Source organism: Microcoleus sp. C2D2 (assembly GCF_036702495.1).
GTDB lineage: Bacteria > Cyanobacteriota > Cyanobacteriia > Cyanobacteriales > Microcoleaceae > Microcoleus.
This window is the reverse complement of the sequence record NZ_JAUBTO010000020.1, coordinates 1-83,759: the sequence shown is the minus strand read 5'-3', so window position 1 is coordinate 83,759 and position 83,759 is coordinate 1. Positions and strand designations below refer to the sequence as shown.

71 protein-coding genes and 2 pseudogenes are annotated in these 83,759 nt (G+C 45.3%); 23 read left to right on the top strand and 50 right to left on the bottom strand.

Annotated elements, in window-relative coordinates; genetic code table 11:
• The first annotated feature begins 396 nt into the window (after positions 1-396).
• Positions 397-1,860, top strand: coding sequence for an ABC transporter substrate-binding protein/permease (locus QUB61_RS09605; protein WP_333128290.1), 1,464 nt, complete (start codon positions 397-399; stop codon positions 1,858-1,860).
• The gene (locus QUB61_RS09600) at positions 1,826-2,575 is read left to right on the top strand and encodes an amino acid ABC transporter ATP-binding protein (protein ID WP_333128292.1); all 750 of its coding nucleotides are present in this window, start codon (positions 1,826-1,828) and stop codon (positions 2,573-2,575) included. The genes QUB61_RS09605 and QUB61_RS09600 overlap by 35 nt, the downstream gene beginning before the upstream one ends.
• Positions 2,576-2,735: 160 nt before the next feature.
• On the opposite strand, the gene QUB61_RS09595 is transcribed toward QUB61_RS09600, so the two are convergent.
• Complete coding sequence (locus tag QUB61_RS09595; protein WP_333189913.1) at positions 2,736-7,412, bottom strand: DUF4347 domain-containing protein; 4,677 nt, start codon at positions 7,410-7,412, stop codon at positions 2,736-2,738.
• A gap of 518 nt (positions 7,413-7,930) precedes the next feature.
• A complete protein-coding gene (locus QUB61_RS09590) occupies positions 7,931-8,980 on the bottom strand; it encodes a UPF0104 family protein (protein ID WP_333128296.1) in 1,050 nt (349 codons plus the stop codon).
• Positions 8,981-9,138: 158 nt separating this feature from the next.
• On the opposite strand from QUB61_RS09590, the gene QUB61_RS09585 reads away from it, so the two are divergent.
• Together QUB61_RS09585 and QUB61_RS09580 are read left to right on the top strand one after the other, a co-directional pair.
• The gene (locus tag QUB61_RS09585; protein ID WP_333128298.1) at positions 9,139-9,390 is read left to right on the top strand and encodes a hypothetical protein; all 252 of its coding nucleotides are present in this window, start codon (positions 9,139-9,141) and stop codon (positions 9,388-9,390) included.
• Between the two features lie 50 nt (positions 9,391-9,440).
• A complete protein-coding gene (locus QUB61_RS09580; RefSeq protein WP_333128300.1) occupies positions 9,441-11,486 on the top strand; it encodes a S8 family serine peptidase in 2,046 nt (681 codons plus the stop codon).
• A gap of 256 nt (positions 11,487-11,742) precedes the next feature.
• Here the strand turns inward: QUB61_RS09580 and QUB61_RS09575 are convergent, their stop codons facing one another.
• From QUB61_RS09575 to QUB61_RS09535, 10 genes are all read right to left on the bottom strand, one after another.
• The gene (locus QUB61_RS09575; RefSeq protein WP_333128302.1) at positions 11,743-12,222 is read right to left on the bottom strand and encodes a hypothetical protein; all 480 of its coding nucleotides are present in this window, start codon (positions 12,220-12,222) and stop codon (positions 11,743-11,745) included.
• A 172-nt stretch (positions 12,223-12,394) separates the two neighbouring features.
• Entirely contained in the window at positions 12,395-14,068 is a 1,674-nt protein-coding gene (locus QUB61_RS09570; RefSeq protein ID WP_333128304.1) for a glycosyltransferase family 39 protein, read from the bottom strand.
• Between the two features lie 132 nt (positions 14,069-14,200).
• Positions 14,201-17,176 (bottom strand): L-glutamate gamma-semialdehyde dehydrogenase, encoded by a 2,976-nt coding sequence (gene pruA, locus QUB61_RS09565; protein ID WP_333128306.1) that lies wholly within the window; start codon positions 17,174-17,176, stop codon positions 14,201-14,203.
• An 84-nt stretch (positions 17,177-17,260) separates the two neighbouring features.
• Positions 17,261-18,178, bottom strand: coding sequence for a hypothetical protein (locus QUB61_RS09560; RefSeq protein WP_333128309.1), 918 nt, complete (start codon positions 18,176-18,178; stop codon positions 17,261-17,263).
• A gap of 598 nt (positions 18,179-18,776) precedes the next feature.
• Positions 18,777-21,422: a protein-arginine deiminase family protein gene (locus tag QUB61_RS09555; protein WP_333128311.1), complete on the bottom strand. Its 2,646-nt coding sequence runs from the start codon at positions 21,420-21,422 to the stop codon at positions 18,777-18,779.
• A gap of 101 nt (positions 21,423-21,523) precedes the next feature.
• Entirely contained in the window at positions 21,524-21,865 is a 342-nt protein-coding gene (locus QUB61_RS09550; protein WP_333128313.1) for a DUF5615 family PIN-like protein, read from the bottom strand.
• Between the two features lie 3 nt (positions 21,866-21,868).
• Entirely contained in the window at positions 21,869-22,195 is a 327-nt protein-coding gene (locus QUB61_RS09545) for a DUF433 domain-containing protein (protein ID WP_333128315.1), read from the bottom strand.
• An 11-nt stretch (positions 22,196-22,206) separates the two neighbouring features.
• On the bottom strand, positions 22,207-22,314 hold the full coding sequence (locus tag QUB61_RS39830) for a hypothetical protein (protein WP_445300214.1): 108 nt from the start codon (positions 22,312-22,314) through the stop codon (positions 22,207-22,209).
• A complete protein-coding gene (locus QUB61_RS09540) occupies positions 22,280-22,528 on the bottom strand; it encodes a hypothetical protein (RefSeq protein ID WP_445300215.1) in 249 nt (82 codons plus the stop codon). Before QUB61_RS09540 ends, QUB61_RS39830 begins: the two co-directional genes overlap by 35 nt.
• A 56-nt stretch (positions 22,529-22,584) precedes the next feature.
• Positions 22,585-22,911 (bottom strand): DUF433 domain-containing protein, encoded by a 327-nt coding sequence (locus tag QUB61_RS09535; protein ID WP_333128317.1) that lies wholly within the window; start codon positions 22,909-22,911, stop codon positions 22,585-22,587.
• Between the two features lie 651 nt (positions 22,912-23,562).
• On the opposite strand from QUB61_RS09535, the gene QUB61_RS09530 reads away from it, so the two are divergent.
• Entirely contained in the window at positions 23,563-23,700 is a 138-nt protein-coding gene (locus QUB61_RS09530; protein ID WP_333128319.1) for a hypothetical protein, read from the top strand.
• A gap of 124 nt (positions 23,701-23,824) precedes the next feature.
• On the opposite strand, the gene QUB61_RS09525 is transcribed toward QUB61_RS09530, so the two are convergent.
• A complete protein-coding gene (locus QUB61_RS09525; RefSeq protein ID WP_333128321.1) occupies positions 23,825-24,520 on the bottom strand; it encodes a hypothetical protein in 696 nt (231 codons plus the stop codon).
• 261 nt (positions 24,521-24,781) lie between these two features.
• On the opposite strand from QUB61_RS09525, the gene QUB61_RS09520 reads away from it, so the two are divergent.
• The gene (locus QUB61_RS09520) at positions 24,782-25,009 is read left to right on the top strand and encodes a type II toxin-antitoxin system HicB family antitoxin (protein ID WP_333128323.1); all 228 of its coding nucleotides are present in this window, start codon (positions 24,782-24,784) and stop codon (positions 25,007-25,009) included.
• A complete protein-coding gene (locus QUB61_RS09515; RefSeq protein ID WP_293192941.1) occupies positions 25,002-25,229 on the top strand; it encodes a type II toxin-antitoxin system HicA family toxin in 228 nt (75 codons plus the stop codon). The genes QUB61_RS09520 and QUB61_RS09515 overlap by 8 nt, the downstream gene beginning before the upstream one ends.
• A gap of 103 nt (positions 25,230-25,332) precedes the next feature.
• On the opposite strand, the gene QUB61_RS09510 is transcribed toward QUB61_RS09515, so the two are convergent.
• The 4 genes from QUB61_RS09510 to QUB61_RS09495 all read right to left on the bottom strand — a co-directional run bounded on the left by QUB61_RS09510 (position 25,333) and on the right by QUB61_RS09495 (position 28,899).
• On the bottom strand, positions 25,333-26,742 hold the full coding sequence (locus tag QUB61_RS09510) for an NAD(P)(+) transhydrogenase (Re/Si-specific) subunit beta (protein WP_333128325.1): 1,410 nt from the start codon (positions 26,740-26,742) through the stop codon (positions 25,333-25,335).
• Positions 26,739-27,032: an NAD(P) transhydrogenase subunit alpha gene (locus QUB61_RS09505; protein WP_333128328.1), complete on the bottom strand. Its 294-nt coding sequence runs from the start codon at positions 27,030-27,032 to the stop codon at positions 26,739-26,741. Before QUB61_RS09505 ends, QUB61_RS09510 begins: the two co-directional genes overlap by 4 nt.
• A gap of 345 nt (positions 27,033-27,377) precedes the next feature.
• Positions 27,378-28,529 carry a Re/Si-specific NAD(P)(+) transhydrogenase subunit alpha gene (locus QUB61_RS09500; RefSeq protein WP_333128330.1) on the bottom strand — a complete coding sequence of 384 codons (1,152 nt, stop codon included), beginning with the start codon at positions 28,527-28,529 and terminating at the stop codon, positions 27,378-27,380.
• Positions 28,530-28,716: 187 nt separating this feature from the next.
• Complete coding sequence (locus QUB61_RS09495) at positions 28,717-28,899, bottom strand: hypothetical protein (RefSeq protein WP_333128332.1); 183 nt, start codon at positions 28,897-28,899, stop codon at positions 28,717-28,719.
• Positions 28,900-29,103: 204 nt separating this feature from the next.
• Here QUB61_RS09495 and QUB61_RS09490 point away from each other — a divergent pair, with 204 nt between their 5' ends.
• Both QUB61_RS09490 and QUB61_RS09485 read left to right on the top strand, forming a co-directional pair.
• Positions 29,104-29,616, top strand: coding sequence for a DUF2808 domain-containing protein (locus tag QUB61_RS09490; protein WP_333128334.1), 513 nt, complete (start codon positions 29,104-29,106; stop codon positions 29,614-29,616).
• 289 nt (positions 29,617-29,905) lie between these two features.
• Complete coding sequence (locus tag QUB61_RS09485) at positions 29,906-31,177, top strand: MFS transporter (protein ID WP_333128336.1); 1,272 nt, start codon at positions 29,906-29,908, stop codon at positions 31,175-31,177.
• Between the two features lie 250 nt (positions 31,178-31,427).
• On the opposite strand, the gene QUB61_RS09480 is transcribed toward QUB61_RS09485, so the two are convergent.
• The 3 genes from QUB61_RS09480 to QUB61_RS09470 all read right to left on the bottom strand — a co-directional run bounded on the left by QUB61_RS09480 (position 31,428) and on the right by QUB61_RS09470 (position 34,837).
• Complete coding sequence (locus QUB61_RS09480) at positions 31,428-32,195, bottom strand: ATP-binding cassette domain-containing protein (protein ID WP_333128338.1); 768 nt, start codon at positions 32,193-32,195, stop codon at positions 31,428-31,430.
• Between the two features lie 158 nt (positions 32,196-32,353).
• Positions 32,354-33,232 carry a glycine--tRNA ligase subunit alpha gene (glyQ, locus tag QUB61_RS09475; RefSeq protein ID WP_190660228.1) on the bottom strand — a complete coding sequence of 293 codons (879 nt, stop codon included), beginning with the start codon at positions 33,230-33,232 and terminating at the stop codon, positions 32,354-32,356.
• Positions 33,233-33,469: 237 nt separating this feature from the next.
• Positions 33,470-34,837, bottom strand: coding sequence for a DNA methyltransferase (locus QUB61_RS09470; RefSeq protein WP_333128340.1), 1,368 nt, complete (start codon positions 34,835-34,837; stop codon positions 33,470-33,472).
• A gap of 309 nt (positions 34,838-35,146) precedes the next feature.
• Between QUB61_RS09470 and QUB61_RS09465 the strand changes: the two genes are divergently transcribed.
• The 3 genes from QUB61_RS09465 to QUB61_RS09455 all read left to right on the top strand — a co-directional run bounded on the left by QUB61_RS09465 (position 35,147) and on the right by QUB61_RS09455 (position 39,600).
• Entirely contained in the window at positions 35,147-36,343 is a 1,197-nt protein-coding gene (locus tag QUB61_RS09465) for a DNA double-strand break repair nuclease NurA (RefSeq protein ID WP_333128342.1), read from the top strand.
• A 27-nt stretch (positions 36,344-36,370) separates the two neighbouring features.
• Positions 36,371-38,236: a helicase HerA domain-containing protein gene (locus QUB61_RS09460; RefSeq protein ID WP_333128344.1), complete on the top strand. Its 1,866-nt coding sequence runs from the start codon at positions 36,371-36,373 to the stop codon at positions 38,234-38,236.
• A 221-nt stretch (positions 38,237-38,457) separates the two neighbouring features.
• Positions 38,458-39,600 (top strand): Rpn family recombination-promoting nuclease/putative transposase, encoded by a 1,143-nt coding sequence (locus QUB61_RS09455; protein ID WP_333128346.1) that lies wholly within the window; start codon positions 38,458-38,460, stop codon positions 39,598-39,600.
• Between the two features lie 174 nt (positions 39,601-39,774).
• On the opposite strand, the gene QUB61_RS09450 is transcribed toward QUB61_RS09455, so the two are convergent.
• The 7 genes from QUB61_RS09450 to QUB61_RS09420 all read right to left on the bottom strand — a co-directional run bounded on the left by QUB61_RS09450 (position 39,775) and on the right by QUB61_RS09420 (position 45,582).
• On the bottom strand, positions 39,775-40,062 hold the full coding sequence (locus QUB61_RS09450) for an NfeD family protein (protein ID WP_333128349.1): 288 nt from the start codon (positions 40,060-40,062) through the stop codon (positions 39,775-39,777).
• Positions 40,063-40,180: 118 nt separating this feature from the next.
• Positions 40,181-40,468: an NfeD family protein gene (locus QUB61_RS09445; protein WP_333128351.1), complete on the bottom strand. Its 288-nt coding sequence runs from the start codon at positions 40,466-40,468 to the stop codon at positions 40,181-40,183.
• 1,152 nt (positions 40,469-41,620) lie between these two features.
• Positions 41,621-42,091, bottom strand: a complete 471-nt coding sequence (locus tag QUB61_RS09440; protein ID WP_333128353.1) for a GNAT family N-acetyltransferase — start codon at positions 42,089-42,091, stop codon at positions 41,621-41,623.
• Positions 42,088-42,603, bottom strand: a complete 516-nt coding sequence (locus QUB61_RS09435) for a cupin domain-containing protein (protein WP_333128355.1) — start codon at positions 42,601-42,603, stop codon at positions 42,088-42,090. Before QUB61_RS09435 ends, QUB61_RS09440 begins: the two co-directional genes overlap by 4 nt.
• Positions 42,604-42,612: 9 nt before the next feature.
• Positions 42,613-43,251, bottom strand: coding sequence for a type I restriction endonuclease (locus QUB61_RS09430; protein ID WP_333128359.1), 639 nt, complete (start codon positions 43,249-43,251; stop codon positions 42,613-42,615).
• 43 nt (positions 43,252-43,294) lie between these two features.
• Positions 43,295-44,344, bottom strand: coding sequence for a DUF1611 domain-containing protein (locus tag QUB61_RS09425; RefSeq protein ID WP_333128361.1), 1,050 nt, complete (start codon positions 44,342-44,344; stop codon positions 43,295-43,297).
• A gap of 158 nt (positions 44,345-44,502) precedes the next feature.
• Positions 44,503-45,582 (bottom strand): dipeptide epimerase, encoded by a 1,080-nt coding sequence (locus QUB61_RS09420; protein WP_333128363.1) that lies wholly within the window; start codon positions 45,580-45,582, stop codon positions 44,503-44,505.
• A 121-nt stretch (positions 45,583-45,703) separates the two neighbouring features.
• Between QUB61_RS09420 and QUB61_RS09415 the strand changes: the two genes are divergently transcribed.
• Together QUB61_RS09415 and QUB61_RS09410 are read left to right on the top strand one after the other, a co-directional pair.
• Positions 45,704-46,417: a hypothetical protein gene (locus tag QUB61_RS09415; RefSeq protein WP_333128365.1), complete on the top strand. Its 714-nt coding sequence runs from the start codon at positions 45,704-45,706 to the stop codon at positions 46,415-46,417.
• Between the two features lie 48 nt (positions 46,418-46,465).
• Entirely contained in the window at positions 46,466-46,912 is a 447-nt protein-coding gene (locus tag QUB61_RS09410) for an NADAR domain-containing protein (RefSeq protein ID WP_333128368.1), read from the top strand.
• A gap of 506 nt (positions 46,913-47,418) precedes the next feature.
• Here the strand turns inward: QUB61_RS09410 and QUB61_RS09405 are convergent.
• Complete coding sequence (locus QUB61_RS09405; protein ID WP_333128371.1) at positions 47,419-48,123, bottom strand: hypothetical protein; 705 nt, start codon at positions 48,121-48,123, stop codon at positions 47,419-47,421.
• Positions 48,124-48,318: 195 nt separating this feature from the next.
• Positions 48,319-48,525 carry a hypothetical protein gene (locus QUB61_RS09400; RefSeq protein WP_333128375.1) on the bottom strand — a complete coding sequence of 69 codons (207 nt, stop codon included), beginning with the start codon at positions 48,523-48,525 and terminating at the stop codon, positions 48,319-48,321.
• Between the two features lie 539 nt (positions 48,526-49,064).
• Here QUB61_RS09400 and QUB61_RS09395 point away from each other — a divergent pair.
• From QUB61_RS09395 to QUB61_RS09385, 3 genes are all read left to right on the top strand, one after another.
• Positions 49,065-51,914: a tetratricopeptide repeat protein gene (locus tag QUB61_RS09395; protein WP_333128377.1), complete on the top strand. Its 2,850-nt coding sequence runs from the start codon at positions 49,065-49,067 to the stop codon at positions 51,912-51,914.
• A gap of 166 nt (positions 51,915-52,080) precedes the next feature.
• Entirely contained in the window at positions 52,081-52,755 is a 675-nt protein-coding gene (locus tag QUB61_RS09390; RefSeq protein WP_333128380.1) for a Uma2 family endonuclease, read from the top strand.
• 115 nt (positions 52,756-52,870) lie between these two features.
• Positions 52,871-54,235, top strand: coding sequence for a 16S rRNA (cytosine(967)-C(5))-methyltransferase (locus tag QUB61_RS09385; RefSeq protein WP_333128382.1), 1,365 nt, complete (start codon positions 52,871-52,873; stop codon positions 54,233-54,235).
• Positions 54,236-54,361: 126 nt separating this feature from the next.
• Here the strand turns inward: QUB61_RS09385 and QUB61_RS39825 are convergent.
• From QUB61_RS39825 to QUB61_RS09350, 8 genes and pseudogenes are all read right to left on the bottom strand, one after another.
• Positions 54,362-54,496 (bottom strand): annotated as a pseudogene (locus tag QUB61_RS39825) (hypothetical protein); the annotation flags it as partial.
• On the bottom strand, positions 54,439-56,991 hold the full coding sequence (locus QUB61_RS09380; protein ID WP_333128384.1) for a penicillin-binding protein 1A: 2,553 nt from the start codon (positions 56,989-56,991) through the stop codon (positions 54,439-54,441). The pseudogene QUB61_RS39825 and the gene QUB61_RS09380, both read right to left, overlap by 58 nt.
• Positions 56,992-57,230: 239 nt before the next feature.
• A complete protein-coding gene (gene chlG / locus QUB61_RS09375; RefSeq protein ID WP_333128386.1) occupies positions 57,231-58,241 on the bottom strand; it encodes a chlorophyll synthase ChlG in 1,011 nt (336 codons plus the stop codon).
• A 598-nt stretch (positions 58,242-58,839) separates the two neighbouring features.
• A pseudogene (locus QUB61_RS09370) lies at positions 58,840-59,019 on the bottom strand (DUF29 domain-containing protein); the annotation flags it as partial.
• Positions 58,994-59,698, bottom strand: coding sequence for a helix-hairpin-helix domain-containing protein (locus QUB61_RS09365; protein ID WP_333128388.1), 705 nt, complete (start codon positions 59,696-59,698; stop codon positions 58,994-58,996). The pseudogene QUB61_RS09370 and the gene QUB61_RS09365, both read right to left, overlap by 26 nt.
• Positions 59,699-59,824: 126 nt before the next feature.
• Positions 59,825-60,172 (bottom strand): NINE protein, encoded by a 348-nt coding sequence (locus QUB61_RS09360; RefSeq protein ID WP_333128390.1) that lies wholly within the window; start codon positions 60,170-60,172, stop codon positions 59,825-59,827.
• A 95-nt stretch (positions 60,173-60,267) separates the two neighbouring features.
• Complete coding sequence (locus QUB61_RS09355) at positions 60,268-60,480, bottom strand: hypothetical protein (RefSeq protein ID WP_333128393.1); 213 nt, start codon at positions 60,478-60,480, stop codon at positions 60,268-60,270.
• Positions 60,481-60,836: 356 nt separating this feature from the next.
• The gene (locus QUB61_RS09350) at positions 60,837-62,429 is read right to left on the bottom strand and encodes a CPBP family glutamic-type intramembrane protease (RefSeq protein WP_333128404.1); all 1,593 of its coding nucleotides are present in this window, start codon (positions 62,427-62,429) and stop codon (positions 60,837-60,839) included.
• Positions 62,430-62,669: 240 nt separating this feature from the next.
• Between QUB61_RS09350 and QUB61_RS09345 the strand changes: the two genes are divergently transcribed.
• The 3 genes from QUB61_RS09345 to QUB61_RS09335 all read left to right on the top strand — a co-directional run bounded on the left by QUB61_RS09345 (position 62,670) and on the right by QUB61_RS09335 (position 66,495).
• Positions 62,670-64,034 (top strand): histidine phosphatase family protein, encoded by a 1,365-nt coding sequence (locus QUB61_RS09345; protein WP_333128396.1) that lies wholly within the window; start codon positions 62,670-62,672, stop codon positions 64,032-64,034.
• Between the two features lie 230 nt (positions 64,035-64,264).
• A complete protein-coding gene (locus tag QUB61_RS09340) occupies positions 64,265-65,578 on the top strand; it encodes a dihydroorotase (protein WP_333128399.1) in 1,314 nt (437 codons plus the stop codon).
• A gap of 161 nt (positions 65,579-65,739) precedes the next feature.
• A complete protein-coding gene (locus tag QUB61_RS09335; protein ID WP_333128401.1) occupies positions 65,740-66,495 on the top strand; it encodes a 4'-phosphopantetheinyl transferase superfamily protein in 756 nt (251 codons plus the stop codon).
• A 305-nt stretch (positions 66,496-66,800) separates the two neighbouring features.
• On the opposite strand, the gene QUB61_RS09330 is transcribed toward QUB61_RS09335, so the two are convergent.
• Both QUB61_RS09330 and QUB61_RS09325 read right to left on the bottom strand, forming a co-directional pair.
• The gene (locus tag QUB61_RS09330; protein ID WP_333134440.1) at positions 66,801-67,541 is read right to left on the bottom strand and encodes a response regulator transcription factor; all 741 of its coding nucleotides are present in this window, start codon (positions 67,539-67,541) and stop codon (positions 66,801-66,803) included.
• A 111-nt stretch (positions 67,542-67,652) separates the two neighbouring features.
• Positions 67,653-67,811 (bottom strand): hypothetical protein, encoded by a 159-nt coding sequence (locus tag QUB61_RS09325; RefSeq protein ID WP_333134438.1) that lies wholly within the window; start codon positions 67,809-67,811, stop codon positions 67,653-67,655.
• 264 nt (positions 67,812-68,075) lie between these two features.
• On the opposite strand from QUB61_RS09325, the gene QUB61_RS09320 reads away from it, so the two are divergent.
• Positions 68,076-68,822, top strand: a complete 747-nt coding sequence (locus QUB61_RS09320; protein WP_333134436.1) for a creatininase family protein — start codon at positions 68,076-68,078, stop codon at positions 68,820-68,822.
• A gap of 389 nt (positions 68,823-69,211) precedes the next feature.
• On the opposite strand, the gene QUB61_RS09315 is transcribed toward QUB61_RS09320, so the two are convergent.
• Complete coding sequence (locus tag QUB61_RS09315; protein WP_333134434.1) at positions 69,212-69,442, bottom strand: hypothetical protein; 231 nt, start codon at positions 69,440-69,442, stop codon at positions 69,212-69,214.
• A gap of 543 nt (positions 69,443-69,985) precedes the next feature.
• Positions 69,986-70,435, bottom strand: coding sequence for a nucleoside-diphosphate kinase (ndk, locus tag QUB61_RS09310; RefSeq protein ID WP_333134432.1), 450 nt, complete (start codon positions 70,433-70,435; stop codon positions 69,986-69,988).
• Positions 70,436-71,065: 630 nt separating this feature from the next.
• On the opposite strand from ndk, the gene QUB61_RS09305 reads away from it, so the two are divergent.
• The gene (locus QUB61_RS09305; protein ID WP_333134429.1) at positions 71,066-71,821 is read left to right on the top strand and encodes a hypothetical protein; all 756 of its coding nucleotides are present in this window, start codon (positions 71,066-71,068) and stop codon (positions 71,819-71,821) included.
• A gap of 12 nt (positions 71,822-71,833) precedes the next feature.
• Here the strand turns inward: QUB61_RS09305 and proB are convergent, their stop codons facing one another.
• The 8 genes from proB to QUB61_RS09265 all read right to left on the bottom strand — a co-directional run bounded on the left by proB (position 71,834) and on the right by QUB61_RS09265 (position 80,880).
• Positions 71,834-72,943 carry a glutamate 5-kinase gene (proB, locus tag QUB61_RS09300; protein WP_333134427.1) on the bottom strand — a complete coding sequence of 370 codons (1,110 nt, stop codon included), beginning with the start codon at positions 72,941-72,943 and terminating at the stop codon, positions 71,834-71,836.
• A gap of 315 nt (positions 72,944-73,258) precedes the next feature.
• A complete protein-coding gene (locus QUB61_RS09295) occupies positions 73,259-73,780 on the bottom strand; it encodes a YqeG family HAD IIIA-type phosphatase (RefSeq protein WP_333134424.1) in 522 nt (173 codons plus the stop codon).
• A gap of 142 nt (positions 73,781-73,922) precedes the next feature.
• Entirely contained in the window at positions 73,923-75,047 is a 1,125-nt protein-coding gene (mltG, locus tag QUB61_RS09290; RefSeq protein WP_333134422.1) for an endolytic transglycosylase MltG, read from the bottom strand.
• 48 nt (positions 75,048-75,095) lie between these two features.
• Positions 75,096-76,130, bottom strand: a complete 1,035-nt coding sequence (locus QUB61_RS09285; protein WP_333134420.1) for an RRXRR domain-containing protein — start codon at positions 76,128-76,130, stop codon at positions 75,096-75,098.
• A 455-nt stretch (positions 76,131-76,585) separates the two neighbouring features.
• The gene (locus QUB61_RS09280; protein ID WP_333134418.1) at positions 76,586-77,161 is read right to left on the bottom strand and encodes a DUF3727 domain-containing protein; all 576 of its coding nucleotides are present in this window, start codon (positions 77,159-77,161) and stop codon (positions 76,586-76,588) included.
• A gap of 316 nt (positions 77,162-77,477) precedes the next feature.
• Positions 77,478-77,936, bottom strand: a complete 459-nt coding sequence (gene ruvX, locus QUB61_RS09275; RefSeq protein WP_333134416.1) for a Holliday junction resolvase RuvX — start codon at positions 77,934-77,936, stop codon at positions 77,478-77,480.
• A gap of 245 nt (positions 77,937-78,181) precedes the next feature.
• Positions 78,182-79,507 (bottom strand): GNAT family N-acetyltransferase, encoded by a 1,326-nt coding sequence (locus QUB61_RS09270; RefSeq protein ID WP_333134414.1) that lies wholly within the window; start codon positions 79,505-79,507, stop codon positions 78,182-78,184.
• 191 nt (positions 79,508-79,698) lie between these two features.
• Positions 79,699-80,880 carry a F420-0:Gamma-glutamyl ligase gene (locus QUB61_RS09265; protein ID WP_333134412.1) on the bottom strand — a complete coding sequence of 394 codons (1,182 nt, stop codon included), beginning with the start codon at positions 80,878-80,880 and terminating at the stop codon, positions 79,699-79,701.
• Positions 80,881-81,632: 752 nt separating this feature from the next.
• On the opposite strand from QUB61_RS09265, the gene QUB61_RS09260 reads away from it, so the two are divergent.
• Positions 81,633-82,916, top strand: coding sequence for a hypothetical protein (locus QUB61_RS09260; RefSeq protein ID WP_333134410.1), 1,284 nt, complete (start codon positions 81,633-81,635; stop codon positions 82,914-82,916).
• A gap of 627 nt (positions 82,917-83,543) precedes the next feature.
• Here the strand turns inward: QUB61_RS09260 and QUB61_RS09255 are convergent.
• Positions 83,544-83,759 (bottom strand): zinc ribbon domain-containing protein (locus QUB61_RS09255; protein ID WP_333134408.1); only part of this gene is annotated, 216 nt, incomplete at its 5' end.

Genomic DNA, 83,759 nt, shown 5'->3' with positions numbered 1-83,759 from the left:
CGTCCAAAAAGGACGGGCGGGACGCCCATCCCACAAACTTGTGGAAGTTATTTAATTCTCATTCCTTAGCATGATTTTCCCTACAAACCAACAATAGACCTCTTGCAAAAATCCTTTTCCTCAATTGATGGGACGGGCTCTTCGGCCCATCCCACAAGAGTTATTTTTTCTTGTGGGATGGGCCGAAGAGCCCGCCCTAATTATTTTTGCAAGAGGTCTAATCTCACAACTGACGCACCTTGCAAAAAATGGTGCGTCAGAATCATACTTTCTATGCCGACTAAGAATCTCAAACCTGACGCACCCTACCACTGTTATCTATCTTTAGAGTGGTGACAGAATTGTAAATTCTCGCATAATTTGTTGGCGAGGGGATTTTTTAGGACAATGCTCGATATGAAACGTTTAAAATTAAAATCAATGTTGGCGGCGGCGATCGCGATCGCCTTTTGTTTAATTGCGATCGCCAGCTACGCCCAAGCCAACAAGACTTTAACACTAGCGACTTCCCCCGACTACCCGCCCTATGAATTTAAAGATACGGCTGTTAGCGGCAACGAAATCATCGGTTTTGACATCGATATTGCCAAATATATTACTAAAGAATTGGGCTACGAGCTGAAAATAATTGGCATGGATTTTAACGGCTTAATTCCCGCTTTGCAGGCGGGAAGAGCCGATTTTGTCATGGCTGGAATGACTCCCACAGCAGAAAGGAAAAAAAATGTTGATTTTTCTGAGCTTTACTACGAAGCTCAAAATACAATTGTCGCCAATAAAGGCAGCAATTTGACCAAAGCTGAAGATTTAGCCGGGAAAAAAGTAGGCGTTCAACTCGGAAGCATTCAGCAGGAAGCTGTGAAAAAAATGCCCGGTGTGCAACTGGCTGCTCTCAATAGGATTCCTGACATCATTCAAGAAATTAAATCGAACCGCATCGCCGCAGGAGTGATCGAGGATACTGTCGCTACGGGTTATGCAGCAGCGAACCCGGACTTGGAATTTAACACAATTCCGAATACTGAAGAAAGCGGTTCGGCGATCGCTTTTAGCAAAGGTTCGAGATTAGTTCCAGAATTCAACCGAGTCCTCCAGCAAATGAAAGCCAGCGGTCAAATTAAGGAACTAGCTACTAAGTGGTTTTCTCGACCGATTCCGCAAGAACCTGGTCAAGCAAATCAGCCACCTGTAGCGCCCAAGTTCGGGTTAGATTTTGGCAAAATCGTGCCGAGTTTGCCTTATATTTTGTCCGGGCTTTGGGTAACGCTAACTTTTACCTTGCTGTCGGCATTTCTCGGATTTATCTGGGGAATCGTCCTGTCTCTGTTTAAGATTTCTAGCATTAAACCGCTGTTCTGGTTTGCCACTGCTTACACCTCAATTTTTCGCGGAACACCGCTAATTTTGCAGTTGACTTTAGTTTATTTTGCAACGCCGCAGCTTACGGGCTATAATATATCTGCGCTGCAAGCTGGCGTGATTACTTTTTTCCTGAATTCTGGGGCTTATATTTCCGAAACAATCCGCGCCGGAATTCAAGCCGTAGATAAAGGTCAAAAAGAAGCCGCAGAATCCCTTGGCGTTCCCTACAAACTGATGATGGGCGATATTATCTTGCCGCAAGCGTTGAAAAACATCTTGCCTGCATTGGTGAATGAAAGTATTGCTTTGCTGAAGGATTCAGCGTTAGTTTCAGTAATTGGTGTAGAAGACTTGCTGCGCCGCGCTACAATTGTGGGAGCAGAAAAGTATATTTACTTTGAACCTTTGATATTTGTCGGCGCAATTTATTATTTGATGGTGCTTAGTTTAACTTGGGGGGCCAATGTACTCGAACGCAGACTCCAAACTAGCAGTTAAGGTCGATCGCCTGTATAAATCTTTTGGCAATCTTAAGGTTTTGCGCGAGATAACTACTGAGATTCATAAAGGAGAAGTGATTGCCATTATCGGCCCTTCGGGGTGCGGCAAGTCTACTTTTTTGCGGTGTTTGAATTTACTGGAAATTCCGACTTCCGGAAAGATATACATTGACGGGGTGGATATTACTTTGCCGAAGGCAGATATTATGAAAATCCGCCAGAAAGTGGGGATGGTTTTTCAGCATTTCCACTTGTTTCCGCACATGACTGTGCTGCAAAATGTGACCTATGCGCCTGTAAAGGTGAAGCAGGTGGCTAAGGATGAGGCGCGTCTGAAGGGGTTAGAATTGCTGGAAAAAGTGGGTTTGTCAGATAAGGCCGAGGTTTATCCTTCTAAGCTTTCGGGGGGACAAAAACAGCGGGTGGCGATCGCCCGCTGTTTGGCTATGGAACCGGAAATTTTGTTGATGGACGAACCGACTTCTGCACTCGATCCAGAAATGGTTAAAGAAGTGTTAGATGTGATGAAAGCTTTGACGAAAACCGGAATTACAATGGCAATTGTAACTCACGAAATGGGTTTTGCGCGGGAAGTCGCCCACCGAATATTGTTTCTCGATGGCGGAAAGGTGGCGGAAGATGTGCCGCCGCAGGAGTTTTTTAGTAACCCGAAGTGCGATCGCGCCAAGCAATTTCTGGAAAAAATGCTTTAATTTATATAAGAATTAGAGTTTTTAACCGCAGAGGACACAGAGTTAGAGGAGAAAGAGAGAAACTTCCCGTAGGGTGCGTCAGGTTGGAGATGCTCGATGGCACAAAAAGTCAAGTTCCGGGACACCGTTTGTTGCCCACGTGCATCCGTGGTGAGCCTGTTTAAATTAAACTGAAATCGGTGGCGCTGATTCTGCTAGCAGAAACTCCGTTTAAAGCAGCTATAATTTGTCCTGTTTGCACAACCTGAATTAAAGTTGCACCGCTGGTTTCATTAACACTTAATTGCTCGAATGTCAAGCCCTTAGCTAGCATCAGCAAATCTTTTCCAGCTTCAAAATCGGCAATAATATCGATACCAGAATTGGCAGACAGTAAAAAGCGATCGATCCCAGCACCTCCAATTAAACTATCTTCCCCCAAACCGCCCATCAGAGTATCATTAGCTTTGCCACCCATCAAAGTATCATTTCCCTGGCACCCGCCTAGCAAATCATTGCCAGCACCTCCACTCACATAATCATTGCCAGCACCTCCGCAGAGGCTATCATTACCATAATCGCCGTAGAGAGAATCCTCGCCTTTGCTGCCGAAAATTATATCATTTCCCTTGCCTCCAAATGCGATATCGCTGCCTTTGCCACCGTCGATAAAATCAGCCTCTTCACAGCCCAAAATTAAGTCGTCGTCTTCTTTACCATTTATAGAATCATTGCCGCGATTGCCGAAGATGAAATCTTCGCCTTCAGCGCCAAGGATGATGTCATTGTTCTTGCCGCCAAAAAGGATATCATCTCCCTTGTTGCCGTCAATAAAATCATTGCCTCGGTTGCCGTAAAGGATGTCGTTTCCTTCACCGCCGTAGAGGTTATCATCGCCTAAATCCGCATCGAAAATATTCTGATTTCGACTGCCGTAAAAAGCATTATTTTCCGGTGTACCAAACCCAATTGCACCGCTACCATTGCCGTTGATAATGTTGTCAGCTTGGTTTGGGCGATCGAGAGTTGGATACTCAATAGTATGGCAAAAGCAATTAGTATCACTTCCTGGTGTAACAACGGGTACTGATGGTGTTGGCGTCGAAGCCGGAGTTGGCGTCGGAGTTGAAGCAGGTGTTGGTGTCGGAGTTGAAGCAGGCGTCGGAGTTGGAGTCGGAGTCAGCGTCGGAGTCGATGTTGGTGTCGGAGTTGAAGGAGGCGTCGGTGTCGGAGTTGGAGTCGGAGTCGGCGTCGGAGTCGATGTTGGTGTCGGAGTTTCCCCAGGCGTCGGAGTTGGGGTGGGCGTCGGAGTTTCCCCAGGCGTCGGAGTTGGGGTGGGCGTCGGAGTTTCCGATGGTGTTGGCGTCGGTGTCGGAGTTTCCGATGGTGTTGGAGTTTCCGATGGTGTTGGCGTAGGCGTCGGAGTTTCCGATGGCGTCGGAGTTTCCGATGGTGTTGGCGTCGGTGTCGGAGTTTCCCCAAACGTCGGCGTCGGAGTTTCCGATGGTGTTGGCGTCGGAGTCGGAGTTTCCCCAAACGTCGGCGTCGGCGTTTCCGATGGTGTTGGCGTCGGAGTTTCCGATGGTGTTGGCGTTGGCGTCGGTGGCGTCGGCGTCGGAGTTTCCGATGGTGTTGGCGTCGGAGTCGGCGTTGGTGGAGTCGGCGTCGGAGTTTCCGATGGTGTTGGCGTCGGAGTCGGCGTCGGTGGAGTTGGCGTCGGAGTCGGCGTTGGTGGAGTCGGCGTCGGAGTTTCCGCAGGAGTTGGCGTCGGAGTCGGCGTCGGTGGAGTTGGCTTGACGGTAATATCCACAAAATCCCGATCGGTTTGAGGACCGCCTAATTCTGGAGATCCGCGATCGTTTGTTGTCAAAGTCAGCGTATCCTTTCCAACAAAGTTCGGATTCGGCTTATAAATTAAACCCTCTAAAGCAGCATTAATATCAACCTGTTTTCCCGTATAACTCAGGCTGTTGGTGCCATTCCCCGATCCCGTTAAACCTGTTATCAGCGAATTGAGTGTAAGAGTGCCGTTGGAAACGCTGAGATTGACTTCCACCGACTCGCTATCTGAATCCGATACAGAGATACGATTGCCGTTGCTAGCAGAGAAGGTGCGAGAAGTATTTTCAGTCGTCGTTTCATTGCCAATATCAGTCGCAATGTCTACACTCCAACTGGCAATAATTTCCGAATTAGTAGCATTGGAAGCGTTACTATTCTCTTGGTTGGCATCAACTGCATACAATTGCCAAGTGCCGTTGGGGTTAGTTTTATTAAAAACAGAAAGAGTCGAACCGTAAGACCCTTCTGGCGCCCCTGTCGGTGTTAGCGTATTGTCGTTATACAAAAAGGGATAAACATCCCGAAAACCGTTCAGTGAATAGTTTGTCGGTTTGTAAGTTCCTGAAGCGATAGTGGGTGGTACTGGAACAACAGAAAAACTAGAAAGAAAAGAGGCTGCATTATCATCCAACTTCAGCGTGACGTTGTTGAGTGGTTCAGATGGAACTTGAGACATTAACACCACATTTTGTCCCTCGGGCCCAACTAGCAAGAGGTTGATGTTCTGCGCTCCACCATTGGCAGAGCTAAAAGTGTTAACATTGTTGAGAGTGATGGTAACGCTGTCTACATTTCCCGTCACGCCTGAAACAGCGAGCTCAGACGGATACGGTGTCGCTAAAACGTTATATACGGAGTCTCCGCTGTTGATGGTAATGCTATCAGGGTTAGTTGTAGTGGTGGTAATTCTTCCCGGTATTGAATTAATAGGAGATTGATTGCGACGGGAAAATTCCGAGGTATCCCCTGTAGTTTTGTTAGTAGCAGTAGCCGCGAGAACCGGTTTGCCTGCTACTGGAGTGTAGGGGAAGTTGATATTAGCCTTGCCAGTACTATCTGTCGTAACGTCTTGGAAACCTAGCAAAGCTTCACCTTGACCTGCCCCTGCCTGGTCATAACTGGTATTTGCAAAGAATTCGACGCGGAAGCTGGCGTTAGGAGTGCTGTTGAGAATTCCGCTGACTGTGTTGTCGCTAACTGAGGTCAGAACCGGGTAATTTTGCTGGTTGTTGCTGCCTGTATCGGCGTCGCCTAAATCGTTGAGAGTGATGCCAGTATTGCCGATTAAGTCAATACCTAATCGTTGGTTATTAAAAATGTTATTGCCTTGAATAGTGTAGCTGCCGGAACTTGCCTTAATTTCAATGCCACTGCCCTTATTGTTAGCAATGATATTCATGTCTCCGAGTGTAGTTCCACCAATGACATTATTATTTGAATCTCCATCGAGGATCAGAATGCCATCGCCCTCGTTCCCTAAAAAGCTTGTACGCGTGATATCAGTCCCGATCAAGTTGCCAGTAATTTTGGTGTTTGTTGCTCCCTTCCCCACAAATATGCCTGCAACGCCGTTGCCAGAGATGGTATTATCTTCTATGACGGTGAGATTAGGAGAATTGTTTTGATTGTAACTTTGGATTCTGATCCCAGATAGAGTGTTGCCTACAGCAGCCGTACCGCTAATATCAGTGCCAAGGTAGTTGTCTTGGATGGTATTGTTGTTAGTCTGTACCAAAATGCCGTTACCAGCGAAATTTCCGCCCTTTCCAAATCCGTTAATAACCAATCCTTGAATTATACTGCCACTGGAATCTTCTGCGCCACCAGGGCTATAGCCTAAATCTAAACCATTAATAGTAGTCTCACCTAAGGCTGGTTGTACAGAACTGCCATTGAGTTCAATTATCGGTTTGCTAATAAAGTTAGGTTTATTATATCCAGGTTGAGATTGGCCATCGATAAGAACTGGGCTGGTGATGACAGGTAAGGCTTGCTCAAGGTTAATGGTATGAGGCCCAGGGCCGGAAATGTCAAAGTTAATTGTGTCTAATCCGGGATTGGAATTAGCTTGGTCGATCGCATCTCTTAGAGAACCTATACCGCTATCGTCATTATTAGTAACGATATAGGTAGTCAAAACAGACGCATAATTTTGCATCGCGTTTGACTCGAATGCTAGGGGCGATTTAATGTTGCCGATTTTTTCTTCTAGTTCCCAGTTGCCACCTAATTTTGCACTCCCCGTGAGATACTTAGATGCGGCGATATTTGCACCGGTGAGGGATGCAATGCGGTGGAGGAAATGGACACCATCTACGGCTGGTTCATCGAGTCCGCCGTTCGTTTCAACCCCCGTCTCATAGCAAAATTCCTCTTTAGAGGACTGTTTAATGAAATTGTTTTTAGTCGGTTTCAACTCATAGGTTGCACCCTTCTCAATTAGCCTTTTATGAACAGGCAAGATGCCTGTTCCACAAGAAAATGTATCTTTTGTAGAACAGGCATCTTGCCTGTTGTTGACAATGGTGCCACATCTCAATTTCAACCGACTTTCGCTTTGAGACAGGGAATTTATTCCCTGGCGGACTTTCTGAGAAGCGCGGGATGCTGCTACGTTGCAGCCGTAAATCAGGATATCTGCATCAAGAGTTAAAGCGCGCCGCCATTGCTGCAATTGCTGGCTATAAGCTTCTAGGTTATCGACAGACAGTCTGGTTTTACCGAGTTGCAAGCTTCCCGGTCCGCCGTGGGAAACTAGATGAATGCTGTCAATATTAGTGCGATTCGCTAACACTTCGCTAATTTGTTCGACTCCATCTCTGTGGGAGTCGATAACTATTGCTTCTACTCCCAATTTCACTCGATCTAGGAGAGTTTGATAGTCTGCTACTGCCGCATCGATAAATACTATTGTACTGGGGTTATGGGGGATCTCGCTCTTTTCCCCAAAACTCCCATTGCCCGCGTTGATTTGATGCGGAACTTCGATCGTCGCTGCTGATAAAACTGGTATCATGGTTGTCTACACTATAGCTTTAAATTAACAATTTTTCAGAGATCCTAGAGTAGCACACCCAAACAAAAAAAACACTTTTTTTAACGGTATAAATCACTACAATAATTGTGGATTTTAGGGGAGCAAGTCGGTTTGTTTGTAGGTCTTACATTTATATTAAGACTATATTGTTTGTGGCTTGGTTCCTTAGCCGCCGCAACAGATTATTTGACAAAATTTTGTTGATGTTAAATTATACCCAGCATACTTACAATACTCCGGACAGTTTTTGGAACGAGACTACAAGCTTTACAGGGCAAGGATCGTAAATAAAGTCGAATTAAATGCCGCGTCAGGGGTGGAGCTGACATTGATTTAATTATCCACAGGGGCTGCGAAGTCAAGCGAGAATAAGCCATTGGGCTGTATAAAAACTGTCCGGACTATTGTACTTACGCAAGCAAAAATATTTAATACAAATACATATTTTCGACTCCTGCTAATCGGGGCCACTCCGCTAGCCTCATATATTTTAGCACTCACTGACTGTGTCGCTCGGCTTTCCCATCTAGCTTAGCTAAAAATGCACCGGAAACATCTGCCAAAATGCTGATAATCCGATACAAAGCCACCGCACCCAGAATAATACCCGTAGAAAAGCGATCGGACAGCAGGGCGATCGCCGTTGCTTCAAATACTCCCATTCCCCCCGGTGCACCAGGCACAACTAAACCGACAACAAACGCAAAACAAAAAGCACCCAACAAGTTGGGAATATTGCTAAAGTTCACCGGAGTTAAAGCCATTACCGTTAGCAAAAAACCGCAGCCCCGCAATCCGATAAAACACATTTGTCCGATTAACGGCACTAAAGGATAGCGTTTAATTGGCAAATTAATTTGGCGGCGGGACTTGACAGGCAATGTTTTTTTAGCTACATTGGAGTTAGACTCTGAAAGAAAATTTAGCCGATCGCCCGCAGCCTCCCCAGGCTGGGAATTTTTCCCATTGTTCTTTGATAACTTCAACCGCTCTACAAATAGAACGATCGGATTTAAAATTCGGGGATGAATCGCCGTTAAAATAGCAGCAAAACCGACAATCCGCAAAAACCCATTGATTTTGTCAAAACAAATCAACCCAATCAGCAGGCCGGCTGAAGCCATCAGCAGCGGTTCCAGCAATACGCCCAGAGTAGCAGCTTTGGGGAAAATGCCTGCCTTTTTGGCTTCCAATATTCGACCCCAAAAATGCCAAATATTCCCCGGCAAATACTTGGCAATATTAGTTTTGAGAAAAACTTGAATCGCCCACGCGGCATTGACAGGTTGGCGGAATTCCCGCAAAATCAACATCCACACCCAGCCGACAAAAATTAGAGAAAGTAAAGTGACACCAAGGGCGATCGCCAGCAACGGAAAACTTTCGGCTCGAATTTGGATATTCGCGACTTCTCGCCAGTGAGTTAAAAAAGCTTTGGCAATAAATAAAAACGTCCCGCCCAAAATCAAATAGCGCAAATAAGGCTGGAGACGCGATTTCGCGAGGTTGAAAAAATTCTGAATTCGATGCAAGTGTTGTTTTCCCATTTTGCGATCCCAATTTTGAATTTGGGATTAAGTTATACTATTTTAGATTTTATATTTTAGATTGGCTGAGGCGGAATTGTGGTTGATTTACACGGGATGATATGACGGAATAAATCTGTTTAACCTGAGATGTTGCACCATTGTCAAGAACGGGCAAGATGCCCGTCAAGAACGGGCAAGATGCCCGTGCCACAAAGAATGAGTTTTCTTGTGGAACAGGCATCTTGCCTGTTCCTAAACGTTCCACAAAGAATGAGTTTTCTTGTGGAACAGGCATCTTGCCTGTTCCTAAACAAGTAATTGAGAATGGTGCAATATCTCAGTTTAACCTAACCTATGCAGACCTCTACAGACTGTCCGTAATGCCCGCTTTACAGACTATGCGAGGGCGTTCTCAACCACAAACTTAAATTTAAAATCTAAAATTTAGATCGATATACCTCGCTAGGAGTACATTTCTATGGCCGGCCCGAGCCCTGACGGTCTTTCCTATCTTTTAGATGATAGCCCCAACAGTTTCGCCTTGACTCCGGGCTTTTTGACTCCTTATCCTAACGGACTTTTTGCCCTCGGCGGCAACGATTTTATTGTCGGTTCGTCGGATGCCGAGATAATTAGCGGTGATAATGGTAACGATCGCATTCTCGGCGGCAGGAATTCCGATACGCTGTTGGGGGGAGTCGGCAACGATGTCCTAAACGGCGGTGCCAGCAGCGACATCCTGTTTGGCGATGTCGGCAGCGATACTTTGCAGGGAGGTAGGGGAGAGGACGCCCTCAACGGCGGCCGCGGTAGCGACGTTTTAGTGGGCGATGGGGGCAAAGATATGCTGACAGGGGGCTTTGGTCCAGATACCTTTGTCCTCCGCAGCGATTCAGCAGTAACCGATCCGGCTGCTGCAGACATTATTACCGACTTTAACAGTTTTGTGGATTCGATCGGACTGAGTGACAACCTTACCGAAGCTGACTTGATTCTCGAAGAAATCTCGATCGCCCCCGGTATTTCCAATACATTAATTAAAATTCGCCAATCCAATGCTATTTTAGGCTTGGTAGCCAACGCATCTCCACAAGACTTCGCCTATACATTCATCTCTGCAAATACCGTATTGGGCAACCAACTCAGCGAAGCTCGCGATTTAGGCGTTTTGGGCGGCACTCAAACGATCGCAGACTCGGTTAGCAACGCCCGGCCAGACGGCCTTTACCGCTTTACTTTGCCTGCAACTAGCGACTTTAAATTAACTGTCAGCGGTTTGACTGCGGATGTTGACGTGGCTTTAATTAAAGATCTTAACGGCGACAATTCTATTGACTTCACCGATATTATTGGTGCTTCTCAAGAACCCAATTTATCGCCGGAGTCGATCGACCTCAACGGTTTAGCCGCAGGAACTTACTTTGTCCGAGTTTATCAATACCAAGGCAGTACAAATTTCACCCTAAATTTGTCTGCAACTCCTGCAACTGTTTTTACTAACAATGCGAGCAACTTGCAGGGTTTTGACTCTCGTTTTGGGTTCGGTTTGGTGAATGCAGCGGCGGCAGTTGCTCAAGCTCAAGGTACTGCAACTTTTCCTGATGTTCCCGACTTGGGTGGCGACGAGTGGGGCAGAGATTTAATTAAAGCTCCAGAGGTTTGGGCCCAGGGCTTGACTGGAGACGGAATTGTCGTGGCAGTTATCGACAGTGGAGTTGACTACAATCACCCGGATTTGACGGGGAATATTTGGAGCAATGCGGGGGAAACCGGTGTTGATGCGATCGGTCGCAATAAAGCTAGCAACGGGGTTGATGATGACAACAATGGATTTGTTGACGATTTCCGGGGATGGGATTTTGTCAACAGCGATAATGACCCGATGGATGATAACAGTCACGGCACTCATATCTCGGGTTTAGTTGCTGCGAAACAAGATGGGGTGGGGATTACTGGAACGGCTCCAACTGCGAAGATTATGCCTTTGAAAATACTCGATGAGGCGGGAGTCGGCAAAATTAGGGATGAAATTAATGCGATTAATTATGCGGTGGCAAATGGAGCGAAGGTGATTAATATAAGTTTGGGCGGACTCCAGTTGAACGAGCAAGTATTGGATGCTATTCGAGCCGCTGAAGCTCAAGGGGCGATCGTGATTTCGGCGGCGGGAAATGATGCTCGCCTACAACCAGATTATCCGGCTCGGTTTGCCAATGAGGTAGGAATTGCTGTCGGTGCTGTTAGCCGGAATGGCTTGTTTGCCGATTATTCTAACCTGGCGGGTGCGGAGGGAATTAATTATTTTGTTGCTCCGGGCGGCGACGGCGGCAGGGCGGATTCTGGTGATGTTTATTCAACTGTACCCCTTTCTCAACCGGGGATTCCCTATCGATATTTTGCGGGTACTTCAATGGCAGTGCCGCAGGTAGCTGGCGTGATAGCTTTGATGTTGCAGGCTAATCCGAATCTGACTCCTGCTGATATTAAGAGGATTCTTGCGCAAACTGCCAATCGAGGGGTTTGAATTAATTGCTAATAGGGAATTGGTAATGGGCTTGACATACTGTTACCAAATTTCGTAGGGGCGGGTTTCACCAACAATATCGAATTGCTACTAACAATCTACATAAACCCGCCCCCACACAACTAACAATCTACATCAACATTAATTTGTATTGAATGTGAAAAATGTACAAGGGGTTTACCGTGGGATAGGGGCGGTTTTATAGATGGTTAATTAACCTCAATATTGTTGGTGAAACCCGCCCCTACAAGCCAAATTAAAAATTGGCGGCGTAACTTAAGTCAAATTGGCGGCGCAGAGTGATGCAGCAGTAGTTTGGTCGATCGAATACTAACTCGTAATTCATCTCGCCGTCTATTTTGACGATCGGCTGCTTTAAGGGGATGCCCTGAATGTCGTATTGGCGGCGTTCTAAGGCACTCCAGTCGATAATTTTGATGTCGATTTGGTTTTGCAACTCAGTTGCGATCAGATATAGTTGCATCTTGTCTTGAACTTTCCCAGTCAGGGGGATTTTTATTAACACTGACTGAGTGACGATGGGTTTTTGGTCGTTGGGATGCTTCTGGGTGTGGCAGCTTTTGAGTTCTATATCGTAAGGTTCTACCTTGAATTTCTCTCCGCTGGCCATCGCAGACGAGTGCAAGTCTTTCAGGCACTTTTCTAGGTGAGGGATCAGCCCTAGGTCTGGATCGCACAGCAGTTTGCGAATATTCGAGGTTTCAGTGACTGTCATTGTAGATTTTTGATGTTATTTTTTGATTCTTAACTTCTAGCTTACCGCGAAAAACAGCCCTATTCTACTTTACTCGCGACATAATCCCAAAAACCCCGTTTCTGGGCAGTATGTCGCGGTGAACAAAACATTTTTTGGCAGCAACCAGTTTTTTTGCCTTAATCCTTTCAGATTATTTTTTGGTAATTTTCCAGAGATTGAGCTCAACATTAGCGTCAGCCGGATCTATTTGATAGTTTTGTTGCTGAATTGCCGATCGCAAAGTTGAGGACGGTCTGTATAAAAACAACTCGCTGAAACCCTCGGGAATTTTAGAGAGTTGCGGTTTTTTAAGTGCCAATTTTCGATTTTTGTAGCAAGAAGTGTAACAGCGGGGTTCTATTAGCAGTTTGACTTTTGGTTCTAGGTGATAACTTAAAGGCATGATATATGCGATATTGGCATCGCTGATAATTAGGGGATTGCTGGCTTGATTGACAGTCCCAGCTAATTGTAATTCTGCGCTAAGCCAGCCGCTGCCTTTATTCCACCAAGTGTCTGCTTGAGAACTAACTCCACCGGATATAATACCTGCAGACAACAGTACAACTATAACTATTTTCCACAGTTTTTGCTGTTTGAAGTTATCCAAATTGTTACTAATTTTCGCAGACAGCAGGTAAGCCAATGCTAGCTGAATTCCCACATAACAAGGAACTAAATATCGCGGATTTGCCGAGCGCCTCCCACCTTTCATTATATCGGGTACTGCTAAAAACAAAGCTGTTGTTGCAATTAATAACAATACCATCAACCACACTCGCTTTGGTGTTTGTCGGCACAGAAAATAAAGGGCATAGCCGACTAAAGCTAAAATCATTATGCCAACGGGAATTAGCAAGGCTAGTTGTGTGGCGTTGGCAGTTCCATCAATGCCAATATCAAAAAATGCTATGGTGACGGAACCCACCCACCTGCTGACTAATCTTAAGAGATTTGTCTGTTCTGCCCATACTGTTGTGCTTTTAATTTGATTGAAGTTTTCTACAGTATTTATGAGGGAAGGCATGAAGCAGATCGAGGCGATTAAAGCTGCTACATAATAGGCAATGAATGTTTTAATATCGCGCCAGTTGGCAATGACTGCGACGTAGATTGCGTGGGCTGCGGCGACGCAGACAAATAACAAGTGGGTGTAAAATCCCAGTGTTGCTGTGCCTGCATAAAGCGCCCAGGAAAGAACGAGGGCGACAGCATTTTGATTTGTGTCAGGGCGCATTGCTCGCAGCAAAGCTGCACTGGATAAAATAGTAGTTACTGTCCACAAACTGTACTGTCTTGCTTCTTGGGCAAACAAGATGTGGTAGGGAGAAATTGCGAAAATTGCGATCGCCATCCACGCTACTGCTGAAGATTCAAATAACTCCCAAGCCAGCCAATAAATTGCGGGAAATACTAGCAAGCTAATCACGGCGGCCAAACTTCTCATTGCTGCAACGGAACTGCCGAACCATTGCGCCCAATATCGCGCTAGTACGTAATACAGCGGCGGGTGTTGGGGGTCTTCCGCTGCTAAAGAATTCAGGGTATCGCTTAAAGTTTTTTCGGAATTTATCTGCTGATATTTTTGTAAATCCGAGGGCGAGGTTATTTTCTGGTACGAAATTTGTTTGATTATTTCGGCCTCGGTGTAGCCAGAAACTCTCAAAGAAGTATATGTTTCGTCGATCCAGTAAAATTTGCGATCGAGATTGGCGAACCGAAATAAAATACCGATGACTAATACGGCTATAATTAAAAATCTCAGCCACTTGTCAAGTGAAGGGTTGTGAGAATTTAGTCGATCGCGATCTTTCGTAGATTCCATTTTATAACTAGCCAATCAGGCACAAATTTTTTCTGTTACCGCACCTGTAAGGTGCGCGCTTACGCACCCTACTAACTTAACAGCCAGAGAGAGGACTTCAGTCCTCAGTCCTCACTACGAACAAAGGAATGATTAATCATCCACTCCTTCAATCGGCGCAAAACCTTGCCGCTGAATATTTTCGGTTATTGTGCGGGGTTCGAGGAATTGCAGCAAATAATCCGGGCCCCCAGCTTTAGAACCAACTCCCGAAAGTTTGAATCCTCCGAAGGGTTGCCGCGATACCACAGCGCCGGTAATTCCGCGATTGATGTACAGGTTTCCGACTTCAAAATCGGATGCGGCTCGATCGATATGCGAAGGCGTGCGAGAATACAATCCGCCGGTTAAAGCAAAATTCGTGCCGTTAGCAATCGCAATCGCTTCGCTGAAATTCTTTGCCCGAATCACCGACAAAACCGGGCCGAAAATTTCTTCTTGGGCGATAGTTGCTGTCGGCGATACTTCCGTAAAAATGACGGGGCCGACAAAATAGCCGATTTCCGGTGCCGGCATTTCTAAAGCTATTTTAGCTTCGGCGCGGCCTGTTTCGATATATTCGCGGATGCGCGAATGGGCATTTGCATCGATCGCAGGGCCGACTTGAGTGCCGGGATTTTCTGCTGCGCCGATATTGAGCGATCGCGTCGCTTCTACCAATCTTGCCACAAAATTATCGTACACCGATTCGACCACAATTACTCGCGAACAAGCGGAACATTTTTGGCCGCTGTATCCAAATGCCGAATAAACTACGCCTGCAACTGCTTGGTCTAAATCCGCACTTTCATCGACAATAATTGCATTCTTGCCGCCCATTTCAGCAATTACTCGTTTCAGGTGTTTTTGCCCCGGCTGCAAAATCGCAGCATCGGCATAAATTTGACAGCCAACTTCCTGAGAACCGGTGAAAGTAATCATGTGAACGTCAGGATGTTTCACCATGTAAGCGCCCACCGTTGAACCTTTGCAAGGCACGTATTGAAATACGCCTTTAGGGATTCCGGCTTCTAGCAAAATTTCTGTGATTTTTGCTGCAATTACTGAGGAAACTTCCGCAGGTTTCAGTAAAGTACAATTTCCAGCAACTAGGGATGCAACTGTCATGCCGACGGGAATTGCCAGGGGGAAATTCCAAGGCGAAATGATTAAAGAAATGCCGCGCGGCTGATAGGTGTAGCGGTTGGTTTCTCCGGCTACGTCGTAATTTTTCCCTTGTTCCAACCGTTCCATTTCGTCGGCGTAGTAGCGGCAAAAATCAATAGCTTCGGAAACTTCGGCATCGCATTCTCGGACTGGTTTGCCGACTTCCAACACCATCCAAGCTGATAGTTCGTGCCGCCGCTGTTCCATGAATTCTGCGGCTTTGCGGAGGACGCCGGCGCGCTGTCGGACTGGAGTTTTTCGCCAACTGGTGGAGGCTTCTTTTGCTGCTTCAAGGGCTTGTTTTGCCTGTTCTTCGGAAAGCAATCCGATGGTGCCAACTACTTCTGTAGGATTGGAAGGGTTGAGAGAGTTAACGGTTGCTTCAGTATTTTGGTACTCGCCATTGATTAGCGGTAAATAGGTTTTGCCTAAGTTGGCGCGCACTGATTTGATGGCTGTTTGTGCTTGTTGCCGCAATTTGGTATTGGCGTAGTCGGTATCGGCAACGTTGGGAAATACTTTGCTGTAAACTAGCTGGTCATTGCCACTAGCAACTGGTGCGGCTAACAATTGTTCGATCGGCATTTCTTCGGAACTTTGCCGGATGAAAGAACTGTTGGCGGTATTTTCCAGCAAACGGCGGATCAAATAAGCCATTCCCGGCAGCAAATCGCCGTAGGGGCAGTAGACTCGGACGCGATAACCCCGATCGACCAAAAGCTTAGCCAATTTGTCGCCCATGCCGTACAGCACTTGCATTTCAAAGCGGCGGCGCGGTATATTGAGAGTCTCGGCAATGGCGATCGCCCTCGCTTGCGATCGCACATTATGGCTGCCAATAGCTGCATACAAATATTCGTGATTTTCTAGCAGCAACTGCGTCATCTGCTCGAAATTGGCATCGGTAGCAACTTTGTCATTGTAGACCGGCTGCGGCCAATCTTTCTGCATCGCTTTGATAGTTTCCTGATCCCAGTAAGCGCCTTTTACCAGCCGCACTGTTACCGGATTTCCGCGTTTTTTTGCCCAGGAAATCAGGTTTTGCAAATCTTGGGCACTGTCGCGCAAATATGCTTGCAATGTAATTCCGATATCCGTGCGACTGCGAAACTCTTCCTCTAACAATAAGTCTTTGAGAATGGTCAGAGTTAAACTTTTGTAAGCATACTGTTCCATATCGAAATGAACAGCACATCCCAACTCCTTCGCGCGGCGCAGTAACAGGCGAATTCTCTCGCTTACTTTCTCCTCGCTACCTTTAGCATCCAAAGGATCGAACTGAGAATAAAAAGCCGTTAACTTTACCGATACTTGCACTCGCTGCATAGTTTCGCCGTCTGCTTTGTCAATTGCATCTACCTGCGGCCAATTCTTAGCTGCATTGGCGAGTTCAGCCATCAATTCCAAATAGCGGTTAAGATAAATTTGCGCCTCAGTTTCAGTGATGACAGCTTCCCCCAAAAGGTCAACTGTAAAACCCATTTTATCTTTGCGAAGCCGCTCTAAGGTTTTAATTACCTGCTTGATATTTTCCCCAGAAATATACTTGTGCGCCAAAGTTTCCACAGCAGGCGCAACCGTCGTCGCCGCCAATTGACCCGGAACCGAATCAGGGCTAGCAAAGTTGAGCAATTTTTTCAATGCCTCGGGCAATTCTACCTCTTGGGCGGTCAAGTATTCTTGCAAGTGGCGGGCAATTTCCGGCCTGCTGCGGAGGGCCGGCAAACAGTCAATAAATCGAAACAACTGCACCCGCAGTCCGGGGCTGGCCATCGCCCAATCCATCAGTTTGTCGTCCCAGCGCATTTGGTCTTGGAGTTGCCCGAAAAAAGAGCGCTTTTTCTCTTGAGTTAGCCGCAGGATTTCCTTGGCAATTTCCTGGGTTTTTGCTTCGTAGATGTTTTCAGATACTTGTGCGATCATTGGTAATAAGTAATTGGTAATTTGTAATTAGCAACAGGGGGGGCTTATGTATTTTGTAACTACCCCCTGATACAATTATAGTTGCTATTTGACTTCAATTTTAACTTGGTAGTTTGCTTGGCGATCGCCTGAAATTTCAATAGTATAATCGCCGCTACTGGCTAGTTGACCTTGCCACTGACCTGTGCTATCAGCAGTACCTAAATTTTCACCGTTAGGAGCAATAATTGCTGCGCTAACTTGACCTTCTTGAACATTTATTGTCATGCTTTGGCCGCTATTGCACTCCAGTAAGTAGCGCCTGGATATGTTGGCTCGCAAACTATTGCTCAGAGTAGTTCCCGTAGCACCGGGTTCAAAGTAAACTCGCTCGGTTACAGGGGTTTCAACCGCAGCGGGAGTTGGAGTTGGAGAAGGAGAAGACGACGGCGAGGGGGAAGCAAGTTGCGGAACACCAGAGACAGATGGTATTTGAGTGGGACCCGGCGACGGAGGGATTGTGGGGGGCAGTCGAGTTCCAGGTGCTGGAGGAAGTCCGGGCCGGCGGTTGGCGGGCGCTGCTGCGACAGGCGGAGGGCTTTCGGGGAGGGGTACGTCAGCGGGTAGTTTGATTTGAAGGTTCGCTCTTTCCTGATACATTCTCCACGCTAGCAAACTGCCGAGACTAAGGACGGAACCGACTAAGATTCCGCTGAGAAAAACTGCCAAGATGGGCCAAGCTCGGTCTGGTTTTGGTTCGGGGTTCGCAGTTTGAATTGTTGGAGGCGGATAACTTGCAAGTTGAGTTGTTTCCGGCGCGCTATCGGCGGCCATTGGAATTGTTTCGGGTTCGTCGATTGGCGCTGAAATATCTTCGGGCGCGGCAATTTCTACGGAAGTTTCTGCTGGTGCGGAAGTTGAGTCGCCACTGGCAATAGCACTGCGATCGATCTCATCGCTGGTAGGGGAAATTGTTTCCGGTTGCTGAGTCAAAATTTGTTTTTTTTCCTGTTCGTCGCTCATGGGGCTAAATTTATTTTACAAAGACCGCTTTTAGACATTTTACGTTACTGGTGCGATCGCCTGCACTGAAATTATCTAGCATAAGGAAGAAGGCACGACACGGATTTTGACAAGGATACACGGATTAATTATCGAGCCTTAGGCAAAAGTTAGAAGGAAGATTGTTAATCTGCATACAAACCTGTCATGATATTAGTCTATATCGTTCAACTTAATTACTGCTTTAATCTCGTCAGGAAATGCTTCAGCATAAGCCCAGGCATTTTTCAAGCCGCTAGCACTAAGATGCGGATAATCTTCTAATCGTATCTATATTATAGCGATCGATCTTTTTACTGGTAACAATAAAAAAGCGCATTAATTGCCAATTCACATTTATTGCTTAGTCCCCCTCTGCTCGGACCAGAGGTAGCTCTTAAACTCCTAGGATGGGGGGCGGGTTTACTATATACTGAGTTTTAAACATAGATGGTTGGTAAAACCCGCCCCTACGAGCATGGGGGGCGGGTTTACTATATACTGAGTTTTAAACATAGATGGTTGGTAAAACCCGCCCCTACGAGTTACCGATTACCAATTACCCATTACCAATTACCAATTAATAATTATTGGGCAAAGACTGCCAAAAAGTCCGGTCTTCTGGCTTCCTCACAGTATTCGTCGCCGACTGTACGTTTCCTTTTAATTCTTGATAATACCTGTCATCGAGAAAACTAACGCTGACGCCAGCAGGAAGCAGCAGTTGGCGCAATCTTTCTTGAGTGTAATCTACACCGTCAATCATTGGTCCGCGCGGATTTGAAACTAACAACTTGCCGTTAACTGGCACCGAATTGACCATATTCGGCCACCAAGCATAACCGCTGTAGCCAAACATCGCCGGAACTTGAATAATTTGGTCGTCTCCGAGTAAAAACTCTCTTTTCAACTTCTCTACAATCGGATTGAGTTTCTGATTTTGTAAATTAAGATTGTGTTGAATTAAAGCGCGATTTTTCAAGGCGGCGCTGACAGTTGTTTGAGTGCTCAAACCGCGATTAATCGTAACATCGCCGTAACCTCTTCCCTCCAATTCTTCCAACAGCTTAACTCCGGCTTCTGGACTGGCGATCGCCATTACATATTTTCCGGGAGTTTGAGTGGGAATAAAATTGATAATTTCATCGACTTGGCGAGTCAAAAGCCAAGAAGTATCAATATCCACTGGTGGCCCTTGAATTCTCTGAGCTTGAATAAAATCAAGTACCTCTGGATTAAAACTAGCATTTCCCGAATTCCCGTAATAAACTCGACCCATTGGGTGTCCGGGAATCGGCGGCGTCACCTGCAAATTGCCGTAGCCGTCAGACCACTGACTTACAGGGTCTTCATTGCGACGAGTGCCAATTTTAAATACTTTTAAATTCTGGTCTTGAGGTGATTTAGCAGGCTGGTTTTTGTCTGGATCGGTATTGGTTTTTATGGCTACATTAAACTGGCGTATTTCGGATTTTTCTGGGAGTTGAACGTAGCCGTTTTTCTGGGTATCTTGCATCCAAGTGCGATCGCCCTGGATAATTTTTACTTGAGCGCCCGTTGGTTCTACTGCTTGTTTTAGTTGGGAGATAAATTCGCTGTTTGCCGAGCCTCGGTCGCTGACATGAACTTCGGTTACTGGTGCTGTATTTGGCGCTATCATCCAAGGAGTAACGCCCATTTGGATTGTTGTGGAGGCGATTTCTTGACCGTTGTTTTGGGCAGTTGCTTTGAGATTAACAGTGCCGTTCCAGTTGCGATCGGCAAATTGTTTGGCTTCGACACCTAAAACAATATTCGTGCTGAAAACTAGAGGTTGATCGCCGGATATATCTACAGGTTGCCAGCCGCCGCCCGTCTTCTGGAAAACGCTGATGTGAGGGCTGGCAATGCTATCAGCAGTGATAAATAATTGAGAGGTTTTGAAGTTTTCAGATAGTGTTAAGTTAACTTGAGAAAGCATTGCTGCACGGCGGGGAACTATAACTTTGGTTTGTTGCCAAGTCGGTATCTTGCCGCGATCGTTATTGCGATCGTTAAATAAAATTAGCGCGCCCTTGGACAAAGACCATTGTTCTTTTCCGGGTTCGTCTTGCTCGTTAATTTGGCCATCTCTGTTAGTATCTCCCACAAACAAAAAGTTCGACGGGGACGCTGCGGGCGTAACTGGGGCGGGAGTTGGTGTTGTGGTTGGTTGAGGAGTTGCTTGCTGATTTCTCTCTAACTCTTGTCTTTCAAGTTCTTTTCTGGCTAATTCTTGCCTTTCTAGTTCTTGTCTTTCAAGTTCTTTTCTGGCTAATTCTTGCCTTTCTAGTTCTTGTCTTTCAAGTTCTTTTCTGGCTAACTCTTGCCTTTCAAGTTCTTTCCTGGCTAACTCTTGCCTTTCAAATTCTTGCCTTTCAAGTTCTTTTCTGGCTAATTCTTTCTTTTCAAATTCTTGCCTTTCAAGTTCTTTTCTGGCTAATTCTTGTCTTTCAATTTCTTTCCTGGCTAATTCTTGCCTTTGGAATTCTTGCCTTTCTAGTTCTTTTCTGGCGAGTTCTTTTTTCTCTTGCTCTTTTCTCTCTATTTCTCGACGAGCTAATTCTTTTTTCTCTTGCTCTTTTCGGGCTAACTCTCTTACCTGTTCTTCCTCGGCTCTAATTTTTTCAACAGAACGTGCAACTTGCAGTTCATAGGTAGCGACAGTGAGGTTTCCTTGGTATTCGATGGTTTTGTCGATCGCCCGATCGGTCAAAAAAGAACCGTGAGGAATGAGTCGCAGCGTATCGATAGCCCACTGCCACAGCCGCTGGGACTGTTCCCAAGTAGCAGAAGAAGGATTAGAAGTGCGTCCAATTTCGACTGCTTGGGCGGCTAATTTAGCAGCTTCGTCCCAATTATTTTTGGCGATTTCTTCTATTTGAATCTGAGTTTGAACGTTTTGGAGTTGCTGCGCCAGAGTTTGGGATTGCTGGCGGTGGATTTCTGATTTCCAAAATTCAGCGGAAAACGGGGCGCTGTCGGGAGTTTTGGCAAGGTTATCTAATTGTACTTTGAGCCGATCGCGCAATTTGTAGAGTTCGGAAAGGGATTGCCCAGTTTCGCCGTCTGGCTGTCGCCCAGAGAGTGCGAGTTGGTAGTTTAGGGAAGGTTGAGCCACTGTTGCGGGGACTGCAACCCAAATAATACCGATGACGACACCGAAACCATTGATAATGGCGATCGCAATATATCGAACCCAGCGCATATAGTTTATCCTCAGACACCCAAATGATTTTACCTAATCTTGGGAGCAATGGGGGATTTAATTGTAAGGTGGTTGGGTCGGGAAGGGCGAGGGGCTTTTTTTCAGCTTTGGGGACGTATTACCCGAATCAATTTGCCCGTCAATGTTTCTTCAGCAAAAATAGCTTCATCAATACGTGATGCCAACCTTTCCCAGTTGCGATCGTTAGTGCAGGTAATAATACCAGAATGATTAGGTTGGATGCGATGCAGTCGGATGAAATCTTGCCGATTGAGTGTTAACACCGATCGAGAATCACTCGTTGCAAATTCTAACACTCGATCGTCAGGAATTTTAAGTCCAGCATTTCCTGCTTCTTGAACAGTTAAAACATCGTGACCGAGAGTTCGCAGAATTCTGACAACAGCTATTGGGTATTGCTCATCTGAATATAAACGCGCCATGTTTTAGGCTTCCTCATTTTCCCGGATTGCCAGTTCAATTTCATCAGGATAGGCATCAGCATAAGCCCAGGTATTTGCCAGATCCGCCGCACTAATAGTGGGATAATTTTCTAGCAAATCGGCTTCACTATATCCTATACGACGAGCTTCAACCATTACCCAAACAGGGATACGAGTCCCCGCAATACAAGCCATACCACCACACACGCCGGGAGTTTTTTCTATTCCTTGCCAAGTATTGCTTAAACTTTGGACTAATAGCTGTATGGCCTGAGTTTTTTCAGCGGGAGTTAAGGCAAGGAGTTGTTTTTCTAATTCTTTCAGTGTCATTTTTTGCTATCTCAATCATTTTCTCTAATTGCCTGTTCAATTTCCTCTGGGTAAGCATCGGCATAAGCCCAGGCATTTACCAAATCAGCAGCGGTTAAATCGGGAAATGATTGTATAATTGTACCATCGGAAGCACCTAAACGTCGATCGCACACCAGTGACCAAACTGGTATGCTCCTTCTTGCCGATACAAGCATCGCCTCCGCACACACCAGGAGTTTTTTTAATGCCTAGAGAACCGTTGGTTAAAGTTTGAGTTAGGATGCTGATTAGTTTAGCTTTATCAACCGCATTTAAGGTTAAGACTTGAGTTTCTAATTCTTGTATAGTCATAAGTGCGATCGCTCGGATTTGATATTAGTTAGATTATAGCAAATTTCCGCCATATTTTAGGCTTCCTCATTTCTAGCGATCGCTGCTTCAATTTCCTCTGGGTGTGCCTCAGCATAAGCCCAAGCATTCGCCAAATCTGCTGCACTCAAATGAGGAAAGTCTTGCAAAATCCGCACATCACTTGCACCCAGAATGCGATAATTTACCAGCGACCAAATAGGTATGCGAGTCTTGGCAATTCTAGCATCGCCACCGCACAGGCCCGGAGTTTTTTCGATTCCTTGCCAAGTATTGCTTAAACTTTGAACTAATAGCTGTATTACCTGACTTTTTTCATCGGGAGTTAAGGCAAGTAGTTTTTTTTCTAATTCTTTCATTGTCATTGTTTGCTATCTAATTGAGATTGAATAACATCCAGGTTAGAGTACACCGCAGTGCCCTGTCCCTACAAACAATTCGGGTAGGGATACGGCAGTGCCGTATCCTGACAAATATCGGCAATTAACCAACAGAATTTGAATGCAATCTATTAGCTAGATTATAGCGCTTGAATCAGCGCGATCGCCCGTTTTGTTAGCACATCTCGGCAATACTGATTCCTTACCCGTAGCTGCGACTTGAAAAAAATGGTACGATCGTATTAATGTGCGATCGAGAAAATCATACACCGCTATTGTAGAAATTATTCGCAGGAATTACGCACTCAGACCAAAGAAACCGCGTTTTTTAGAGAATCGGTCGCTGTGTACGAAGTATTTCGCAAAAAACCCGGTTTCTGACCGCGCACTCATACCAAAGAAACCGGGTTTTTCACGGAATTTGTGGCTGTATACGAAGTATTTTCGCAAAAAACCCGGTTTCTGCCTTCCCACGAGTCAGTCTTATATTCATTTAGTCGCTTTCTCCATAAATGGAAGTAAAAATCGTGAAATCGCCCTGTTATTTCCTAATTTTTATCCTTATGGGATTATCCTTAACAAGCTGCGAACAGGCGAAGTCCTTTCAAGAAATAGATTGAAAATTTAAAAATAGTAATGCGATTGAACAACGTAATTTTAACTTGCAAGCGGGCGATCGAACGGTCGATCGAACTAACAACATCCAAGCAAGTCCGAAGAGTGGGAAGTTCGATAGAACTACCAACTCACCGGAAGAAAGTGCGATCGTGTTAGGAGTTTTCGGGTTTTGTTTGATGTGTTATTTATTAGTTTGGAAGTTTCGCGGGAGGGAAGAAGCTAACAAGATGCTGAGAAGAATCAGAAGAAGAGTGAAGTGAGGATAGATACTTGCTAAACCTCATTTTTTCTTAGTGCGGTTGCGTTTTCTCGATTCACTCGCCGTATTTTTTGCTTTTTTTTGTTTTTCTTTACTTGCTTGAGATCCATTGACAGCACTACCACTTATCGGTTTGCTGGAAAATCCCGATGTATCGGAGTTTTTAGCTGCAATTATAGGAGCAATGCTAGCATTATATATCTCCTGAAATTGTGTTATACCTTCCCCCGTACTCATCTCAAACCCTGCTTGATGACCGAGCGTTACAAAGGATTTGGCAAATCCAAATTTAGAGGAATCTTCCATAATCTCCTTAAATTCCGGCTCGATCTCCCGCAGGTATTTGATAATTGAAGTGGCATTTCGCAGTTTAAATTCTCGCTTCAAAAATTGCCAGAACGCCAATAATTCCGGGATAGCATTTTCACCTTCTTCCGGCGAAAGCAAAGTCACTTTCCTGGGAAACAACTCTTCGACTACAGTTGCGACATCTTCCACTTTCATGCGAGGCAGCGTAAAACCTTCATAGCCGAAACCGTAATAAATGAACTGCGAGATCCAAAATCCAACGTCTGGATAAGTTTTACAGTATTCTTCTCCTTCGGTAGAATTGACAAATAGCTCGATAAGCGTTTCCTGATAATCTTCCAGGAGTGGTTCTGCTTCGTCATAATCTAGGCCATTTAGTTGGCGGATATTAAAAGGTTTATCTGACATAGTTGAAAATTTTTTAATTTAATTGACTTTAGCTCTAAGGTTAGTACAATTTTTGCAGTTCTATTAATTCTTTAGGATTTCATTATATTTAAAAAATCTCCGATCGCAGGTATATTTGACTAGCACCGATCGCCCGTGACTATTTAAACCAAGCTAGCATTGTATAGGGCGATCGCCCGTCTCCACCGAACAGCGAAAGATGTGATATAATCTCAAGTAAAATTATAATTGTTTGAGCTTGGCAGTCCGCCACTTCAAATTATGAAGTCAACACAACAGTTTACAGCAATTATTGAACGAGAAGGCGACGGATATATATCCCTTTGCCCGGAACTCGATATTGCCAGCCAAGGTGACAATATAGAAGAAGCGCGACGTAATCTGATCGAGGCGCTGGAACTATTTTTTGAGACAGCAGATCCTTCTGAAATCAAAAATCGGCTGCATAGTGAATTTTTTGTGACTCGTGTAGAGGTGAGCGTTGGGTAAACTGAGAGTTCTATCAGCGGCTCAAGTTTGTCAGATTTTAGAACAATATGACTTTGTTCAAGTGCGCCAGCGCGGAAGTCATATTATCATGCAGCAGCGACTACCTAATACAACTGTAACAGTGCCTGTGCCAAATTATTCAGAAATTAAAATTGGCACTTTACAGTCTATTATTCGGCAGTCAGGATTACCTCGATATCTTTTTGAAGTGAACGAATAGCCTAGATTAGTATCTCTACAAACCCAAAACAAAAACCCGGTTTCTCCAAGAAACCGGGTTTAATAATCCGCGTTAATCCGCGTTCATCTACGGTTGCAAAATCCTACAACTGCTTCACCTCAGCAACCAATTTGGCAACCACATCCTTAGCGCTACCAAACAACATCATCGTCTTATCCTTGTAGAACAACTCATTATCTACACCGGAAAAACCAGCACTCATCCCGCGCTTGATTACGATCGTATGCTTAGCCTTATCAACCTCCAAAATCGGCATCCCGTAAATCGGGCTCGCCGTATCGTGACGCGCCGCCGGATTCACTACATCATTCGCCCCGATTACCAAAGCCACATCCGTCTCGTCAAACTGCGGATTGATATCGTCCATATCGTACAACTGCGGATAAGGCACGTTTGCTTCCGCCAGCAGCACATTCATGTGCCCCGGCATCCGCCCAGCCACCGGGTGAATCGCGTATTTCACGTCAACACCCATTTTTTCCAAACCGTCGGCTAACTCGCGCACGGCGTGCTGTGCTTGCGCTACAGCCATTCCGTAACCGGGAATAATCACAACCGATCGCGCATAACCCAACATCATCGCACTTTCTTCGAGATTGATGCTGCGAACAGTTTTGTCAGTAGCACCAGCAGCCCCAGCAGCACCCGCAGCACTACCGCCACCGCTACCAAAGGCGCTAAACAGCACACTAGAAAGCGATCGATTCATCCCCTTGCACATGATTTGCGTCAAAATAATCCCCGACGCGCCCACCAATGCACCAGCGATAATCAGCATATTGTTCATCAAAATGAACCCAGCCACACTCGCCGCAATCCCCGAATAAGAGTTAAGCAGCGACACCACCACGGGCATATCGCCACCGCCAATTGGGAGCACAAACATGATTCCCAGAATATTGGAAATCGCCACCAAACCCAGGAATACTGGCACATTCTCCGGGTTCGTCAGCATATAACCGCTGCCGGCTAAAAGTGCGATCGCCAGCATGGCATTAAACGGCTGTTGCAGCGGAAACGTGACAGGCGCACCCGGTAGCAATTCTTGCAGTTTCGCAAAGGCCACAAGGCTACCAGTGAAAGTAATTCCGCCAATCAACACACCCAAAAGGATCGTGATTGTCGCGTCTGGAGTTGGCGATTCCGGGATGCTGAGATAGCGCCAGAATTCGCCCACAGCAACGAGTGCAGAAGCCGCGCCCCCAAAACCGTTAAGCAAACCCACCATCTGCGGCATATCCGTCATCGCCACGGTATTCGCCATAATCGTTCCCAAAATGGAACCGATGATGATTCCGACAGCAATCAATTCGTAGCTGACTACTTGCTTTTCCAGCAACGTACCGACGATCGCAATTAACATCCCGATCGCAGCTAACACATTCCCTTGACGGGCGGTTGCAGGGGAACCCAACTGTTTCAAACCGACAATAAACAAAGATGCGGCAACTAAATAACCTAGTTGAATGCCACTGGGCAGAAAATCGCTCACGCTTTAACCTCTTTTTTCTTGAACATTTGTAGCATTCGATCGGTTACTAAGAAACCGCCGACTACGTTAATTGTGGCCAGGGCGATCGCGATCGTCCCCAAAATCGAAGTAACAGTCACATTGCCTTGACCAGAAATCAGAATTGCACCTAAAACGGCAATTCCCGAAATCGCATTCGAACCCGACATCAAAGGTGTGTGCAGCGTCGGCGGGACTTTATTGATTACTTCAAATCCCACAAACGACGCTAGAGTAAACACCACTAAACCTGGAATCAATCCTTCTGCCATGACAATTGGTAATTGGTAATTGGTTGTTAGTCATTAGTCATTAGTCATTAGTCATTAGTCATTAGTTGTTAGTTCAAAACTTACGCACGCTGTGTTGAGAAACCTGGTTTTTTACCTTATTTGCGGGCGAGCGCGAAGTATTTTTGTAAAAAAAACAGGTTTCTAGGTCTTAATGCGTCAATCCTGTAGTTATTAGTCAGCAGGAACCGGGCAATTGTTTCTTAGTTTCTTAGTCATTAGTTATTAGTTATTGGATTAACAACAACTAATGACTCCTAACTAATGACTCCTAACTAATGACTAATGACTAATGACTAATGACTAATGACTAATGACTAATGACTCCTAACTATTGACAGCTTCAGCCTGAGCTGCCAAAGCATCGCGAACTCGCTGGTTGTTAATCTCACCATCGCGGGCAACGCAAGCACCAGCAATGATATCGTCTTCAAAATTCAAATTTAGTTCCTTATCTTTCACCATCAACTGAACTAAAGCCGAGATATTCTTCGAGTAAGTTTCGCTAGCGTGTACCGGCATAGACGAGGGCACATTAATCGGGCCGATGACATTAACGCCGTTCCATTCAACTTCTTTCCCCGCTTCCGTGCATTCGCAATTGCCGCCTTGTTCGGCCGCGAGGTCAACAATTACCGATCCGGGCTTCATTTGAGAAACCATTTCTCTAGTAACTAAAATAGGTGCTTTTCTGCCGGGAACTTGAGCGGTTGTAATCACTGCATCGGAAGCGCTGACGTGTTGGGTGAGCACTTGGCGGGTGTATTCTTTAGCCGCTTCTGATAGCTCTTTAGCATAACCTCCGGCGGCGACGGTTTCTTCCTTGAGTTCGACATCAAGGAATTTAGCGCCCAAACTTTGCACTTGTTCTTTTGTTTCCGGGCGGATGTCGAAAGCTTCGACTACCGCACCCAAACGGCGCGCCGTGGCGATCGCCTGCAAGCCGGCAACGCCCACACCCATTACCAATATTTTCGCGGGGCGAATCGTACCCGCCGCCGTTGTCAGCATCGGAAAATATTTCGGCAAAGCGGCTGCTGCGATCAATACCGCTTTGTAACCGGCAACGTTGCCCTGAGATGACAGTGCATCCATGCTTTGAGCGCGGCTGGTGCGCGGGATCATTTCCATGCTGAATGCCGTTACTTTGCGATCGGCTAAACGCTGCACTAAAGCTGGTTCTCCCAGAGGATTCAAAAATCCGATGAAAACTCCTCCTTCGGGGAGTTGATGAACTTCTGATTCTTGCAAGGCCCCGATTTTCACGACGACATCGGCTTCGCCCCACAGCCTAGCGGTATCGGCGACAACCTGAGCTCCGGCTTCTTCGTAAGCAAGATCCGAGAAAAAGGATTTTGCGCCGGCACCGGCCTCAACCCAAACTTCGACGCCCTGTTTGACTAATCGGGCTACAGCGTCGGGCACTAAAGCCACCCGGCGTTCCCCTGCTTCGACTTCTTTGGCGATCGCTAATTTCATGAACTCTCCTTGATTCTAGTTAACCCTTGTCAGGGGGTTTCAACTAGGTTGACACAGACAGATATCGACTGACACAGACAGGGCGGTTGAAACCGCGTCTACACAGACAAAACCTGCCTCCACGGGTTGAAACTCAAATTTCCCAGTCCGCGCACCATCCGGACGAGAGGCAAGTGTAGGCGCGATTTCAATCGCTGGCTGGCTCAAATTTCCCAGTCCCCGCACCATCCCCACGAGAGGCAAGTGTAGGCGCGATTTCAATCGCTGGCTTACTTCTCACGTTGATAGTAAAGCCGATCGCCACAGGTCGGGCGGCTTCTTTAACTTCTTTTATAGATTGAACTCCGCTAAACTGTGAAATTTGCGTCAAGGTATGATAGACTTTACTGCTGAGTAATTCTGTAGTTTAAAGGTCTGTTGTCAGTATTACCCAAAAAATAATTGATGTCAGCCAGCGCGCGATCGATTCTGCCGATCGAATTGCCGAGACAGTCGGTATATTAAAGACATTCATAGCAAACTGCCCGCAGTAAATATTTAAGGTTCCATCGTAATTTTGGTAAGAGGAGTGATTATGAGACGATTATTTTCAGCATTAGCGGTGACAAGTTGCTTGCTGACTGGGTTGCCCGCGATCGGCTTAGCCCAGTCCATGCCAGGATTCACAATTTTCGGTGGGCCCGATCGCGCCAACCAATTAAACTATCGCTTAGATTACGGGAAAGCGGGGATGAGCGGCGATAGATATCGGCTGCGAATTCCTTCCAAAAAAGTAAGTTTGGCGATCGCCCAACTGAACATATCCTATCCAGACTACTACAAAGGCGAATTCGACCAAAAAGACATTAAAGTGCGCGTCAAAGACAAAACAATTGAATTGCAAGAAGTAATCTGGGACAAAGAAAATCGTTTCATAGAAATTTATCCCACAGAACCAATTCCTGCAGGCAACAATGTTGAGGTTGTACTCTCCAACGTCAGAAACCCATCTCCGGGCGGAATGTACCATTTCAACGTCCGCATCCGCACTCCTGGGGACGTTCCCTTGCTGCGTTATCTCGGTACTTGGCTGTTGAGTATTGATTGAGGGAAGAGTTCGGGGAAGGAAGTTGTCGTCAGTCAAGCGATCGCAACAGAAAAATTTAAATGTTGCGATCGTTTTGCTGCGGGCAAGAATTTAACTCTACTCAAATCCTGGTTTTCGGGAGTTGTAAAATAGAACTTCCGGCTCATTTCGCAATTGTCAAGGATTCGTAAAATAAGTCTAGGGGCAGTCCCCCGATGATTGCCCTTCGCTAATTAGGGGTAGGCTTAGGGGCGCTACCCCTAAAAAATGTTTACCAATCAAATAGGATTGCTAAGGCCGTACTTGCAGCATGAATCTACTAGCAAAAATCAAAACAATACAACTTCCTCCAGCGCTGCGATCGAGAAATTATCGCCTGTTTTTTGCAGGACAAGGCATCTCACTGATTGGCAATTGGATGACGCAAGTCGCTACTGTTTGGCTTGTCTACAATTTGAGCGATTCACCTTGGATGCTCGGCGTGGTGGGATTTACCAGTCAAATCCCCACATTAATTTTACTGCCTTTTGCAGGAGTTTTAATCGATCGCTGGAACCGCCACCGAGTCATAATTGCAACTCAAATATTAGCAATGGTTCAATCCTTAGCGCTAGCATTTTTAGCGCTAACAGGAGTCGTGAACATTTGGCAGATTGTGGTACTGAGTTTTTTTCAAGGCGCAATTAATGCCTTTGACGCGCCGGCACGGCAAGCTTTTGTGCCGGAACTTGTAGAAAAGAAAGAAGATTTAGCAAATGCGATCGCCCTCAACGCTTCCATGTTCAACGGAGCCCGACTAATCGGCCCAGCAATTGCAGGTTTGCTGATAGCTACAGTCGGCGCAAGTTTTTGCTTTCTCATTGACGGACTCAGCTACATCGCTGTAATTGCAGGCTTATTAGCGATGCAGATCAAACCCCGTAAAATTGCAGCAACTAATACCAAACCCTTACAAAGATTAAAAGAAGGATTCGTTTATGCCTTCGGGTTTCCCCCGATTCGAGCAATTTTACTGCTATTAGCATTAGTCAGTTTTGCCGGAGTGTCGTACACAGTTTTAGTTCCGATTTTTGCCACCAAAATTCTGCAAGGCGGCCCACAAACCCTCGGCTTTTTGATGGCTGCTTCGGGAGTCGGAGCCTTTGCGGGGGCGATTTATTTGATTTCGCGCACAAGTATAATTGGCATCGGCAAATGGATTGCGATTTCACCAGCAATTATGGGATTCGGACTGATAGGTTTTGGTTTGTCTCGCGTCTTGTGGCTGTCATTAATCATGATGTTGTTGGTGGGGTTTGGTTTCATTTTGCAATTTGCAGGAGGAAACACATTTTTGCAAACAATAGTTGAAGACGACAAACGCGGAAGAGTGATGAGCATATACACGATGGCATTTTTTGGAGTGACACCATTTGGGAATTTAGCTGTCGGCGGATTGGCAAATTATATCGGCGCTCCCAATACAGTCATCATTGGAGGTATAGTTTGTGTTTTAGGCTCGATAGTTTTTACCAAACAGTTACCAGCTTTAAAAAACTTAGTGCGACCACTTTATCAAAAAATGGGTTTAATTCCGCAGTAGCGATTTAGCCGAAAATCACAAATGCCAACATTAAACAACATTCCCAAAGCTAATATCTGACTGTATCTCTAGCAATCCTCAACAATTTGTAAACTTCTCCCTTCTCTTCTCTTTCTCTGCGCCCTCTGCGCCCTCTGCGGTTAAAAAATCCAAATTAATTACGCAACCAGAGGTTAAACCAAGCGAATTTAGAAGAAGGTTCTGGGATTTCCACCGCGTATCTAGGAGCAGAAAATGTTTTTTATTTTGTTCACCATTCTTGTTGGGCTTCTGCTTCTGCTTGGATTAAATTTTGCCGCAGTTGCACCCAATTTATTTTATCAGAGGGCAAATCTTCGATGAGCTTTCCGCGCTGTAAATGCAGAATTCGCGTGCTAAATTGCTCGGCTAATTCTAATTGATGGTTTACCATGACAATTGTGGTTTGGCCGTTTGTTAGCTGTATCAATACTTGCAAAAGGTGGGCGGCTTTTCCTGCGTCTAGGGCGGATGTTGGCTCGTCTAAAAGCAAGATTTTTGGTTGTAGGATGATGCCGCGGGCGATCGCCACGAGCTGTTTTTGGCCTGTGGAAAGCTGGAATTCGCTGCGATCGAGCCATTCTTGGGGTATGTGCAGTTGTTCGATCGCCCCGCTAATTCTCTCAGCAATGTTTGATGAATTGACGCCCCGCAGCTTCAAAGGATAAGCCAATGCTTCTCGCACTGACATTCCCAAAAGCTTCGATTCTTGCTGGATGAGGGTGATTTGTTTGCGGAGTTCGATCGCAGGTATTTGGCGATATTCTGTATTTTCCAGATAAATCGAGCCGCTGGTGGGACTGCTGAGCCGATTTAGCAGTCGCAACAGCGTTGTTTTGCCGGCACCTGAAGGGCCAACAATTGCCACGCGAGATCCCTTGTGTACCTGAAACGATATATTTTCCAACAAATAACTTGAGGCGATCGGTGTTTTCAAGCTTACACCGTCAATTCGCAGTTGAGGATTTGTTTCTGTATTATTTTCTGAATAATTAGGCATTTAATTAATTAAAAATATGGTCTTTGTGGAACGGGCATCTTGCCCGTTCTTGAGGCAGGCAAGATGCCCGCCCCACAATCCAACTCACTCTTTGTGGAACGGGCATCTTGCCCGTTCTTAAGGCAGGCAAGATGCCCGCCCCACAATCCAACTCAAACTCAAACTTTTACAGCTTTTTCTAAAGGAAAACCCAGCTTTTCGCGCTGTTCCAAATAAAGCTGAGCAACTCTCCGCGCCAAGTTGCGAATTTTGGTGATATACCGAGTTCTTTCCGTTACCGAAATCACACCTCTAGCATCGAGTAAATTAAAAGTGTGAGAACATTTTAACACATAATCAAGACTAGGCAAAACCAATCCTTTTTTTGTCAATTGTTCGGCTTCTTGCTCGTACAATCCAAATAGAGTAAACAGCAATTCGGGATTAGAAGCTTCAAAGTTATAAGTACACTGTTCTATTTCTCCTTGCAGGTGAACGTCGCCGTAAGTGATGCCATCTTTCCACTGAATTTTCGTCATCGCATCGACTTCTTGAAGATACATTGCTAGGCGTTCTAGTCCGTAGGTAATTTCAATGGAGACGGGGCGACAGTCAATGCTACCGCACTGTTGAAAGTAGGTAAATTGGGTGATTTCCATGCCGTCGAGCCAGACTTCCCAGCCCACGCCCCAAGCTCCGAGGGTGGGCGATTCCCAGTTGTCTTCTACGAAGCGAATGTCGTGGTCTTCTGGGCTAATTCCTAATGCTCTGAGGGAGTCTAAATAGATGTCTTGGATGTTGGGAGGAGAGGGTTTAATTAAAACTTGATATTGATAGTAATGTTGGAAGCGGTTGGGATTTTCGCCGTAGCGTCCGTCGGTGGGGCGGCGACAGGGTTCGATGTAGGCGACTGACCAAGGTTCGGGGCCGATTGCTCTGAGAAAGGTGTGGGGATTCATGGTTCCTGCACCTTTTTCTGTGTCGTAGGATTGGGCGATCAGGCAGCCTCGATCGCTCCAGAATTTGTTTAAGGTGGCAATGACTGATTGAAAGTTCACTGGTTTAAATATGGGTAGCGAGTGTCTAAGCTTATTTAAGCATACTCAAGGCACTGTTGATTGAAATAAACCCTGCCGAAATTAGATAAGAGATGCTGAACGTATCCCTGGATATTTAAGTTCTTTTTTCAGGTATATTGTATCGATCGAGTTATTGCGATCGATAATAGCAATGTTTTCTAGATCGATACTAGCATTGCTCTCCGGGTAAGTCCTATACTTACTGCTCAATAGCCGTTATGATTTCGTGAAAACTACTAAGCTTTCGCGTAATATCTGGTTCTTATGTTTGCGATCATTGCGATGTTTGGCAACGTAAATTTCAACAAGCTCCAGCCCAATAGCCTTGCCTATTTGGGCTATAATAATATCAGTGGGAATGTATAATCTCCCGTGTCTTGAGTTACCAACTACACAGACAATATGTCCTCCTGGTGCGAGTTTAACTATTTGTTCCTTAAGCATTGAAAAAACATCATCAAAATAACCTCGAATTACATTGGGCGCTCTTTTATATGCGTAAGTTCCTCCAATATCTGAACATCTTGCAGCTTTCTCTACTAAAAGGTAAACTTCACGAAGTTCAGGGTTTTCTTTGAGATAGTTTGTTAGGGGGAAGTTACAACTAGGATGAGAGCGAAAAGTGCTTAACCTTAGTTGCTTCCACTGCTCATAAGAATCGATCATTCCTAGTAGCCATAGTTCACATTTGTAAATTTCACTATAGTCAAAGTTATTTGGGTAAGGAGGAGAATACATTATCAAACCAAATTGATTGGGTTGTAAGTCGTTAGTCAATAATGAGCTAAGGTTTCGTGCATCTCCTTTTAAGACTGTGACATCCTGGTATGGTCTATCTGCTATAGCTTTTAAGTCTTCAATCATAACCATAGCGCGACGATGTAAAGCTTCTGTTGGATGGATTACATTGTAGGGTTGGTAACGAAGCGCACGACCATCTTTACGAAGACAGGACACATCATCAAGTGTGGCAGCTAGAGCTAGCAATAGTGCATTTTTAACTTCTGTTGTTGTTCTACACCTTCGTATGGCATCCCTAAGTTTAATTAATTCATAAGCATGATTGTTAGGAAAATACTTTTCATTGTGAAAAGTTGTTAAATCTGGTAATAAAGAATGGGTGTGATAATTATTTGTAATAACTTTTTTAAAGGCTTTCTCTAATTCTTCAGGGTTAATCTTAGATAAACTGGTTTTTACATTACTAATAAAAAATGAAAAAGGATTGATTTCAATTCCAACGGCTGACAAGCCGTGGCTTTGTGCAGCAACTAAAGTAGTGCCAGCACCACAGAAAGGGTCAAGAATAGCAGGATATTTAGATGGTATCTGATATCGTTTAAGCACTTCTGCCACTAACCGATGGGAGTAACCTTCTTTATAGTAATACCAGCGATGAATAGGCTCTTCTAGGTTCTCAGCGAAACTGAGCATCCCATTAAAGGTTGTACCTTCACAGAAGGGTAGCTCTTGTTGAGCTTGGTTAAAGATTGTTTGTAGTTGTGCAGCAGTTTGATCTATATCTGTTACTTCCGTATTTAAGTGTACGCTATCCTGTATACAGGCTAAGGGGTGATCGGTCACTTGCAAATTCCTAGGGTTAACCCTCTATAATATAGCGAGCGAGGCAGTTACAGTATAGTAGCTAAGCAGCTAAGCAGCTAAGCTGTATTACCGAAACTCTGTTATCGTATTACTTGACCCTGTTATTGCAGTGTCCATATGAGCCATGTTATCTTTCAAGGGAGGTAGTATTTAATGTTTAGTCTATTTGGTTATAATCAACAATTACGCCTAAGTAAGTTTACTTAAGTATATTCACTTAATTCAATAAAAGTATACTTTTTTTTAAATAAATACAAAATACGGATAGCTAAATCAATTTGTAATAAAATGAAATTTTTTGATCGAGAAAACCAATCTATAAAGCAGCTAGTTCAAACAGCCTGGGAAAGTCTAGCAGATCATCAAGGCGATGTTCTACTGATTCCAGAGCGAGAGGTCGAGCCTAATGAACTAATTAATGACTCCGATCGACTAGCGGATGCGTGTCGCCCCAATGAGGAACCTCGTGTCCTGACGGTAACTGAATTGAGAGATGTTACTCCCATGAAACGCCCTAGACGACGCAATCCTCCTCCTATTATCGCTGTTGATGCGGGAGTAGTCAACTTAGGGGCTTTGGCTAGGGGTGGCATAGTTTTTGCCGTTAGGGGGGCAGCGTGCTACTATACATCGGAAGGGAATGTTATTATACTTCTATACAATACTGGTGCAATAGCCATTGATAATACCAATAAATTAAAAGTTTTATATGAGATGGGTAAACGCTTTGGCGAACCAGAGTTTTTTGTTAAAAAAGTAGATGAAGAACCCTATTTGATAGAAAAATCAGGTGTGGTAGCTAGCCCGGATCAACTCCAGGATCGCTTTCGTAATTTTGTGGAAAGGATTATCCAGGAAGAAGCTGTAGGAATACTAAAAAAAGATGGAGGCGGGATTCTTTTAATTGATGGCGCTTTACCTGACCGAAGCTTTGATACTCCCAAAGATTACATTCTCAACCAATCCAGACAAAAAGGAATGCTGTATGAATGCAATAAAAATCTTATAGATGTTGTGGCTATTAGTAAAAAAACGAGGATTACTGTTGCAGGAATTCCCATTCAGAATTTTTTAGATGAAAAGTATGGCGCTGACTTTGTTGGATATGTCCCTCTTAAGGATGTGGTTCAGCAAGAGCGCAGAGAAGCCAGGGGTGCTGGGCAAGGTGTAAGGATTAGGGTTACTGTAGCCAAGCAGATGTATGCAGCTCGATTTGGATTTGGTCCATCAACCATAACTTTTAGAGTTGATTTACACAATTGTCTTGGCAAGACAGCCGATGAAGTCATTAATGATGTTTATAACCATTGCCGGATCTATGGTGGTTATCCCAAACCCCTAATAGAAGCGCATCAATACAGTTGTTTTTTATTTCAAGATTTTCAAAATATTTTAGCTCAAGCCGCTATTAAGCTAGGGGCTAAACCTCAAGAACAGCCTACTATGGAAGTGCTGTTTCAACCTTTTGGTTCTTTTGGTAAATAACTTAACTATAAATATAGGAGTAAAATTGTGACAGATAATAAAGATTCATCAACACAAGCCAAAAAACAGAATAGAGAGGGTAAAACCAACCAAGCCACAAAGGAACTTGAACCTAAAGGTTTCCAAATTCCCGAAGTGGATATTGATACTGAATTTGATTCAGAAGAGCCAGTTCGATCGGATCTATCAGATGAAGTTGCTGTTAAATCTGCACAACTTTTAGAGTTAAATGGTAATGAAGGAAGTATAATTTTTTATCCCAAAGCCAGAGACTTTGCTGTAGGGGATGTTTTGTACTTGCGAGATAAGCTTCAATCGGTAAAAGAATTGACGATTGAATCAGAAACTGAAACCGGTCTCATTGTTCAGATAATTTCAAAAGGAATTGCAGCTTATCCGCAAGCAGATAGTAAAGCGTTGTTTAGATTGCTTACAACTGCTCATGCGAGGGAAATGAAGCGTTCTTATAATGAGCCGAGAGAAGTTATAGACGAATTTCTGATAGGCGAATTTATTGTTCGTGCTTCTTTGCAGAATGGGAAGTGGAAAGAACCAGAAGGAAAAGTGGTAACTCGGAATGTTGATATTTTTGCGATCGCCCCCGCTTTTCTTCTAAAAAATGTTATCAAAAGTGTGGAAGCCCTTAATCTAGATTTAGGTACTATAGGAAATCAAGAACATCCTGTTAAGGTTTATGCCGGAGGATTTGAAAAGGTTAATCTTATTACAGGAATGAAAGGAGGCGGCAAATCTCATATCACCAAAGGAATAATACATTTACAGAGACAACTGGGTATGCCTTCTCTTGTGTTTGATATTAACGGAGAATATGGCTCTCTTCCTAAAGCTAACAGAATTCGCCCAACTAGAGATTTTAAGTTTAGGCTAGATCTGTTACCTATTCCTAGCATCTTCAAGGTATTTGAAAAGTTATCTTTATTTAATACAGCAGCTACAGATAATGCTGTAAGAGCTAATTTGCCGGGGCTTATAGAAGCTAGAAATTTAGCTGGACACTTTGCGGATTTACAGTTTTTATTGGATCAAGCTCAGGAAGTTGTTGGAGAACAACGCGAAATGTTGGGTGCTTACAGACGTGGTATTAACAATTTGATGAGCTATAACCTTTTCTCTACAAGCAGCGAAGCACAAGAAGAAGAGAAAGCTCTCCGCGAAAATCGCTCTCCAAGCACAAAAGTTGTTTCACTTCGTACAGTCCTTTACAGGATGGCACATGGTATTGAAAATGAAGAACACAAGCAAGGTAATAAACAACAAGATTTAGAAGACTTGAAAAATCATTCTGGTGTTATTGTATTTGATATAGGAGGTTTGCCTCCGATTATCCAAAAAGTGGTTGTTACTCTTGTAATAGATCAAATGAAAGAAATATGTCGCTTGCAGTATGAATTCTTTCAAGCAAATAAAGTAGAAATTCCTATATATCCTTCCGTCTTTTTTGAAGAAGCACATATGTACATGGATGAGCGATATATCGATGAGTTGATTCCTTTAATTAGACACTTAGGGATGAATTTGTTTTTTGTAACTAATACACCAGGAGCTTTACCTGACTCAGTGTTTCGGCTTGTAGATAACGTAATTATGACTCGAATGGTTAACCAGCAAGATATTAACAAAGTTATTTCTTGTGGTTTAGCTGACAAAAAAACAATAGAGGGGTTTGCTAGAGATTTACCTAAGTATCACAATCTCTTTTTGAGTACAACTAATGGCGCGACCAATAACTTCCCACTTGTATTTCTGGTAAGAGACTTTACAGCTCCTGTTGAGAAAGGGGGAGAGGGCTTACCCAAATCTGGAATTACTCGCTCAATGTGGGAAGTGATTAGCCAAAGAGTTGGAATTGCCCGTGGCGATGTTCACAAATAATAGTAGAGAGAGGATAGGAATTACTTTGATTATAACAAACGGGCGATCTCTTCAAAGCGAATTGTCCTACACTGCTTTTTCCTGTTTGCATTTTTCTATTGCCGCGATCGGCATTCACATTCTTTCAAGAACTGCTTCCCATGTTTTTAACACACCACCTGCTAACTTTAAATCCAGTCGCCAGAAAATAAAGTGATGTCATAGATTCGCATCGACAACTCATGAAAACAGACACCATTTTCTACAGCCTGTTTCAGGAATTTCCCCGCTTCTTCTTTGAACTGATCGATCGTTCCCCAGACGAAGCCACCGCCTATGAATTCACCTCCCGCGAAATCAAACAACTGGCATTCCGCATCGACGGGTTATTTCTCCCCAAAACCGAAGAACCTGAAAAACCATTTTACTTAGCTGAAGTTCAGTTTCAACCCGATACCGACTTGTACTACCGCATCTTTGGCGAACTCTTTCTCTATCTGCGACAATACAAACCCCTCAATCCTTGGCGCGTGGTTGTCATCTATCCCAATCGCCGCATCGAACACGAACAGATGCTGCAATTTCAGGAACTCTTAACCAGTCAGCGCGTCCAACGGATTTACCTCGATGAATTGCCAGAAGCCGCAGATCGATCGCTCGGAGTCAAAGTTGTTAAACTGGTAATCGAGCCAGCAGAGACAGCAGCAGAACAAGCACGGCAGTCGATCGCAATGGCCCGACAACAGTTGTCCGATCCAACCGTTATACGCGATTTAATTAACCTCATCGAAACAATTATCGTCTACAAACTCCCCCAGAAAAGCCGCGAGGAAATTGCCGCCATGTTGAATTTAAGCGAACTCAGACAAACTCGATTTTACCAAGAAGTCAAGCAAGAAGGTTTAGAAGAAGGACTCGAACAAGGTAAGCAGGAAGGTGAGCGGCAGGCGAAGTTAGAAGCCATTCGTCGGATGATAGCGTTTGGAATGAATTTAGAGACGATCGCGCAATTATTAGATTTGTCTCTCGAATTTGTTCGGCAAACAATTAACAAAATTCAACGGGAAGCGATGTCACCCCCCGAACAAAAGATCGACTCATTTATCGAACTATTAACTCAGCAGCGATCGCTCTTCGGGGCCGAACAATTAACGGAACTAGCGCAGCTAATCGAACCCTTATCCGATGAGATCGATGTCCTTTCAGAAGCGATTTCATCCTGGGCTGAAAATTACCCTTCAATTCAGCAAGCTCAAGCCCAACTCCTCGAACCACTACCGCCGGTTAAAGCATCAGAAAAAGCAGCAGTCACCCGAGAAAATAGCGAATCTCAACTCCGCGATCGCCTCAACAAACAAGCTCTCAAAAATGCCATTTTATTGTAGCGCGATCGGCCATATTTCTACTGGCAAATAAACAGAAGCAGATATTGCTCTCTTGCGTCAGGTGTTGAGTGGAAGCGATCGCCAAATTGCCACTAAAAAACAGAACAGTCAGAACCCCGACTTCTTGAATAAGTCGGGGTTCTGACAGTGAAAAAGTTGAGATTACTTTCTAGTTTAGTCTGCAGGAGCCAGGGAAACTAACAGAGTGATGCTGTCAACCCCGATGACATAAACCGTGTCTCCCGGTGTGAGGGTGATTTGGCGATCGCACCGTGCGGGCCACCAGCTACCTTGGAAGCGGACGCGACCTGTTTGATTTGGGTAAATCGATTCATCGACGACAGCTTCTTCGTTGAAATAGTTAAAATTGGTGTTGATGTAGTTGTCGATTAACATATTCTTTTCTGTGCTGTAGGTGTGAGTAGAAAAAATAGAACCGAAAGCTTTTACTACGTTGAACATTTTACTGACTCCTTTTGTGTTAATATATATCGAAGTTTAATCGCCTATTTATGCTATTTAAAAGGTTGCATTTCCCGGATTGAGATTTATTTGTTGCCGTTGTATTTCAATCTCTGATTTAGTCTGCGGGAGCGAGGGAAACTAACAGAGTGATGTTGTCAACGCCGATGACATAAACGGTGTCTCCCGGTGTCAGTGTGATTTGGCGATCGCACCGTGCGGGCCACCAGCTACCTTGGAAGCGGACGCGACCTGTTTGATTCGGGTAAATCGATTCATCGACGACAGCTTCTTCGTTGAAGTAGTTAAAATTGGTGTTGACGTAATTTCTGATTAGCATATTGTTAGCTGTGCTGTATCCTTGGGTGGAGAAAATCGAGCCGAAAGCTTTTACTACGTTGAACATGATATTTACTCCTGTTGTGCTAAAATATATGGATGTGTAATTGTCGGTTTATGCTATTTGAGAGGCTGCATTTCCTCGGTTAAGATTGATTTATTGTCCTGATATTTCATTGTTCTTGCCTTCCCTAGTTCTATCAGGATAAAAGGCAAAGAATTTTTGAAATGTAGAAGGGATTTGAGAAGCGGTTGCGGGGAGTATAAATCCAGTAATTCCGAGGTATTGAATTAAGGATTTCATGGTTGAGCAGTTGGTGGGATTTGCGTCACGGGTAGATGTTGTTAGCTACATTAGAGATTGTCTGATTCCGCATTACTGCTGCTGTGAAAATGTTTTATTTTTGGGTTAAATTTTTTGATAGGGTTGTGACTCACTTGCTTTACACTTACTAATTTGCCAGGAGTCGAATATCTTTGGGGCGATCGCCAGTCCACTTTCCGGGTTTGGTACTGGCACAGGACACTTTACCCCCTGCCAGCAACGATTTTGCAAAGGTTTTTGCCTACAGATCGCGCTTGTAGCTGTGCCAATTTAGCCAACTGGACTACCGCGAACGGTGAATTATGAACTTACGCATTCTCGATCGGCCAATCCGGAATATCCATACATATCTAGTCCGTGACTTACGCAGCAAACCTCTAAAAACCCGGTTTCTGACACCCAGTGCGCCATTAGGGGCCCGTAAGCGGATCTATGATATAAGCAAGTAAACTTGGCAACTCACCCGCCCTCCCGATGCGATGTTGATTTGTACCTACCTACTTAGGCATAGAAAATAGGCGATCGAGATTGATCTCAAATCCGGTAGCATCGTCGGGCGTAAAATCCAGTCAACAGTCAACAATCACCGATCGTGCAACCGGACTCGATCTAATTCATCTGCGTTAATCTGTGTTTATCTGCCTGTATCTGCGGTCTAAACAAGAGAATTTTTTAACCGCAGATGACAAGGGATTGACGCAGATTCACGCAGATTAAGAGAAGAGATATATGAATAATGGCGATGCTAACAGATTTGATATGACCCAGATATCAGGAGGCGGTAGGAGTTTTTGAGCGATCCAGGTCGATCGCACCCTGCAATCGCAATTATGGAACAGGTCGAACTTACAATCCATTCATTAATTCAGAATCTTAAATTCATAAAACTCATAATTATAGAAAACTTTTTTGATACTGCATAATTGTTACAGGAATTCTGAATAAAGTTTTAGCTAACTGAGACAAGCCGAATTTTAATTTAAGCGACTGCGGCAATTCTTGCCATGCAGCTTCTACGAAGCCAAAGCGAGTATAAAATGATGCGAGTCGCTTTCCCAAACATTCTAAATATAGCGGTTCTGTAGCTTGTTGAATTAAATATTTTGCGAGGTAAGTTCCCAAACCTCGATCGCGCCAATCTTTCGCCACCACCAAACTGCCCAATTCTTGCGCGCCCGCAAAGTTCCGCAACTGTCCGCAAGCTACCAAATCCCCGCTGCATTCTATCACCCAGAATTGCTCCCAGCGCAACTGAGTAGGATCGAGTTTTGCACTCCACACTAACATTCTAATTGATTTGATGTCTTGAACACAGGCCGGGCGGATGGCGCATTGTGGCGGCAACGAAAAAGAACTTTCATTCATTGTGATTCCTGTTGGCTGTCTCGTTTGGATTGAGCTTTCAACATCCTTTCTTTTAACCGCGCATTTCTCTCGGCAATTTCGGCATTTCCCTCATACCAAGGCGGAACATCGTCATAATCGGGAATTCCATCATCTATCAGATAGCGCGCGTTGGGCTGCTTGGGATAACCTGCTGCCAATCCTCCAGTACAGATAACAAACAAGGCTGTATTATCAGCAGCTTTTAATGCTCTCTTTGCTGCGGGAGAAACTCGCACAATATCGCCGCCCTCAAGTGTCAATAGTTCCCCATCTACAACCATCAGCCCTTTGCCTTCAACTACAATATAAACTTCTTCTTGTTCTGCGTGGCTGTGAGTAAATGTGTAGCCATCGCCAGCAGGCAAGCGAATCAAACCTAAAGCTACTCCTTGCAGATTTAGCTGTCGCCAAGGGTTGGTGAGTTGGGGCAAATTGTTAAAGTCAAAGTGAGCTTTAGTGAATTTATTGTTACTTTCACAATCTAGTTCCATATTGTGCCTTTAAGTAAAAGAGCTGTAACTGGAAATCATACCAGATAATCGCTTCAAAATGCGAAATACTTCGTAAAAGTCATTAGCGCGATCGATTACGAACTCATAAGATAAAGCGTACTGCGGAGTGTCTTGTTTAATCAATTTGATAAATCTGAAGTTGCTGCCATTTGTCAGAAGCCCAAAAGTTGGTCTGTCTGGACTGGGGTCATTCAGCATATAAAATAGTAACTGGGGAAGTCCAGCTTCAACGGAATATTGCGATCGCTTCGCTTCTATCGCAACAACCCAAAAAGATTCAATTAAAAGCAGAACATCAATACTTCCCCGGACAAGTATATTTTCATCCACGGTGACAAGTTCCACCGATTTTTCTGCCTCTATGTGAAACGGATTCAAGTATAAATCTGCTAAAAATAGCAAGGGAGCCAGTACCACCATTTTTACGGTATCTTCTATCATGGGGTAGTCGGCACTGTTAGCATAGCCAGCCTTTACTTTGTCTAAATATCGCTTTTCTTCATCAGTAATTTCAGGTAAATCGTCAATCCACTCCCGGAAGAATTGCTCCTCTTCTGCAAGTTGGCAGTTAAATTTTGTTTTGACATCGCGCAGTGTCAGTGTTTTTGCTTGAAAGGTTTGTGTCATAGTTTTATGTAGCTATTTGCTGGTTGCTGTTAATTGTAGCATATCAACTGTCGATCGCCTCCAACAAAACCTCCGCGCCCAACCTTACCGCATCGGTACAAGGCAATCCCGTTTCTGCTTGAACTTCAGCTATTGCTAACAGCGCTTCTGCCTCATTTAAGTGATGAGTGTTGAGGGCGATCGCGCTCACTTTTCCCCCAGAAAAAGCACCCGCAGCAGCGGCTACCATTTCGTACAGTTCGACCACTTTTGATAAATTTGGAATCGATACGTGCGGGTGATGGCGAATGTTAGTTTGTCCGGCTCGGTGCGCTAAAATTAAGTGAGTTGGCTGCGCGCCCCGCAACAGCGGCAGAGTCGCCGTCGAACCCGGATGCAATAGCGAACCTTGCCCTTCTACGTGCAGAATATCGCATTCAGAACCCAATTTAATCGCCATTTGTTCGACAGCACCAGCCGCGAAATCAACTCGCACTGCATCCAAAGGAATACCTTCATTTCCGATCATTAAACCCGTTTGTCCGGTTGCCAAAAATTTGGAACGCAAACCCCGCTGCAAGCAAATGCGATTGAGTTCCAGACTGGTTGACATTTTGCCAACGCTCATATCTGTGCCGACAGTTAACACGCGGCGACAACTTAATTGAGCAGCAGCAGCAGAGGCGATCGCACCGACAGATTTCGGTTCCTGGCGCACGTCCCAAATCCATTGATTTTCGGTTAAAGGAACTGTTATCAAAGGTGCAAGTTTCGCGTGCAAACCGTTGACAACTGACAAACCTGCTGCTACCGCTTGATTAATTTCTGGCAGCCATTCCGCAGGCAAAACACCGCCGGGAGTAGCGATCCCAATTAGCAGAATATCCGGCGCAAATTCCAGTGCTTCTGCAACGGAAGCAACTATCGGTAATTGTTGACGAATGCCAGTTAATTCAGGTAAAGATTGTCCGGCACATTGGCGGTCTATTACTGCTACAATTTGTGCTTCGCTGTAGCGCAAAAATGCTAAACCAGTTTTCCCGGAATGACCGAGAATTCCCTCGTGCAGCAAGATAGCAACTTTGCCATTTTTGATGGGATAGTTTTTAGTCATTGGTTCATTGTAAGTAAATGAAACTTGAAAATACATCAGCCCGGGATGCCGTGAGTGAAGCTGTATCTTTCGCGAGCCGAAGGAAAACAATTGCCAAGGTTATGATAGCTTGATATTCTGTTACATGGTAAAGTTTCTTTGCGCTGACCTAGTTACTTCTATTCTCCAATCTCAACTCGCCGCACTCCCAATCCCGATCGCTCGTTTGGCAGCAAACACCCATTTTCGACGATCGCACCCGTGAAAGGATCGTCTAATAAATTTAAGTGACTGTCCAAATCCAAATAGTCAGCTAGGGGTGAAAGTTGTGCTGCTGCTGTATTTGCGATCGCGCTATCTGAATAGCAGCCGAACATTACTTGCAAATTGCAGGCTTTTGCTGTGTGAATCATCCGCATTGCTTCGGTCAATCCTCCTGACTTCATCATTTTGATATTGATGCCGTGGACGCAGTGCGCTAACTTGGGTATATCGGAACTATTAAAGCAACTTTCATCAGCAAAAATGGGCAGGGGCGATTGACGGTACAGTTCTGAGAATTCCTCCATATCTGCGACGGGTGAAAGCGGCTGTTCTACATAATTTATTTTGTATCTTTCCAGCCAGCGACACATTTCGATCGCGCTGGTCAAACTCCAACCGCCGTTAGCATCAACACTGATTTTAAGGTTAGCTGGTGCTTCGTCTAGGACTGCTATTAACATAGCTTTGTCGGCTTCGATTCCTTCTGGATTTCCTAATTTAACCTTAACGGCGCGGTATTTGATGCTTCCTGAATCAGTCGCATCTTTACCAAACCAATCGCGCACTCTTTCTCTTGCACTCCTCGGCGAATTAATGCCGATTGTGACCGAGGTGGGGACGATGCGCGATCGATCTAATCCCCACATTTTCCACAGCGGCAAGCCTGCTTTTTTGCCCAGCCAGTCGTGCATTGCCATGTCGATGCCAGCGCGGGCGGCTGAGGGTAAGTTGACCTCTGTTAATACTTGTTCGATTTTTTGGCGATCGAAGGGAGTAAACTTTTCTAGCAGCGGTGCAACTTCCTGCAATGCGGCTAGCAGAATTTCGGTAGTTTGGGGTCGAGAACCTGTGGAAAACGGCGAAGCTTCTCCCCAGCCTTCGATGCCTTCGTGTTCTAGCTTCACCCATAAATTGGTACTTTGGGCTGTTGTACCGCGGCTGATGGTAAGCGCAAACCGCTTGCGGACAGTGAAAGTTTCAATTTGAACGTGCATTGTCAGGGATTGGTGATTTTTTGTAGATAAAAATCCGAGGGGGCGGATTGCGCCGCTCTTGCGATTTTTGACTTTTTACTTTATAGTTTGATTTTGCTTGTTCTAGTTTATCAAAAACTTGATGAAGTTCATTATTTCTGTTTCGCCGAAGAGAGTTGCTTTCTCTCTCAGCATTTGGGTGCTCTTCTTTGCTGTTGCTGGTTGCATCGTACAAGTTCTGCGGTACGGTTTTAACTATCAAGAACGCTGGATTAGTTTGTTTAACTTAGACAGAGAAATAAATTATCCTTCGTGGTACTCATCATTTACTTTGCTGTTTTGCGCGATTTTGCTAGGTATTATTGCTAGTGCTAAGAAGAAGCAGGGCGATCGGTATTTTGGGCACTGGAAAGCGCTGGGGTTCATCTTTGTATTTTTTTCTTTAGATGAAATCTTGAGTTTGCACGAAATATTAATTATTAACGACTTGCGAAAAGCACTGGATTTAGGGGGACTTTTTTACTTCATATGGGTAATTCCGGGGGCGATTTTTGTTGCGGTTACTGGGCTGGCTTATCTGAAGTTTCTCCGGCACCTACCCCGGAAAACAAGAGATTTCTTTTTATTGGCAGGCAGTATATATGTCGGTGGAGCACTTGGCATGGAAATGGTTTGCGGCTATTATGCAGATGCGGTAGGTCAGCGAAACTTGATATACGGTTTGATGGCTTCTGTTGAGGAAATTTTGGAAATGGTAGGGGTGATCGTATTCATCTACGCCCTGCTGTCTTACATCGGTTCCTATCTTGAAAATATTGATTTGCGGTTGAAGATAGTGGAGAATCAAGAGAGGTAAGGCTGACGATCGACCAAGATTATTAAGGCGGTTGAAATCGAAGATATTATGGCTATCTACTTCTACACCACTGGCAGCGAATACGGCTGTTTTTCAAATTTTTCCAGTCATGGATTAGAGTTAGACGGAGAATATTGGCCAACTACCGAACATTATTTTCAAGCACAAAAGTTTCCCAAAACGGCTAACTGCGACCAAATTCGCCAAGCAAAAACACCGAAAGATGCCGCAAAAATGGGACGCGATCGCTCTCGTCCCCTCCGCAAAGATTGGGAACAAGTCAAAGATGATATCATGCGAAAAGCCGTACTCCGCAAATTTGAAACTCCTCTCGAAATTAGAGAAATTTTACTAGCTACTGGCGATGAGGAAATAGTCGAAAATTCCCCTATTGATTACTATTGGGGTTGCGGTAAAGATGGCAGCGGCAAAAACAGGTTGGGACAGATTTTAATGGAAGTAAGGGAGATATTGCGAAAACGCACGCCAGAGTAAAAGATTATTTAAATTTCCCAGCATAAAGCAGGACTTGTTTAATAGTAAGTCCTGCTAGGCTGCTAGGCGAGCCTTTCCTAAATTTTCTTAAACACTGAACTCAAAAATCCGCCTCAGCAACTGTCAAAACCTGTGCCAATCTCCTCAGGCTGTTCTAGTAGAGGGTTTAGCCTCTCCTCAGAGACTGCGAAGCAGGGGAAACGGTAAAAACCCTGCACCACTTTTTTTGTTTTAACAACTACTCTCAACCGGAGTTAACTTTTATCGTCGCAAGTACAGCATTGTTAGCCAGTCGCCTCCCGGACACCGTTCTCCTTAGGTTGGCGATTCACAGGTAAAACAGCAAAACACCTGTTCTGGTTAAAGTTGGTTTTTTATTTATGCTGTATATTTCTATTGTGTCCGATTTGTGGAAAGTGTTAGCTGTTGTACAGAATTCTTTACAATTTTTGCCCAGGTAGCTTTTTGCTAAGGGGGGAAGGAAAGGCACTTGTTGAATTTTTGACCTATTTGCCTAGTGTCGCGGTTAGTTGCCGCATTTGCTGTTGAATCCGGTTAAATTGTTTCTGTTCTTCGCTAAGCATTGTATTGTCGATCGGCGATCGCATATCCCACTGCAATTCTGACAACAACAACAAACAGCCGGCCATAATTATGCCAGTGGTTAAATATTGCCAAGGTGCAACAAAAGTTAATAGAGGGATGCTAAATAGATGAGTTAGTCCGCAGAGGAGAAAAGTGCGCGATCGCAAACCGACTCCGGTACAAAAATAGCCGATCGCGCTCAACCCCAACCACAAATCGCAAAGGTGCAGCAACACACCTCCCCAACCGGCAAAAATACTGCAATCGGTCAGAACCAAACCAGTTATCATCAAAATCGCCCAACAGTAAAGAATCCAGCTAACTCGCTCGACTCTTACCCAAAACAAAGTCAAAACCGCCATCCCCGCAGTGCCAATTAGAGTCAAAGTTGACCACAGAATCGCCTGAAAGGTCCAACTGATAGGGAAAAACTGAGCCGTAAAAAAAATCCCCGCCGTCACCAAACCCCAAAGCAGAAAAGTTTGGTCGATCCGGGTATAAAATCCTGAGAAAAGAGTAAAATTTCCAATTTGCCAGTGGAGTCGCAACAAGCCTTCGAGGTCTTGTACATCGAGTTGTTCTTGCTTGCTGCGGAGTACGGGTTCGGAGGGGTTAAAAAAGGTCATCCAGTGTTGGGGAAAGCATGAAGTTTCGCGTATTGTAACAAATCTTAAGGAATATTTTTCAGATTTTTTTTTGTTGCCAGGCTCTGCCTGGGGACGTAGATTTGAAGGCTCTGCCTGCCGCGAGTCTAATACTTGCGAGGCAGAGCCTGTGGAGCTCGGTTCCCAGGCACAGCCGGGGAACCAGGAAACGCCTGATTATTTGCGTTTTTTGTTCAGGGTTTTGGTCAACTGAGTAATCGAGTTGAGCAATGTTTGGGAAAAGTAAGCCATTGCAATAATCACGGCTACTGCAACTCCTCCGTACATCAGTAAAGGCATGAAACCTCCAGTTTCAAGCGGTGTTGCCGAATCAGTTGGAGCCGTAGAAACCAGAATGACTTGCTTGGTGCTAACATTAGACATAGAAACTCCTTGGTCTGTACAAAGACCGTAAAAATGGGAACTTGACGAGCGTTTCTGGTGGCAGCCAGTCGCTCTGAAAAAAACAAGCGATCGAAAGCGTCTCTAGTAAAAGCTAGGGGCGCTTGTTTGCTTGTTAAGGGCAGTCTAACACTGCTTTAAAAAATATACAACAAAACTGACGTATATTTTTTAAACCTATGGTAAATTAGACGTATAAATTATTAAAGCCTTGTCTAACAAGCATTTTCTCCTTCCTCGTTCCCCGGCTCTGCCTGGGGACGCTGATCCGGAGGCTCTGCCTCCTCTTTTCCTGCGCAACCGACGAGGCAGAGCCTCTAGATATCGGTTCCCAGGCAGAGCCGGGGAACCAGTTAAGTTCTCAAAGCCTTGTCTAACAAGCATTTCCTCCTTCCCGGCTCTGCCTGGGGACGCTGATCGGGAGGCTCTGCCTCCTGTTTTCCTCTGCAACCGACGAGGCAGAGCCTCTAGATATAGGTTCCCAGGCTGTGCCTGGGAACCAGTTAAACCCAATAGATATTATGAAAAATACATTTATCTCTCGATTTACTCCTAGCTTGATGTCACCAGAAACCCTGGAAGCTATCTTAGTACAGCGTCACGCACTGGCAGAACATTTAGTAGAGCTAATTCGGGTGAGCGCCTTAACAGATAACAAGCATTTTCAACTGCTAATAGGGCCGCGCGGCATTGGCAAAACGCACTTGGTTTCCCTGATTTATCATCGCGTTGCTAAGATGGAAGATTTGCGGGATAAATTGCTAATTGCGTGGCTGCAGGAAGAGGAATGGGGGATTGCGTCTTTTTTGGATTTATTGCGGGGAATATTCCGGGCCATTGCTAAAGAATATCCGGCAGCATATGAAGCTGAGTTACATAATGATGTTGAAAAGCTTTATGATTTGTCGCCCAAGCAAGCTGAATTTAAGGCCGCAGAATTGCTGAGAGACTTTGTTGGCAAGCGGGTGCTGTTGTTGATTGTCGAAAATTTAGAGGACGTGTTTAGCGGCTTGGGGGATTTCGGGCAGAAGCAGTTGAAGGCGTATATTCAAAATTATTCATTTTTGACAATTTTGGCAACATCACAAAGCTTGTTTGATGGAGTCAAGCACTCTAAGAATCCTTTTTATGATTTTTTTGATTTACGTGAATTAGATGAGTTTAAGCTCGATGATGCTGTAGCTTTATTAAATCATATTGCCAAGTTAGAAGGGAATAGTGATTTAGCATCTTTTATTCAAAGTCCAATAGGGCGCGATCGCATTAAAGTTGTGCATTACCTTTCTGGTGGCAGTCCTCGCGTCTACATTGTTTTTTCGGCTTTTCTGATGACTCCTGAATCGCTAGATAAATTGGTAGAACCGTTCATGGAAATGCTGGATAGCCTCACGCCCTACTATCAGGATAAGATGAAATATCTTTCAAATCAGCAGCGAAAGATTGTTGACTTTTTGTGCGATCGAGGTGGTGCAGCACCAGTCAAAGAAATTGCTAAACGCTGTTTTATTGAGCAGCGAACTGTATCTAGCCAACTTAAAGATTTGCGAGAAAAGGGTTATGTCAAAACTGAGGAGATAGGACGGGAATCGTGGTATGAATTGCGAGAACCTTTGATGCGTTTTTGTCTGGAGGTAAAGAAGCAGCGAAATGAACCGATTCGATTAATTGTAGATTTTATTCGGCTTTGGTATACGCGGAAAGAATTGCAGCAGCGATTGGGATTGAGGATGGCGGATGTTGATTTGGCGGAGAAAGAAAGTCATTTTATGTATCGGCAAGGTTTGAAACCGATTCCACCTGATGCTGTGATGGAACGAAAATATTATACGCGGGCGCTTGAGGCTATTGAGAAAAATGAGGAAGACCCGCGTCTGAAGGCTTATGTTGATGAAATTAAATATTGTATTGAACAGACAGACTATGTTTCGGCTTTAGAATATGCGGAAAAATTGGTAGCAAGTCGCGGCGAGGCAAGGGATTGGTCCCTAAAGGGATACTTCTTAAATAAGCGGGAATGGTACGATGAAGCTTTGGAATGTTTAGATAAAGCTATTGAAATCGATTCCAATTATAAAAACGTTTGGCATCTACGAGGCGATGTACTCAAAAGCCTCGAACGCTATGATGAAGCCTTAGAATCTTACGATAGGGCGATCAAACTTGATCCCAATTATCAGTCGGCTTGGGCTAAGCGAGGCGATGTACTCCGCAAGCTCAAACGCTACGATGAAGCCTTAGAATCTTACGATCGCGCGATCGAACTAGATGCCAATTATCAGTGGGCTTGGACACTTCGAGGCCATGTACTCCGCAACCTCGAACGCTATGATGAAGCTTTAGCATCGTTTGATCGCGCGATCGAACTAGATGCCAATTATCAGTGGGCTTGGACACTTCGAGGCGATGTACTCAACAACCTCAAACGCTATGATCAAGCTTTAGCATCTTTCGATAAAGCGCTCGAACTAGATGCCAATCTTCAGTTGGCTTGGGTACTTCGAGGCGATGTACTCCACAACCTCAAACGCTATGATGAAGCTTTAGCATCTTGCGATAAAGCGCTCGAACTAGATGCCAATGATCAGTTGGCTTGGGCACTTCGAGGCTATGTACTCAACAGCTTAAAACGCTATGATGAAGCTTTAGCATCTTGCGATAAAGCGTTCGAACTAGATGCCAATGATCAGTTGGCTTGGGCACTTCGAGGCATTGTACTCAACAGCTTAAAACGCTACGATGAAGTTTTAGTATCTTACGATCGGGTGATCGAACTAGATGCCAATAATCAGTCGGCTTGGGCTGTACGAGGCGTTGTACTCAACAGCTTAAAACGCTACGATGAAGCTTTAGTATCTTACGATCGCGCGATCGCACTTGGCTCTCAATATTCATCTGTCTTCTTCTACCGTGCCATTGCCATTCTCGGATTGAATCGCTGGGATGAAGGCATCGCCGCCTTAGACGACGCATTCCAACGCTTTGAACCAGACGATGAAGCTAGTCTCGAAGATGCCACGTTAATTATCAGCAACCTCTTCGCAAACAGCAACGATCCCGCGATATTGAAACCTCGCATTATTAGTCTAATTGCCGTTTACGAAAAACATAAATATCTCTCAATTTTAGGATATAGCATTGTGCGAACCATCCCCGCGCTAATGTCAGAAATGGTCAGCTACAAAGCCGCACGCGCTTGGTTAGAATTGTGGGAAGAACTAACCAGCAACTACGAACAATTCCAAATTCCCATCCGCCTGCTGAATGCGGCAGTCCGCTATAAGGAAACAAAGGGCGACAGACGAGTTTTGCTAGAACTTCCCATAGAAGAACGCAATTTATTAGAACCATTGGTGTCAACCAAACCAGAATAAGTAAAACAGGACTTACGCACTCCGACAAAGAAACCGGGTTTTTTACCTAATCTGCCGATTGCAACGAAGTCTTTTCGTGAAAAACCCGGTTTCGGGGCCCCCTGCGTAAGTCCTATAAAATAGGTATAAAATAGAAATTGATGCTACTAGCAATGGAGTCATCCCCATGACAACAACAATTCCCTCTCAAACTTTGCCAGAAATCATCTACCCAGACAGCGACGGAAAACCCATGTCTGACAATACCAAACAGTTCCAATTAATAGTAAAAATTCAAGGTGGAATAGATGCCTTATTCAAAGACAACGAAAATGTCTTTGTAGCAGGTGATTTGCTGTGGTATCCCGTCGAAGGAGATAACAAAACTCGCCAAGCACCTGATACTATGGTAGTCTTTGGCAGACCCAAAGGTGACAGAGGTTCCTACCAACAGTGGCTTGAAGATAATATTGCGCCGCAAGTTGTCTTTGAAATCATCTCCCCCGGCAACCGCATGACAGCAATGTTTAAGCTGTTTAAGTTCTATGAGAATTATGGAGTCGAAGAATATTATGTCTACGATCCAGAGGATAATGAGTTAATAGGTTGGCTGCGAAGTGACGGACAACTCAACTATATTGAATCAATGGAGGGTTGGGTAAGTCCGCGTTTAGAAATACGTTTTGAAACTGCATCGGGAGACTTGGAAATTTATCGTCCTGACGGACTAAAGTTTTTGTCTTATGTGGAGTTGTCAACACAAATGGAACAAGAACGACAGGAGAAAGAGTTAGTACAGCAAAAAGCCGATCGCCTATCAAAAAAACTACGAGAAATGGGGATAAATCCAGAGGAAATTTGAAACTTTTATAGTCCTGGACGCAAGGGTGGTCAAAAACCGGGTTTTTCACCGAATCTGCGGGCTGTAACGCGTCTTATCGTAAAAAACCCGGTTTCTGGACCCCCATATCTTAACCATGCAAAATCCCCGCCAAATAGCCTTTCTCGCACTCCGCGAAGTCCACCGCCGCGGTGCATTCGCAGATGCCGCACTCGATCGCGCTTTCAGCAATTCTCAACTCAACGACCTCGATCGGCGTTTAGTCACAGAATTAGTTTACGGTAGCGTCAGGAGAATGCGATCGATCGACTTTATCATCGACAAACTAGCAACAAAAAAATCCTCCCAACAACCTCCAGAACTCCGTACCATCTTACATTTAGGCTTATATCAACTCGAATATCTCAACCAGATTCCCCCCTCCGCCGCCGTCAATACCACCGTTCAACTAGCAAAAGAAAACGGATTTTCAGGACTCAGCAGTTTTGTAAACGGTTTGTTGCGAAAGTATACCCGTTTAACCCCCCCAACCCCCCCTTACCAAGGCGGGGCTGGGGGGGGTTTGTATTCCCTAAAATTACCCGAAAACCCCGTCGAACGCCTAGGAATTCTGCACAGCTTCCCCGACTGGCTAGTAGAATTGTGGCTCGAACAAATAGGCGAAACCGAAACAGAACAACTATGTGAATGGTTCAACCAATCCCCCACAATTGACCTGAGAATCAATCCCTTAAAAAGCTCGATCGCCCAAATTGAAACCGCCTTCAAATCCCAAAACATCAGCGTTAGCAGAATCCCACACTTGCCACAAGCATTAAGACTAAATGGCACCATCGGCGCAATTCAAAACCTCCCCGGATACAGCGAAGGTTGGTGGACAATCCAAGACAGCAGCGCTCAATTAGTCACCCATTTACTAGGGCCGCAGCCAGGGGAAACTATCATCGACGCCTGCGCCGCGCCCGGGGGAAAAACCACCCACAGCGCCGAATTAATGCAGGATGAAGGCACAATTTATGCCTGCGACAAAACCGCCAGCCGACTCAAAAAACTTAAAGAAAATGCAGACAGACTCCAGATGAAATCGATTAAAATTCATACCGGAGACAGCCGCCATGTCCCAGAGTTTGTTAACCTCGCAGACAGAGTTTTACTAGACGCACCTTGTTCCGGCCTCGGAACCCTCCACCGCCGCGCCGACGCCCGCTGGCGCCACACCCCGGAAAACATTCAACAACAATCTCAACTGCAATCGGAATTGCTAGCAAATGCAGCGACATTTGTCAAGTCCGGCGGCGTATTAGTTTATGCAACTTGCACAATTCATCCCTTGGAAAATGAAACAGTTATTCGATCGTTCTTAGACAGCAATCCTCACTGGCAAATAGAACCGCCAACAATTGATTTACCCGTACAGCCATCACCGGAAGGATGGGTAAAAGTTTGGCCGCACCGAAATCAAATGGACGGCTTTTTTATGGTGAAACTAAAACAAGATTAGATTTGTAGATTGTGATTTATCGCTATCGTGGGGGCGGGTTTATAAGATTATTGGTTTTAGGCGATTATGGTTGGTGAAACCCGCCCCTACGGGTGGCAATTGTTGGTAAAAATCGTGGGGGCGGGTTTATGAGATTATTGGTTTTAGGCGATTATGGTTGGTGAAACCCGCCCCTACGGGTGGCAATTGTTGGTAAAACCCGTTTAATATCCAGGTTCTTGATAAGCAGGCTCTTGATAAGCAGGTTCTTGATAAGCAGGCTCTTGATAAGCAGGCTCCTGATAAGCTGGCTCTTGCGGTGGGTAATACTTCGGTTCAGGATTAGGATTGTAAGGGACGATCGCCCCATCCTCATTCACAATCATCCCCCGAATAATCCTATTAGCCTGCACCGGTTTAGCCTTAATACTGCCTTTGCGGCCCTCCAACTCCGGTAACTTCGGAAACTTCTCAACCGGCATTCCCTTAACAGCTTTACTCATAAAATCGCGCCAATTATACGCCGCCGTACCGCTAGTTCCCCAGGTGGGATAATTGTCATCATTCCCCAGCCAAACCCCAGTCACCACCTGTGGAATGTAACCAATAAACCACAAATCCCTGACATTTTCCGAAGTACCCGTTTTGCCCGCTACAGCGCGATCGGACAAAGCCGCAGGCCCCCCCGTACCGTCTTGCACCACACCCTCCAACATCCAAGTAGTAATCGCAGCACTATCCTTATCCAAAACCCGCTTCGGTTTAAAATTAGCTTGATAAATCACATCTCCCCGCTGATTAATCACCCGCTTAATTCCGTGGGCTTCAATAAAATTACCTTGCGATGCTAAAGTACCGTAAGCATTGGTTAACTCCAGCAAATTCACCTCCGAAGAACCCAAAGCCAGGGAATAAATCGGACTCAATTTAGACTTAATTCCCATATCGTGGGCTAATTTTATCGTCGGTTCAAACCCCACATCCATCAACACCTTCACAGCTACGACATTCACCGAACGCGTCAAAGCATCAGACATCGATCGCCAACCGCTAAATTTTTTGCCATAATTATTCGGTTGATAGCCGTCGATAATAATTGGTTCGTCTTCGTAACCGTCATAGGGAGAAAAACCCGCCGCCATCGCCGCGGCATAAACTAAGCCTTTAAACGTCGAGCCTGGCTGCCGCAAAGCCTGCGTAGCGCGATTAAACTGACTTTCCTTAAAATTTGCGCCGCCCACCAGGGCCTTAACTTCCCCAGTCTTAGTGTCCATAGAAACTAAAGCCGCCTGTTCAAAACCCTGACGGCGGCCATCAACTTCGATCGCATCTTTAATCACCTGTTCCGCTATTTTCTGCCACTTCAAATCCACCGTCGTCTCGACAGTCAAACCGCCAGCTTCCAAAGCATCCGGAGAAACATAGCGCGGCAATTCTTTCCGAATATAACTAGCAAAATAAGGCGCCGCCACTTGAAATCGCTTCGGCGGACTTGGTTTAACCGCCATAGGTTCCGCCATCGCCTCCTTAGCCTGAGCCTCTGTAATTACCTTCGCTTCCTGCATTTGTTGCAGCACAAGATTGCGGCGTTGCTTAGCCATATCCGGATTAACCAAAGGCGAATATTCGCTCGGTGCCGGTGGCAAACCCGCCAAAGTTGCCATCTCTGCCAAAGTTAATTTATCGACTGTTTTGCTAAAGAAAACCAAAGCCGCATCTGCCACTCCGTAGGCATCCGAACCCAAATAAACCAGATTTAAATACCGTTCTAAAACTTGGTCTTTACTCAACTCCCGCTCTATTTTCTGAGCTAAAAGAGCTTCCCGAACCTTCCGCCTAATACTTCTTTCCTGATTGAGAAAAACAACGCGAGCCAATTGTTGCGTAATTGTACTGCCGCCCTGCACTAAATCTCTCGCTATCAAATTAGAAACAACCGATCGCACAATACCTTGATAATCCACCCCGCGATGTTTGTAAAAACGGCGGTCTTCTATGGAAATAAAAGCTTTAACCAACAGTTCTGGAATTTCTTTAAGTTGCAGTTTATCTCTTGTTGCAGGCCCCGACTGCAACAAAATCGTATTATCTGCCGCCTTAATTGTCAGCGTTCCGTCGCGGTTAAAGGCTGACAAATCGTTAACATCCGGCAAACCTTTGTCTAAGGTGTACAAAATCCATAAACCGTAGATTAAAGCGCCGCCGCCTATACTGGCAACACCTAAACCTATCCAATATCTTGGGCGGCGGGAGATGCGTTTTTTAGTATTTTCCTGCGGTGCCCTATTTTCCTGTAGTTCCGTATTTTTCTGCCCTTCGGTGTTCGGCGATTCGCCCAAAGCCAGCAATTCGCTACTCTCCGATTTTTGGGGTAATTTAGTTCCCAGCAAACTTAATCCCGGCCGCAACAATTCTTTTCCCTTGGTGTGCAAGCGGGTAACTTGAGGTTCAATTTCCAACCAAGCGATTAAGCGCTTCAACCCTTCCCAATCGCGCTTAACTATTGGATATCGATCGTATTCTGGCTCTAAATATTCTGACTCTAAATATTCTGACTCTTCTAGGGGTGCGGGATCTTCTTCTACCACATACTCCGATCTTTGGGCCGTTGTCCGTGTAAAAAATTCCGCCTCCGATTCCGGCGAGTTGAGCTTATTACCCTTCGCAGCCTTCGGCGGTTCTCCATCGGAATTACCGCTTATTGCGTTAGTGACTTTGCTCAATTTATCTTTGATATTTGAGAAAAATTCTGCCACGTTCAGACCTTCAAACCTCATCAAGTCAGATTAAAAATTAAAAATTAAAAAAGCTAGCTTTCTTCAATTCTTAATTTTTAATTCGACATTTTTTCTTGAATAACACGCTGCCTTGAATTAGATTTTTTGAATTAAAAACTTTTTAATTCACAATTCCAAATTCAAAACTTTTCTTAACGCTGCAGAGGTTGGTATTTTTATGAGAAGTGAATTAGATTTTTTGAATTAAAAAATTTTTAACTCAAACCTCAAAACTCTGCTTAACTCGCATGACCCAGTGCCAAGGCTGCTACCAGCATACCCAAAACCAGGAAAGGCTGAGCACTTGCCTGATATTTAACATCATTTTCCAGGGGATTGCGCAAAAAGTACATATCCTGAAAAGTAATTTGGGGAATTATCAGCAGCAGCAGAATGACAGCGTAAAGGTTTTGGTGGATGCTGATCAGGTAGCCTGCAATCCCAGCTTGAAATATGTCGATCATCAACACGCAAATCCAAGCTGCGGTGCTAATGCCAAACATCACTGGCAAAGATTTTAACCCTAATTGCCGATCGCCTTCAACACTTTTGAAATCGTTGACGATCGCAATCCCGAGCCCTGCCAAACTGTAAAACAGGGTCAAGATCATAATGGTGGGATCTAGTGTACCAAACAAAGCTTGACCAGCCCACCAAGGCAGGGCAATGTAGCTAGCACCCAGGGCATAATTTCCCAACCAGCCATTCTGCTTGAGTTTCAGCGGTGGCGCAGAGTAGATATAAGCTAGAAACGCGCCACCGAGAGTCAAAACAGTCATTGTCGGGAATTCATGACCCGCCCACAAGTCTAGAGCATAAGCCACCGCAATGCCAGCGGCTAATAATACCAAAATTTGCGTTACTACTTGGGGAATCGAGATGATACCGGAGGGAATCGGACGGTAGGGCTCGTTAATGGCGTCGATGTCGCGATCGTAAAAATCGTTCAAAGTTTGAGTGTACCCTGCCAGCAACGGCCCTGACATCAACATACAAGCTGCTGCGATCGAGAAATTCTCTAGGTTCCAAACATAGTTTCCAGAAGACGCCGCCCCGCAAACCACGCCCCAAATTAGGGGAATCCAGGTAATCGGTTTCATCAGTTGCAAGCGAATCTTCCAGATGGAAGTTTCCCCGCTAGCGGCCCCTTTCATGCCCAACAGTTGCCTAGTTTTGCCACTGCTGTTTTCGGTAGCAGCACTTTCCGGTGCAGCTTCTGGGGAGATTTGGGATGGAGGAGAGTCAGACATAATTTGATGTTAGCGGTACTGCTACTATTGTGTCGTTTTGCATTTCAATAATAATTCAGATAGCTTACCACTGATATTTAAGGCAGAGTCTTGAAAACTTATTCCTGTTCTAAAAAATAATGCCACTGTAGGCAAGCTTCAAACCCCGATAGTCACGAGTCTTTCCCCAATCTCAAATCTCAAATCTCAAATGGTAGTACCCCCCGATTCGAGTTGATTCTAGCGAAAAGTACGCGTTTCACCAATATGTTAATATCATTATTCTGTGTAAATGTCAAGAGGATAAATACTTTTTTTAAGAATTTCAGGCGGGCCCGCCTGCTGGGGGAGTTTTTTGGCAGCAGGTGCATTGAATGTCAATTACCAGGAGGCGATCGACCTTTTTTCCCATGCTACCCTTGAATCATCTCATCTGGCAGAAAATCAATCAATCGATTTTAGATTTTAGATTTTAGATTTTAGATTTTAGAGATGCCACCACTTCTTTGATCCGGTTGAAATTGCCACTTAAGCAAGCCCAGGAGTATTACCACCAATCGATTTTAGATTTTAGATTTTAGATTTTAGATTTTAGATTTTAGATTTTAGAGATGGTACCACTTCTTTGAGGCGGTTGAAATTGCCACTTAAGCAAGCCCAGGAAAATTACCACCAGATTACTTTCTCAACTCCGGCGTTCACTTCGCCCCATGTCTTCTATTTCTGCAATCAGATTTTCCCAGTCGATGTTTGAATAGTCGCCACCCCGCAAATTAACAAATATGGCGGTAGGAATCAAAAGGCAGTCCCGTCCGCCGCTTGACTTCGACAACTGATTTGTAAGCGCCTTTTCTCTGCCTTTCTCTAACTATTTTTTCGGCAACAACCCGATCTAAACCGCTGGCGATTAACTCTTCCGGCGAAAGAATATTTAACCGTTTCCAAGTAAACTGCAATTCTTTTTGATAATTGTAGCTGAAACAAATCATCGGGGCGATGCGTCTGACGTGACTTTCGGGAACTCCGGCTATTTCGGATAACTCTTCGGCGTGGGTAAAAATGTAGCCTTCGTTTTGCAAAGATTCAATATCGTTGGCGTAGACGATCGGCAAACCCAAGATTCTGACCATATCGTCTTTGGTACACTCATTAATATCTATTTTGCCGCGCACGTTTGCCAGTTCTTCGGCATTTGTTGCAGTTGCAGGAACCAGTAAACCTCTGGGTGCGGTTTTGATGAGATAGCGCTTTTTCAAACTAAAAGCAGTGACAATTTGAGCAATCCAAACGATCGTACCCAAATTAGCTGAAGAAGATACCGCTAGTGCTGCTAAAGTAATGGCAACACCCCATCCCATCCAACTGCGAATATTTGACTTTTGGCCTGCATAGGCGATCGCCAATCCGCCGAAGTAGGGAATAAAAGCATACCACACCCAGTTTGGAGTTTGACGCAGCCAGTATAAATCTTTAGACACTTTAATTTTATCCTTAAATAGCTGTGATCTCACACTTATTTCAATCCCACTTTTTTAATAGTGAGCTTCCTTCTTCCTTCTTCCTCCTTCCTTCTTCCTTCTTCCTTCTTCCTTCTTCCTTCTTAATTACAATTCTCGCAGCAGTTTTTGGCGTTTTTCTTCATATTCTTCGGCCGTAATTGCGCCCAGATCGTAAAGTTTTTTTAATTCGCCGATCGCCCCTGTTACATCTTTTGCCGATCTGAGGACATACCCAGACGGCAACATTGCGCCATTGTACTGTACCTGAAAAGCTTGTTCCGACATCAGCAGCAGGCCGATAAAATCGAAAAATGCGAGCAGTGACGGAATTAATGTCCAAGAAAATAGCAAGTATAATACCCCTGCTAAGTTATTGCCCAAATAAAATTTGTGAATCCCAAAACCTCCTACAAAGAAAGCTAACACAACTGCTACGGTTTTATCTTTTACCATTTTTACTTTCCCCATTTTTTTTATTTTAACTTCCGCGATCGACCTTTAACTATCGACCTTTAACGAGCGAGCTAAGTAATCTTACTAATTTTTACTCATTTATTTGGGTTTTTGCGAAACTTAGACATCGCAAAATACAGCAAAACTATACCGGCTTGAGCTTGTAGAATGACCAAGTAGCCTCTCAAGAAATAATTTAGTTCGCTGCCTGAATTGAGAGAAAATATTAAAATGCCCAAGGCTGCGTAGGGTGCCAAACGAATCCAACTCGGCGTTCCCTCTAACTTGCGGCTGTTCAAATTGCTCATTGGGTTTAAGCCTCATCCTAAATTAAAATTTACCTAGAAATTAGCCGGATTGTCAACTTCCGTGCGGTACGATCGCCCGGGTCAGTCTCTCAATCATCAGCGGACAAGATATTACTTCCATGTTAAACCAAGTTTTTCCGCTAAAATAAGCGACCGGGGCCCCTAGGAATCTGGATCTGTTGCTGATATTACAGATTAGGGTGAACCCGCCCCTAATGAAATTCCGGTTATTTTACCGGACTACATATCAGGGGCGCACCGAGCACCCTACTGCTGTTTTTGGCAAGAGTCGATCGCCCTGACGATCGCTGCCTTTAAAAACCCGGTTAATTCACAATTATTAACAACCATCCGAATTAACTCGCGCCGCCGCCCAAAAGAAACAGACTCAGGAGAGTACCGCTGTTCCAAAGACTGTGGAGAAGCATAGGAGCGAGGAGATTGCGCGATCGCGTGTACACAAACCCCAAAACCGAACCCAAAGTCGCCAAAGGCAGAATCTCAGAGACACTCAAGTGAGCCACCGCAAACAAGAAAGCAGAAGCGGCGATCGCCCCCCAAACAGGCAAATAGCGAGTCAGAGAAGGCAGCAGAAAGCCCCGAAACACAATTTCCTCAAAAACCGGAGCGGCGATCGCAGCAGTGCCGAAAAACACCGCCAAAGCCACGTTGTCCCTACCTTCGAGAACGATCGGCAAAATCGGATTACTGCCACCTTGTCCCTGCCAAAATTGCTGATTGATCAGCGACACCAAAACTACCAAAGGCAAAGCAATAAAATAGCCGCCAAAACCCCACAAAAACCAACTTCCCCGCCAATTAATCCGAAACCAACCTTCAGGCAAAGGCAAAAAAGACTTGACCGAAAAATACAGTACCGAAAGCCCCCCAGCCGACAGCAACAAATAAGTAGCAAAGATATAAAAAGCCTTGCCGCGCGGGTCAAAAGTAGCAGGATTGAGTTTTAAAACAGCCAGAGAAACAGGCAGCAACAAATAGGGAATCAAGATTTGCCCGACAAAGAAAAAGCCGACCACAAGTACCTGCCAAACAATCTCACCATCCCAAGGCACATCCCAAGTCAAGCTCGCATTTCGCGCCAACACCGGGCCGGGATCTGCTGTATCTAACTGCTGCCGCTGCAACAGCCACTGCACGGTCAAACCAACCAGCAAAACCGTGCCAATACAAAGTGCGATCGCCGGAACGCCAACTATAATTGCCAACTTTTCTACAGCTTGCTGGGCCGTTGCTTGCTCTGCTGCTTGCAGCGCCACCAGCTCTTTAGAACGTTCTTGCAGCTTGTAAAGTTGAGCTAGAGCGCGATAGCGAAACCAGCCATCCAAAGACTTTTGAATGTTCTGCTCGGCATCTGGCAGCAGTTGAGCCGGATTGCTCCAAATTCCCGTTAAAACTTTAGCAGTTACCGCCGAAGGGTCGTAATCAATTTGAGTATTGTACCGCTCAGCTAAATTTTTCCAAGTTTGGAGCGCCGCCTGAGTTTTGCCGCTGCTTGCCTGCAAAATTCCTAAGCGCAAGTCAAGTTCGTTTAGCAGCGCTGACTGTTGCTCTATCGACTCTGACAAAGCCTTATCTTGAGCCAAATTCAGAGTATTACCCTCAGGCTTGGAGGCGATAGCAGACTGAATTGCTTTAAATTGTGCTTGAGTTGTTTCGAGAGTTTTGCGAGTCGATTGTCGCGCTTCTTGATACTGCGTCAAAGCCGTATTTAAAGGATCTGCACCGACAATATTGTTGCGCGCCGAACTTAAATTAGCACTCTGATTATTTTCTCCTTGCCACTCAGAGGCGTGAAGCAGCAAATTTGTCTGGTAGAGTTCCAGCCGGCTTTGAATTTGCGGCTGATTCCAACTAGCAACTAAAGATAAACCCACCAAGGCGATCGCGATCGCCGTTAAAATACCTAAAATCACCCGCTTCAGTGTCATTCCTCGTGTTGTCCCGCGCGAATCCGTGGCTAAATCTTTTCCGTCTTTAATCATAGGTCGTTGCAGACGAGAGTATCCCGACAACTGGTAAAATTTCACTGGCTCATCTTTTTGACTCGGCTGACGAACTCTACAGGAGTAGTGCGCCATAAGCCGATGTATGAGGTAAGATCCGCACGGCGCAACCTCCGCCGGGTAGCGGGCTAAATCTAAAATCTAAAATCTAAAATCTAAAATCGAATGACTCGAATTATCTTAGTCCGTCACGGCAAAAGCACATACAATCAAGAACGTCGCATCCAAGGCCGCCTGGATAAATCGATTTTGACAGAAGCAGGCCGCAGCGCCGCCCTGCAAGTAGGCGACACACTCAGCAGTATCGCCTTTGATGCCGCCTATACCAGTCCCCTGCAACGAGCCAAAGAAACAGCCGAAATCATCCTCAAGTGCTTGACAAATCCGCCACAACTCCAGCCAACTGATAAATTGATGGAAATCGATTTGCCTCTGTGGGAAGGAATGCTGCGCCAAGATGCGATCGACAAATTCCCCGAAGCATACCAGCAGTGGCAAAAACAGCCAGACAAATTTTCCATGAAACTGCCATCTGCTGACGGAGAAATCGAACACTTCCCAGTATTAGCCATTTTTGCTAGCGCCCGACAGTTTTGGAAAGAAATTTTATCGCGCCACCGGGACGGAACAATTCTAGTAGTAGGTCACAACGGAATCAACCGCGCGCTCATCGCTACAGCATCGGAAATTTCCCCGGATTACTATCAATCGATTCAACAGTCAAATTGCGGAATTAGTGTCATAAATTTTGGAACTTCCCCTGTTACCACCGATGAGCAAGCAGATGATCCGAAAAAGAAACTTGCAGTTCAATTAGAATCGCTAAATTTAACAGCCCATACCGGGGAAATTTTTCCCAAACCGAGGGACGGACACCGGGGCCCGCGCTTGTTGCTGGTGCGTCACGGCGAAACAGACTGGAATAAAGCAGGTAAATTTCAGGGGCAAATTGACGTACCTCTCAACGATAACGGCCGCGAACAATCCCGGCAGGCAGCAGAATTTCTCAAGGATGTAAAATTAGATTTTGCGATCAGCAGTTCGATGCTGCGCCCGAAAGAAACGGCAGAAATTATTCTCAAATATCACAGCGATTTGCAACTAGAACTCCGCGACGAGTTGAGAGAAATCAGCCACGGACTTTGGGAAGGAAAGTTTGAATTAGAAATAGAAGAATCCTATCCGGGTTTGCTAGAGGAATGGAAAACATCACCAGAAACAGTGCAAATGCCCGAAGGAGAGAATTTGCAGCACGTTTGGACTCGGGCGATCGCATCTTGGCGAGAAATTGTACAATCAGTTTCTGGTACGGGGATTGTGGTTGCTCACGATGCCATCAACAAAGCAATTCTCTGCCACCTATTCGGTTTAGAACCAGAACATTTCTGGAAATTCAAACAAGGAAACGGAGCCGTGAGCGTGATAGATTATCCCCACGGCCCCGATGGTTTGCCGGTATTACAAGCGATGAATGTCACAACTCATTTGAGCGGCGGCGTTTTTGATCAAACAGCCGCAGGAGCACTGTAATCAGTAAGGCGATAGGCCCGCACCCGAAGAATGGGGCGGGCATACTCTCCCCTACCCTACCCCCGCCTGAAAAAAGTTTAAAAGTTGATAACAACCGCGCCCGATAGTTAGGAAGTTCTTAATTGCTGAAACCGTTGATTTTATTCCTTCTTCCTTCTTCCTTCGTGTCCTTCGCGTCTTCGCGGTTCGTACCTCCTTCATCCTTCTTCAATATATGTAAATCTTAAGTTATGAGCCGCGAACTGCTACAAAATGTACGAGTGCTAGATCCAGTTTCAGAGAGCGATCGCATCGCTGATATTCTGATTGCTGAAGGTAATATCAAAGCAGTTGAGGAAAAAATAGCTGAGTTTCCCGCTGACACAGAAGTGCGGGATTGCCAGGGACTGATTTTGGGGCCGGGGTTAACTGATATCTACAGCCACAGCGGAGAACCGGGTTTTGAGGATCGAGAAACCCTGGAATCCTTGATACAGGCTGCGGCCGCTGGCGGTTTTACGCGGCTGGCGATTTTGCCGGATACCTCGCCGCCTGTTGACAATTTGGCCGGTTTAGCATTGTTGCAGCAACATATCCGCAATTTGTCGCCCGGGGGGCCCCGCTTGTATTTTTGGGGCGCGCTGACAGCGGGCGTTAAAGGGCAGCAGATGGCTGAGTTGGGCGAGCTGGTCTCCTCTGCGGTGGTGGGTTTTGCGGACGGTTTGCCGCTGTCTAATCCGGCTCTGGTGAGGCGTTTGCTTGAGTATATCCAGCCTTTGGGCAAGTCTGTGGCTTTGTGGCCGTGCGATCGAACTTTGGCAGGAAATGGCGCGGCGCGGGAGAGTGCGGTGTCGGTGCGCTTGGGCTTGCCAGGAATTCCGGCGAGTGCGGAAACTTCGGCTTTGGCGGCAATGCTTGAGTTGGTGGCATCTGCAGGCACTCCGGTGCACATTATGCGGGTTTCTACGGCGCGCAGTGTGGAATTGATTCGGGATGCGAAGGCGCGGGGTTTGCCGGTGACTGCGAGTGTGACTTGGATGCACTTGCTGTTGAATGTCGGGGCAATTTCAGGAAACTGGAAAAATTCCGGCGGGAAAAATGCTCTGACTGCTTCGTTGGCCTACGATCCGAATTTACACCTAGAACCGCCGTTGGGCAATCTCAACGACCAATTAGCGTTGATTCAAGCTGTGAAAGATGGGGTAATTGATGCGATCGCGATCGACCACAATCCGCATACTTATGAGGAGAAAACTGTGGCTTTTGCTGATAGTCCGCCCGGGGCGATCGGTTTGGAATTAGCTTTGCCTTTACTGTGGCACGGACTGGTAGAAACGGGGGAATTTTCGGCTTTAGAACTGTGGCGAGTTTTGAGCGCCGGGCCGGCCGTTTGTCTCGGGCAAACCTGCGCCAGGGTTGCACCGGGAGTCTCTGCTGAGCTGATTCTGTTCGACCCGGAAATGAGTTGGACTGTTGACGCGCCAAGTCTGAAGTCGCGATCGGCAAATACGCCTTGGTTGGGACAGCAATTAGCGGGAAAGGTTGTGCAAACTTGGATTTATTGACAATCAAGCAATAATCTCAAATCTCAAATCGATTGACACTTGGAATTGGGACTTATTTAACGAACCGCGAAGTCGCGAAGTGCGCGAAGGAAGAGAAAGAAGATCGAGAAGAAGATCGGTAATTTGGTACGTGGAAGCTTTGGATAAGGTAGGGTAAATATATGATTGCTGTTGTTCCTTCGTGGAATTCCCCACCGCTAGACTTGACATTGGATCTGGGCGAAATTCATGTTTGGCGTGTCTCTCTGGCTCAAACAGAATCTTGCTTGCAGAGTTTACAACAGACTCTCTCTACCGACGAGCGGACAAAAGCCGATCGTTTTGTGTTTCCAAAAGATCGATCGCAATTTATTGTGAGTCGTGGCGCGCTGAGAGCGATTCTGAGTCGCTATCTTAACATAAGTTCTCACATTTTGCGCTTTGACTACAATCCCTACGGCAAACCTTCTCTCATCGTCACCCAAGGGGGAAATACCCTGCGTTTCAATTTGTCTCACTCTCGGGGTATGGCTCTAATTGCTATTACCAAAAATCGAGATATTGGTGTGGATATTGAAGGCATAAATCCCAACTTTTCTTGTCTGGAGATTGCTGACAAGTTTTTTTCACCATTAGAAAATTCTGTGTTGCGATCGCTCCCAGAACATCTCCAAGCCACAGCTTTTTTTACCTGCTGGACTCGCAAAGAAGCCTACATTAAAGCAGTCGGAAAAGGACTTTCTATTCCCCTGAATCAGTTTGATGTCAGTCTCGCACCAGGAGAACCAGCAGCGCTGTTAAATGTTGAAGAAAACCCAGAAGAAGCATCGAAATGGTCTTTAATTGAATTATTTCCCAGTTCAGATATGGTGGCGGCTGTTGCGGTTGCAGGAGATTGCTGTAAACTTCATTGTTGGGAGTGGACAGGGGAGTTTTGATTTATACTCACATGTTGCACCATTCTCAATAAGCTTTTTATGAACAGGCAAGATGCCTGTGAAGCGAGAAAATTCACTCTTCGCTTCACAGGCATCTTGCCTGTTCTTGAGAATGGTGCAAGATGTGAGTTTATACCGATCGCGAGCGGGTAAAAGAGAACGGCAACAGTCGCTGGAATAGCTCTACTGGTTGCACCTCCAAGCTATTGTATTGCGCACCCTACACAGACAAATAAGGACACAAGAATGTTGTGTCCCTACGTCAATTCGACTCCAACTTGCCACCCTACAACTTATTTAAAAATTCAACCAAATCGATAGCCGAACCCACGTACCGTAATGATATATTCAGGTTTGCCCGGATCGATTTCCAACTTTTCGCGCAGCCAGCGGATGTGCACGTCAACTGTTTTGCTGTCTCCGATAAAATCTTGACCCCAAATTCTTTCCAGCAACTGATCGCGAGACCAAACTCGCCGGGGATAACTCATAAATAGTTCTAGTAAGCGAAACTGTTTAGGAGAAAATTTCACTTCCAGACCGCGAACCAACACCCGGCACTCTTCAGGATACAGAGTTATGCTCTTATATTGCAGCATCCTCGGTTCCGGTAACCTACCGAGGCGCTGGCGTCGCATCAGCGCCCGACACCTAGCGATAAACTCCCGCATTCCAAAAGGCTTGGTCAGATAATCATCCGATCCGGCTTCTAGGTAAAAAGCGCAATTGTTGGCACTTCCTCTCGCACCGATAATCAAAATAGGGACGGGATTTCCTTGATGCCGTAACATTCGACACAGATCCAAACCGTTAATTGAATCCATAATTAATAGGTTGAAGGCAAATTCACCCTGGTATGACGAAGAAGCCTGTACAGAAGGCAGAGCGTTGCGCCCGTCGCTAGTAACCACCACCTCGTAGCCCTGTTCTTTAAGGGCTAAAGCTAGCATTTCCCGCAACAGGTCTTCACCTTCCAATAACAAGATTCGGCCAGCTTGTCCAACAGCCAGCCTTGAAGGACTTTCGCTTAATTCAGCAGAAGACATAAATATCAGTGGGAGTTATGTTTATATGTGGCTAGCGAGAGGCGCCTTGTTCGGTAGCTGAGGCACTCTCGCGCGGAGATCGCTTGTACGATCGCCAGAAAGTTCGATCGCTTAAAATCCTTCCCCAGTCCATCCTACAGACACGCGCTCGACCTTTGCTACTTGCTCGTGCAAGGAATACAGCCCTAGAGCAGTTGCCGGAGTCGCGCTGTCTGCCTGCGTCCTGGCCTCAGAAGTCTGGTCATTTTTAGGGGTCGGTGTTAATTTCATAAAACATTGCCCGCTGTTAATCGACCAGGTAACACCCAATCTATAGGGAGATGCTTGCTATACTACTCTTAAAAGGTTATTAAAAGGTAAAGTTTTGGTAATCAAGTCGTTAAATTATTAAGGTTAAATAATATAACTGTAAAGTTGCGATCGCACTGTAGAGCCTTTTTTAAGAAGACAATAAGAAGTTTGCCCAAAGTCCTTTTTTTTCCCGTGCCGGCTACGATCGACCATAGCAAGTAAAAATTCTGTAGACTGCCTATCATGTTGCTGCATTTGAGTACCTGGGCTGAGGTAGAAGCTTATCTCGATAGCTCCCGAGGCATAATTATCCCGATCGGCTCCACCGAACAGCACGGGCCCACCGGCTTGATCGGCACTGACGCCATTGCTGCCAGTGCGATCGCCCGCGGTGTCGGCGAAGCTGCCCATGCCTTAATCGGCCCGACAATTAATGTAGGCATGGCCTTGCACCACACCAGCTTTCCCGGCACAATCAGCCTCCGACCGCAGACGCTGATACTTGTAATCAGGGATTATATCACCTCTTTGGCAAAAGCGGGATTTGTAAAATATTTCTTCATTAACGGTCATGGTGGCAACATTGCCACGATGAAAGCAGCATTTTCCGAGACTTACGCGCATTTGTCTGACTTGAATTTACCGAATGCCGAAAAAATCCAGTGTCAAGTCGGCAACTGGTTCATGTGCGGTTCAGTCTACAAACTCGCAAAAGAACTCTACGGAAACCAAGAAGGTTCTCACGCCACCCCCAGCGAAATCGCCTTAACCCAGTACCTTTATCCAGAAGCAATCAAGCAAGCTCCGCTTTCGGAAGAAGTCGCTTCCGGGTACAAAATTTACGGTGCTGCTGATTTCCGCCACCGATTTCCCGACGGCAGAATGGGTTCAAATCCGGCCTTAGCAACTCCAGAACACGGTAAGCAGTTTTACGAATTAGCAGTCAAAGAATTGACTGATAATTATTTGGAGTTTTTAAATTCCGATTAACGTTTTTTCTTCTCGTTACCAGCAAGAGCCTGGTAACGAGTAAAAATCTCCAACTCTATCGCTTTTCCTAATTCTTGATAATTTGTCGTGTTGATAGAACCGAGAATAATTTTAAGTTTTGACCATAAATTATCAATGGGCGAGAAATCCGGCGAAGAGGGCGATAAGTAGATTAATTTTGCTCCTTAAGTTTTAATTGCTTTCTCTAAATTTTTCCCCTTATAAATACTACCATTATCTATCAATACACAAGCACATTTCCCTAGTTTCGGTACTGGTTTTAGGATAATAAAAGCCTCACCCGAACTCCTATCGCAGGTTTAAAACTCTGTCACTGCCCTTCACTGAAGAGAAAAGTTTTTTTTTGAAAATCATGTTCAATCTTTGTGTCATTCTTCCCATTGTTGCTGTACTGATGGTAACACCAATTTTTTGAGCGAGTAAATAACGGAGTTATTGAAGAGTGGTATAGCAACCGCCAAGACGGTTAGGACGTTGTTAATGGCTGAAACGATTGATTTTATTGCTTCTTCCTTCTTCCTTCTTCCTTCTTCCTTCTTCCTTCTTCCTTCTTCCTTCTTCCTTCTTCCTTCTGCTATATCATTCTTTGCTTCAATCAATGCCGCTAATCCGAGCAGTTCTTCTAGATTTAGTTTAAAATTTATTCCACCTTAATCAGTTTGAGGAGCAATATTTTGGGTCTTACGGTACTGTTTAATAAATTTTTTGACGAGACTGAGTAGCTCCACAAAAACGGTTAACTATTGCTTTTTTTTTAGGTGCACCTTATGGTAAAACTCGAGATTGTTTGGTCGAAAATCAATATAATAAGCTGTCATTTTTAGTAATTTATGATATCAGCAAAGCTTGGGAAACAAACGTGGTGTGAGTCGAGGGGTCGCTTGCTCGTCAAGCGCTCCGCTCGTGGCGACGCCTCGACTCCTGATTGAATTATAGTTAATTGTATTTTCTATTTTATATTTTACGGTTTTGAGTGAGTCAGCAACATGATACAGCAGTTCTCAATAAAGTGAGGTATGCCCTATGCCCTATGCCCTATGCCCGCTTATCAAGCGTGCACCTCATGTTACTGAGAAAGGCTATACCTCATCTGTATGAGAAAGGCTATATCTCCCGATAAATCAATCGGGAGAATATCAAAACTACTCCACAATCCAAGGAGTTAAACTAGGTGTCCAAGCACTCAATTCTTCATCCTTGAACCAGAGGCTAATTTCCTCACGGGCAGTTTCCACAGCATCAGAACCGTGAATAATATTGCGACCGACATTCACAGCCAAATCGCCGCGAATTGTCCCCGGTTCTGAATTCAAAGGATTTGTTGCGCCAATCAATTTCCTCGCCGAGGCAACAACGCCGTCGCCTTCCCACACCATCGCCACCAGCGGCCCGGAAGTGATGAAGTCTACCAGTCCCGCAAAAAAGGGTCTTTCTTTGTGTACGCCATAATGCTGTTCGGCAAGTTCGCGACTCGCCGTCATTAGCTTCATGCCAACTAGCTTAAAGCCTTTGGCTTCAAAACGACCGATTATTTCGCCGACGAGTCCGCGCTGTACGCCATCGGGCTTAATCGCTAAAAAAGTCCGTTCCAAGATTAACTCCTATAATTTTCTTAACTGATCCAAAAGATAGAGTAACTCAGAACGTACCTAAAGGCAATTCTGGGAATTGGAAATTGTCATTTTGAGACTTATGGCAGAAGAAACAAGGAAGAAGTCCTACGTCCGAGGAAAGAGGGAATAAGCAATAAAAGCAAGGGTTAAAGACACCCGGTTTCTACGATAAATCTTTGTTTAGCAGCGATGAATCTGCGAAGAAACCGGGTTTCTAGACTCCTATGCGTCTAGAACCCATTTGCAGGGAGCATCCCGATTTTGTAAAAAGCATTTTTCAGGAGTGCGATTAGGATGCTCACTTGCCTATATAAGCTTGCTCAGCATTTAAATTAGCTCTAAATAAATAATCAAACTCTTGTGGCTTGACTTTGATCGACGCCCGAAATATGCACTTTAGTAGAATAGCTTATCTCTAGCGAGCAAGATGCTCCTACTCCTGGTATAATATGATGCAAGTCACAATTTTCTGTGACAGAAAACACTCTTACATATGATGTTAAATACACATATGTATGATAACAAACACAATTATTTTGGAGCAAAAACATGGATAATTAATCAAGGTCTGAACATGACATTGAAAGCAGCCATTCAGGATTAAAAGCTATGCAAAAGATTGTAGGATTCATCGAAGAAAAAAAGCAAGAGTTTGCAAAGTTGCCGTTATTTGAAATTCTAGCTAATAAACACATTCACCCGAATCAACGACTAATTTTTGCACCTGTACTCGATCCTTTGGCAGTGGGCTTGAGCGACTTAAACAAGTACGTCCTTCGAGAATCTTCCAGCAATAACAAAGTTCAGGAACTGGTTAACAAATATACTTACAAAAAAAACTACTATTGGCACGGGTATCTGGAACACCTAGAGACATTGCGGTTCAATCAATTAATGAGTTATGGCGACTTCAGACTGCTTTGGGGTGAAGAAACTAAAAAAACTCGATCGCTCTGTTCAGCGCTCGAATGCTATGCTTTCCAAGCCTCTCCCATTCAGAAACTGGTGTTAGTGGAAGTCCTCGAAGGAACGGCCACAGTTTTTTTTGAGGCGGCGCTAGAAGTGGTCATGGAATTACAGCAAATTACCAAAAAAGAATATGTTTATTTGGGAGGAGGTTATGTGAGTTTAGAAAATCATCACCTTTTAAACAGGCCTGAGATGTTGCAAGTTTTAGCAGAGATAAAACTTACTGATGCGGAATCCCAAGCAGCTTTAGAATTAGCACAAAATGTATTTGAACTGTTTACAGAAGTAATGAACGAGCTGTTTGAACACAGCCAAACACATTCTTGCAATACTGTGCTGCAAGTATCCTCAATTTCTGCATTCGATCGCGCTTTCGACTGTCTCGATATTTGTTAGTTTAAAAAATTACTAAACAATCACTAAATTATCTCGGTGCACCGCCGTTCCTACACCGGGATAGCCTAAAATATCAGAAATTTTATCTGACTTGCAGCCCTGGATTTGTCTCAATTCTAAACTGCTATAATTCACAAGTCCTCTAGCAATTTGCTTGCCTGCTGTGTCGCACAACTGCACGGAATCATCAGCTTGAAATTCTCCTTCTACTTGAGCAATACCCGCAGCTAAAAGCGATTTTCCGCCATGGGAAATTGCCTTGACAGCACCCGCATCTAAATACAGTTTTCCTGCCGGAATTAGCACGTTAGCTATCCAGTGCTTGCGAGCGTTTACAGGGCGCGGTTGAGGCTCGAATTGAGTACCGATCGACTCTCCGTTGAGTATTTTCTCGATATTACCAGGAAAGCAGCCGTCAGTGATGACTGTGCGCACTCCCGATCCAGTTGCTATTCTCGCGGCTTCAATTTTGGTCACCATACCGCCGGTTCCCCAACCACTGCGGGAATCTCCTGTTTGCACCTGAAATTCTGTTAGCTGTGCCATACTTTGGACTAGGGCGATCGGCTGCGCGTCGGGATTGCTGCGCGGATCGGCGGAATACAGCCGATCGACATCTGTGAGCACAAACAACCAATCTGCTTCTACCAAACTCGCCACCAGCGCCGAAAGCGTGTCGTTATCGCCAAATTTGAGCTCGTCTACCGCCACAGTATCATTTTCATTGACGATCGGAATCACGCCCAACCTCAGCAGTTGTTGAAAGGTATTGCAAGCGTTAACATAACCGTTACGCTGCACTAAATCGCCCCTGGTGAGCAATACTTGAGCGATCGGCTGTTGTAGAGTAGTAAACAAGTCATCGTACACCCGCATCAGCCGCCCTTGGCCCACGGCCGCCACAGCCTGTTTTAGAGCAATGTTTCGCGGGCGTTCCGTCAAACCCAAGCGCGCGCAGCCAACCCCAACCGCACCCGAAGAAACCAAAACTACTCGATGACCTTGCTGCCGCAAACCGGCTAAAATTTCTACCAATGCAGCAATAGTTGAAAGAGCTAAGTTTCCCGTAGTCGATCGAGTCAGGGTCGAAGTTCCTATTTTAACAACAATAGTTTGAGTCATTAGTCAGTAGTCAGTAGTCAGTAGTCAGTAGTCAGTAGTCAGTAGTCAGTAGTCAGTAGTCAGTAGTCAGTAGTCAGTAGTCGGTAGTTATTAGTTATTAGTGATAATATCATTTCCAGTAGACATCTCCCATAATTATTGTGGAACAGGCATCCTGCCTGTTCAAAGCTGGCTTTTCTCGAGATGTCTAGTTGATTATAACCAATACTGTAGGTGCGGGTTCACCAAAATCTATGATTCACGTCCTGGATATTTATAAACCCGCTCTCCGCATTAATGACTAATGACTAATGACTAATGACTAATGACTAATGACTAATCTTTAATTTTCAGAGAAGCCCCCAAAGCTTGAGAAACCCAAACTTCAAAAGATCGCATCGGATACTTGCGAAGCGCATACCCAGCATCAACCATTGGTTCCACTAAAATAGTGAACATACCCAAACGGTTCCCTGCCAAAACATCAGTAAAAAGTCGATCGCCCACCATCGCCACCTGTTCCACCGGCAAATTCATCGCATGAATAGCCCTTCGCAGCTTGCGGCGCGACGGCTTAGCCGCACCCGTGATGTAAGGTAGATTCAAAGACTCAGCAATCCGACCGATCCGAGTCTGACTTAAATTATTGCTCGCCAACCACAGCGATACCACTGGTTTTATTTCTTCCACCCACAGGGTGAGTTCAGGAGAAGCATTCATTGCTGTAATGGGAACGAGAGTTTCGTCCACATCCAAAACTAATCCTTTAATATTATGTTCTTGCAAAATATCAACCGTTAATTTCATGACTGAATCGCCTAGAACTAAGTCAGGCTGTAGTATTTTACCCCAAGTCATAATGATTTTAGATTTTAGATTTTAGATTGAGAAATAAGAAATTGGAAGTTAAAAATTAAACAAGTAAAAAATCAAAAGTGAATAATTATTGCTTTTGCTTTGTTACTTTTGACTTTTTACTTTTGTATTAGTCCTTGCCCATCTATTGAGTCGATCGCAACTGCTGGTCAACTTTAGCAATAGCAGCATCGTGTTCCGCCTGGGTGCGGCTGAAAATGTGAGTCCCGTCGTATCGAGCCATAAAATACAGATATTCTGTCTTTTCTGGAGCCAGAGTCGCTTCCAGACTTGCTATTCCCGGAGATGCGATCGGAGTTGGCGGCAGCCCTACATTCACATAAGTATTGTAAGGAGAAGGCGTATCCACCTGCTTGAAAGTCAAAGGCTTCTCCTTAGTTTGCCTGATGCCGAGGGCGTATTCAACCGTCGGATCTGAACCCAACTTCATGCCCTTATTCAAGCGGCTGGTAAACACCCCAGCAATGCGATTGCGCTCCGAAGCAACCACAGCCTCTTTTTCCACAATACTCGCCAGCGTCACCCACTCTTTCAAATCCAGCTTAGTGTTCTTCTGATTCTTTTGATATATCGGCAAAGCCAACTCCTCGAAGCGACCGAGCATTTGCTTGATGACAGCTTCCGGGGTAACTGCATCGCCGTCTAGCTGATAAGTATCCGGGTACAAAAACCCTTCCAAATGAGGCAGGCCGCTCGGCAGCCAAGGGTACTGAGCGTAGGGAACTTGACTCGCCACCGCCATAAAATCCTTAGCCGGGAAAAAACCTTGCGCTTCAAAATAAGCGCTCATTTGTTGCAGCGACCACCCTTCTGGAATCGTGAAACTCTGCTGTACGACTTCGCCCTTCCAGATTTTCTCCGCAACTGCACTCAGAGGCTGAGTCGGCGACAGTTGGTAAGTTCCCGCTTGAAAACCTCCATCGCGGTTTTGCAGAGTCAGCCAGCGTGCCCACATATTCCATGCCGAACTCGATCGAATCAACCCCGCCGCCTCTAAATCCCGCCCGATTTTTTGACTCGGAGTACCCTCCGGGATTTGGATCAAAACAGCAGCATCCTCTGGCGGGGAAGTTGACGTTTCAGCTATTTTAGGCGGGGCGGAAGCCCAGCTCCACCAAGCCCAGCCCTGCCAAGCGCAAACCCCCCAGATTGCCGGCAGCAACGCCAGATAAAACAACCATTTAGAGACTTGCGGAGTTCCTTTTCGGCCCTCGCGCGCGCTGCCTTTTGTCATTTGTTCTTTATTCATCGAAATTTCTGGGTTTGAAACCACGTGCTTCTAGCACGGCTTTACAGATTAATTTGCGGAGCGCCACGAATTGTAAGACAAAAACTTACAATCTGTAGGCGCTGCATTTTGGCACAATCGCTTGCTTGTTTTTAGATCGTGCAAACTAATTGTTTTTCGCTGTGGGTCTTTCTTTGTTGGCGACTCTTGCCAACCCCCAACATAACAGAACCCATATTTAGGGTGTTTAACGATTGAACCGCGCTTAAATTCTGCACTTAAAGTTCCGCCGTACCGAGAGCGGACATGACCAGTGGAATGCTGCAAACGATGGAGCTGTCTGCGATGAAACTCCAAAGGGATTACTTCTATTAGCTTGGTATTATCGGGCTGGATATGTCCTCCGATATACCAATTAGCTAATACCCAAGAGTCAACGCAATGAGCCTCAAACAAGTTTGACAGCTTTTGTTTAGACTTGAGGAGTCCTAAATCTTGACGCATTTTACAGGTGTCAAAGCCCTGCCTAATTTCCAGGTGAGCAATTTTCTCAATTTCCGAGTAGAACCATCGTTTACCTACCTCCAGAGGACTAAAACTTGTATTCCATTTCTTAGCTCCCTTCCAGGTTTTTGCTTTAACGTCTTCTACAACAAATGTCGATATCGGAAACATCAAAGTCAACCATTTGGCAATCCTTAATTTCCACTGCCATCTCGCTTTAGTCGATGGGGGGATGCGATTTTTATTGACCGAGCGATTAGTTCGGTTTTGACGGCAGGGAGTATTGCGAAACCGCCTACCACGTCGCATATTTCGTCTGACCTCAACGCGATCTTTTACCCAATCAATTGCATGGGTTTGGATGTTTAAGTAGGTATGCGTTCTGGATTTAACGGTAAATCCTTCACGCTTACTACCTGGGTCAATGCCAACTGCAATTGGTTGATAGTTGTGGCTTAAAGGTTTTGTATTCAGTCGAACACAAAATACTCCTTTTTTAAAAAACGGCGTAGCTTTGCCCGATTCGATCCAACGTCTAGCCCGAGCAGGGGTAGTTGGCATCAGGGGACGGTTATTGCTGCCTACAACTGGTACAAACATTGACTGTAAGTCCTATTTCTAGGTGTATATTTCCCTTCGCCACTGACCACCAGAGAGGTTAAAAACTAGGGAGGCATTCTTAACGTCTTGCGGGATACCACTCCCAGGCAGTTCAGTAATTGGCTAGACACTTTTTTAGTCCTGAATTAAGAAGGTGGTGAGTCTTCCTCTTTTCAAGCCCCACGCCTTCAGGTTGGGGTTAGTGACAGTCCGTTGTCCTGGATAAGCGGCGGTTAACTAGCGACTAATGACCGATGACCTGCGATTGATGACCCAAAAGTTACGGATACAAGCCCTTTAAAAGACCCAATTCACGCGGTCCACTTCAAAAGCCCGAGCGTAAAGGCTGAAGGCACAATCTCGAAAAAATTCGATCGGGCGAGCAGTTTACTTTTTTTATAAAATAGTAAAAAATTCTGCTTTTTGCCCTCAGGCCTTCTGCCTGCAATTAATATCTAATCAAGCTCGTCAAAGAACTGGTCTTCCAGCATAGGCAACATCGGTTCCAGCCTTTGAAACTCTTCTTCCGAGAGCAATTCTGGCTTGCCGTCATCATTCATTCTAGCCAAGATAAAGAACGGGTCGAGAGGCGTATAAATGGCATATTCCTGCTCTTCGTGGTAGAAGCTGGTCAGCCACATCAGCTCCTCGAACTCGGACTCCTCATCCGGATCGGCATCGGATGCCACATCGTCTTCGGGAAATTCCGGCAATTCGCCAACCACAGTCAGCGTCACGGCCGTGCGTCGGAGGGTCAAGTTCTGCTCTTGCAGCACAACTCTAGCTGTATCAAAAATTTTGTCAATTTCGGTCTCGTCTTCTACAGGAATTGCTGCTTCGTCGGTATCGTCTCCCTGCCAAGTAAAAATTTCTACGGGTGAGTCAATCGGAAGCAGCAAAGCGTATTCTTGACCTTCTAGGTTCATAGAATATTCTATGTTGCAAGTTAGCGATCGCCCAACTTCATCCGTCAGGGTGACGGACTCTTCGTTGGAATTGCCATTATCTTTGCGGTATGGGGATGAGGACATCGCGTGTATCTTATTTTCCGTCAATAATTCAGTAACGTTTGCTTGACAATTGGGAATTTTTGTGGCGATATTAGGGCTAATCGGGCGACAATCGCCAGTCCACAAGCTTAAACCGCGAGACTCCCGGCATTTTCCACAGGCGAGGAGTGCAGCGTTTCAATCTCAGTCGAGTCCGCAAGGGACACTGAGGAGAAATCACAATTTTGTGCTTCTTCAGTACCGAGGGTACAGCAAAATTTTCTCCAGTGTGTCAACGGTTACAGGTGTGCTTCGCTTTCCTTGCACAACCAGGATATCACGCCTCTGTTACAAGCTATCAAGGATTGCCACTTGCGCAGATCTTTTGCCTCCGCTCGTCCAACCACTGCTGCAAAATCAGGGCTGCTGCTTTGCGATCGATCGAACCCTTATTTTGCGACACCGAAATCCCTGCAGCTTTCATCAATTCCTCTGCCTCAACCGAAGTCAGGCGCTCGTCCACGTACTCTAGGGGGAGCTCTAAGGCTCTGGCGATGCGATTGGCATATTTCTGCACCTGTCGGGCTTGGGCGCCCAATTCTCCGTTCAGGGAGTAAGGCAAGCCGGCCACTAAAATTTGCACTCTCCGCTGTGAGACTATCTCTCGGAGATAAGCTACGTCCCGATCGAAGGACGATCGTACCAGAGTTGTAATGCCCGTAGCTATTAAACCGGTGCCGTCACATCCGGCGATGCCGACTCGTTTGAGGCCGATATCTAATCCTAGTGCTGAAATCCATAATTTATCGTTGGACATTATCTATCAATCAATCAATTTTAGATTTTAGATTTTAGATTTTAGATTTACTGTTTTTTTGCGGAAATAATGTTATTTTAACGAACCGCGAAGACGCGAAGTGCGCGAAGGAAGAAGAGAAGAGAAGAGCAGAAAGTAAGAAGAAAATAGTTGATGCGACCTTACTTAATGGTAGGGTGCGCCCAAGAGCACAGACGGCTGCTTGGATGAAAAATTTCCTACTTTCTGCTTTTCACTATTAAGTATTAACTTTTCTCTTGGGAGCCTTCGTCTAGAGGCAATTCGGGCAATTTTAGAGGCAAAATGCTGCTGATATCTGTTGCCGAGGATTCGGAATTCTGGAAGTTCAGGGGGTTAACTTGATTCGTTTGGCTGTTTCCTGAGTCAGCCAACAGGGGTTTGATCTCCGAGGACGCGGGCCCTGCTGTGGCTTCCCCAGCCATCGGGCCGAGCCAGGACATCCGGCCGGGTACGGGTTTGCGAGTTGGCTGGAAGCTTTGCAGCATTTCTGATAGCTGGAGTCCTTCGAGAGAAACCAACTTGGACTCGCGCAATTTGTGCCACACCGATCGAGACATCAGCAAACTGTGTTCCACGCGCACTGCTCCAAATTGCTCTAAATAAGCTTCCCGTTCCGGCTGATAGTCAGCGGAAGCCAGTTGCAGGCTTTGAACCGGGAAATCTTGAACAAGCCGCGCCATCTGGGACAGCAGTTCCGGGTAAAGCCAAGTGTAGGCCGGGTGTACGGTCAACTGGGCGACGTGCGGTTGGTGGCCGTTGCGGGATAGCTGCACCTGAAAATAGCCGATCGCGGCTTTCCGCTGCGGTTCAAACACGTAACCGCTGACTACTTCTGTTTTGCCCAGCCACTGTCTGACACCTTCGACTAAAGCGCCTAAAAAACTGGTTTTGAAATCTTGAATGTGCCGATCGAATACTTGGCGCACCAGCGGCGGCATAGACGCGGTATCCAGTTGGTAGAGCAACTGAGCGTCCGCGTTGCTGACCGGCAGCAGGTTCGGCAAATCTGGCGTCGAGGAAGCCATTTCCACAAGGCGTTCTGGGGCGATCGTCCAGTAAGTCATTTGGGCCAAAGGCTGAAACCCGTTCTGCCGATACAAAGCCAGGGAAGTTTTGTCACCGACATTCACCTCCAACAGCCATGTCCGCGCCTCCCAGACTGCCTCAAAGCAGTACCGCAGCAGCATTGAACCAATTCCTTTGCTGCGGGCTTCTGGGTCTACTCCTATGCGATCGATCCGCCAAGTGCTGCGGGTGCGGTTGAAAGGAGAAATCTGAATTATGCCCTTAACTTTCCCTTCTTCTTCGGCCACATGGGCACGGAACAGGGACTGACAAGGGTTGGGAAACCAGCTAAAAATTTTTAGCAGTCCGTACCAGCGACGAATCTGCTGCAACTTTCTACCTAGTACCAAGTCGCAGCTTGCGCCCTTGCGGTTTTCGGGCTCGTCGGCTGTTTCCGCACACAATTGTTCCATCGCCTCGATGTCGCGATACTGAAACGGGCGAATCACAACCTGGTTTTGGTTTTGGGAGGGAAATGAAGTCATAGCATGAAAGTGGGGAAGGGAAATTTTAAAATAAAAATTCAGAAAGGGGAAGAGTTAGCGAAGTTTTAAGTTTTGAATGGGTAAATTTTGAGTTCAAAACTTAAAACTTTTGATTCTTCTCCCTTTCTTGCTCGATCGAAAATTAAAAATTTCAAATCATCTTTTTGAATTTTTAATTTTCAGTTTTCAACTCAATATTTTTGTGGCAGAGGTCGAATTAAAACGACCGGTGTTCGCTCGTCAGCATTCCCGGCGGGGTTGCTGCGCAAGGCTTGCTCTAAAAATGTTACCGATAAATCGGAGGTCGCTGCTAATATCTTAACTGCTTTCAAGTCATTAGCGTCTACGATCGCCGCCGCAAGTCCGGTTTCTCGTTGAATTTCTTCTACAACTTGCTGGGGATTGTCCGGGCCTAGGACAATAAATTGGTCGAAGGGTGGCAAAGTCCCGGTAACGTCGTCGATCAGCCTTGCTTGTTCGCCTGCAAGTTGGTAAAAGACTCCCGGTTTGCCAAATATTTTGGCTGCAGCGCCAATTGCAAATGCCGCAACTACGCGCCAAGGCCCAACTACATCCACCAAAGTCTGCATCCCGCAAGCCGTCGCCAAACTCGACATGGGCAAGAAAAACAAGCACACTCGCTTTGCCGCCCATCCGGGTTTGACTTCGCTGGGATGGCGATAGCGTCCCTGCATCAAAGCTAGGGGAGTTTCGGCCAGGGCGACTATATCGCCTTTCTGGGCCCGCGGCAGCACGTACCGTTTGACAATTTCGACGGGATTGTCCAGTTCCGCCAGTATGTGAGTGCGAATCGGCAAGACTTCTGCCACCCCGACATTTCGGGCGGTGGGTACGGTGTCCGTGTTGGGAAATTGCAGCGGGACTACTACGTTACGGACTTTGGGGATGCGCCCGCCCGGACCGTAGGTGACGAAGTGTACTTGCACCCAAGCTGATTGCAATTTGGTTAAATCTTGCCCTTGAATGTCTACAGAGACTTTTATTTTCGTAGTTTTTTGCGCTTTAACAATATAGCCGAACCAGTAATCGTCTGCTCTGGCTACTGCGTCTTTGTGGCAAGGAATCACCTTTGTCTGGGAAGTAACCCCATCTAAACTTCCGTCTGACAGCAGTTTCACCTGTGCCCGCACTTCCGGCAACATAATCTCAAACCGCTGTGTCAGGTTGCGGAACTCCATTTCCCCGACTAAAAGATAGCGGTTGGGTTCGGAGATGGCTAAGTGCCATTCTCCGGCTGTGAGTTCTAGTTTATTTCCACGGGGAAGGAGGCGATAGTTCAACTCTAGGCCTAACCCGCCCAATGCCAGCAGCGCACCGGCTGCTGCGACTCCTGTTGCTAAAGTCTCGATCACTCTAATTACCGCCCATAATAATTTCTGTTTACTTTAGTCGATCTCTGTCACTTCGATCGACGATCCGGTAGTAATTGAAGTTTTGGGGGCTGTTGGGGGCGATCGAACTTATGCAAAATTATACGTAAGTGCGATCGGGCTTCTGTGGCTAAAGCGCTCAAGTTGCTGTCGCTCGAGCTCTCCTAAAGTTTTTTGTAGAAAAAGCTACTCGATCGATCGATCGAGAAATAGTTAGGATAAACCTGAGTTGGCCTGTTCAACCCCTAACTATAGGGACTACGCTCATATCCCCGGTCTTTCAAGCAGGGAATGAAAGCTACTGGCAGCTTTTAAGCTGCAAGTGAAATATGAATGCTCTTACAAAACAGTGTATATTTTTCTAGGAAGTCAATGCGATGCTGTCATTTAAGCTGGGTATCAACTGTATTTTATTAATTTTATTAACCATCTACACGAGAGTTAGATATGTTTAATAAAAATTGCTTAGTTTTAGATATAAACAGTTAATCTGTTAACAAGTCTGGATAAGTGAGTTATTTGTGGATGGCTAGGCTAAGACTTTGCCAGATGTGCGATCGCGCGCCTCCAGCTTCCTCAAGGTCGAATGAACAGCGACCCACTACCACACTAGCAGTAAGTACCTTTGATAATCTACTTCTTAAGTAACAGTCAAAATCTAGTTCTTAGGCAGTAGATTTTATTACAAGTAATAGTTAGGCTAGTCAATGTAGTAGTAATACCCAAAGATATCTATGACTGAATATACGCAGCCTTTTAACCAGCCTGAAGCAAATCCTGAGTCCCAACAAAAGAAAGTTGACAATAGCGAAAACCAGCAGCTTCAGGCTCAGACTAACGAAAATACAGAATCAAACCAAGATCAATCATCAGGCTCAGGCTCAGGCATTGGTGCGAGGATAGCAGGAGCAGCAGTCGGTGGTGTACTCGGTGCTCGCTCTGGAGGAATTATTGGTGCTGTAGCAGGCTCAGTTGCTGGCGCTATTATTGGTAAAGGTACTGCTGATACGGTTAACCGTGCTGTAGATAATTTAGGGGATGCAGCACACACTGTAGCAGACGGTATTAAACACACTGTAGAAGAGCTAGGGACAGTAGCAAAGGAAACTGCTGAGGAAGTTAAACCATCTATCAAAGCTACAGCAGAAGCAGTCAAGCAGACAGTTGAGGAAACTAAGCCTTCGATTACAGGTATAGCCGAATCTGTCAATCAGACTGTTCAGGAAGCTAGACCTTCTGTAGTAGATGCAGTCAAGAGCGCATCCGAGGAAGTCAAACCTACGATTAGAGAAGTAAAAGATTCAGTCAAGCAGACAGTCGAAGGTGTCAAGCCTTCTATACAAAGTGCAGCGGACTCTATTAAGAGCACTGCCGATGAAGTTAAACCTTCTGCCAAAGCTGTAGCTCAGGAAATTGAGGGTGCCACTAAGGATATTAGATCGACTGTAAAAGAGACAGCGAAGGCAGTGGAGCCATCAATAAAAAGTGCAGCCGAATCGCTTCAGTCATCTGGCAAAAGTGTAGCTGAATCCGTCAAGTCATCTGCTCAAAGCACCGCCGAATCTGCCAAAGGTGCAGCGCACGATGTTAAGTCCTCTGCCAAAGGTGCAGCACAGGATGTTAAGTCATCTGCCCAAAATGCAGTCGAATCTGCTAAAGATACAGCGCAGGATGTTAAGTCATCTGCCCAAAATGCAACCGAATCTCCTCAAGGTGCAGCGCAGGATGTTAAGTCCTCTGCCCAAAATGCAGCCGCATCTTTTAAAGGTGCAGCGCGGGATGTTAAGTCATCTGCCCAAAATGCAGCCGCATCTCCTCAAGGTGCAGCGCATGATGTTAAGTCATCTGCCCAAAATGCAGCCGCATCTTTTAAAGGTGCAGCGCATGATGTTAAGTCATCTGCCCAATATCTAGCCGAATCCCCCGAGGAAAATATGGATACGGATATTCACATCTCCGGCAGTCCTGAAGTCAAGGAAAAAGTGGTCATTCATGACAACAGAATAATTAAGGACTAGCTAAAGTAAGGACTTAACTCCAGCTTGTTAAAGCTAGCCCTAAGAGAGTTTAACAGAGAGTGGATCTTAGAAAAGAGTCCACTCTTTTCTGTGTATGAGGAATGCGATGCCTAGGGTTTAACGGAGAGTCTATTTATTGAGGAACTCTCGCCCTGAAGAAGGAGAGATTCCGTTCATAGTTCATAATAGGTTGTAGCCATTTGTCAAAGGGGCACTAACCTATTAAATTTAACTCCGATGAGGTTACTTAATATTTTGTTACCTAATTATTAATTTTTCCACCGACTTACTTAGAGTGAAAGTTTGTTTGGCGCTAAAATTGTTAATGCTTTGATTGTTGTGGCTCTTCCGGGGGAAGATGCGGAAATATTTGTCAGTCCTGGACGCAATCCAACCCAAGAAACCGGGTTTTTTAGCGAATCTACGGGCCATAACGCGTCTTTTCGTAAAAAAACCCGGTTTCTAGATGCCCGTGCGTAAGTGCTGTTTGTGTTGGACGCGAACAATTGCTCGACTACTGCCAGAAGTGGTTAAAACGGCTAAAGTTTTTTGTAGAAAAAGCTGCTCGATAAATCGAGAAATAGTTAGGTTGACACTCCCCGACCTGAAGGTGCGGGGATTCTAGTTTCACAGTTGTTGCTTGCCTTTGCAGGTCTTACGACCAACAGAGGTAGAGGCTACAACTCCACTAGCGTTACTTTGGGGATGCCCTCCCCTAGTGTTTGCACGACTTAAAATTACCTTGGCTGCATTCACATCGCGTTGTTCGACGTGACCGCAATGTGGACAAGAATGGGTACGGGTACTCAAAGACTTTTGCACTTTAGCGCCACAATTTGAGCA

Coding starts and splice junctions, on each gene's coding strand:
- QUB61_RS09605 (WP_333128290.1), top strand. CDS start 397: ATGAAACGTTTAAAATTAAAATCAATGTTGGCGGCGGCGATCGCGATC.
- QUB61_RS09600 (WP_333128292.1), top strand. CDS start 1,826: ATGTACTCGAACGCAGACTCCAAACTAGCAGTTAAGGTCGATCGCCTG.
- QUB61_RS09595 (WP_333189913.1), bottom strand. CDS start 7,412: ATGATACCAGTTTTATCAGCAGCGACGATCGAAGTTCCGCATCAAATC.
- QUB61_RS09590 (WP_333128296.1), bottom strand. CDS start 8,980: ATGGGAAAACAACACTTGCATCGAATTCAGAATTTTTTCAACCTCGCG.
- QUB61_RS09585 (WP_333128298.1), top strand. CDS start 9,139: ATGCCCGTCAAGAACGGGCAAGATGCCCGTGCCACAAAGAATGAGTTT.
- QUB61_RS09580 (WP_333128300.1), top strand. CDS start 9,441: ATGGCCGGCCCGAGCCCTGACGGTCTTTCCTATCTTTTAGATGATAGC.
- QUB61_RS09575 (WP_333128302.1), bottom strand. CDS start 12,222: ATGACAGTCACTGAAACCTCGAATATTCGCAAACTGCTGTGCGATCCA.
- QUB61_RS09570 (WP_333128304.1), bottom strand. CDS start 14,068: ATGGAATCTACGAAAGATCGCGATCGACTAAATTCTCACAACCCTTCA.
- pruA (WP_333128306.1), bottom strand. CDS start 17,176: ATGATCGCACAAGTATCTGAAAACATCTACGAAGCAAAAACCCAGGAA.
- QUB61_RS09560 (WP_333128309.1), bottom strand. CDS start 18,178: ATGAGCGACGAACAGGAAAAAAAACAAATTTTGACTCAGCAACCGGAA.
- QUB61_RS09555 (WP_333128311.1), bottom strand. CDS start 21,422: ATGCGCTGGGTTCGATATATTGCGATCGCCATTATCAATGGTTTCGGT.
- QUB61_RS09550 (WP_333128313.1), bottom strand. CDS start 21,865: ATGGCGCGTTTATATTCAGATGAGCAATACCCAATAGCTGTTGTCAGA.
- QUB61_RS09545 (WP_333128315.1), bottom strand. CDS start 22,195: ATGACACTGAAAGAATTAGAAAAACAACTCCTTGCCTTAACTCCCGCT.
- QUB61_RS09540 (WP_445300215.1), bottom strand. CDS start 22,528: ATGACTATACAAGAATTAGAAACTCAAGTCTTAACCTTAAATGCGGTT.
- QUB61_RS09535 (WP_333128317.1), bottom strand. CDS start 22,911: ATGACAATGAAAGAATTAGAAAAAAAACTACTTGCCTTAACTCCCGAT.
- QUB61_RS09530 (WP_333128319.1), top strand. CDS start 23,563: ATGCGATTGAACAACGTAATTTTAACTTGCAAGCGGGCGATCGAACGG.
- QUB61_RS09525 (WP_333128321.1), bottom strand. CDS start 24,520: ATGTCAGATAAACCTTTTAATATCCGCCAACTAAATGGCCTAGATTAT.
- QUB61_RS09520 (WP_333128323.1), top strand. CDS start 24,782: ATGAAGTCAACACAACAGTTTACAGCAATTATTGAACGAGAAGGCGAC.
- QUB61_RS09505 (WP_333128328.1), bottom strand. CDS start 27,032: ATGGCAGAAGGATTGATTCCAGGTTTAGTGGTGTTTACTCTAGCGTCG.
- QUB61_RS09500 (WP_333128330.1), bottom strand. CDS start 28,529: ATGAAATTAGCGATCGCCAAAGAAGTCGAAGCAGGGGAACGCCGGGTG.
- QUB61_RS09490 (WP_333128334.1), top strand. CDS start 29,104: ATGAGACGATTATTTTCAGCATTAGCGGTGACAAGTTGCTTGCTGACT.
- QUB61_RS09485 (WP_333128336.1), top strand. CDS start 29,906: ATGAATCTACTAGCAAAAATCAAAACAATACAACTTCCTCCAGCGCTG.
- QUB61_RS09480 (WP_333128338.1), bottom strand. CDS start 32,195: ATGCCTAATTATTCAGAAAATAATACAGAAACAAATCCTCAACTGCGA.
- QUB61_RS09465 (WP_333128342.1), top strand. CDS start 35,147: ATGAAATTTTTTGATCGAGAAAACCAATCTATAAAGCAGCTAGTTCAA.
- QUB61_RS09455 (WP_333128346.1), top strand. CDS start 38,458: ATGAAAACAGACACCATTTTCTACAGCCTGTTTCAGGAATTTCCCCGC.
- QUB61_RS09450 (WP_333128349.1), bottom strand. CDS start 40,062: ATGTTCAACGTAGTAAAAGCTTTCGGTTCTATTTTTTCTACTCACACC.
- QUB61_RS09445 (WP_333128351.1), bottom strand. CDS start 40,468: ATGTTCAACGTAGTAAAAGCTTTCGGCTCGATTTTCTCCACCCAAGGA.
- QUB61_RS09440 (WP_333128353.1), bottom strand. CDS start 42,091: ATGAATGAAAGTTCTTTTTCGTTGCCGCCACAATGCGCCATCCGCCCG.
- QUB61_RS09435 (WP_333128355.1), bottom strand. CDS start 42,603: ATGGAACTAGATTGTGAAAGTAACAATAAATTCACTAAAGCTCACTTT.
- QUB61_RS09430 (WP_333128359.1), bottom strand. CDS start 43,251: ATGACACAAACCTTTCAAGCAAAAACACTGACACTGCGCGATGTCAAA.
- QUB61_RS09425 (WP_333128361.1), bottom strand. CDS start 44,344: ATGACTAAAAACTATCCCATCAAAAATGGCAAAGTTGCTATCTTGCTG.
- QUB61_RS09420 (WP_333128363.1), bottom strand. CDS start 45,582: ATGCACGTTCAAATTGAAACTTTCACTGTCCGCAAGCGGTTTGCGCTT.
- QUB61_RS09415 (WP_333128365.1), top strand. CDS start 45,704: ATGAAGTTCATTATTTCTGTTTCGCCGAAGAGAGTTGCTTTCTCTCTC.
- QUB61_RS09410 (WP_333128368.1), top strand. CDS start 46,466: ATGGCTATCTACTTCTACACCACTGGCAGCGAATACGGCTGTTTTTCA.
- QUB61_RS09405 (WP_333128371.1), bottom strand. CDS start 48,123: ATGACCTTTTTTAACCCCTCCGAACCCGTACTCCGCAGCAAGCAAGAA.
- QUB61_RS09400 (WP_333128375.1), bottom strand. CDS start 48,525: ATGTCTAATGTTAGCACCAAGCAAGTCATTCTGGTTTCTACGGCTCCA.
- QUB61_RS09395 (WP_333128377.1), top strand. CDS start 49,065: ATGAAAAATACATTTATCTCTCGATTTACTCCTAGCTTGATGTCACCA.
- QUB61_RS09390 (WP_333128380.1), top strand. CDS start 52,081: ATGACAACAACAATTCCCTCTCAAACTTTGCCAGAAATCATCTACCCA.
- QUB61_RS09385 (WP_333128382.1), top strand. CDS start 52,871: ATGCAAAATCCCCGCCAAATAGCCTTTCTCGCACTCCGCGAAGTCCAC.
- QUB61_RS09380 (WP_333128384.1), bottom strand. CDS start 56,991: ATGAGGTTTGAAGGTCTGAACGTGGCAGAATTTTTCTCAAATATCAAA.
- chlG (WP_333128386.1), bottom strand. CDS start 58,241: ATGTCTGACTCTCCTCCATCCCAAATCTCCCCAGAAGCTGCACCGGAA.
- QUB61_RS09360 (WP_333128390.1), bottom strand. CDS start 60,172: ATGGTAAAAGATAAAACCGTAGCAGTTGTGTTAGCTTTCTTTGTAGGA.
- QUB61_RS09355 (WP_333128393.1), bottom strand. CDS start 60,480: ATGAGCAATTTGAACAGCCGCAAGTTAGAGGGAACGCCGAGTTGGATT.
- QUB61_RS09350 (WP_333128404.1), bottom strand. CDS start 62,429: ATGACACTGAAGCGGGTGATTTTAGGTATTTTAACGGCGATCGCGATC.
- QUB61_RS09345 (WP_333128396.1), top strand. CDS start 62,670: ATGACTCGAATTATCTTAGTCCGTCACGGCAAAAGCACATACAATCAA.
- QUB61_RS09340 (WP_333128399.1), top strand. CDS start 64,265: ATGAGCCGCGAACTGCTACAAAATGTACGAGTGCTAGATCCAGTTTCA.
- QUB61_RS09335 (WP_333128401.1), top strand. CDS start 65,740: ATGATTGCTGTTGTTCCTTCGTGGAATTCCCCACCGCTAGACTTGACA.
- QUB61_RS09330 (WP_333134440.1), bottom strand. CDS start 67,541: ATGTCTTCTGCTGAATTAAGCGAAAGTCCTTCAAGGCTGGCTGTTGGA.
- QUB61_RS09325 (WP_333134438.1), bottom strand. CDS start 67,811: ATGAAATTAACACCGACCCCTAAAAATGACCAGACTTCTGAGGCCAGG.
- QUB61_RS09320 (WP_333134436.1), top strand. CDS start 68,076: ATGTTGCTGCATTTGAGTACCTGGGCTGAGGTAGAAGCTTATCTCGAT.
- QUB61_RS09305 (WP_333134429.1), top strand. CDS start 71,066: ATGCAAAAGATTGTAGGATTCATCGAAGAAAAAAAGCAAGAGTTTGCA.
- proB (WP_333134427.1), bottom strand. CDS start 72,943: ATGACTCAAACTATTGTTGTTAAAATAGGAACTTCGACCCTGACTCGA.
- QUB61_RS09295 (WP_333134424.1), bottom strand. CDS start 73,780: ATGACTTGGGGTAAAATACTACAGCCTGACTTAGTTCTAGGCGATTCA.
- mltG (WP_333134422.1), bottom strand. CDS start 75,047: ATGAATAAAGAACAAATGACAAAAGGCAGCGCGCGCGAGGGCCGAAAA.
- QUB61_RS09285 (WP_333134420.1), bottom strand. CDS start 76,130: ATGTTTGTACCAGTTGTAGGCAGCAATAACCGTCCCCTGATGCCAACT.
- QUB61_RS09280 (WP_333134418.1), bottom strand. CDS start 77,161: ATGTCCTCATCCCCATACCGCAAAGATAATGGCAATTCCAACGAAGAG.
- ruvX (WP_333134416.1), bottom strand. CDS start 77,936: ATGTCCAACGATAAATTATGGATTTCAGCACTAGGATTAGATATCGGC.
- QUB61_RS09270 (WP_333134414.1), bottom strand. CDS start 79,507: ATGACTTCATTTCCCTCCCAAAACCAAAACCAGGTTGTGATTCGCCCG.
- QUB61_RS09260 (WP_333134410.1), top strand. CDS start 81,633: ATGACTGAATATACGCAGCCTTTTAACCAGCCTGAAGCAAATCCTGAG.